The following is a 110,568-nucleotide window of genomic DNA, read 5'->3' as shown; positions in this document are numbered from 1 at the left end:
GGCACGGTGACCGTAACCGTCAACCGGCTGGAGTTCGGCCAGGGTGTGCTGACGGCGCTGCCGATGATTCTGGCGGAAGAGCTCGACGCCGACTGGACGCGCGTGCGCGGCGTGCATGGTGACGCCGATGCGGCCTATGTCGACCCGGTCTTTGGCATGCACCTGACCGGCGGCTCCGGCTCGATCAAGCATTCCTTCACCCAGTACCGTGAGTTGGGCGCACGGGCTCGCGCCATGTTGCTGGCGGCCGCGGCGGCGCAATGGGGAGTCGACCCCGGCAGCCTGCGTACCGAAAACGGCAAGGTGATGGGGCCAGGTGGCAAGGTGCTGACCTATGGGGATTTGGCCGAAGCGGCCATGACCATGCCCGTGCCGCAAAAAGTGACGCTCAAGGAGCCGAAAGATTTCCGCCTCATCGGCAAGGCAACGCTCCGGCTGGATGCGCGGGCCAAATCGACCGGCACGCAAAACTTTGGCATGGATATGCAACTGCCCGGCATGCTCACGGCCGTGGTGGTGCATGCGCCGGTGTTTGGCGCCAAACTCAAAACCGTGAACGACAGTGCGGCCAAAGCCATCCCCGGCGTCAAGGCCGTGTTCCGCATGCCCACCGACCGCGGCGGTGAAGGGGTGGCGGTGGTGGCGCAAGGCTATTGGGCCGCCAAACAGGGGCGCGATGCATTAAAGCTGGAGTGGGACACTGCCGCCGTGGAGAAGGTCGACAGCGTGGCGCAGTTGGCCAGCTACCAAGCTTTAGCGAAAAAGACCGGGATGGTGAAATTCAAGGCGGACATGGCGCCCTTGGCCAAGGCACCGAAGAAAATCAGCGCGGAGTTCACCTTTCCGTACCTGGCCCATGCGCCCATGGAGCCGCTCAATTGCACGGTGCAGGTCACGGGCCAGGGGCCCGACGCCAAAGTTAATTTATGGCTGGGCACCCAGATGCCGGGTTTTGATGCGCTGGCCGCGGCCAAGGTGCTGGAGGTGGCGCCGAACAACGTCAAGGTCAACGTGCAGATGGCTGGCGGCGGTTTTGGCCGGCGTGCCGTGCCCACCGCCGACTACGTGGTCGAAGCCTGCACCGTGGCCAAACTGGCCCGCGCGGCCGGCCTGGAGGTGCCGGTGCGGGTGATGTGGAGCCGGGAGGACGACATCAAAGGCGGCTACTACCGCCCTCTGCATGTGCACCGCGCCGAGATCGGTTTCGATGCCAAGGGCCGGGTGCTGGCCTGGGACCATGTGGTGGTGGGGCAGTCCATTGCCCAGGGCACGCCCTTTGAAGGCTTCATGATCAAGGACGGCATTGACAACACCGCGCTCGAAGGCATGCGTGACCCCTATGACGTGCCCATGCGCCTCTCGGTGCACCACCCCAAGGTCAATGTGCCGGTGCTATGGTGGCGCAGTGTCGGTTCCACCCATACCGCGTATGTGATGGAGACGCTGATCGACGAAATTGCCCGCGCCACCCAGCAGGACCCGGTGGCTTACCGGTTGCAGCTGCTGGGCGACAAACACCCGCGTCACACAGCGGCTTTGCTGCTCGCGGTCGAACAATCGGGTTATGGCAAGCGCCGGCTTCCCGCCGGCCAGGCCTGGGGCGTGGCGGTGCATGAATCGTTTGACACTGTGGTGGCCTATGTGGCCGAAGCCTCGATCACCAAAGGCGTGCCCAAGCTGCACGCGGTCACGGCCGGCGTGCACTGCAATCTGGCGGTCAACCCCAAAACCATTGAGGCCCAGGTTCAAGGTGCGGCGCTGATGGGACTGGGCACCTGCCTGCCCGGTGCCGCCATCACCTTCAAAGACGGCGTGGTCGAACAAAGTAATTTTGCCGACTACATCGTGGCGCGCCTGCCCGATATGCCCCGCATGGCGGTGCACATTGTCCCCAGCGCGGATGCGCCCACCGGCATGGGCGAGCCGGGGCTGCCGCCGTTGGCCCCGGCATTCGCTAATGCCATCGCCAAACTGACCGGCAAGACGCCGCGGGGATTGCCCTTCAAGTTGGCTTGACACATGGTCAGTTCCGGAGCCCGCCTCTTGCTTGGCCACCCACCGACCGTCCTGATTCTGGCCAGTGGGCGCGGCGAGCGCTTCACGGCCTCCGGTGGCCAGGGCAACAAGTTGCAGGCCATGCTGCAGGGCAAAACAGTGCTGCAGCACACGTTGGATGCCGTGCGTGCCAGCGGCTTGCCTTTCCATCTGGAGTTTGCACCGCACCCCGGCATGGGCGACGCCATTGCCGCGGCGGTTCACGCGACACCGGAGGCCGCCGGGTGGCTGATTCTGCCCGGCGATTTGCCGCTGATCCAACCAGCCACGCTGTGGGCCGTGGCGCACGCGTTGGAGCGCCAGGCCGTGGTGCTGCCAACGTTTGACGGTCAACGCGGGCACCCGGTCGGATTTTCCACGGTGTGCCGCGATGAACTCATGGGTTTGAGAGGAAATCAAGGTGCAGCCGCCGTGGTGCGTGCGCGAGGTGCTATGAAATTAGTAGTAACGGATGTCGGTGTCGTGACCGACATTGACACGCTCGATGATTTCAACGGGGTGGCGCAACTGCTGGCGCGCAAAGCCACTTCGGATGGGACTCGTGCTTGGACTTTGCCCTCAAAGACTATTCTTTAGGGGGCAGGGTGAACGTGCTGAACGGTTCGCTCCACGGTGTGGTCGAGCTTCTTCTGAATGGGTTGACTTCACTTTGGTGCCGTTGCCCCGTTGTTGGTGCATAAATAACGGCACTGGCGCCGCCTGCTGCAGCGGCTGTCTCCTGCAACTCCTTCACGACAAGCGTGCCGACGAAAGTCAAAATCAACAGCAAACTCAAGGCGCCAATTAAAGTTTTCATCAATGAATTTTTCTGGTGTTCACACGCTTCAGTTCAAACCCCTTGAGCTAATAGTTGACCCACTGCTGAATTTTCTGGCTTGGGTGTGACGTGTCCGATCTGGTCGCTTGCCTGGCTGCATCAACGCCTTCATCGTCACAGGAAATCTCATGCAGCTCCGTGGCGGCAAATATGCCGACGAAGGCGGACACCAATGACAAAACCAGTGCACCAATAAATGACTTCATTTCGAGACCTCCACGATGGTTCTCATTGCCACGCAAAATTAATGCCAAACACGGTGATCTCTGGAATTATCTGTCTTCTCCAAATTAATTTTTATCCCATTGGCGGCTAGATGGCGCGGGGATCACGGCGACCGGTGCTGTAATTGCTGCGGCTGTTCCCGACCAAAGGTGCATGAACCAGATTGCATCTTCAGGGACGAATCCATCACTGGCGAAACCAATTCACCCAAAATGACGACTCGATGACACAAACGCCTGCTCACTCTTTCCAGTCCAAACCTCGGTTTGTCCGCTTCGTACTGGCGCGTCCGCGTCTTTTGAGTTGCCTCATCTTTGGCGTGCTGACGGCTTTGTTGTTGCCGAAATCGCTGGAAATGCTGCCAATTACCAAAGCCATCATCGGCTGGAATGTTGGCGCATGCCTGTATCTGTTGCTGGCCGGTCACATGATGTTTCGTTCCACTCACGAGGTCATGAAAATGCGTGCGCTGCGGGAGGATGAAGGGCGGCTTTTGGTTTTGACTTTTGTCGTTATCGCCGCGCTGATGTGCGTTGGCGCGATCGTGGCCGAACTGGCGGTGGTGAAAGAACTGACGGGCACCCTGCGCTACACGCATATTGGGTTGGCCGCGCTCACGATTGTTTCCTCGTGGGCTTTCACGCAAGTGATGTTCGCGTTGCACTATGCCCATGACTACTACGCGACGGAAGTCCGTGGTGAGCACGGTGGCCTGGGTTTTCCTGGTGGTCAAGCGCCGGATTACGGCGATTTCCTTTACTTTGCCATCGTGATCGGGACGTCGGCTCAAACCGCTGATGTCACTTTTACAAGCCGCAAGATGCGCAGAACCGGCACCGTGCACTGCGTCTTGGCCTTTTTCTTCAATACCACGTTGGTCGCATTGACGATCAATATTGTCTCAGGATTATTCTGAAAATCCGGGTGGGGGTCATCAAACGAGTGTTCATGCAGGCGCCTTGCAAAGCTTCGTGGTTGCAGATGAACAAAGTAGGGCGACGGCTACTTAGAGGGGCTTAAGCCACCTTCGCGCCGGTTGATCCCGGCCGTGTCAGGGGCTGGCCGGGAAATTGACTTCGACCCGCAGCCCTCCCAGTCGCGCTGAATGAGCGAGAGAGAGCCGGGCGCCATGGAGCTCAGCGATGGACTTGACGATCGCCAGACCGAGCCCGCTGCCGGTCGTTTCAGTGCCGGCGACGCGGTAAAACCGGTCCAGCACCCGTTCGCGGTCTGGCTCGGGAATTCCGGGGCCACTGTCGTCCACGGTCAACACCAGGCGATCGCCAACGCGGCGGACCTCCACGTCCACCGTGCCGCCCGGCGGCGTGTATTTGACCGCGTTGTCCAGCAGATTACGCAGCAGAATTTGCAGCGCTGGTGCGTGGCCGGCGATCTCGCCTTTGTCCGCCAGGCTCAGGCCCAGATCGATCTGCCGGGCTTGGGCGCTCGGTGCCGTGTCCGCGATGGCGAGTCGTGCCATGTCGGACAATGCGACCGGTTGTGGTTTGCTGCCGGTCGCTGCATTCGCCTGCTGCCGCGCCAGCACCAAGAGCTGCTCCACCAGACGCGTGGCGCGGTCGATGCCGGCAGTCAGGCGCCCAATCGCCACCTGCCGTGTGGCATCGTCCGTGGCGCGCTGCAGGCTTTGTGCTTGCAGTTTCAACGCCGCCAGCGGCGAGCGCAACTCGTGTGCGGCATCGCCGACAAAGCTCTTCTGTGCATCGAACGCCTGACGCACCCGGCCAAACAATAGATTGAGCTCATGCACCAAAGGCTGTATTTCATCCGGCAAACCCGCTTCGCTCACCTCGGTGAGGTCATCGGCCTGACGCGCGGCAACTTGGCGCCGCACCCGGGATACCGAGGCCAGCGAGGCGCTCACCGCCCACCATGCAACCAGCATCAGCAGCGGTGCCATCACGGCAATCGGCGCAATCGTGCGCAACGCCAGGGTACTGGCCATTTGGCGGCGCGCCGCCATATCCTGCGCGATCTGGATGGTCTGGGATTTCGACAGCATCGAGAACATCCGGTAGGTGGTCCCTTGAACTTTTAAATTGGAAAATCCGAGCACGGCCCGGTCCGGCAGCGCGGCGCGTGCCGCCGACTGGAACACCCGCAAGCCATTGGCGGTCCACACCTGAACGACAAAGTCGGCATTCTCGCCTATACGGGGTGCGTCGATGGCGGCACCGTCAGCGTTGAGAGGCAGGGCAGAACGCAAGGACATCGCCATCTGCTGCATGTGGTAGTCGAAGATGTCGTCGGCTTCGGCACGGGCCGTGAGGTAGGCAATCGAGGCTTGCGCCACGGCCGTCACCGAAATGGCGACAAGCAACCAACCAAGCAATCGGGTTCGCAGCGAGTGCGGTGTCAAACTGCTCATGCTCAAACCTTGGGCACCATGTAACCGACCCCGCGCACGTTCTGGATCAGCTCGTCGCCGAGCTTCTTGCGCACGCCGTGAATGTAGACCTCCACCGCATTGCTGCTGACCCCATCTTTCCAGCCATACAACTTTTCCTCGATCTGGAGGCGCGACAGCACCCGACCCGGCCGGGCAATCAGCGGCTCAAGCACCGCCCATTCACGTGCCGACAGCACCACGGGCTGATCGTCCACCTTCACCTCGCGGGTCGCCGTATTGATGCTCACGCCGTTGTGCTCGTAGACCGGCTCGGCCCGGCCGGCGGCGCGGCGCAGCAGTGCCCGAATGCGGGCCAGCAACTCATCAAGGTCATAGGGTTTGAGTACGTAGTCGTCCGCGCCGGCGTCCAGCCCTTCGATGCGTTGCTGGACCGAGTCGCGGGCCGTTGCAATCAGGACCGGGGTGCGTTCCTTGCGTGTGCGCATGGCCCGCAGCACGCTCAAGCCATCGCGGTGCGGTAAGCCCAAGTCAAGCAGGACCAGGTCATAGTTCTCTGTCAGCAGAGCCGTTTCGGCCATCTCGCCGTCTTTGACCCAATCGACGGCATAGTGCTCGGCCCGCAGCAGGTCCAGCACGGTCTCTCCGATCATCGTGTCATCTTCCACCAGCAAGAGGCGCATGGGGCGTGTTTCCTTCTATTGATTTATCGCCGAATCGCTTCGCGTTCAGCGTTGCGTGATGCCACGCCGGCAAATATAGCAGCCACAAGTGATGCCCATCAGCCCATGAAAATCGGATCGGAGAAGACCAAGGTTCCGTCTTTGCGGATCATCAGGTTATCGGCTTTCAGCAGGTCAGGCAGCGCATCGTATTCAACAGAAAATTTCTCCAGCGCCTGAAGAGACTGCTGCACGGTTTCCGCCCAGCCCATGGGGGTCACCACAAGGTGATGCAGCGCAATGCGCCCCATGTCGCGCGCCAGGTAGCGCCACATTTCGAAACCATCGAAAAAGAGCATTGAAATCTTGCTCGCCAGCTCGGTCGCGTCACCGGAACTCGCCAGTGGATAGAGCTTCTCCACCTCCACAATATGGAACGGAAAGCCACTGCTGGACCGACCCGCTGTGCCGTGGTCGGCGTAGACCACAGGAAAATGTTTGCCGGTTGGCCTGTCGATCGCGGTGTAGTAGGCGTAGTCGATGGGCGAGGAGAGCACCTTGAAGACATGCGCCTGCCCGTTAACCACATCCCCCTCCAGAACGATGGTGTTTTCGCCGCGACCGATCTCCCGCCGTCCGGCCAGAAGGGGGTGGTCGGGGACCGGGTCGACAATCATTCCAGCCAAACTTACGGTTTGATCGCTACCTTGAGCACCCCGTCACGCTGGTGCGAAAACAGGTCGTAGGCGGCGACGATATTTTCCAGCTTGAACTCATGGGTCACCATGACACCCAGATCGACCCGGCCGGACGCCACCACATTCATCAGCCGGCGCATGCGTTCCTTGCCGCCGGGGCAGAGCGCCGTATTGATCTTGTGATCGCCCAAGCCGGCGGCGAAGGCGGACAACGGGATTTTCAGGTCACTGGAATACACGCCCAGGCTGGAAAGAGTGCCACCGGGCTTCAGCACGCGCAGCGCCGACTCAAACGTGGCCTGCGTGCCCAGTGCTTCAATCGATGAATCCACGCCGCGACCCCCGGTGATCTTCATGATTTCCTCGACCACATCGCAGCTATTGAAATTGAGTGTCACGTCGGCACCCATTTTTTTGGAAATGCCCAGACGGTGGTCGTTTCCGTCCACGGTGATGATGGTGCTGGCGCCCAGCAGTCGGGCACCGGCGGTGGCGCACAGGCCAATGGGCCCCTGGGCAAACACCACCACGGTGTCGCCAATTCTGATGTTGGCGTTTTCGGCCCCCTTGAAGCCGGTGGACATGATGTCCGGGCACATCAGCACCTGTTCATCGGTCAAGCCGTCGGGAATCGGTGCGAGGTTGGCCTGGGCATCGGGCACCAAGACATACTCGGCCTGCGTGCCATCGATCAGGTTGCCAAAACGCCAACCTGCGGTGGCTTTGTAACCGTGACAGCCACACAGCCCCAGAGGAATGAGGTAGCTGCCGTCCTGCGATGCCGCACCGTCCTGCGCGGCGTAGGAATTGAAGTTGGGGCAAATGGCCCCGGCAATGACACGCTGGCCTTCTTTGTAGCCCTGAACGGCACTCCCCAGTTTTTCGATCACGCCCACCGGCTCATGGCCGATGGTTAGCCCCTTGGCCACGGGGTACTCGCCCTTGAGAATGTGGATGTCGGTGCCGCAGATGGTGGTGGTGGTGATGCGCATCAGGGCATCGTTGGGCCCCACGTCCGGGATGCGTTTGTCGACAATTTCGATACGACCGGGTTCAACAAACACCGCAGCTTTCATCATGGCAGACATAGGCACTCCTTAGGTTGTGAATAGGGATACCGAGCAGAGGGCTCGTGGACCCAGTCTATCCCGTCTAGCGGCGATGGCCAGTGCCTCAAACCAATCCATTGATGCAGCGCAATGCGTCCCTGCAGCGTTGCCGCTGTGATGAAATCGTTTACCTGCTACAGACGACCAGGGCGCGGGCATTGTCACCTTGATTGACGGTGGAAACCGATGCGGCCCAAAACTCGCACCCTGTGCTGACGGTGCGGGTTGCAAGGTATTTGGCCTGTAGCGCCCGTCAAGTAGGCGTAATACGCTATTTAATTAATAGCAATAAATCCACCCAGCTCACAGCCGCACCGAAAAAAACTTACGCCGGATATGGTGGGCTGGCAAGTGAACTTCTCTTGCGGGCCTGCTTCTCAGCAGTAAATAGAAAAAAACTGCATCACGCCCGGGTGCGATAGAAATTGCCCGCCCGGCGCCCCTGCCTGTGAGTGAGCCTCCAGGTGTTAACCTACGCCCCGTCGGTCATGCGCCCCGCCTCTTTAACAAGCGCATGCCCCCAACATCTCAATATTGACGAGCGCATTCGAGCGCAACAACACGAAGGAATATCAGACATGGGCGCGCAGTGGAAAGCAAAAGGTAAGGAACTGGCGGCAAATGCCAAAGGCAAGCTGTTCGGACGATTGGCGAAAGACATCATGATCGCGGCCCGCAGCGGGGCCGACCCCGCTTCGAACTCGCGCCTGCGGTTGGTTGTCGAGCAGGCGCGCAAAGTCTCCATGCCGAAGGAAACGCTGGATCGCGCCATCAAGAAAGGCGCGGGGCTCACTGGTGAGACCGTCAATTTTGAACACGTGATTTACGAAGGCTTTGCGCCGCACCAAGTCGCTGTCATGGTCGAATGCCTGACCGACAACGTGAACCGCACCGCACCTGAAATGCGCGTGCTGTTCCGCAAAGGGCAACTTGGCACCTCCGGCTCAGTGGCTTGGGATTTTGACCATGTGGGCATGATCGAAGCCGAGCCGCTGGTGGCGGGCGCCGATCCTGAACTGGCCGCCATCGAAGCGGGCGCGCAGGACTTTGAGCCGGGCGACGAAGACGGCACCACGATGTTCCTGACCGACCCCGCCGATCTCGATCTGGTGAGCCGCGCGCTGCCAGCCCACGGCTTCACAGTCTTGTCCGCCAAGCTGGGCTACAAGGCCAAGAACCCCGTTGATCCAGCCAACCTGAGCGCCGAACAGCAGGAAGAAGTTGAAGCCTTCCTGGCCGCCATTGATGCGCACGACGATGTGCAGAATGTGTTTGTGGGCTTGGCGGGGTAAAGCTGGTCTGTTGTGCGCTTGGCCGGTGGGTCAGGCCGCTTCAAAGTCTTCCTTTATTCAGGGGCAACGTGGAGCGCCTCCAGAAAGCGCGCCACCATGTTGTAGGCCGCGATCACGCCGACCAGTTCAACCTGCTGTTGCGGGTCTGGTAACGTGGTTTTTAGCGCAGAAAAACAGGACTCGCTGACTTGCACCTTGAGTGTCATTTCTTGTGTCAGCGCCAGGGCGGCGCGTTCCGTTGCGTTGAATAGAACGTGGTTGTCGATTGCCGTCGTCAGCTCGCGCAATGCATCAAGCTGCGCCTGGCTCCCGCCTGCTGCCAGAAATTCAGGTGCATGCTGGCTGTACTCATAGTCGGCACGCGTCAGGACCGCTACAGTGCAGATCGCCAACTCCCGTAACCGGGCGTCGAGCGACAAGGCATTGCGGACCGCCCCTAAAAATCCGTTCCAGCCCACCGCATAGGCCGGACTGTTGAGCAACATCCGGTCCAGATTGAGCAAGGTGCCGCCGCGCCGCTGGCGGATCGCGGCAACAACATCGACCGGCCCCAGTTGCGCGTCAGCCACCACGGGAATGCGCGGTAAATTTTGAAGGGTGTGCTTCATGCTCAATCCACCGCCGCGGCCAGAACTTCAAAATCATGGTGTCGTTGCTGCTCCTCCATCACCAATTGGCCGAGCTCCCGTTTGAGCGCATTGAATTCTGCCGAGGCCGGATCGCGCAGACGCGGCAGGTTGACCAGCACGTCGCGTTTGACCGTACCGGGACGGTAGGTCATCACAATGATGCGGTCAGCCAAATAAATAGCCTCTTCGATGCTGTGCGTGACGAAGATCACGGTTTTACCCAGCTCAGACCAAATGCGCAGCAACTCATCCTGTAAGTTGCGGCGGGTCAGCGCGTCAAGCGCGCCAAAGGGTTCGTCCATCAACATGATGGGCGAATCGAGTGCCAGCACGCGCGCAATCGCAACCCGCTGGCGCATGCCACCGGACAGGTCTTTTGGGAAGCGGCTGCGGAATTCGGACAGACCGAGTTTTTGCAGTAAACCGGCCACGACGGGCTCAATCTCGGCTGCACTCATGCCCTTGATCTCCAGGCCGAAGCTGATGTTCTGCGCCACCGTCATCCACGGAAACAACGCATATTCTTGAAACACCATGCCGCGGTCCGGCCCTGGACCCGTGACCCGTTTGCCGTTGGCAGTAATGGTGCCGCTGGACGGCAGGGAGAAGCCTGCCGCTGCATTGAGCAAGGTCGACTTGCCGCAACCCGAAGGTCCGAGTAGGCAGACGAACTGGCCTTGCGGTATTTCAAGGTTGATATCTTTGAGCGCCACAACCTCGTTGTCAGTGGTTTTGAAGATCTTGTTGACGCCTTGGATGGCGATGTGTGCCGATGTCATGTCAATGCTCCAGTCCGCGGTGCCACCGCAGCAGGTGGTTGTTCAGTTTATTGACGCCGATGTCAATGGTCAGACCCAGCATGCCAATGCTGATCATGCCGGCCATAATTTTGTCGGACCAAAAATACTCACGCGCCTCCAGAATTCGAAAGCCCAAACCGTTGTTGACCGCAATCATTTCTGACACGATCACCACGATGAAGGCGGTTCCAATGCCAATGCGCACGCCTGACAGAATATAGGGCACGGCCGCCGGCAGCATGACCCGCAGGAACAGGGTGCGCTGGCTGGCACCCAGATTGCGAGCGGCCCGAATGTAGATGCCATCGACATGCCGAACGCCCGCAATGGTGTTGATCAGGACCGGGAAAAATGCGCCAATGGCGATCAGGAACACGGCCGGTGGATTACCCAGTCCAAACCACAGAATGGCCAATGGAATGTAGGCGATTGGCGGAATCGGACGCAGCACCTGCGCCAAGGGATTGAGCAAGGCGTACACCCGGGGGCTGGCCCCCATCATGAGCCCCAATGGCAGTGCCAGTGCGGCACCGATGAGAAATCCGGACGCGACCCGAAACATGCTGCCGATCGAATCGATGATCAACTCGCCGGAGACGGCCCACGCCAACCAGCTACCGGGCGCTTCCGAGTACGGCACCTGCGGCAGCAGATAAGCAATCCAGCGTTCTACCACCGCCGCTGGCGATGGCAGCACATGGGGGTTGACCCAGCCCATCGATGCGATGAGTTGCCAGAGCGTGATCAATGCCACTGGCACGATCAGGCCAACCCCTATTTCTCGCCAATTAAATTTGGTCATCATGAAGCTCACTTATTTGAGGTTCATGGATTTTTTGGCCTGCTCCAGCAGATCGGTCTTGACCCAGTCTTTGGCGATCGGTGGATTGGTCATTTTGCCGATCCCCTGCTTGAACATCACATCGGTGGTGACCTGAATGTGGGCTGGCGTGATGTCATAGGTGTAGGCCGAATTGCCAATCGCATCATTAAAGTCATCGGCCGTGATCTGGCCCTTGAAAATCGTTTGCGTCACATATTTTTGGGCCGTTGCCTTGTTGTCAATGAACGTCTTGGTTGCCTCCACAAAGCAACGCATGAATTTCTCGGCCAGAGGACGACGTTCCTTGTAGAACTTTTCCGTCATGACGAGCGTGCGCACCGGCGAGCCGATCGGGGTGTCGTAAGGCTTCATGACCTCGACGCCAAAGCCTTTGTTCAGCGCCTGCGAGGCTTGCGGTTCGGTCTGCATGATCGCATCGATGTTTTTACCCATGAGCGCCTGGTTCAGGTCGGGGTAGGACAAGTAAATGATCTGCACATCCTTGCCCGGTGCATCGGCGGACGTCAGCCCGTTTTGCGCCAACTCGGCGGCCAGCAAGACTTCCTGGATGCTGCCTCGGGTCACGCCGACCTTCTTGCCTTTCAGGTCCTTGACTGATTTGATGCCGGCGTCTGAACGAGCCACCAGCCGCGCGCCGCCAGTGGCAAAACCGGCCACCACATAAATCGGCACCCCTTTGGCTCGTCCGGAGATTGCAGCTTCAGAAGCGGTCGCACCCACATCAAGTTCGCCGGCGATGATGGCCTGCATGACGTCGAGGCCCTTGGCAAAGGTGCTCTCTTCGACCTTGATGCCGCATTTGGGGCCGATTTCCTTGATGTAAGAAATGGCACCAAAATGCGCGAGCTTGAGATTGCCAAGACGGATGACATCGTCGGCGGCCTGTACCTGGCCAGACAGCACGGCCAACGCAGCGCAGACCGCGACCATTGATTTTTTGAACATGATAATTTTCCTTATGAGTTATTGAATAAAGACGGGTCAGGTGTCTGTGTGTCGGGCGATCCAGTCCATTGCCCCCTGCAGATGTTGAAAGTCGTCCAGCGAGCGCGCCGGAATGGCCGGGTAGCGGTCGTTCCACATTCGCCCTAATGCAGATCCGGCGCCAACTTCCAGCACGCACGACACTTGTTTTTCGGCAACAGCCTCCATGCACGAGGACCATTGCACGGTGCTGGCAATTTGCTGGCTTAACGCCTGGCGCAGCTCGATGGGTTTGCGGCTTAAAGCACCGAGTGCGTTGAGGGCAATTGGGCAACAAGGGGGGGCAAATGGCACTTCCTGCAGTGACACGGCAAAAGCGTGAGCAGCAGGCGCCATCCAGGATGAATGCGATGCCACCTGCACCTCCAGCCGCTTGCAAACTGCCCCGTTAGCCTGCAGTGCAAGCGTGGCTTGCGACAAGGCCTCGTCGGTGCCTGCGAAGATCGCCTGGCTGGCGTTCACCTGGATCGCGCACTCGATGTGAAGGCCGGTGCAGGCGGCAAAGACAGCCGCTTCCGAGAGACCAGATACGGATAACAAACCGGTCTTCAGGCCGGCCACGGCCTGATCCATCACAGCGGCACGCTGGCTTGCCAGCGTGAGGGCCTGGTCGGTCGTGAACACCCCGGCACAGGCGAAGGCCGGCAACTCGCCCACGCTGTAGCCCGCGACAACGGCGGGTTGCGCACTAAGTTGCTCTTTGACGGCAGCCCATGCGGCCAACGACGTGCCGGTGATTAACACCTGCGCAAAAGCGTTGTCGCTGCGGCGCTTCGCGTCATGGAGCAAGTCGCGCCAGTCGGCCCCAATCCGCTGGCTCATTAAACGCAAGCTCTCGGCGGCTGCCGGTGCCGATTCAAGCCAGGGCAACATGTCCGGGTGCTGACTGGCCTGGCCAGAAAATAAAACGGCGTAACTCATGTCGCCAACACGATCGATTCCCGCGCGCGCCAGCAAGCCCCGCTGGGGGGCGACGACACGCCACTGCTGGCGGCTCGCTTCCGGCGAGTGAGCTCGTCAACCCAGCAAGCGCTGGCCAGCACATCTGCGGCGCCGCCCGGGGACAGCCTGCGTTGGACAAAGGCCGTGTGGACGGCTCGGGCGTGCAGCCGCCAATCGGTTTGCAAAACGCCGCCGGCGGTTAAAAAATCACGAGCCGCCGACTGCACAAAGCGCAAACCCGCGATGCCACCACGATGCACCACATTGGTGTCGTCCAGTTCGGCCATGGTGGCAAACAGAGCTTGCACACGGGCGGCGCGATCTGTTGCCCCGCCGGCCAACGCCGCCTGCAAAGCTGGCAGCGTGATGTCAAACAGGGTGGGAAACGCCTGGGCCGCTTCGTCCCCCGCGCTGCGCATGCCGAAGCGCTGCGCAACACGCTGGCCGTTGGACGTGGGCGTTGCCAAGCGCGTCGCCTTGGCGCGCGCTGCCAGCGCTTCGCCCCAGGTTGACAGCAGGACCGCGCGCAAATGCAAAGGGGTCAATGGCAAATCTTGGGCCTGCAGTTGACCGGCGCTGGCGCACAGCAAGCCCAATCCAAACACCGCGCCGCGGTGGGTGTTGATACCGCGGGTCGCCGCCAGCATGCGCGCCTCCGCATTTTTTCCAAGCGATTCCAGAACCCCAAACGAATGACGGTCATAACCGGCCTGCGCCATGCGGGGAAAGTAGCCGCGCAACGCAAACAAGCTGCGTAAGAACGTGGTGCCATCCATGTCGAGATGGCTGCCGCAATCACGAAAAGACACCAGACCGGGCTTGGGCTCCAGTGCGATTTCTGCATAAAGGGCACGGACCGCCGCCCGACCCAGTGGCTGTGCGCCCGCATAAGGGGTGCCGGGCGTGGCATGGTTTTCAGGCGTGCGGTCCATACGCGTTTCAGCTCAGGGCCGGCACAGCTTCTGGATCAGCAAGTTGAGCACCGTCACCAAGACGGCGCACGTCTTCCAGAGAGGCCAGCCGGATGCTGTGGCGGTCTTTCACCAGCACCTGCGACGTCTGCCCTTGCAGGAGTTGTTGCAGCTCGCGCCAGGCGATCGCCGGTCCTTGGGAAAAAACAATTTCACCATCGATGCGGCAGTGCAGTTGCGTGCTGGCAAGCAGTTGCGTCACCTTTAGTGCCATCGCCAAAGAGGTCACCCCCAGGCTTAAATCAAGGTCGGACTCAGCATGCAGGTAGCTCAGGCCGGTCAGCGATTGCCAACCGTGAGAGCCATAAACATGGGCTTGCGTACCCATGTTGGAAAGCGCTTCAGACAAATCAAGTGCAGCCGGACCCCAATGGTTCGCCTGTGCCACTTGCATGAGCGTTGGAAACGCTGCACACGCCGTGAGGTGATCAACATTCACGGTCAGGGCCAGTCGCCGTTTTGACCATTGTTGCGGTGCGGGTAGGCCGACGCAAAGCTGATCCGACGAAGTTTCTGTGCGTTGACGGCAAACCACCAAGGGCAGACGGTTGGTGCACCAATGCGCCAGGATCTCCTGCGCCTCAGCATCCCAGGCCCGATCTTCAATCTGTGCCCAGGCCCGTTCGTCGATCGACACCAATTGATTGCGCAGCAAACCTTTCATAAACGTTATTGACTGACTCGCTGGGGCTCAGGCATTGACCACGCGCGCTATCACCTGCGCCGCGAGTGTGCGTCCGCCGCGTGCCGCACCGTCAGCGGCGCGCTGGTCCAGTGTGGGTGAATCATCTAATGCCGCCAGCAGTTGTGCTTGAAGGTCGCCCGTCCAGAGCGCACGAATGCCGCCCATGGCCACGTAGTTCTCGACGCCCGGCGCAAACACCGGGTTGGATTTCGACAACTCCGCCAAGCGCTCCTCGTCGATCTTGGTCACGCGCGCCATCGCGGGCAATCGCATGACGCGGATCTCGGCTTCCGGCAAGGCGTAGCAGGCATCGGCAATCAGCCCTGATGTGATGAAACCGCCCGAGAGCGCCTGGTCATACACCAGACCGATCACGCGATGCGCCTGGCGTCGCGCCAATTCGACGCAACACCCCATGTGCGCCATGTAGCGGTTAATGCCCAGCAGCTCGTCCCGGTGGCGCAGCCGTTGGCCTTGGGTGTCCACCAGCAAGACGATGGGGCGCCCTGGATACTTGCGCACCGTGTCCAGCACCACGCGCGCCTGAGCCAGCGCGAGCTCTACCCCGATGGCGGCGTGGTTGGTGGTGCCCACGACCGTGACCGTTCGGCCATTGACTTCAGCCGTACCGCTGAGCAGATCGCCGTCGCGCGTGACGCGATGGCCCGCATCAAAAAGTTCGTTGAGCAACGGGTCCCAGTTCATGCCGGTTCCTTGTGTTGAATGGCTTTCAGGGCTTGCATCTCCGAGGCTTCCATGTCTGCCACCCTCGCCGGATCAGGCACGCCAGCGCGTTGCCAGATGTCCAATGCGTCGCGGCAGTTGCCGTAGCGGATCAGCCGGTCCGTCAGCAGCGCGTGCTCCGCCTCCATCGCCTCCAGGCTCAGGGGCACAGACTGGCCCAGTAAGGGAATGGTGGCATTGCGAAAAGCGGCTATATCGTCTTCCACCAGAACATCGCAATCACCAATCAGGTAGCGGTGTTTACCGCCCGTGGTGCGCCAGACCAGCGCCCGGTCACGCGAGTCATATTCTTCAACCCCGTTGGATGACTCGATCACCTCCGGCCCGGACATGGCCAGTCGGCCAATGTCGCTCATCACGACATGGTCGGCACAACGTGCGATCAGGCCCATACCGCCAAAACAGCCATTGCCGCCACCAATCAGCATGATCACGGGAATGCTTTGAGCCCGTGCGTCGAGCAAGGCGCGCATCACTTCCGACACCGCGATCAAGCCGGCATTGGCTTCATGCAAACGCACGCCGCCCGATTCCGCCAGCACGATCACGGCCGCAGGCTTCAGGCGCAGTGCCCGTTTGAACAGGCCGACCAGCTTGGCGCCATGCACCTCGCCGACGCCGCCGCCCATGAATTCCCCCTCCTGTGACGCGATCAGGACCGGCTGACCGACCAGCGTGCCACTGCCGATGACGACGCCATCGTCAAAAGATGACGGCACCCCCAGCAGCGCCAGGTGCGGGCTGACCACCCGTTCGGCGGGGCCGAGGATTTCAAGGAATGAATGCGCATCCAGCAGATGCGTGACGCGCGCACGGGCCGTCGATTCGGAGAAGCTGCGGTTCATGGCTTCACCTTTGCCGTTGCGGGCAATTCCGCGGCGGCCTGATCGAGCCGCAGGCTCACCACGGCGGGGGTGGCCCCCATGTCGTTGATCGAGATGGCAATACCCGCAAGGCCATGGCGCTCATGAAAGTCCTGCAGCACCGCCTCCCAAATAGGAGAAAAACCACGGGCTGAGGTGGTGATGTCCACCGTGCACTGGGCGCTGCGGGTGCTGGGCTCTAGCATCACCTCCAGGTTGCCTGAGCCGACCACGCCCACCAGAATCGGCGTGAAGTCACCGGGTGCCTGCTGTCCGGGGTATGAGAAATGAAGTTTTTCCATGATTACTTTTTCACCAGTTACGGAAGCGTTTTGGCGGGTTGTACAAGCCACCCGAGGCACGCACCAGGTCGCGCATGGTGCGTGCGGCCAGCAGACTGCGCGTGGCATCCCGCTTGTCGATTCCTATGTCCTCGGCGCGCTGGATCACACCGCGGTCTCGCAGGTTCTCCACCATGCGCCGATCGCGTGCCAGCCCCACCGGGGTATAGCCCGCCACGCCGCGAATGGCTTGCTCGCGCTCTTCATCGGTGCGGCACAGCAACAGGTTGGCAATGCCTTCTTCGGTGAGGATGTGGGTGACGTCGTCACCGTAAATCATCACCGGCGGAATCTCCATGTGGGCCTGCTCGGCCAGCTGCCAGGCGTCCAGTTTTTCGACAAAAGCCGGCTGCATGTGTTCGCGGAAAGTCTCCACAATTTGCACCACCAGCTTTTGTCCGCGCGGCATGGCCGAGACGCCGGTGCGTCCCTGGCGTGCCTGGGCACCGGCTTTCAACCAGGCCGGTGTGGCGTGACGGCGGCCGCGTGCGTCAGCGCCCATATTGGGTGCGCCGCCAAAGCCCGCAATGCGGCCCAATGTGGCGGTGGAGCTGTGGCCGTTCAGGTCGATTTGTAGCGTGGAACCGATGAACATGTCGCAGGCATAGTGGCCCGCCGCCTGGCACAGGGCCCGGTTGCTGCGCAGGCTGCCGTCGGCACCGGTGAAAAACACATCGGGCCGGGCCTTGATGTAGTTTTCCATGCCCAATTCAGAACCAAAAGAATGCACCGATTCGACCCAGCCGGCCTCAATCGCCGGGATCAAGGCCGGGTGCGGATTCAGCGCCCAGTGCTTGCAAATCTTGCCTTTCAGACCGAGCGACTCAGCATAGGTGGGCAGCAGCAGCTCAATGGCGGCGGTGTCAAACCCAATGCCGTGGTTCAGGCGCTGCACGCCGTATTCGGCATAAATTCCCTTGATGGCCATCATCGCCATCAGCACCTGAATTTCGGAAATTTGCGCCGGGTCGCGCGTGAACAGCGGCTCAATCAGGTTGGGCTTGGGCGCCAGGATGACAAAGTCCACCCAGTCGCTTGGAATATCCACACGCGGCACCGTATCGACAAACTCATTGACTTGGACAATGACGATGCCGCTCTTGAAGGCAGTGGCCTCCACAATCGCCGGCGTGTCTTCGGTGTTGGCGCCGGTGTAGAGGTTGCCCTGCGCGTCAGCCGACTGGGCGCAGACCAGCGAGACACGCGGTGTCAGGTCCACAAAGTAGCGGGCAAAAAGCTCCAGGTAGGTATGGATGGCGCCAATCTGAATCTGCCCGGCCGACACCATTTTGGCCAGCCGTGCACTCTGCGGGCCCGAGAACGAAAAGTCGAGTTTCGAGGCAATGCCGTTTTCAAACAAATCCAGGTGTTCGGGCAGGGCCAGCACCGATTGCACCATGTGCAAGTCATGCACCTGGGCCGGGTCCAGCTGGGTCAGAGCCCGCGCCAGAAAATCGGCCTGTTTCTGGTTATTGCCCTCCAGGCAAACACGATCGCCCGGTTCCAGCACAGCCGTCAACAAGCGCGTGGCATCGGCTGGATCAACCCGTTTGCCGCGCAAACTTTTCCCCAGCAAGGCGACTGCCCGCGCCAGTCGGCGGGCGCGGCTTTGTGCTTGCAAGTTCCAGCTGCGTTCAGGTGCGTTCATGTCACTTTACTCCCATGACCATGTTGGGCAATCCTGTGGCGATGCCCGGGAACAAGCACAGCAGAAACACGGCGACGAACATCAAACCAAGGAAAGGCATCACGCCCCAAATCACATCCTTCAATGGAATATCTGGTGCCACGTTCTTGATGACGAAAATATTCAGGCCCACGGGGGGATGGATCAAGCCCATTTCCATCACGACCACCATCACCACGCCAAACCAGACCAAATCGAAGCCAGCCGCCTTGAGGGGCGGGAGAATGATCGGTGCCGTCATCAGGATGATGGAGACCGGCGGCAAGAAAAAGCCCAGTACGATGACCATCAGCAAAATAACCCCCAGCAAGACCCACTTGGATAACTGCATGCCGACAATCCATTGCGCCGCGCCCTGGCTGATATGCAGGTGGCTCATGACATAGCTGTACAAGAGTGACATGCCGATGATCAACATCAGCATGGTTGACTCCTTCAGCGTTGAGGTCAGGATCGGGGCTACATCTTTGGGCCGCCACAGTCCGTACACCACGGCCACCAGTCCCAGCGCCATCAAGCCGCCCAGACCGGCTGTTTCCGAAGGCGTGGCGAAACCGCCATACAGTGCGATCATGACGCCAATCAGCAGCACCACGAACGGCAGCACGCGCGGCAACATCTCTACTTTTTTCGCCAGCGTGAAGTGCTCTTCTTCCAGATAAGCCGACTTGACGCCGCCGTTTTCATAGACTTCAAGCGCCATCTTGTATTCCTTGCGGGCCCGCACCACCGCATAGCCGGCAAACAAACCGACTAACAGCAAACCCGGACCAATGCCGGCCAGGAACAGACGCCCGAGCGATTGTTCAGCCGCCACCGCGTACAAAATCATCACAATCGACGGCGGCAACAAGATGCCCAAGGTGCCCCCGGCGGCAATGATGCCCGCCGCAAAGCCTGGCGAATAACCCCGTTTACGCATTTCAGGAATGCCGGCCGAACCGATGGCGGAGCAGGTGGCCGGTGATGATCCGGCCATGGCCGCAAACAAGGCACAGGCAAAGACATTGGCAATACCCAGACCGCCTGGCACCTTGTGCAACCAGGCATGGATGGCGGAATAAAGGTCTTGTCCAGCCCGCGATTTGCCAATAGCAGCGCCCTTCATGATGAACAGCGGAATGGACAGCAGGGTGATGGACGCCATCTCTTCATAGACGTTTTGCGTCACCGTATCAAGCGACGACGCCGGCATGAAAATGAACATGAAGGTGACCGCCACGGAGCCGAGCGCAAAGGCGATCGGCATACCGGAGAACATCACCAGCAAAGTCGCTGCGCCATAGGACAGGCCAAGAGCCAACTCACTCATTTCTGATCTCCTCGAACTTCACCGCCGGAGACCCCGATCGCTGATTGCAGAAACAGCTGCATGGCCAGCAGCGTCATGCCGACCGCCATCATCCCGTAAGGAATCCACAACGGTGGCGCAAAGCTGCTTGAGGTGGTTTGCCCCTCGGCCCAAGCTTCGTGAAACAGCGTCCACGACTTCCAGGAAAAAAAGCTGCAAAACAGCGTGGAGACAATGTCCACCAGAATCAATCTCACGCGGTTGACGCTGGCAGGAAGAATTGAAGCCAGGGCTTCAATGCCGACGTGGCCGCGCAGCGACTGCACATAGGCGGTGCACATGAACATGGCGCCCACCAGCATGAATACGGAAGCCTCGTCTTGCCAGTCGGTGGCAGTCTTGAGAAAGTAGCGTGTCACCACGGAATAAGTAAGCACACACGAGGTCAACACCAGCGCCAGCATCGACAGCCAAAGCACTTGCCGATTGAACCAGTTCAAACTTTTGGCCAGCACGGCCAGCGCCGCATTCTTCGGCAGCAGGGTTCCCGGTGCAGCACCGGGGTTCAGTTCGAAACCATGGCTCACAAGGTCTGCTCCGCCAGGGCCAGCAGCTTGGCACAACCTTCATTTTTGGCGCCGTAGTCTTTCCATGCCGTTTTGCGCGCAATCGCCTGCCATTTTTTGATGGTGGCGGGTGACAGATCCACCACCTTGGCGCCAGCCTTTTGGTAAATCGTGGCGACATCAATATCGTCTTTTTTGGCGGCTTCGATGGCGAACTTTTCCATCTCGGCGCCGACCGCCATGATGGTGTCACGCTGGTCTTTGGGCAACTTGTCAAAAATGGCCTTGGACATCATCAAGGGCTCAAACATGAACCAGTACGCGCCGGTGCGCCCGGTGGTGAGGGATTTGGCCACCTCTTCCAGCCGGAACGAAATAAAGGAGGTGGAGGAGGTCATGGCCGCATCCATCGCGCCGGTTTGCATGGCCGCGTAGATTTCATTGGACGGCAGCGTGACCACCGCTGCCCCCACCTCCTTGAGGATCATGTCCATTTCACGCGATCCGCCGCGAATTTTCATGCCTTTGGCATCTTCAGGCTCCACCACGGGCTTGCCGCGCGAGGCAACACCGCCGGCTTGCCAGATCCAGCTGATCAGCACGATGCCCTTGTCGAGCAGTAGGCGGTTCAACTCCGCGCCGACCGGTTTGTTTTTCCAGCCGTAAGCCTGCTCATAAGAAACGACCAGACCCGGCATCAGGCCAATGTTGACCTCGGGGATTTCGCCTCCGGCATAGGACAAAGGAATGAGCGCCATGTCGAGCGCACCCTTGCGCATGGACGAGAACTGCGCGTTGGTCTTCATCAGCGAAGAACCCGGATAGATTTCGAACTTCAGGGCACCTTTGCTGCGTTTTTCGACTTCGGCGGCAAAGTTGCGCACCAGCCGATCACGAAAATCGCCTTCCTTGATCGTTCCACCAGGAAACTGGTGCGAAATCTTGAGCGTTGTGCTTTGCGCAAAGGCCGAAGTGAACGGTGCAGTGGCAAGGGGCAGACTGCCAAGGGCTTGAAGAAGGTTACGTCTTTTCATGGTGTATGTCTCCTGAATCAGTGGTTGGAACGAACATCAGCGCCTTGCCTATCGATCGCAAAACTTAGTTGTTGTTTCGTCGCTGTATGTATACATTAATGTAGTAATTGTGTTTTTAATTGTGAACTGGTGAATACCCTAATGGAATTCAACGAATGCAAAAAATGATCGATGCGAGAATTGAGGCATGAAAATATCTGACAAGTTGCGTGAAAAAATCGAAGAGCAAATCGCGACCGGTGAGCTTTCACCAGGCAGTTCCTTGGACGAAGCGACGCTTGTGGAACAGCATGGTGTGTCCCGAACGCCCGTGCGAGAGGCCTTGATCCAGTTGGCCGCACAAGGGTTGATTGAGATCCGGCCACGGCATGGGGCGGTGGTGACCAGCATCGGCCCTGCACGCCTGATGGAAATGTTCGAGGTGATGGGTGAACTGGAAGCCTTGTGCGGGCGCCTGGCGGCCCGGCGAATGAAGGACTCTGAACGTGCTGGATTGATCGCAGCGCACGAGGCCTGTGAAAAGGCGCGCGCCGAGCAGGATTCGGACACCTATTTTTATTGCAATGAACGCTTTCATGCCGCCATCTATGCGGGCAGTCACAATATTTTTCTGGCAGAGCAGGCGCTGCTGTTGCATCGGCGCCTGCGTCCCTACCGTCGTCTGCAGTTGCGCGTGCGCAATCGCATGGGCACCTCGTTCAAGGAGCATGAAGCGATCGTGCGTTCCATCATCGCGGGCGATGCGGACGCAACGGCCGTGGCATTGCGTGATCATGTGGTGGTCCAGGGTGAGCGTTTCGGCGATTTGCTTGCCTCGCTGGCTGAACTGGCAACCGCGTCGGAGGCATGAAGCCTGCCTCGCTTCCTGTTCATCACCAACAACAACACATGACTCCTTTCTTGCCTTCGAAAACTTTCCAGGATGTGCGTCAGGCTTTGCTGGCCCGGCAGGAAATCGCCCTGATCGACGTCCGCGAGGAGGACCCGTTTGCGCAGGCGCATCCTTTGTTTGCCGCCAACTTTCCCGCGGGTCGCATTGAGCTGGACGCCTGGAGCCGCATCCCGCGTCGCTCCACGCCCCTTGTGGTGTACGACAACGGCGAAGGCCTGGCTGAGACGGCCGCCCGGACACTGCAGCAGCTCGGCTACACCGATGTCGCGCTGCTGCAGGACGGTTTGCCAGGCTGGCGTCGGGCGGGGGGTGAGGTTTTCAAGGATGTCAATGTGCCAAGCAAGGCGTTCGGCGAGCTGGTCGAGTCGCAACGCCACACGCCGTCTTTGTCCGCAGAAGAGGTCAAGGCGCTGCTGGACCAGCAGGCTGATGTGGTAGTCCTGGACGCCCGGCGCTTCGACGAATATCAGACCATGTGTATTCCCTCGGGCATCAGCGTGCCCGGGGCTGAACTGGTGTTGCGCGCCCAGGCGCTGGCCCCCAGTCCATCGACCCGCATCATCGTCAACTGTGCCGGGCGCACCCGCAGCATCATCGGAACCCAGTCGCTGGTGAATGCGGGCATCCCCAACCCGGTGTCGGCCTTGCGCAACGGCACCATTGGCTGGAAATTAGCCGGCCAGGCGCTGGAGCAGGGTGCCCGTCGCCGTTTTACTGACATTGCAGAGCGGCAGCGTTCACAGGCGGCGCCGCTGGCGCGCCAGGTCGCTGACCGTGCCGGTGTCCGGCGTGCCCAGTGGGCGGACTTGGCACAGTTTGCTGCCGAAACCGGTCGCACGACCTATCTGTTTGACGTGCGCACGCCTGAAGAATTTATGGCGGGTCACTTGCCGGGTTTTTGCAGTGCGCCCGGCGGCCAATTGGTCCAGGAGACCGATGTGTCGGCCCCCGTGCGGGGTGCCCGTCTGGTACTGGTTGATTCTGACGGCGTGCGCGCCAACATGAGTGCTTCGTGGTTGGCGCAGATGGGGTGGGAGGTTTGGGTGCTCGATGCCATCCCGTTCGCCGGCTTCAGTGAAACTGGCCCTCTGGCGGCAGTGTTACCGACGCCCGAGGGACCGATTGAGTGGGTGTCGCCAACTCAGTTGGCGCAATGGTTGGCGCAGGCGCCGGCGGACCACACGGTCGTGCTGGACCTGGCGAGCAGTGCGCACCATGTCCAGCACCATATTCCGGGCGCCTGGTTCGTGTTGCGCTCGGAACTGGCCCAAGCCATTACGCGCAGGCCTCTGGCACAACGTTATGTGCTGACCTGCGGCAACAGCCTGCTGGCGCGTTACGCCGCTGCAGAACTGGCGCGCCTGACGGGTGTCGACGTGCTGGTGCTGCAAGGCGGAACGCAAGCCTGGAGGGAGGCCGGCTTCGTTCTGGAGTACGGCGAAACGCATCTCGTCTCTCCCAGAATTGACCGCTACCGTCGTCCCTACGAAGGCACAGATAACCCGCGTGAAGCCATGCAGGGTTATCTGGACTGGGAGTTTGGCCTGGTGGCGCAGCTGGAACGCGACAGCACGCATGGTTTTCAGGTGCTGTGACCTGTTGAAACGGCGTAATCAGCCGCGCTTGGGCAGCATGTTCAGCAAAGTGTTGTCACGTTTGATGTAGTGATGGAACAAGGCCGCCGCCGCATGGGCACCGATCAGAAAATAACCGAGCGTCCCGGCTAGCTCGTGGATTTCTTTGAGCTGGCTGGCCAATTCTTTGTTGGCCCCAATCAGGGCTGGCAACGTCAGACCAAAAAACGGAACGGGTTTGCCGGCGGCGCTCAGCATGAGCCAGCCTATCAGCGGCATGCCAAGCATGAGGACATACAGCAGCAGGCGCGTCAGCTTGCTGGCCAGCTCTTGCCACTGGGGCGGCGCGGGTTCAATGCGGGGTGCGGGATACGTAAGACGCATCGCCAGACGCAACCAAACCAGGGCAAACATCAGCAGCCCCAGCATGAAGTGCAGGCTTTTCAAGGCTTCACGGGTCTCGGTGCCCTTGTCAAACAGTTCACGCAAATTAATGCTGGCGTAGATGCCGATGAACAAGACAAGCACCAGCCAATGCAGTGACATAGATATCGCGTTGTAGCGATCCGGTATCTTTTTAAAATTCATGTTTTTCCCTAGGTGTTAATACCACTAGGAATTTAATGGATTTAGATTAAGGCGATCTTAAGGATTTGTGACTTTTCTTGATGAATAAATCAAGATGGCGAGCAATTACCTTTGTTAAAGGTGCGTTACATTGCATTACAAAATAATTAGTAATGCGGTGGCATGTCGTCGCGCAGGTTGCGCGCCACCCCAACTTCATCGCCGGAGGTCGATTGCCGAAGGTGGCCAATCTCGCGAATCAGCGTGTCGATTTGCTGTTGCTGGCGGACGATGACCTGGTTCAGTTGATCCAGCAGGTCTTCGGTGAAGCTGGCCTTGATCTCAAGATCAACCAAGCGCTGTTCGGTGTCGTGGGGGTGTTCCATGCCTGTATTGGACCTGAAGAATGGGAGCGAAGAGCGGGTTGCTGAACCGTATGGGCCATCTTGGCGGGCTTTGATGGATTAAATTGCATAAAAATGCGCTATTTTCAAAAATAGCCCTAAATTAGCCCCTAAATCTACCGTATACAAAGTACCAACACGGAGAGATGCGTTAAAACTAACTTTCAGACTGACCCAAAATGCAACTGCCATCCATTGAACGAACCCCTAATCTGCGGCTATCCGGCGCGGAGTTGGCTTCTATGGCCGTTGCCAAAGCCAGCCCTACGACGACGCCCAACGCCTCTGTGACGCCTGTTCCGTCGATTGAGCCGGTGCCCAGCGTCATCAATCTGGTGAACTTGTCCAACAAGCCCAGTACCGGGGAGGCGGTCTACACCAGCGTGTCCGATCCGGCCCGGCGCGGTTCCGAGGCGGCAACGACGCCGAAAGACTGGACCATTCACCGGCCCAAGGCCGAAAAAGTTGAAGAACCGCCGGCCGTGCCGCTGTCCAAGCTGCTGATTGACCATATCAAGTCATTGTGGACGGCCAGCGCCAGCGCCATTCACGTCCAGCAGGTCAAAAACCAGCTGGACATGTCGCAGCCCAATCCCCATGCCACACCGGGTGTGATCTCGACCGAAGTGCTCACTTACTCGCCGAGCAAAATTAACAAGACTGAAAAAACTTAGTCTCGTGGGGTGCAGCCACCCCGCGCGTCCCCTAACATTGGGGCATGCACACCACCGCACTCGTTCTTTTTTCTGGAGGTCAAGACTCCACCACCTGCCTGGCGCAGGCTCTGTCCAAGTACCAGCGGGTCGAAACCATTGCCTTTGACTACCGCCAGCGGCATGTCGTCGAACTCGATGCGCGCCTCAACGTACTGTCTGAAATCCGCCGTCAGTTTCCCCAGTGGGCCGCCAAACTGGGCGATGACCACCTGCTGGACCTGGCGGTGCTGGGCGAAGTGAGTGACACCTCACTGACGCGCGACACGGCGTTCAAGATGGAGCAAAGCGGTCTGCCCAATACCTTTGTGCCCGGGCGCAACCTGCTGTTTTTGACACTGGCCGCCGCCGTGGCCTACCGGCGCGACCTGCAAGTAATGGTGACCGGCGTCTGTGAAACCGACTTTTCCGGTTACCCCGACTGCCGTGACGACACCATGAAGGCCATGCAGTTGGCCCTCTCGTTGGGCATGGATAAACGCTTTTTAATTGAAACACCGCTGATGTGGATCGACAAAGCCGCCACTTGGGCGCTGGCGCATGAGTTGGGTGAAAAGTCGGGCACGCCGAACGGTGGCGCGGCCTTGGTGAACCTGATCATTGAGCACACCCACACCTGCTACCTGGGTGACCGTGAGCACCGCCACCCTTGGGGCTATGGCTGCGGCGCCTGCCCGGCCTGCGAGTTGCGGGCACGCGGCTATGAGCGTTTTTCTGTCAGTTTGTAAAGCGCTGGCGCACCTTCCGGCCGCTTTTCCAATTCCCAGCGCCGAGAATGAAAAGCCGCCACACTCGGTCGGTGTGCTATTGAAATAAGAGCGCCTTGCGCAGTATCGACGAGGGCTAGAAGCCGTTTATACACTGAACTCTCGGTGATTTCGTCGAGCGCGCTGGTGGCCTCGTCGGCAAACACCCACGTTGGTTTTTTCAGCAGCACGCGGGCAATCGCCAGCCGCTGCTGCTCGCCCCCCGACAGTTTCTGGCTCCAGGCGTCGGCCAGGTCCAGCTGGTCGGCCAGCTGCGGCAGCAGCGCATCAAGCAGCGCCTGGCGCAGTTGTTCATCGGTGTAGCTGGCCGGCGCTTCCGGATAGGCCAGCGCATCGCGCAGCGGCCCGTTGGGAAAATACGGCCGCTGCGGAATGAACATGGCATCGGCCGGGCGGGTGAGGGCGCCACTGGCAAACGGCCAGATGCCGGCCAAGGTGCGAAACAGCGTGGACTTGCCGCTGCCGGACGGCCCCTGCAGCAGCACATGGTCGCCGGGAGCGGCGCGCAGCGCGGCGCCCGCCAGCAACACCGCGCCACTGGGCAAGGTCACCGTTAAGTCGTGCGTTTCAAGTGCTACTGAATTAGTAGCTGTTACCGCAGTAGCGACGGGGGCTAGCGCCTTAAAAGAGGCTTCAAAGCTGGTCAGGCGATCGGTCGTGGCGCGCCAACTGGCCAGACTGCTGTAACTGTCCACAAACCAGCTGAGCGACCCCTGTACCTGACCAAAGGCGCTGGAGATCTGCATCAGCTCGCCCAGCTGGATGGCGCCGCTGAAAAAGCGCGGCGCCGCCACCACAAACGGGAACACCACCGCCGCCTGGCCAAAAAAGCTGGTGAACCAGACCAGGTTTTTCTGCGCCTTGATCAGGTGCAGGTAGTTGCCCAGCACGCGGGAGAAGCGCAGGTCCAGCTGCACCCGCTCCACCGCTTCACCCCGGTCCAGCGCAATCGATTCACTGTATTCGCGCACCCGCACCATGTGGTGCCGAAAATCGGCTTCCAGCCGCTGCTGTTCAAAATTCAGTTTGATCTGCGGCCGCCCGATGTAGTGCGTCAGGATGCTGCCCGCCAGGCAGTACAGCACCGCCATCCAGACCATGAAGCCGGGGATGTTGTATTCGCCGCCGTTGAAGGAAAACGCAAAGCCGCCCGACAGGCCCCACAAAATGCCGACAAAGCTGGCCAGCGTCACCACCGCATTGAGCAGCCCCATGGTGAGGGAGACGGTGTAGGTGGTGAACTGGTTGATGTCTTCCTGAATCCGCTGGTCCGGGTTGTCCGGGTGGCTCGTGTCGGCATTCGGCTGCCCGGTAAAGCGCGCCAACTCCAGCTGGTAAAACGCATGGTTGGCCAGCCAGCGCTGCAGGTAGTGGCCAGTCATCCAGGCGCGCCAGCGCATCTCCAGCAGCTGCGTCAGGTAAAACTTGTAAACCGCAATGATGATGAAGGCAAACGCCAGATAGGTGAAGCGGCCCAGCTGTGCCCAGAACACGTCAGCTTTTTTGTCTTGCAGTGCGTCGTAAAACAGCTTGTTCCAGTCGTTGAACAGCACCGCCATGTAGACCAGGCCCAGATTCAGCGCGACGATGGCCAGCAGCAGCGCCCTGGCTTTCCACTTTTGTTCGGACTGGAAGTAAGGTTTGGTCAGGGCCCAGGCTTGGGCGACAAAGGCTTGAAAAGCTTTGAGTTTTTGGGGCCGCTTCATGGGGGCTTAAATTCAGCGCGCGGGGTTGGACACGCCACTGGCCACATGGCCCGAGGGCACATGGCGGGAGGCTGAATCGACGTGGCCGGTCTGGTCGTCAAAAAAGAAATCCGGTTCAAATTCGCGCAGAAATTCGCCTTTGGGCAGGCCGCCGAGGAACATCGCCTCGTCGACCTCGATGTTCCAGTCCATCAGCGTGCGAATGGCGCGTTCGTGCGCCGGGGCGCTGCGGGCCGTCACCAGTGCGGTGCGAATGCGCATGTTCGGCGTGCCACTCTGTTGCAGACGCTGCAACGCGGTCAGCAGCGGTTTAAAGGGCCCGGCCAGCAGCGGTTGCTGGGCCTTGTCGGTCTCGTGCTTTTGAAAAGCGCGCAAGCCCTCCGCCTGGTAGACGCGCTCGGCTTCGTCGCTGAACAGCACGGCATCCCCGTCAAACGCGATGCGCACTTCATGCGGATAGGCGTCACCGGCATGAACCGATTGTGGATAAACCTGCGCGGCCGGCACACCCGCGTCCAGTGCGGCGCGCACGTCGCTCAAATGGGTGCTCAAGAACAGGTTGGCGTGCAGCGGTTTCAGGTAGCGCCAGGGTGACTGCCCGCGCGTGAAGCTGCCGCGCTCGATCGGCAAGCCGTAGTGCTGGGCCGAACGGAACACGCGCATGCCGGAGACCGGGTCATTGCGCGACAGGATCACCACTTCCACCGGTTGCGACGCCGGCTGGCTCAGCGACTCGGCGGGCGCATGGTTGAAGGCCAGCAGCTTTTTGACCAGCGAAAATGCCACGCCCGGTTTGGCCGGAATATCCAGCCGCTCCAGTTGCAGCGCCATGTAGGCCCGGTCGTCGCCCTGCTCGAAGACCTCGTTTTCTTCCTCGAAATCAAACAGGGCGCGACTGGAGATCGCCACCACCAGTTTGCCGTCCAGCGAAGCGCTCATGACTGCAAAAACATCCGGTACACCGGGTTGTTGGTTTCTTCCACGTAGGGGTAGCCCAACGTTTCCAGAAATTCGGCAAACGCGACGGTGTCGGCTTCCGGTACCTGCAAGCCGATCAGAATGCGGCCATAGTCCGCGCCCTGGTTGCGGTAATGAAACAGGCTGATGTTCCAGCCCGGGCGCATCAGGCTCAGGAATTTCAGCAGCGCACCGGGCCGCTCGGGAAAGACAAAGCGCAGCAGGCGTTCGTCCTGCGCCAGCTTGGAGTGACCGCCGACCATGTGCCGAATGTGTTCTTTGGCCAGTTCGTCGTGCGTCAAATCCAGCGTGGCAAAGCGGTGCTTGGTGAACTGGGCGGTGATCTTGGTGGATTCGCCCTTGCCGTGCGTCGTCAGCCCCATAAAGACATGCGCTTGGGCGGCATCGCTGATGCGGTAGTTGAATTCGGTCACGTTGCGCGGGCCGCCGGGCAAATCGCCAATCACCTCGCAAAAGCGTTTGAAGCTGCCACGCTCTTCCGGAATGGTCACTGCAAACAGCGCCTCGCGCTCTTCCCCCACTTCGGCGCGTTCGGCGACAAAGCGTAGGCGGTCAAAGTTCATGTTGGCGCCGCACAAAATGGCAGCGTAGGTTTCGCCTTTAGTCTTGTGCGTGGCCACATACTGCTTGATCGCCGCGACTGCCAGCGCGCCGGCCGGTTCCACAATGCTGCGGGTGTCGACAAACACGTCCTTGATCGCCGCACACACGGCGTCGGTGTCCACAATGATGTAGTCGTCCACCAGCTCGCTGGCGATGCGAAACGTTTCTTCGCCCACCAGTTTCACGGCGGTGCCGTCGGAGAACAGCCCGACGTCGGGCAGCGTGACCCGCTTTTTGGCGGCCATCGACTGCACCATGGCGTCTGAGTCGTTCATTTGCACGCCGATCACCTTGATCTCCGGGCGCACCGCCTTGATGTAGTTGGCCACGCCCGCGATCAGGCCGCCGCCGCCAATCGCTACAAACACGGCATCCAGCCGGTTGGAGCCATGGCCTTGCAACTGGCGCAGCATCTCCATGGCAATCGTGCCCTGGCCGGCAATCACGTCCGGGTCGTCAAATGGGTGAATGAAGGTCAGCCCCTGTTCGTTTTGCAGGGTGACGGAATGGTCGTAGGCGTCGGAATAACTGTCGCCAAACAACACGACCTCACCGCCAAAGCCGCGCACGGCATCCACCTTCATTTGCGGGGTGGTGGTGGGCATCACGATGACCGCGCGGGTGCCGAGTTTGCGTGCGCTCAATGCGACGCCCTGGGCGTGGTTGCCGGCTGAAGCGCAAATCACGCCGTTCTTTAATTGCTCGGCGGTCAGTTGCGCCATCTTGTTGTAAGCGCCGCGCAGCTTGAAACTGCGCACCGACTGCTGGTCTTCGCGCTTGAGCAGCACGGTGTTGTGCAAACGCTGGCTCAAGGCCTTGGCGGGCTCGAGGGCGGTCTCAATCGCCACGTCATAGACGCGGGCGGTCAGGATTTTTTTAAGGTAGTCGGCGGGTTTAAGGTGTTGTGTTTTCATGGGGCTTTGATAATAAGCCTCCGGCACAGGTCACAATCCTCAGCTTTTAATAAAGCAAACATCAATATGGAATGCACAGTCAGCTGGACCGGGGCGTTGGGTACGCGCTCAGGCATGGGTTTTGTCGCTGAAACCGGCAGCGGCCACACCCTGATGATGGACGGCGCGCCGGACGACGCCAAGCCTGAAAACGGCGGCCTCAACCTGGCGCCGCGCCCCTTGGAAACCGTACTGGCCGGCACTGGCGGCTGCACTGCTTATGACGTGGTGCTGATCTTGAAGCGCGGTCGCCACGATGTGCGCGGCTGCAGCGTCAAACTCACCGCCGAGCGGGCCGAGGTCGACCCCAAGGTGTTCACCCGCATCAACATGCATTTCACTGTGTCCGGCAAAGGCATTCCGGCTGTGGCAGTCGAACGCGCCATCGCCATGAGCCACGACAAATACTGCTCGGCCAGCATCATGCTGGCCAAAACAGCCGAGATCAGCACCAGCTTTGAGTTGATCGAGTCCTGATTTAAACCCGGTGCGCCACCGTCGTCATCACCCGGGCGGCGGCTTTCATCACATTTTTAACCACTTCTGGCAGTTCAACCGCCCCCAGCTTCTGTGCGTCCAGCGCATGGCGCGCCTCGTCGTCCTTCATCTGCGCCACGATGGCACGGGAGGCGTGGTCGTTGCTGGGCAGCAGCGTCAGGTGGCTTTGTAAATGAGCTTCGACCTGGTTTTCAGTCTCGACCACAAAACCCAGGCTTACTGGATCGCCCAGTCGACCGGCCAACAGGCCCAGCCCAAAAGCCCCGGCGTACCACAACGGGTTGAGCAGGGAAGGGCGCTGCCCCAGTTCCGTCAGACGTTGGCTGGTCCATGCCAGATGATCGGTTTCTTCGGCGCTCGCCTTGATGAAATGGGCACGGAGCGCGTTGTTTTTAGTCGCAAAGGCCTGCGCCGTATAAAGCGCCTGGGCGCAGACCTCTCCCACATGGTTGACCCGCATCAGGGCGCCGGCCTGAGCTTTTTCAGCGGCGGTCAGTTCGGTGGCGTCGCCGGGTAGCGTCGGGCAGGGCTGGGCGGCGCGCGGCGTGGCAAACAGCGTGCGCAGGGCAGCATCGGCGGTGGTAAAAAATTGGTCGGTAGGGTTCATACGCATGGTTAATTCTATTCAACGAACTGGGCTTGTGTTGTCCTTAGTCCGCCTCGTTGCACCTCCGTCGCAGCCTTGAAGCCAAGATCAAACCATGACTTTGTTGCAGGGCCGCAACGGAAGCGGTGGCTTTACCCATTTTCGCGCTCGATTTCTTTGCCAAGCCTTCGGGCCTCTGTTTCAATAGACCCAACTTCCTGAAATAGGAGGTTGGCCCTGGGATCCGAGACACTCGTACCGGAGCCCTTTGTTTAACCTTGGAGTAATTTGAAATGAAAAAGACCCTCGTAGCTTTGGCTGCCCTGGCTGTTGTATCCGCCGCTTCCGCTCAATCCACCGTGACCCTGTACGGTGTTGTTGACATGGGCATCAACACCCTGAAAGATTCAACTCCTACTGCTGACTTCACCAAAAACGGCGTTCAGCAAGGCACCATGTCCAATTCCCGTTTTGGTTTCAAAGGAACTGAAGATCTGGGTGGCGGCTTGAAGGCTAACTTCGCTTTGGAATTTGGTACTTCTCCAGATGAATCGACAGTTGCTCTCAGCAACCGTGTTGGTACTGTTGGTCTGAGTGGTAACTTCGGTGCTGTGACTATTGGTCGCCAGTACACCCCTTACCACAATGTCCAAATCGCAATGGACTTGGCTGGCAATCTGAATGCTACCCCAGGTTATGTTGTGAATAACCACAACTTCAATGGTGGCCGTGCTAGCAATGCTGTGAACTACCAATCCCCAAGCTTTGGTGGTTTCACCGCCGCTGCTCAAGTTGGTGCTGGCGGAGCAACTTCTGCTTCTGAAACCGTGGTAACTGGCGGTGCTCAGGCAGAAGGCAAGAGCTTTGGCTTGTCCGGCATTTATGCTGCAGGTCCATTGGTTGCTGGTTTGGCTTACAACGACGTAACCAATCCAAATGCAACTTTGGTTGGCTATGGCCCTATTACTGGTACACCTGCTATTGCCACAGTGGGCTTCGGCGCTGGTTCGAGTGAAGTGAAGGTCTGGGCTGCTGGTGCTTCTTATGACTTCACCGTTGTCAAGGCTTCTTTGGCATACTCTCGCCTGACAGATACAAAGAGCGCTGCTGGCGTATCTGAGTTGACTTCCAATGGTTATAACTTCAGCGTTGCCGCACCTTTCGGTGCAACGACTTTGGTGGCTAACTTGGGTCGTGCGACCGTGAAGCAAGACAGCTCCGCAACTGATGGCACGATCACTGGCTACCAGTTGATGGCTAACTACTCTTTGTCCAAGCGCACTACTGCTTACGCTGTTTACGGCAACGACAAGCTGGACCTGAATGGTTCTGAAGCTCTCAAGCGTACTTCTACCGCTGTTGGCGTTCGCCACACGTTCTAATCCAACGCTGACGCAAGTCAGTTAGAGATTAAATGTAAAACCCCCGCTGCGGCAACGTGGCGGGGGTTTTTTACGTCACGGTTTTCAGTGCTGAGATGACGGCGTGCCAATTGCCTTGGCGAAAAGTCGCATTTGTTGTTTTATTTGTGAGTGTTTGGGTATGAAAAAAGTCAAGTTAGCCATCGCGTCCGTCCTGGCCGCCCTGGTCATGGTGCCTGTGGTGGCGCAGGCCGATGTGGTTTACAACATCGGCGTCGTTTCGCTCTACAAATCGAAAGGGGTGGACCAGAACACGGGCGAAGCCAAAGACTTTCGTCCGGCCCTGCAGGGCGGTGTCGATTGGACGCATGCCAGCGGGTTTTATGTCAGCAACTGGAACTCTACTGGCAAGTTTGGTGCAGCCAATCTGGAAATTGATTTGACGGCGGGTTATGTCCACAAACTCAATGACGCGGTGAGCTTGGACATCAGCTTGTTCACCTATGCCTACCCCGATCAAGCGTCAGAAAATGGCACGGACTTGAATACCAGTGTGTCATTTGGTGCCTTCAAGCTGTACTACAACCGTGTGCTGACCAAAGTGTATGAAACGAGCGAGACTTTCGGCCTTGACTATAAACAGCCGCTCACCGACAAACTAACTTTCTTGGCGGGTGCCGGCTACAAGAATCCTAGAGTCGGCAAAGACAACACCTACGCCAGCCTTGGCTTGGGGTACAACCTGGGCGCGGGCCTCACTACCAAGCTGGAGATTTCAGGTGCCGATGAATTGGTGTACGGTGCTGCCGGAAAAACCCGCGCAGTTATTTCTTTAAACCAGACTTTCTAACCCTGGCCTTGCGCCGCTGGCTTAGATTTGTGCTGACCAAAACAGCATGCCGATTTTGTTTACAAGCTGTCGAATTTTTTTACAGTCCTGATCCTGAAATTCCATGAAAAGTTACAAAACCGTTCTGTAACAACTACTTACAAAGCTGGCGCGGTTCATGCTTTTGTATGAATCTACAACTCATGGGCTGCGTTATGAAAACTTTTAAACACACTTGTGCCTTATTGTCCTTCGCGTGTGCTACTTCGATCTGTAGCGCAGCCTCGGTGCGCATTACGTTCGACAATCCAATTTACAACGGACCCGGCGGCTTTGATAACGTCAGTATCAGCTACCCAGGCGGATCAAGCGATGTGGCGGCAAGTCGTTTCCAGGGCACCGCTTCAAACATCGTGGGGGTCCCGAGCTCGATCTTTGTGGACGGGATCAATGATGTTTACATGTACTGCTACGACCTGTATCACGGCATCAGTGGTGGCCAAGTGGTGAACTACACCATCAATCTCGCCGGCGCATTGAGCCGGACACTGGACTTTTTGGGCGCGGTGAACGGCGTGATGAACTTTGGAAAAGCAACCGCAGATCCTTACGCCTGGTTGCATCCGGTTGATGCAAATCAGGGTGCAGCCATTCAGCTTGGTATCTGGGAGAGTAAGTACGACAATGCCGGTTGGAATCTGGGTACCGGTAGCTTCAAAGCGGCAGGTCTTGAATCGGCTACGAATACGTATTGGAATTCATTCAAGAATGCGATCGGCACTTACGGTGACGTTGATGCGCATTCGGTCATGACCTTTGAATCCACCAGTGCCCAAGGCATGATCGCAGGTGATCCACCTGCTAACGTGCCGGAGCCCGGATCACTGGCTTTGCTCGGTGCTGGCCTCGCCAGCTTGGCTTTCGCGCGCCGAAACAAGGTGCAATAAAGCGAAACAATTGGCTTGTTGGGGTATCTCAGGTGTAACGCTTGCTGCGCAAATTGTTCTTCATCTCGCGTAGCAAGGGTTGCAGTTTGTCGCCGCCGATGCGCAAAGCCACGCAGGTGGCAAGAATGTCGATAATCATCAAATGCAGCAGGCGCGACACCATAGGGCTGTAGCGGTCATAGCCTTCCGGGTGGTCGGCGGCCAAGTGGATGTGACCGGCTGAAGCCAGTGGTGAGCCACTGGCGGTGATGACGATGGTGGTGGCGCCGTTTTTGCGGGCAATGTCGCAGGCGTCCATCAGGTCGCGGGTGCGGCCGGAGTTGGAAATCACCACCACGCAGTCGCCCGGCCCCAGGAGTGAGGCACTCATGACCTGCATGTGGCCGTCGCTGTAGGCGATGGTGTGCATGCCGAGCCGAAAAAACTTGTGCTGCGCATCCTGCGCCACCACACCGGAATTACCGACGCCAAAAAACTCGATGCGTTTGCCCTGCGTGAAGGCTTCCACCAAGGTGGTGACGGCCTTTTCAATCGCCGGGGTGCTGGCATCGTTTCGGTATTTCAAAAACGCCGCCACGGTATTGTCGATGACCTTGACCATGATGTCATTGGTCTTGTCGTCGACATCGACGCTGCGGTGAATAAAGGGCACGCCTTCACTGACGCTGCCGGCCAGCTTGAGCTTGAAGTCGGACAGCCCGTCGTAGCCTACGCTGCGGCAAAAGCGCACCACCGTGGGCTTGCTGACGTGGGCTCGATCGGCCAGTTCGCTGATGGGTTGCTTGGCAAAACTGCGCGGATCACTCAAAACCAGTTTGGCCACGCGCTGTTCCGCCGGGGCCAGCGAGGGCAGACAGGCTTTGATGCGCTCAAGCATAGGGGCTCACGATTCTTCAGCCCAGCAAAATCCGTCACGCGCAATCATGGCGCTGGCGGCGCTGGGCCCCCAAGTGCCGGCAGCATACAGGCGCGGGCCTTGTGCGTCGTGCTGCCAGTGGTCCAGGATCGGTTCGACCCAGCGCCAGGCTTCTTCTTGCTCGTCGCTGCGGACAAACAAATTCAGACGGCCATCAATCACGTCCAGCAGCAAGCGTTCATAGGCGCCGACGCGTTCCGAGCCAAAGCGTTTGTCAAAGTCGAGGTCGAGCTGCACGGGCGACAGGGTTTGCGAGTTGCGCCGGTTGTCTTGGCCCTGCGCCAGCAGATGCAATTCGAGCCCATCTTTGGGCTGCAGGTTGATGACCAGGCGATTCGCCATGCCGATTTGAGAGTTGAAAATGGCGTGCGGTGTCGGCCGGAAGTTCACCACAATGCGGGCATCGCGTCCGGCCAGTCGTTTGCCGGTCCGGATATAAAACGGCACGCCAGCCCAGCGCCAGTTGGAGATCTCGGTGCGCAAGGCAACAAAGGTCTCGGTATGGCTGTGCGGGTTGACACCGGTCTCGTCGCGGTAAGCGGCCACCGCCGTCCCGTTGATGTTGCCCGCCGCATACTGACCGCGAATCACGTCCTGCGACAGGGTCTCGGCCGTCCAGGGCTTGAGCGATCGCAAGACCTTGAGTTTTTCGTCGCGGATAGCGTCGGCATGCGAGTTGATGGGCGGCTCCATGCCAATGGCGCACAGCAGTTGCAGGGCATGGTTTTGCACCATGTCGCGCAGCGCGCCGGTGGTCTCGTAAAACGCACCGCGTTTTTCCACGCCCAGTTCTTCGGCGATGGTGATCTGGATGTTGGCAATGTGTTCGCGCCGCCACAGGGGCTCAAACAGGGCGTTGCCAAAGCGCAGTGCAAACAGGTTTTGCACGGCGGGCTTGCCCAGGTAGTGGTCAATCCGGAAGACCTGCTTTTCACCAAAGGCCTGGCGCACCGCTTCGTTGATGGCGCGGTTGCTGGCCAGATCGTGGCCCAGCGGCTTTTCCAGCACGACACGGGTCTGCGGCGTGTTCAGGCCGGCGACGGCCAGCTGTTCACAGATGGTAGTGAAAAGGTTGGGCGCAGTGGCCATGTACATGACGACCGTATCGGCCTGGCGTTGAGCCAGTGCAGCGGCCAGGCGAGCATAGTCGCCGGGGTGGGATAAATCCATCTGGACAAATTCGAGCAACGCGGCAAAGCGGCAGAACTCTTCTTCGCTGGGGCGTTTGGCCAATTCAACCTGGTTGAAGCGCGCACAAATCTGGGCGCGGTACTGCTCGGCGCTGAGGTCGTCGCGGCCGACGCCAATGATGCGACCACCCTCCGGTAGCGTGCCATGGCGAAAGGCCTGGAACAGGGCTGGCATCAGCTTGCGCCAGGCCAAATCGCCGGTGCCACCAAATAAAACAAGATCAAAACTCATGATTTTTTGTTACATAAAATACGAGGTTGTACTGTAACTTTGTTTCACTCATAATTCAACTTGATGTAAAACTGTTTTTTTAACTTCGATCTTTTTGCCCATCTTTATGAACCAACTCGACGCACTTAAACAATTCACCACCGTGGTCGCTGACACCGGCGACTTCAAGCAGATTGATGCGTATCGGCCGCAAGACGCCACCACCAATCCGTCGCTGATTCTGAAGGCGGTGCAAAAGCCGGATTACCGCTCGCTGTTGACGGACACGGTGGCCAAGTTCCGCGGCCGGCCGCTGGACGAAATCATGGACCGGTTGCTGGTGCGTTTTGGTGTCGAGATTTTGTCCATCATTCCCGGACGCGTCTCGACCGAGGTCGATGCCCGCCTGAGTTTCGATACCGTGGCCACCGTGGCCCGGGCCGAGCGCATCATCGAGCTGTACCAAGCGCAAGGCATTCACATTGACCGGGTGCTGGTCAAGGTGGCCGCTACTTGGGAGGGCATTCAGGCTGCCAAACAGTTGGAGCAGCGCGGCATTCACACCAACCTGACGCTGCTGTTTTCGTTCTGCCAGGCGGTGGCCTGCGGTCAGGCCAAAGTGCAACTGATCTCACCGTTTGTCGGCCGCATCTACGACTGGTACAAAAAGTCGGCCGGTGCGGGCTGGGTAGAGGCGGACAACGCGGGCGCCAATGATCCCGGCGTCAAGTCGGTGCAACATATCTACAACTACTACAAGAAATTCGGCATTGCCACCGAGGTGATGGGCGCGAGCTTTCGCAACGTCGGCCAAATCACGGCGCTGGCCGGCTGCGACCTGCTCACCATCAGCCCGGATTTGCTGGCCACCCTGGCTGCGACCGAGACGCCCCTGCAGCGCGCGCTGGACCCCAAGACGGCCCAAGCGCTGGACCTGGCGCCGCTGAGTTATGACGAGGCGGGCTTCCGCTTTGCCCTCAATGACGACGCGATGGCTACCGAGAAACTGGCCGAGGGCATCCGCGCGTTCTGCGTGGATGCTGTCAAGTTGGACCAGTTGCTACTGGAGGCCTGACCGATGACCCGTATCCGTTGTGACCGCACCCCCGCCTGGAGTGCACTCCAGACCGCTTTCAATACCCATGGCCGCAGCTTCGACGCGCGGACCGCGTTTGCCGCAGAGCCGGGCCGGTTTGAGGCCTTCAGCCAAAGCGCGCCGCATATCTTTGCCGACCTGTCCAAGAATTTGATCGATGCCGCGACGCAGCAGTTGCTGTTTGATCTGGCGCGCCAGAGCGGTGTGGAAGCGCACCGTGCGGCCCTGTTTGCCGGTGCGGCGATCAACAACACCGAACAACGTGCCGTGATGCACTGGTTATTAAGAAATCCGCCTCTAGCCCCCGTCGATACTGCGCAAGTAGCTACTAATAACATAGCATCTGAATCCGGGAAAGTGCACGCCAAGCTGGACGCCATGTTGGCCTATGCGCAAACCGTGCGGGCCGATGCGGCGATCACCGACGTGGTGAACATCGGCATTGGCGGCTCGGACCTGGGCCCGCAAATGGCGGTGCTGGCGCTGGACGCCTTTGCGCTGCCGGGCAAGCGCTTTCACTTCGTCTCGAATGTGGACGGGCACGAACTGGCCGCGGTGCTCCAACGCCTCAAGCCTGAGAGCACGCTGTTTTTGATTGCCAGCAAAACCTTCACCACCATCGAGACCATGACCAACGCGCAATCCGCCAAGGCCTGGTTTGACGCGCAGGGCGGCACCGACATTGGCCGGCACTTTGCCGCCCTCACCACCAACGTGGCGGCGGCCAATGCCTTTGGCATCAGCAGCACTTTTGGTTTTTGGGACTGGGTCGGCGGGCGTTATTCGGTGTGGTCGGCGATCGGCCTGCCGTTGGCGATTGCCATCGGCGCCGATGGGTTTCGCGAGTTTCTGGCCGGGGCGCACGCCATGGACGAGCACTTTCGCAGCGCGCCGCTGGAGCAGAACCTGCCGGTGCGGCTGGCTTTGCTGGACGTCTGGTACCGCAACTTTCACGGCTTCACCAGCCGCAGCATTGCGCCGTATCACAGCGCGCTGCGCCGGCTACCGGCCTATTTGCAGCAGCTGGAGATGGAAAGCAACGGCAAGCGGGTGGACGCCCAAGGCGAAACCCTGCCATATGGCACCTCGCCGGTGCTGTGGGGCGAGCCCGGCACCAATGGGCAGCACGCCTATTTTCAGATGCTGCACCAGGGTACCGACGTGGTGCCGGTCGAGTTTGTCGCCGTCAAAAAGCCCAAGCACAGCTTGCCAGCTCACCACGATCTGCTGCTGGCCAACGTGCTGGCACAGGCGCAGGCGCTGATGGTCGGCAAAGCCGACGCTGGCGGCCACAAGCACTTTCCCGGCAACCGGCCCAGCACCTTCTTGCTGCTGGACGAACTGACGCCCGCGTCTTTGGGCGCCTTGATCGCCTTGCAGGAGCACCGGGTGTTTGTCAGTGGCTCGCTCTGGGGCATCAACAGTTTTGACCAGTGGGGCGTGGAGCTGGGCAAAGTCTTGGCCAAAGAAATCGCGCCCCGGCTGGCCAGTGGCGATGCGCGCGGGTTGGACGGTTCTACCGCCGGCTTGCTGGCACGTTTGCGGGCCTGACGCATGAATGTGGTGTTTGATTTCGGCGCCGTGCTGTTCACCTGGCGCCCGGCCGAGTTGCTGGCGCAATCCTTTCCAGACGTAGCCGCTACCCCGCAACAAGCCGCGCAACTGGCGCAGGCGGTGTTTGCGCACGACGACTGGCACAATTTTGACCGCGGCACTTTGCCGATGGGCGTGGTGGTGGAACGCACCGCCGCGCGCTTGGGCCTGGACCCGGGCGTGCTGGCCGATTTGGTTCACAGCATTGGTGATCGGTTGCTGCCGATTGACGCCACCGTGGCCCTGTTGGCGCAGTTGCACGCCTTGCGCCGTCCGTCCGCCGCAGGGGTGGCGGGCCCCGATCAACTGAAGCTCTATTTTTTGTCGAACATGCCGGTGCCTTATGCCCGCACGCTGGAGCAACGGCACGCTTTCTTGCAGTGGTTCGATGGCGGTATTTTTTCTGGCGACGTCCTGCACATCAAACCGGAGCCGGCCATCTACCAGCTGCTGCAAACCCGCTACGCGCTGGAGCCGGGTGAAACGCTGTTCATCGACGACTTGAAGGGCAATGTGCAAACCGCCCGCGAGCAGGGCTGGCATGGCATCCACTTTGAGTCGGCGCCGCAGCTGCAGGCAGAACTGGCAAACTTGCTGGGTCAAGCAACGAAAGGAAACCGATGAAACTCGTCCGTTATGGCCAACCCGGCAAAGAAAAACCGGGTCTGATCGATGCGCAGGGCCAGTTGCGCGACTTGAGCGCCGTGATTGCGGACATTGGCCCGGCGCAACTGGGTGACGTGGCACTGGCCAAATTGCAGCGCTTGAACCCCGACAAACTGCCTTTGGTCAAGGGCAAACCGCGCCTGGGCAGCCCGTTGCAGGGCGTCGGTAAGTTCATCGCGATTGGCTTGAACTATGCCGACCACGCCGCCGAGTCGGGCCTGCCGATTCCGGCCGAGCCGGTGGTGTTCATGAAAGCCACCAGCTGCATCCAGGGCGCCAACGACGCCGTCATGTTGCCCAAAGGTTCGGTCAAAACCGATTGGGAAGTGGAGCTGGGCGTGGTGATCGGCACGCGGGCGCGCTACGTCTTGCAAAAGGACGCGCTCAACCATGTCGCTGGTTACTGCACCGTCAATGACATCAGCGAACGCGAATACCAGCTGGAACGCGGCGGCACCTGGGACAAGGGCAAAGGCTGCGACACGTTTGGGCCACTGGGGCCCTGGCTGGTGACGCGGGATGAAGTGCCCAATCCGCAAAAACTGGGTCTGTGGCTGGAGGTCAACGGCCAACGGGTCCAGCAGGGCAACACCAAAACCATGATTTTTGGCGTCGCCAAGATCGTCAGTTACCTGAGCCAGTTCATGACCCTGCTGCCGGGCGATGTGATCACCACCGGCACGCCACCCGGCGTTGGCATGGGCCGGAAGCCGCCGCAGTTTCTGAAAGCGGGCGACACGATGGTTCTGGGCGTAGAGGGCTTGGGGGAACAACACCAGACGGTGGTGCCGTTCAAGCGCTGAGTTATTGATTGAATCAGCCTCTAGCCCTTATTTAATATGCGCAAGCAGCTATATAAATAGTAGCATTAGGGGGCGGTGGCCTTGCGCACGGCCAGGTAGTCGTGCCTGAAGCGCTGCAGGGTGGCTTGGTAAGCGGCGTGGCCGACCTGATCGAGGTCACTGTGATCGCCTCCTTCAATGGTGAGCCACGCTTTGGGTGGGTTGGCGCTGGCAAATAATTGCTGCCCCAGACGCAGGGGAATCGTTGTGTCGGCGCGGCCATGGATCATCAGCAAGGGGGCGTGAATCCGCGCGATTTTGTCAAGGGAGGCAAAGCGTTCGTCGTTAAAAAGGACTAAAAATCGGGCTAAAAATCCCGCCTCACGCGCCACGTCGGTGAAGCTGGTGAACGCAGACTCCAGAATCAGTGCGCCGTAATCGGTCGGGGCGCGCAGGCGGCTGGCCAGATCAACCGCCACGCCGCTGCCCATGGAATGGCCATAGATCACGCGCTGGGCAGCACGCGGCTCGCGGCGCTGCAGTTCGCTCCAAGCCACGGCGGCATCCTGCAAAATGCTTTGTTCTGACGGCGTGATCGGCGTGCTTAAGCCCCAACCCCGGTAGTCCACCGCCAGGACCGAAAAGCCGGCCTCACGCAAGGCCTCCATCTTGTGCCAGTTGTCAAACAGGGTGCGAAACGTGCCGTGAAAATACAGCAGGGTCGGCGCATTGGTATCCGAATGTGGCAACCACCACATCTCCACGCGCTGCCCGGTATCACTGGCGATGCCGGTCTTGCTCTCCTCCTGGAGGGGCTGGGCTGAAACGGCTGGCAGGTTGACAAAATAGCGCTCATCACCGGCGTGCAGAGCGGCAAATTCGGCCGGAATACCGGGGGTGGGGCGGTAGATGATCTGGCGCTGCCGGCTGTCCAGCCAGGCACAACCACTGCTGGACAGCAGGGCCATTAGCAAAAAGAGGTGTAGCAAACCCATACAGCGCCTGCGGCTTGTCAAGAGGGCTGCCGTTACACTGCAAACCTTTTGCATCACGAAATTCAACGCTGCCCCCATGAATAAATTGTTTCCCATCGTCTTTGGCCTGATTGTGGCCCACCTGTCGGGCGCCGCCATGGCCGAGCAAAGTTTCCTCGCCTCGCTGGCGCAGGACAAAGTGCTGAGCTGGCAGTTCAGTCCCTATACCCTTCATTTTTCCCCCAGTGATGACCACAAAGACGTGGTGATGGTGGGCGTGGAGCGCGAGCATCCCAATGCCAAACTGGATGGCGTCACGTTTTTTACCAATTCATTTGGGCAACCGACGGTGTATGTCTATCCGTGGGGCGGCGTTTATCACGATATTGCGGGCATCAACCATTTGTCGTTCAAATGGACGGCCGGTTTGCTTTACGGCTACAAAGATCCCTACCAAGACAAAGTGCCTTACAACCACGCCGGGTTTTCACCCGCGGTGATTCCCGCCCTGGCTTATGAATTCAAACCGGGCTGGTCGGCACAAGTCAATGTTCTGGGGACGGCCGGGCTGATGTTTCAGCTCAACGCCCCTTTTAATTAAATAGGGCTCTAGCCCACGTCCAATAAGCGTAGGAAGCTACTATTTAAATAGCAAAAAACCCGCAAGGTTCGCACCTTGCGGGTTTTTTGTTTTGTGTCGAAAGCCATAACGCCCATCGACGCAGCATGACAATCTACAGCTGGCTGCAGATCGTCAAGCAAGGAGCCTATTACATGCCCATGCCGCCCATGCCGCCCATGCCGCCCATGTCGCCGCCGCCCATGCCGCCAGCTGATTCGTCCTTAGGCGCCTCAGCCACCATGCACTCGGTGGTCAACATCAAAGAGGCCACAGACGCTGCGTTTTGCAGAGCGGTGCGGGTCACTTTGGTTGGGTCCAGGATACCCATTTCGATCATGTCGCCATAGGTGTCGTTGGCAGCGTTGAAGCCGAAGTTGCCCTTGCCGGCCAACACAGCTGCCACCACCACAGACGCTTCACCGCCGCCGTTGTAAACGATCTCGCGCAGAGGCGCTTCGATGGCTTTCATCACCAGCTTGATACCGGCTTCCTGGTCCGCGTTGTCGCCTTTAACGACGCCAGCAGTTTGCTTGGCGCGCAACAGCGCAACGCCGCCGCCAGCCACGATGCCTTCTTCCACGGCAGCGCGGGTAGCGTGCAGGGCGTCTTCAACGCGGGCTTTCTTTTCTTTCATTTCGACTTCGGTGGCAGCGCCAACCTTGATCACGGCAACACCGCCAGCCAGCTTGGCCACGCGCTCTTGCAATTTTTCGCGGTCGTAGTCAGAAGTAGCTTCTTCGATCTGCACGCGCACTTGCTTCACGCGGGCTTCGATGTCAGCAGGAGCACCAGCACCGTCGATGATGATGGTGTTTTCTTTGCCCACTTCGATGCGCTTGGCCGAACCGAGATCAGCCAAAGTCACTTTTTCGAGCGACATGCCAACTTCTTCAGCAATCACTTTGCCGCCGGTCAGGATGGCGATGTCTTCCAGCATGGCCTTGCGACGATCGCCAAAGCCTGGCGCCTTGACCGCCACAACCTTCAGAATGCCACGGATGGTGTTGACCACCAAAGTTGCCAGGGCTTCGCCTTCGACATCTTCCGAGATGATCAGCAAAGGACGGCCGGACTTGGCAACTTGTTCCAGGGTCGGCAGCAGGTCACGAATGTTGCTGATTTTCTTGTCGTACAAGAGCACAAACGGGTTGTCCAGCAGTGCGGCTTGCTTTTCTGGGTTGTTGATGAAGTAGGGTGACAGGTAGCCACGGTCAAACTGCATACCTTCAACGACTTCGAGTTCGCTGTCGAGCGACTTGCCGTCTTCAACCGTGATCACGCCTTCTTTGCCCACTTTGTCCATCGCATCAGCAATGATCTTGCCGATAGCTTCGTCAGAGTTGGCGGAAATCGAACCGACTTGGGCGATTTCTTTGGAAGTGGTGGTGGCTTTGGACGCCTTCTTCAACTCGGTAACCAGGGCGTGCACCGCCTTGTCGATACCGCGCTTCAGGTCCATCGGGTTCATGCCGGCGGCCACGTACTTCATGCCTTCGTGCACGATGGCTTGTGCCAGCACGGTCGCGGTGGTGGTGCCGTCGCCAGCGATGTCGGAGGTCTTGGAAGCAACTTCCTTGACCATCTGCGCACCCATGTTTTGCAGCTTGTCTTTGAGTTCGATTTCCTTGGCCACGGACACGCCGTCCTTGGTCACGGTCGGGGCGCCGAACGAGCGCTCCAGAACTACGTTACGGCCTTTTGGGCCAAGGGTTACTTTAACGGCGTTGGCCAGGATGTTCACACCCTCGACCATGCGTGCGCGGGCTTCGCCGCCGAAAACTACGTCTTTTGCTGCCATGTTAGGACTCCGGATTCAGTTAATTAGTTAAGTGGAAAGAAGTGAGAAATTACTTCTCGACAACCGCAAACAGGTCATCTTCTTTCATGACGAGCAATTCGTCGCCGTCAACTTTGACGGTTTGGCCACTGTATTTGCCGAACAACACGCGGTCGCCGACCTTGACGGCCATGGCGCTGATTTCGCCCTTGTCGTTCTTCTTGCCAGGACCCACGGCCAGCACTTCACCTTGATCAGGCTTTTCAGCAGCGCTGTCAGGAATGACGATGCCAGAGGCAGTTTTGGTTTCGTTTTCCACGCGTTTAACAATCACGCGATCATGCAGAGGACGAAGTTTCATGGGATCTCCTATGGGTTTTGAAACAAAGGTTGAACAATCAAGAGCACCAACTTAAACAAGTTGATGCTCACTAATTTGAAGAGAAAGCTGTAAAGGACAAAAGCCTGTTAGCACTCAACTCTTACGAGTGCTAATGATAAGGGCATTTGCCAGGCTTTCAAGAGGATGCGGGTAAATCCTGAATCTGCTGCCAAGCTCCTGGGATGGTTCCTAGACGCGAATGCAAGGCGGAAATTTCATTAAATATTGCATATTGCAAAAAACACATTCACTCTATAAAATGCATGATGTATGCATCTTTAACTCAATTGCCTGAACCTGTACGTCCGACACGCTGGACGTACACCACATTTCGCGTACTGATTTGAAGACCTTGCGCCGCCGTTATTCGGTTCCAGGCATACCCGGGCAGCAAGCAGTAGTCGACGATTCATTTCGAGGTCATCAAAGTGAAAAAGATATTCCCCATACATCCGGCCAACCCCGAACGAATCTGCTGGGGTTGCGATAAATACTGCTCTGCTAACGACATGATGTGTGGCAATGGATCCGACCGCACCCAGCATCCGTTTGAATTGTTTGGCGAAAACTGGCGTGAATGGGGCAGCGATTACACGCCGGAACCAGTGGCCGAGGACCGTTGCGTTGTTGCACCGGCCCCTCGGAAATAATCTGGTCGGCTCACGTTGCCGGGTTCGGCCTGTCAGGCCAGCGCTGACGCCGGCCCGAAGAACTCGTAAGAAGTCTGCGCTTCTGGCACACCCACTTCGCGCAGCGACGATTTAACGGCTTTCATGAAAGGCACGGGGCCCAGGAAATACGCGTCCACATCACGCGTTTCGGGCAGCCACTGGGCCAGATGATTCGGTCCGATCAGGCCGACCGCATCCGGTTCGGCATCGCCGTCGCGCGACTCGGCATAGCAATAATAATGGCGCAGATTGTCATGACGCTCGGCCAGTTGGTCGACCATGCCTCGGAAGGCGTGCACACCGCCGTGGCGCGCCGCATGGATGAAATAGACGTCGCGTCCGGTGTTCAGTGCGCTGGTTAGCATCGCCAATGTCGGCGTGATGCCGACGCCGCCGCTGATCAGCACCACCGGCTTGTCGCCTGCGGTCAGCGTGAACGCGCCCGATGGCGGGAACAGATCGACCGCATCGCCGACATTGACGTGGTCATGCAGGAAGTTGGACACCAGCCCCATCGGCTCGCGCTTGACGCTGATCTGGTAGCTGACGCCGTTGCGCTCAGCCGACAGCGAATACTGGCGCTGCATTTCGGCGCCGTCCATGGTCACGCGGATGCCGATGCACTGGCCTGGCTCGAAGGCCAGTACCGGCTGGCCGTCTTGCGGCGTCATCTGGAACGACACGATTTCGTCCGACTCCACAGTTTTGCGCGATACGACGAACTTGCGTGCGCCTTCCCAGCCGCCCGGCGCGGCTTTTTTCTCTTGGTAGATGTCGCCTTCGGCACCCATCAGGATGTCAGCCAGTTGGCCGTAGGCCGCGGCCCAGGCGTCGATGACGGCGTCGGTGGCGACTTCAGCGCCGAGCACTTCGCGAATCGCCTTCAGCAGGCTGGCGCCGACCATCGGATAGTGTTCCGGCAAGATCTGCAGCGCGACGTGCTTGTTCACGATGGTATTGACCAGCGGGCCCAACTGTTCAAGGCGCTCGATGTTCCTGGCATACATCAGGATGCCATTCGCCAGCGCGCGCTGCTGGTCGCCGCTGTGCTGGTGGGCCTGGTTGAACAGCGGCAGCACCTCGGGAAAGTCCTTGAACAGCTGGAGGTAGAAGTGGCGCGTCAGCGCTTCGCCGCCTTGCTCCAGAATGGGGACGGTCGCGGCGATGATGGAACGGTGTTCTTGGGAAAGCATGGTGATGAGCTCTGAAATTTAAGATATATTAATAATACATCTTAAATTAGGTGCCAGCTAAACTCCTACCAAAATCAGGTCTAGCTCAAGAGAGGACAACAGGTAGCTTGGCTTCTGTTTGGAACGCGCTACGCGGCTTGTCCAAGCCTGTTTGTCCCGTAACGAATGCAGCGTTGGCTTGGGCATGGCATCATGAGCGTTGCTTTTTTAATACAACCCCCACTCATCCCCATTCATGTTTTACGCCATCTTAAAAACCATTCACCTGCTGTCGGTCATTGTCTGGATTGGGGGCATGGTGTTTGTGCCGTTCTTTTTGCGTCCGGCGGCCGCTGCGTTGGCCGCGCCTGATCGGGTGCGCTTGATGCACGATGTGCTGGGACGCTTCTTTAACGCGGTGCTGGTGGCCGCCGGACTGGTACTGGGCAGTGGCCTGTGGATGATGGGCCGCATGGGCCGGGCTGCGGCGCAATCAGGGATCAAGGTCAGCATGCCGCTGGAGTGGATCGTGATGGCCGCGCTGGGGCTGGTGATGGTGGCTATCTTTGGCCACATTCGCTTTGTGCTGTACAAGCGTCTCAGCCAAGCGGTGACAGCCTCGGCTTGGCCGGCGGGCGGCGCGGCACTGGCGAGTATTCGCACCTGGGTGATGGTGAATCTGGCGATTGGCGTGGTGATTGTGGCGATCACGCTGCTGGGCGCATCGGTTTGATGCGGGATGAACCCGGACGCTAAAGAACTCTGGCGCGCGCCGCGCTGGGCGCTGGCGGTTTTGCTGGCCGTGCTGGGCATGCTCGGCCCGTTTTCGATTGACACCTATATTCCCGCTTTTTCGGGCATTGCCCAATCGCTGGGGGCGACGCCGGTGGAGATGCAGCAGACGCTGTCGGCTTATCTGTTCGGCTTTGCCTTCATGAGCCTGTTTCACGGCGCGATTTCAGACAGTCTGGGGCGGCGGCCGGTGGTGTTGTGGGGCTTGGCGGCCTTCACGCTCGCGTCGGCAGGCTGTGCGCTGTCGCAAAGCATTGGCCAATTGGTGTTCTTCCGGGCGATGCAGGGTCTGTCCACCGGTGCTGGCATTGTGGTGGCCCGCGCCGTGGTGCGCGACATGTTTGACCCGACCCAGGCGCAAAAGGTGATGAGCCAGATCACCATTTATTTCGGGGTTGCCCCGGCCATTGCGCCGATCGTGGGCGGCTGGTTGTTTGTGCACCTCAACTGGCACAGTATTTTCTGGTTTCTGACGGCTGTGGGCGTCACGCTGTGGTTTGCCAATTTCAAGCTGCTGCCCGAGACCCTGCACCTCTCGCATCGGCAGCCGCTCAAGGTCAGCAACTTGCTGCAGGGTTATTGGCAGTTGGGGCGTGACCCGCGTTTTGTGCTGTTGGCGCTGGCCAGCGGCGTGCCGTTCAACGGCATGTTTTTGTACATCCTGTCGGCGCCGGCCTTTCTTGGGGAGCATCTGGCGCTGGCGCCGACGCAGTTTTTCTGGTTCTTCGTGTTGTCCATCAGCGGCATCATGGGCGGCGCCTGGGTCAGTGGCCGCATGGCCGGAAAAATGCCGCCCAAGCAGCAGATCAAGTATGGTTTTTTGATCATGCTGCTGATTGCCCTGCTCAATCTGGCGGCCAATCTGCTGTTCACAGCCCATGTGTCATGGGCAATGTTTCCGATTGCCATCTTTTCCTTCGGCTGGGCCATGATGGTGCCGGTGGTGACACTGCTGGTGCTGGACCTGCACCCGGAGCGACGGGGCATGGCGTCTTCATTGCAGGCGTTCATTGGTTCGTCCGCCAATGGTCTGGTGGCCGGTGTGATTGCACCGCTGGTCATGCATTCCACGGTGATGCTGGCCGCGGCTTCACTGGGCATGATGTGCATCGGCCTGAGTGCCTGGCTGGTTCTGCGTCACCGTTGGCCGGGCATCGGTCAAACAGTCGCACATTCAGCTCACTGAGTTTTAGGGCTGGCCTGCAAGACCAGGTCAATACGCCGCTGGAGGCGGGCGGCCGCATCACGGTCGCCGGTTTCGCTGGCGCGCTGGTGTTGTACTCCGAGCCAGGCCAGCAGCGGGCGGCGCCACCCTTGGCGGGAGGCCGTCTCAGTGGCGGTCGTGATATCAGCCGGGGTTAATCGGCTGCTTTGCAACAGAACCCCGGCCGCGATCAGGCGCGCCAGCGGGTCTTCCAGGCTGTCCAGCACGCTGCGCGTCGGGGTCGGACTGGTCGCCGCTGGGGCGACCGCCGCCTGCTGCACGAGGGCCCGATGCTGCGCCGGCAACAAGGCGGTGTTCAGTCCTGCCCAGTGCCCCGTCAGGTAAGCGGCATAGGCCTGCTCGCTGGCCGGTGCATCCTGCGCCAGGGGCTGATAGCCAGCACAGTTGTCAAATTCAAGGCTGGCCACGCGCACGGCGCAACGCGTCAGCTCGGCACGGGCGAGCAAATCAGCGCGGCCGGTGCTGCTGATTTCGGTTTTGGCGCGGGCAAACTCAAAGTCGGCCAGGCGGGTATTGCCGTTCAGGTACGCGGTTGAAAAACCCTTCAGCGCGGCAAATCCATTGGCTTGCCAGTCGGGCGTAACCGGGCCGCTGGCACACGCGGCCAACAGCAGGGCGGCACTGAAAACGGTGGCACGGGCCAGTCGGGTCGGCAAGATCAAGCGGGGTGTCATGGCAGTTTGAGCTCCGTGTCGCGGGCAAAGGGCCACTTGCGGTTCACTTCGTCCACCAGTTGGCTGACTTTGCGCAGGCTGATTTCCACCTCGGCGCGCAGCGCGCCCAGGTCCGTGCTGGCGACGCGGGCATTGGCGCCCACAGCCTGCGCTTCGGCCAGGACGGCGTCCACCTTTTTCAGGCTGGCACTGGCCTCCTTCAATACGGCATTGAGCTGGGTGACGGCGGCCTGCGTGCCGTCCATCACGCCATTGGGGCCATAGATGCGCTGATCCGTCTTGGCCAGCAGCGCATTGGTGCGGTCCAACGTGGCGATGATTTTTTTTGCGTTCTCTTCACTTCCCATGACGCCGGTCAGCATGCCATAGCGACCGCTCAGCCGCTCTGTTACGGTATTCAGGTGCCCCAGGCTGGTGTTGATGCTGGACTCCGGTCCCGTCATGTTCTCCAGGTTTTCCAGCAGCGCCCGGGTGGTGGCCACCAGGCGCGGAATTTCGGCGCTGGTATCACCGCGCAGTACGGTACGCTCCGAATTTTCGGGCAAGGGCGGGTCGGCCAGGATGCCGCTGAAGGCGCGGATGTGGGTTTCGCCCACCATGCCGCGTTCCATGGTGAAGATGCTGGAGGTGCGCAGCCAGTGGGCATCTTTGCGCGGCACGTCAATCACCATGCGGGCCTTGCCATCGGGCGCCAGTTCAATGCGCCGCACGCGCCCAATCGGAAAGCCCGCAAACGTCAGGTCCATGCCGACGATGACGCCTTCGGCGTCGTCGGAGATCAGCACCAGTTGCTGCGTGCTCTCGAACACGCCACGCGCATACATCACATAAAGCAGAAAACCAAGCACCAGTGTCGAGATCAGGATCAGCAACAAAATGGCCTTGCGTTCGACGCGGGCGATGGCCGACGGGGACGGCGATGGGGATTCGGGTTGGGGTTCCATGGGCGTCAGAGCGTTCAGATGTACTTGACCACCAGGGAGGCGGCTTCAATCAATAGTAGTACCAAAAACAGGCGCACCGCACCGGGTTGCACCGTGTCCTCGGTCGCGCTTTGGTAGGGGTCCAGCCGGGCGGCCATGGGTACCACGGCTACCGCCAGACTGAAGAGAATGGTTTTGAGGACAAAACCCAGAGTGACCGCTGCGTCGAACACCTGGCCAACCGTGCGCGTGTAGCCCGGCAGGCCCCAGAGGGTCAAGCCGTACACCGTGAGGTAGGCCAGCACCAGTGCGATCACACTGCTGAGCATGGCCAAGGTCAGTACCGCAAAAGTGCTGGCCATCACGCGCGGCACATACTCGTGGCGCAAGCTGGCCAGACTCAGTGGGGGCGACGGCTCGGCGAAGGACTTCAACGGGGTGACGCCCAGACTGGCGTTGAACGTCAGGCCGGCGCGCAAGGCGACAAACAGGGCCGCCGACAACGGTATCAGTTCCAGCACCAGCACACGCACCACCATCTGCAAGGCGTATTGCGACAGGCCATAACTCAGGGCCGTGACGACCACGATGCGAATCAACACCAGACTGAGCAGGGCGGCCAGCGCCGTGAACCATGGCAACACCTGCCAGGTGCTGGCGTAAATGTAGCGGGACGTGGTGGCGCGGTTGGCCCGGTTGTAGGTCGAGGGCGACAGCGCCATCACCAGCACCATGGCCCCAAAGTGAACCAGGTGCCACCAACTGGCCGCCCCGCGCAGCAGGGCACGGCCCCACGCGTCGGTGTCAAGGTAGGAGGATGAACTGGGTGGCATGGGCGGATGATAACGAGGTGGGTCCGTTTGAAATGGTAAGGTGCTTTAAATACAGCAGGGTAACTTGAGTTTGCTATATTAAATATAGCTGGTTGTGCAATATGGACGGCGGCTACAGCCATTATTTGTATAAATAAGTAACAAAAACATGCTGCAACCGTAGTTGCGCACGGGCTTGGTGAAGCCCGCTCTTCCATCAGAAAAAGAGAGATCAATTGACATTAAGATAGGGCCACCACCCTCTCACTCTCCGTCCTGTTGCTACCGGGCGCTACGACCACCCATTCGCAATGTGCAATGCCTGATTCCTTGATTGCCGCTGTTACCCGTTTCTTTGGCTCACGACTCCTCGGCGGTCTGCTGATCTGCGCCGCTTTGATTGGGCTGGATGTGGGGCGTCGCGCCGACGTGACGCCCTTGGCACAAGCCGTGTGGCCCACCGCAGAAATCACAGCGACAGGGCGTGCGCTGGTGCCGGTCGGTCGTGGCTACATTCCCATGCCCGCCAACACACCGGCGGCCCACGCCAGCAGCCTGCTGGCAATGCCGGCCGCGCACCCGTCCACCCTGATGGCGTTCTGGTTTGCCGGCACGCGCGAAAGCGCCCCCGATGTGCAGATTGCCGCCGCACAATTTGACCGTGCCACGCAGCAATGGAGCGCGGCGCGTTTTGTGGTCAACCGCTTGGCCATGGGCGAGTCACTGGGGTGGGGCGTACGGCGGCTGGGCAATCCGGTGGCCTGGCTCGATCGGCAGGGCAAGATTCATCTGTTTGTGGTGGCGACCGGCCTGGGCGGCTGGGCGGCGGCGCGCATTGTGCATTTGCGCCAGAGCAATGCGGGCCAGGACTTTGCGGCGCTGTCGTTTGACGTGGTGCGGGTGTTGCCCCTGTCATGGCTGTGGAACACCAGTTTTCTGGTGCGCGCGGCGCCGTTGCCGTTGGCCGATGGCGGCATGGTGCTGCCGGTGCATTTCGAACTGGGCATCAAATACCCGGTCGCCTTGCGCTTTGACGCTAATGGGGAGTTCAAAAGCATGGTCCGAATTTCCCGTCGCACCCATCTGCTGCAGCCGACGCTGTTGATAGTGAGCGATTCCCACTGGCTGGCGCTGATGCGCGATCAGAGCCCGGTGGGCAAGGTGGCGGTGGCCCAAACCAGTGACAGCGGACAGCACTGGGTCGATTTGCCCGATTTGGCACTGGTTAATACGGACTCGTCCGTGGCGGGGCTGGCCGTGGCGCCTGGGCATCTATTTTTAGCCCACAACTCGTCGCCACATGCCCGCACGACGCTGGATTTGAGTGCCTCCGTCGATGGCCGGACCTGGTCTTTGGCCCAAGGGCTGGCGCACGGCGCGGGCTCTGATGAGTTCTCTTACCCGGCACTGGCCTGGGCGGACGACAGCTTGTGGGTGAGTTACACCGACCAGCGCCAGCGCATTGGCTGGCAACGGTTTTCCTTGTCACCTGCCAAACACTGAGACCGCATCACGGTATGAACATGAGCGCATTTCTGAACACCTTGCTGTCAACGGAGAACCCGGTGTTGCCCAGTCCCACGGCGATGCGGGTGGCCCTGCATCTGGTGTGGGCCATCGTGTTGGGCAGTGGCACCCTGCTGATGGCGGGCAAGCTGGCACGTCCCTATCGGTTGGGGTTGAGTTTATTGGTGATGGCATGGACGCTGGTGCCGGGCAACGCATCGCCGGCTTATTGGCTGGGGCTGGCGTTTCAAACGCCCAGCTTGACGAGTGCCGTCATTTGTCTGACGTGGTTTTTAAGCTGTGCGCGGCGGGAAGCAGAGCCGGGAATCCCGATGGCCCCACCTCTCGCCCGTCGCCTGACCATGCTGGGCGCGACTGGCTTCGTGCTGGGTTGGGTGTTGTTGTTGGACACGCTGGCCTGGCTGCCGGTGTCGGTCTACGCGTGGGGCTTTGGTTCAGCCGCCTTGGGTGCGGTGGCTGTGTTCGCCACCTTGCTCTGGGTGGTGGCGGGCACGGCGGGGGTAAATCGAAAGGTGCCGGGTCTGGTCGGTCCGCTGTTGATGCTGTGTGTCTTGACCCTGTTTGTGCTGACCCGTTTGCCCACCGGCAACCTGTGGGATGCGCTGATCGACCCGTGGTTATGGATTGCGCTTCAGGTCGGTTGGCTGATCAGTGTGGCGCGGCGCTGGCTGGCGGGGAAGTGGCTACCAGCCACTCGCGTCTGAACAGCCAGCTTTGCGGGTACCAGAGGTTGGCCAGATTGATTTCGCCACTCTGGTGGCGTCCTTTCACTTCCCAGCGCGTTCCCAATACAGTGCAGCCCGGCACGCAGGGCGGTGCCAGTTCGGTGGGTTCCGCTTGCAGCCAGATAACGGCATCGTGGCTGGCCAGCAGACGGCTGAGTTCCCCGGCGGTCCCGATGGCGTGAGACGCCGCCCGACCTTCGCTGTCGTAGGGCACAAACTGGTTGCCCGGCAGTACAAACTGAAAGCGCTCAAATTCGCCGTTGAAGTTGTTCGGCACGGCGATCCGGGCCTGCTGAAGCTTGGCTATCACCTCAGCCGGATAATGCCCGGCGGCGCCATTCAACGGTGCCGTGGTCAAGCTGAAACAGGCGTAAACCGCCAACGTTGCGGCCACGGTACAAGCCCGCGTCCAGGCGGGTTTCACCAATCCACCGATGACGACAAGAAGACTGGCGGTGACCGCCAGCAGGGTGGCGCTCAGTTCGAGGGTCGTGCCGATGCCGACGTCATGCGCCGCCCAGGCGATGCGACCCAGACCGCCAATCAAGATCCCGCACAGCAGTAAAGACAATAAAAACCAGCCACGGCCAATGCGGCCCCAGTAGAGGGCGATCAACATCGCCATGGCCGGCATGGCGGGGACGACATAGCGTGCCGAACGCTGACTGGGCAGCGTAAACACGATCAGCCAGACGGCCAGCCAGGCCAGCAAGATCAATAAGTGTGGTGACAGCTTGGTGTGGTCGGCGTTTTCTCGTGCGCGCCAGGTCTGGAACCCCAGCCTGAGCCCCGTCCACATCAGCCCCAGGACGACGAACGCCAGCAGCCCTGCATTTTGCGCATAAGCCAGCAGTTGCGCCCACATGCTGACACCGCCACCCAGCAACGCGACATGCCAGTAGCCCAGACTGTTGGACAACTTGCCCGCGTTTTCAGCGATGATGAATTCTTGCCACACTGCGCCCGGGTCTGGGTCCAACACAAACCACAAGGCAAAAATACCCAACGCTATCGCCGCACTCAGGCTCACTTTGACGGTGGTCTTAAGCGCTACGCGCCAACTCAGCGTGGGAGAACTTGCCAGCTGGGCACACCACAGCGCGGCCGCCGCCGGTGCAATCAGGGCAAACGATTTATAGGCCAGCCCGAGCCCCATGGCCATGCCGAAGCCGATATGGGTCAGCCAGCTCAAGCTGGTCGCTTGCGTGGCGGGTGTTGGGCGCAAGCGTTGCCACAACAGCCAGAAAATGGGCGCATTCAGCCAGAAGGTTTCGGGAGCGCTGGTCAAAAAAGGTCGGCCAAAACGGAAGGTGCAGAAAAAGGCGAGGTAAACGCAGGCTGCCAGGCAAGCGGTCCGCAAATTGCGGGTGATGCTCTGCACGGTCCAGGCCACTGCGCCCGCCAACAGCAGCGTGTAAATCAGGCTGGGGGTGCGCAGCGCGGCCATGTGCCAGTTGCGTCCCCAGTCGCCCGCCACCATGGCCTGCCAAAACAGCAAGGGTGGTTTGGTATTGCGCGTGTGCTCCAGTTCGGACACCAGCGGCAGCCAGTGGTTGGAGGCCGCCGTCAGGCGCGCAATGTGCGTGTAAACCAACTCATCCCCGATGTTCGGGATGTACTGCCCACCCAAACCGAACGCATAGACGGCAACCGCGAGTGCCAGCAGGGCCAGCCAGGCCAGCGTTGAGGTGTCAGTGGTTTGGTTGTTGGGTTGTTGGAAATGCATGCGTTATTTTGCCGAGCGTTGGCGAAAGGTCCAGCGGTCGTTGGCCAAAAAGTTGCTCACGCTCGCCACCAGAATGGCAATGACATTGGCCAGCATGTAATGCAGGGAATGAGACAGCCACAGGGTCAGACCGTACTGCAAGGCGATGCCAAACCACGAGGCCACGGCATAACGTCCGAGCTGGCCCAAAAAGACGGAAACACCGGTCTGCGGAGCTTGACCGGGTTGAATCTGCACAGCCGCCTCACGCAAGCGGTCGGCCCAAGTCCAGAGCCGGTTCCAGGTAAAGTTGTTGATGGTGGCCACCGTAATGGCCAGGGCCAGAGACGCATAAAGCCGGCTGCGCGGTGCGGCAATGGCGGCAAACAAATATTCTTGCGCAAGATAAAGAATGGTCATGTTGACCACCGTGCCCGTGGCGCCAACCAGCCCAAATTTGATGTAGCGAAAGCCCTTGAGCCACTCCATCAATAAAAACAGACGCTGTTGCCAGCCGGTCCGCTGGCTCATGAAGCTGCGCCTGTTGGCATGGCCAAAGCGGCCAAGGCATCGGCCAGGACCGGGTCCGGGGCAATGCGTTTGAGGCACTGGTTGTCGCCATCGCAAAAGGTTTCGCGGTGGTTGTAGGCGCTCAGGCAGGGTGAGCAGGCCAGACCGGATTCCAGCACTTGAGCCCGTGGCCCGAGCGGCCCGTACAAGCGACCCGTTTCGGGACCAAAAAACACCATCGTGCGAATGGGCGTGAGGCTGGCAAAGTGGCCGGGACCGCCATCGTTGGTGATCAACAAATCAGCGCCATGGAACAGCATCAACAACTCGCGGATGCTGCGGGTGTAGCCGGTCAGGTCGATGCAGAAATCGCTTTGGATTTGCGTGCGCAGGTCGCGTGCCAATGGCGCGTCATCGCGCAGGCCAATCAGGCCCACGGCGTGCCCGGCCTGGCACAGGCCACGTGCCACCTGGGCATAGTGCGCAGCCGGCCAGGCGCGCTCGGGCAGCAGGCCGCCACCGGCGTACAGCAAGACTACTTTTCGACCCCGGAGAGCCGGGTGGTCGGCCAGCATCTTGCTGCGGTAGGCCTGCAGTTCAGTCGCTTCAAAGGGCACGGTCAAGCCCGTGTCTTTCGGTAACTCGCGAATGGGCGCGGCCTTGTTGCGTGGCATGCAGGACGCTTCCAACGCATCGACCAGCGACAAGAACTGTTTGCTGATGTGCTGATAGGGGTTGTACGGAATGGCTTTATTGATAAAGCTTCCTCGGTACAGCCCTTCTTGCGTGTGCGGTGTGAAACCCACACGCAGCGGCGCACCGCTCATGTAGGACATCAGGCTGCTGATGCGGGAAAACAGTTCGCAGTCAATCACGGCGTCCAGCGGCAGGCGGCGCAACGCCATGCTGACGCGCCAGATGTCACCCAGTAACCCCAACCCTGCGCTGTCGTCCAGCGCGTGCAGGTGTTCGGGTTGGGCCAAACCCAGAAGGGTAGCGACTTCCTGGTTTTTCTTGAGTTGCAGTACATGCAGCGTGGCGCTGGGGTAGCGTTGGCGCAGGGTGGCAAACATGGGGCCGGCCAGCACCACGCTGCCCATCTCGGACAGCAGAATAACCAGAATGTGACGCGGCTCGCGCGATAGATGCGCGGCAGGCCGTCCAAGCGAAATGAGCCGGACCCACATAGACACCACGCCACACAGCAACTGGCCCAGCCAGCGGTCAATCCAGCGTTGTGTCTGTATTTTCATGGGTTCCGATTCGCTCTCGTTGGTCGTTTACGCGGCCGGCAAGCCAGCCGCTGCGCGCAGCGTTTGTGCCTTGTCGGTACGTTCCCAGGTGAACTCGGGTTCTTCACGACCGAAGTGACCGTAAGCGGCGGTCTTCTCGTAGATTGGGCGCAACAGATCGAGCATCAGGATGATGCCCTTGGGGCGCAGGTCAAAGTACTCGTTCACCAGCGCGGCCAGTTGCTCGTCCGGAATCACGCCGGTGCCTTCGGTGTAGACCGTCACGTTCATGGGCTTGGCCACGCCGATGGCATAGGCCACCTGAATCTGGCACTGACGGGCCAACCCGGCCGCCACAATGTTTTTGGCCACGTAGCGGGCCGCATAGGCGGCCGAACGATCGACCTTTGTTGGGTCTTTGCCGCTGAAGGCGCCGCCGCCGTGCGGGCAGGCGCCGCCGTAGGTGTCGACAATGATCTTGCGTCCGGTCAGGCCACAGTCGCCTTGCGGGCCACCGATGACGAAACGCCCGGTCGGGTTGATCAGGTATTTGGTGTCTTCGGTCAGCCATTCTTTGGGCAGCACGGGTTTGATGATGTCTTCAATCACCGCTTCGATGAAAGATGGCTTCATCTTCGCGCCATCGCTCATCTCCGGACTGTGCTGGCTCGACAGCACCACGGTGTCGATGCTGTGCGGTTTGCCGTCCACGTAGCGCATGGTGACCTGGCTCTTGGCATCCGGGCGCAGAAAAGGCAGGCGGCCATCTTTGCGCAACTGCGCCTGACGCTCGACCAGGCGGTGAGCATAGTAAATCGGCGCGGGCATCAACTCGGGCGTCTCGTTGCAGGCATAACCAAACATCAGGCCCTGGTCACCGGCGCCGGTGTTCAGGTGGTCATCGCTGGCATGATCGACGCCCTGGGCAATGTCGTTGCTTTGCTTGTCATAGGCCACCAGCACGGCGCAACCCTTGTAGTCAATGCCGTATTCGGTGTTGTCGTAGCCGATGCGCTTGATGGTGTCGCGTGCCACCTGGATGTAGTCCACATGCGCGTTGGTGGTGATTTCACCGGCCAGCACCACGAGACCGGTGTTGCACAAGGTCTCGGCAGCGACGCGGGACTTGGGGTCCTGCTTGAAGATCGCATCCAGAATCGCATCCGAAATCTGGTCGGCCACCTTGTCGGGGTGACCTTCAGAAACGGACTCAGAGGTAAAGAGGAAATCGTTCGCCATAATTTTTAAGCTCCAATGCCAAGTTCAAACAGGTTCGAGACCGCGTTGCTTGGGCTTGGAGGCTTCGGCGAACGCTTTAGCAGATTTGTCAAATTTGACAAGGCACAATGGCGGCTCTTGCGAACCGCCTTTGTGTGTCGCCCTGCAAGTAGTTCCATAACTCAGCGACCCGCGCATTTTATCCCAGTGATGATTACCCTTTTTAAAATCTTGTCCGTCCTACCCTTGAGCTTGGTGCATGGGTTAGGCTGGAGCTTGGGTTGGCTGGTGTTTCTCGCTTCAGGGGTCTATCGCCAGCGTTTTCTGGCGAACGCACGCCAGGCCGGGATGGGCTGGCGGCAATGGTTGGGCGCAGTCGGTGAGAGTGGCAAGCTGGTGGCCGAGTTGCCGCGTTTGTGGCTGGGGCGACCGGTGCCGGTGCTGTGGGAAGGCGCCCAGCATGTGGAGGACGCACTGGCAGTCGGGCGTGGTGTGGTGTTTCTGACGCCGCATCTGGGCTGCTTTGAGATCACGGCCCAGGCCTATGCGCAACGCTATGGTCAGGAGAAACAGCCCATGACCGTGCTGTTTCGTCCGCCGCGCCAGTCATGGCTGCGCGAACTGGTGACGAGCGCCCGCGCCCGCCCGGGTCTGCATACCGCCCCCACCACGCTGGCGGGGGTCAAACAAATGATCAAGGCCTTGAAACAGGGCCAGTGCCTGGGTCTGCTGCCGGACCAGGTGCCTCCGCTGGGCATGGGTTTGTGGGTGCCATTTTTTGGCCGTGAGGCCTACACCATGACCCTGTCCGTGCGGCTGGCACAACAAACCGGGGCCACGGTGCTGATGGCCTGGGGCGAGCGTTTGTCCTGGGGTCGGGGTTATCGTGTGCATGTGCAGCCCCTGAACACGGTCTTGCCAGCCGACAGTGCGCAGGCAGCCCGGGTCATCAACCAGGCGATGGAAACGTTGATTCGCAGTTGTCCGCAGCAATATTTGTGGGGCTACGCGCGCTACAAGCAGCCGCGGCAGGAGGTTTGATGTTCAGTCATTTCGGCATCACGGTCATGCATCTGTTGGGGCGGCTGCCCCTGGCCTGGGTGCGTGCGCTCGGCTGGCTGCTGGGTTGCGTGCTTTATGCGCTGGCGGTGCCGCGGCGGCGGGTCGCCCAGACCAACTTGCGTTTGTGTTTTCCGGACAAGTCCGAGCACGAAATCAAACACCTGACTTTTCAGACGTTTGTTCATTTTGCCCAGGCCTGGCTGGACCGGGGCTGGCTCTGGCATGGCTCGCCCGAAGTCACCCGGCAGCGCCTGACCCTGTCGGGGGCTGTGCGTGAATTGCAGGGCGCTGAACCGGTCGTGATTTTTGCGCCGCATTTTGTCGGACTGGATGCCGGTTGGACCGCCTTGACACAGCAGCTGCCACGCCAATTCACCACCATCTACACCGATCAGGCCAATAAAGTTCTTGACGCCTGGATCTTGACGGGGCGCCAGCGTTTTGGGCAGGCTCGGCTGTTCGGTCGCGTGGAGGGCGTCAAAACCATCGTGGCAACACTGCGTGCCGGCGCGCCACTGTATTTGTTGCCCGACATGAACTTCGGTCTCGAAGATTCGGTTTTTGTGCCGTTTTACGGCGTGCCAGCCGCCACGGTGCCGAGTCTGTCGCGCTTTGCCAAACTGGGTCGCGCCAAGGTGGTACCGGTGGTCACGCGCATGACGCGCCAGGGTTACGAGGTTCAGGTCATGCCGTCATGGCCGGACTTTCCGTCCGACGATGTGGCCGCCGATACGGCGCTCATGAACCTGCGGCTGCAGTCGTTTATCGACACCATGCCGGACCAGTATTTCTGGGTGCACAAGCGCTTCAAGGATCGGCCGCCCGGTGCCCCGGCGGTCTATTGAATCGTTGAGTGAAATTGACCTGTAGCCGCCGTCCACTCTGCGCAGGAAGCTATTTATTTAATAGCAAAAAACTGCTGCAGCAATTGCGCTGCCAGTTGCGGTTTTTCATGCACGATCCAGTGCGTGGCGTCAGGGACGGTTTGAAGCGTCAGGTGCTCCACGTAGGCGCCCAGTCCTTCAATCAACACCGGCGGTAACGCAAATCGTCCAAGGCCCAGATTACCAGCGTGGGCAGGCTCACGGTCAGCATGGCGTGCGGCAGATCGATGGCGGCCGCGGCAGGGTCCGCTGCGCGCGGTGGCCGCAGCGGTGAGGCCCGGTACAGGTTGCAGCCGCCGGTCAGTCCGGCCTCCCAGACCTCGCGGTACTGCGCCTTCACCGCGTCAGTGAGCCAGTCCGGGGCGTGCGCGCCGTTTTTTGTACGCGTCAGAAACTCCCAGAGGCGGCGGAAATCGTGCTGCGCCAGCAGTTGTTCGGCATCTGGCCGAATCAGAAAATTCATGTAAGCACTGGCGGCCTGCTGGGCAGGGCTGTGTTTGAGTTCGCGCAAAAACGTACCGGGATGAGGCGAGTTGATGATGACCAGCTGCCGGGTCAGATGGGGCAATTGGTTGGCAAGGCTCCACGCGATTGCACCACCCCAGTCGTGCGCCACCAGGGCGGCGAGCTGGCCCCCTTGGCCCGGCGCCTCAATCGCAATCAGGGTCGCAATGTCTTTCACCAGGTGTTTAGGGCGGTAGGCACTGACGTCGGTCGGCGCGCTGGAGTGTTCAAAGCCGCGCAGATTGGGTGCCACGCAGCGGTAACCACCGTTCTCGGCGCGAGCAAAATGTTCCAGCAAGAAGTCCCACACAAACGCCGCTTCCGGGAACCCATGCAAGAACATGAGAACCGGGCGACCGCGTGCGCCGGTTGCCCGACAACTCAGGGTAATGCCATGCGCCAAGGGCTGGAAATAGGTCTCGATCATGGTCGCGTCAGCCTCTTGCAGTCAGAACAGGCCTGAGCTTACGAAGACAGACGGTTTGCCGCAGTCGCGTTTGGGACTGCGGCCGAGGACGCGGTGGCGCGCGCCCTGCTTAAACGCTTTTGGGGGTGGTGGGCTCGGGGTGTGCCCACTGCCACAGCAAGGTGGCTACTTCATCAATTCCCTGGCGTTTAGGCGCTGAAAATAGCCGGACTTCGCCGCCGCCAGCTTGCAGCTTCATGATCGACAGCGCCTTGTTTTGCTCGACGCGCGTCAGCTTGTCGGCCTTGGTCAGGACCACCAGAAATTTGAGACCTTCTTCCACCCGCGGCCGCACGATGTCGAGCAGGATTTCATCCAGTTCGGTCAGCCCGTGGCGTGGATCGCACATGAGCACAATGGCTTTCAGATTCTCACGCGTCACCAGGTAATTGGCCATCACTTGTTGCCAGCGAATCTTGTCTGACTTGGGCACGGCGGCATAACCATAGCCCGGCAAGTCGGTCAGAATTGCATCGGTCACGCCCTGTTTGCCCAACGCGAACAAATTGATGTGCTGGGTGCGTCCCGGTCTTTTGGAGGCAAAGGCCAATTGCTTTTGTTGTGTCAGCGTGTTGATGCAGGTGGATTTGCCGGCGTTGGAGCGTCCCACAAAGGCAATCTCGGGCACATCCAGTGCCGGCAAGAAGTGCAGCTGGGGGGCCGTCGTGAGGAATTTGGCTGTGTGCAGCCAGCCCAGTGCAACGACTGCAGCAGCCTTGGCGGCGCTGTCTTTTGCAGTTGACTGGGGGGCCGAGGCCGGTGGGTTTGAGTTGGTAGTCATTAATTAAAGGGAAGAAACCCGAAGCCGCATTGTAGAATCTCCTTGTTTTGCTCACTTGCCTTGACCTTTTTGACACGACATTCCCTATGAAGTTGCTCACCTCTTTTTTGCTTGCTGCCTCGTTGGCAGCACCGGCTTTTTCCACTTTCGCACAAGAGGCCAAGCCTGTTGCACCGCTGGCAGAGGCCGCGCCGGCCCCTGTAAAACTGGTCAAGCCTGATCTGGTCAAAGGCGAGGCCAGCTATACCGCTGTGTGTGCGGCCTGCCACGCAGCAGACGGCAATTCGGCCATTCCCGTCAACCCCAAACTGTCGCAGCAACACCCGGAATACCTGGTGAAGCAATTGCAGGAATTCAAATCTGGCAAGCGCGCCAACGCCATCATGTCGGGCATGGCGACAGCCCTGAGCGATCAGGACATGCTGAACGTCGCTTACTGGTTGAACACCAAGACCGCCAAGCCTGGCTTTGCCAAAGACAAAGAATTGGTGAGTTTGGGTGAGCGGATTTACCGCGGTGGCATCGCTGATCGTCAGATTCCGGCGTGTGCCGGTTGCCACAGCCCCAATGGCGCTGGAATTCCCTCGCAGTTCCCCCGTCTGGGCGGTCAGCATGCTGATTACGCCGTGGCCCAGTTGATCGCGTTCCGTGATGGCACCCGGAAAAACAGCCTGCAGATGACGGGTGTGACTGCCAAAATGAACGATCGCGAAATCAAGGCGGTTGCCGATTACGTCGCCGGTCTGCGTTAAGCGCAGGCTTGGGTCGCTGGTCAGCGCGTTTGGAAATTTATTGAACTAAACGTGTGCAAGCAACCCCAATGTGGGCAGGTCCATTTTCAAAATGGTCTGCCCTTTTTTTTGAGTTAATCACAATCCATTCATGACAGTCTCCACCCAGGGTCTAGAGCTTAAATCCGGCTCGCGCCCATTACGCGCTGCCGTCGAGTTGCTGTCGTCAATGCGGTTTTCAATCTCTTTGCTGACCGTCATTTGTATTGCCTCGGTGATTGGGACAGTACTCAAGCAGCACGAATCCCTCAACAATTACGTCAATCAATTTGGACCTTTTTGGGCCGAGGTGTTTGGTGCTGTCAGCTTGTATTCGGTGTACAGCGCTTGGTGGTTTTTGCTGATACTGGCCTTTTTGGTGACCAGCACGTCACTCTGCATTGCGCGCAACACTCCCAAAATCTTCACGGATCTTAGAACTTACAAAGAAAACATTCGTGAGCAAAGCCTGCAGGCGTTTGGCCATCGGGCCCAGGCCGATCTGGATGAGACGCCTGAGGTGGCCGCCCGGCGCATCGGCCAGATGCTGGTGGGCGGGGGCTGGAAGGTCAAGTTGCAACAGCGCGAGGGCCCCGGTGCCCGTGGCTGGATGGTCGCGGCCAAGGCGGGTGCTGTCAATAAAATTGGGTACATCGCGGCGCACAGTGCCATCGTTTTGGTGTGCGTGGGCGGCTTGCTGGATGGTGATTTGATTGTCCGTGCGCAGATGTGGTTCAACGGAAAAGTGGCCTACAACGGTGGCGGCATGATTGCCGATGTGAAGCCGGAACACCGTCTGAGTGAGCGCAATCCGACCTTTCGCGGCAATTTGCTGGTGACGGAGGGCACGCGCTCCAGTACCGCTATCTTGAATCAAGCGGACGGCATTCTGCTGCAGGAATTACCGTTTGCAGTGGAACTGAAAAAGTTTGTGGTGGAGTACTACTCCACCGGCATGCCCAAGCTGTTTGCCAGCGACATCATCATTCACGATATTCATACTGGCGAACAAATCCCGGCGCGGGTAGAGGTGAATCACCCGGTGGCTTACAAGGGGGTGGAGATTTTCCAGTCCAGTTTTGATGATGGCGGCTCCAGTGTCAAGCTCAAAGCCCTGCCCATGAACGCGGCCGCTAAACCGTTTGAGATCGACGGTGTCATTGGCGGTTCATCGCAACTCAGCAATGGCAATGAAAAGCTCACGATCGAATACACCGGTTTGCGGGTCATCAATGTCGAAAACTTTGCCGGCAACAGCGCAGGGGGCATTGATGTCCGTAAAGTGGACTTGCGGGAATCCATCGATTCCCGCCTCGGGGCGGCCAACAAGTCGGTCACCAAAAAAGAACTGCGCAACGTAGGCCCCAGCATCAGCTACAAGCTGCGTGACGCCGCAGGGCAGGCGCGCGAATTTAACAACTACATGTTGCCGGTCGACATGGGCGATGGCGCACCCGTGTTCTTGATGGGACTGCGCGAATCGCCCGTTGACCCTTTCCGCTATTTGCGAATTCCAGCTGATGAAAATGGCACTTCCGATGAATTTTTCCGGCTGCGGGCGGCGTTGGCGGACCCGGTCGTGCGCGATCTGGCGGTTCGGCGCTATGTCTCACGCGCCGTGGACGCCAGCCGCCCGGATCTGATCAAACCGCTGACGGCATCAACCTCGCGCGCATTGGCCTTGTTTGCTGGCGCCGAAAAAAGCAAAGATGGCAAGCCGACAAGCGGTCTGCAGGCGATCTCTGACTTCATGGAAATTAATGTGCCGGAGAGTGAGCGAGGCCGGGCCGGCGACGTGCTGATCCGCATTCTGAATGGGGCCCTGTTTGAACTGGCCCAAATGTCGCGTGAGCGTGCGGGCCTGAAACCGTTTGAACCGAATGAGAAAACACAAGCGTTCATGACCCAGGCGGTGCTGGCACTGAGCGACGCGCAAACGTATCCCGCGCCCATGGTGTTGCAACTGTCCGACTTTACCCAGGTGCAGGCCAGTGTCTTCCAGGTGGCCCGTGCACCCGGAAAGAAAATTGTGTATCTTGGCTGCGCTTTTCTGATTTTGGGTGTTTTTGCGATGCTCTACATTCGTGAGCGGCGACTGTGGGTATGGCTGGCGCCGCGCGATGCAGCAGGCGGTGAACGGGCGACGGCCACCATGGCCTTGTCCAGCAATCGCAAAACGATGGATGGTGATCGTGAATTTGAGAAGCTTAAATCCCGGTTGATTGGAATCAAGGAAGAATGACATGACTACTGCTTCGGCAACTATTGGCACCACATTGACCCTGAACGAAGGTTATTTCGCCAAGCGCAACTGGTTTGACTGGCTGTTTGCGGCGATTGTGATTGCCGGCGGCTTGTATGTTTTCTCGCGCTACAACGGCGCGATGGATGTCTACGAAAAAGGGATTTTGCTGGGAGCCATGCCGAGCGCCATCATGCTGGGCTGGTTTTGGCGGCCCTTGCGCACGCTGATGCTGGCGGTGGCCGGTTTGTCGCTGTTGGGCATCGTGTCGTACCAAGGCAGTCTGGCCAGTGCCGACAGCGTGTTCTGGCTTAAATACTTTCTGTCCAGCCAGTCGGCCATCCTGTGGATGAGCATGCTGTTCTTCATGAGTACCGTCTTCTACTGGGTCGGCATGTTCGCACCGCGACAGGGCGAGGCGATTTCGCTGGTGGCCTCGCGGCTGCTCTGGGTTGCCGTGGCCATGGCGCTGATTGGCACCATGGTGCGCTGGTATGAAGGCTATTTGCTGGGTTCGGATATCGGACATATTCCGGTCAGCAACCTGTATGAAGTGTTCGTGCTGTTTTGCTGGCTGACCGCGGCTTTCTATCTTTATTTTGAGGAACAGTACAAGACACGCGCACTGGGTGCCTTCGTCATGCTGGTGATCAGTGCCGCCGTCGGCTTTCTGCTCTGGTACACGCTGGTGCGCGGCGCGCACGAAATTCAGCCGCTGGTGCCGGCGCTTAAGAGCTGGTGGATGAAGCTGCATGTGCCGGCCAACTTCATTGGTTATGGCACGTTTGCGCTGGCCGCCATGGTGGCGTTTGCCTACCTGATCAAGCAAAACGCGACGGAAACACGCTGGTACAAACTGGCCCCGCTGTGGTTGTTGGGCATTGTGTTGTGTTTTGAGCCGATTGTGTTTCGCAAGTCGTCCGCCGGTGGCATGAGTGACTACTGGGCGGTTTACTTCGGCATTTCGGCGCTCATCGTCGGCAGTATCTTGTTTGGGCGACGTCAGATCGCGGCCAAGCTGCCATCCTTCGAAATTCTGGACGATGTGATGTACAAGTCCATCGCCGTTGGCTTTGCATTCTTTACCATCGCCACCGTGTTGGGGGCGCTGTGGGCGGCCGAGGCCTGGGGCGGCTACTGGAGTTGGGACCCCAAAGAAACCTGGGCCCTGATTGTCTGGCTCAATTATGCGGCCTGGCTGCACATGCGCCTGATGAAGGGCTTGCGCGGCACGGTGTCCGCGTGGTGGGCCTTGTCCGGCTTGGCAGTGACCAGCTTTGCCTTCATTGGCGTCAATATGTTCCTGAGCGGCTTGCACAGCTACGGCACCCTGTAACGGATTGATTTAGCTGAAATAGGGAGCGGGATCAGTCTATTTTTTTGTAAGAACGCACGCTTTCCCATGACTTTCATTGAAACGAGGACCGCATCATGCTTATCAAAAACAGCCGCGACGGCTTTTGCCATCCGGTCTCCAGCGAAATCACGAGCCAGCGCGTCTATGAGGGGCGGCGCGATCTCATCAAACTGATGGCCAGCGGTGTCGCGGGTGCCGCTTTGACATCGTGGGCGTCACGGGAGGCCCATGCGCAAGGCGCCAGCACTGTGCAACGGCCGGGCAAACTGGCTGCCTTGCCGAGCGCGCGGTCAAGTCTGGCCGGCGCCGCTACCATGGAAAAGCTGACGGATTACAAGGACGCCAGCAGCTACAACAACTTCTACGAATTTGGCACCGACAAGGCTGACCCGGCACAAAATGCCGACACGCTAAAGACCACGCCCTGGACGGTTGAGATTGAGGGGCTAATCAAAAAACCGACCAAGTACACACTGGAAGACCTGCTGAAACTCAGCGCACAGGAAGAGCGGATTTACCGCTTGCGCTGCGTGGAAGGCTGGTCCATGGTGATTCCGTGGGTGGGCTATTCACTGAGCGAGCTGATCAAACGCGTCGAACCACTGAGTAGCGCCAAGTACGTCGAATTCGTGACCTTGGCCGATCACAAAACCATGCCGTTTGTGGGCTCCCGCGTGCTGGACTGGCCTTATGTGGAAGGCTTGCGCATGGATGAAGCCATGCACCCGCTGACCTTGCTGACCTTTGGCATGTACGGCGAGGTGTTGCCCAAGCAGAACGGCGCTCCGGTGCGCCTGGTGGTGCCCTGGAAGTACGGCTTCAAGAGCGGCAAGAGTCTGGTCAAAATCCGCTTCACCGACAAGCCGCCGGCCACCGCCTGGAACAAGGCGGCCGCCAATGAGTATGGTTTCTTCTCCAACGTGAACCCGACAGTGGACCACCCGCGCTGGAGTCAGGCCACGGAGCGGCGCATCGGCGAGGATGGCTTGTTCGCCAGGAAACGCAAGACCTTGATGTTCAATGGCTATGAGGCCCAAGTCGGGCAGCTTTACGCTGGCATGGACCTCAAAAAGTTCTTCTGATGGACGCGCTTGCCAGTCCCCGGCCAGCGGTGCGGGTAAGGTCGCTTTTGCTGCACCGCTTCGCCAAACCAGTCATGTTTGGTCTGTCGCTGTTGCCGTTCTGTTGGCTGCTGTATGCGGCGATCACCAATCAGCTGGGGGCCAATCCAGCGGAGGCCTTGAGCCGCTCTACGGGCGACTGGACCTTGCGCTTTTTGTGCTTGGTGCTGGCCGTCACGCCGCTGCGCGTCATCACGCAGACCCCGGCACTGGCCCGGTTTCGCCGCATGCTGGGACTGTTTGTTTATTTTTATGTCTCGCTCCATTTGCTGAGTTACAGCTGGTTTGACATGGGGTTTGAGTTGACGGATATGGCCAAAGACATTGCCAAACGGCCATTTATCCTGGTGGGTTTCTCTGCTTTTGTGTTGCTCACCCCCTTGGCTTTGACGTCCTTCAACCGGGCGATCAAAACACTGGGCGCCAAACGCTGGCAGCTTTTGCACAAGCTGGTTTATGTCGTGGCCGGCTTGGCCATTCTGCATTTTTTCTGGATGCGCGCCGGTAAAAACAACTTTGCGGAGGTCTACGTGTATGCCGCTATTCTGGGCACGTTACTGGGCTGGCGTCTGTTTCACTTTTTAAGTAAAAACAGGCGCTAGCCCTCGTTTTATATGCGCAATTAGCTATTGAATATGTAGCAAACTAGCGTCCGACCAAGCGCTCTTGGCGCATCTGGTCCGCCATCGTTTCCCGTTGGCGAATGATGTGGGCCTGGCTGCCTTCCACCAATATCTCGGCGGCGCGGCCGCGCGAGTTGTAGTTGCTGGCCATGCTCATGCAGTAGGCGCCAGCGGACAGCACCGCCAGCAGATCGCCCGGCTGTACGGCCAAGGCACGATCATGGCCAAGCCAGTCGCCGCTCTCGCAGATCGGACCCACCACATCATAGGTGTCAGGGGCATCCGGGCGCGGGTTCAAGGGCACGATCTGGTGAAACGCCTGGTACATGGCCGGGCGGGGCAAATCGTTCATGGCGGCATCGATGATGCAAAAGTTTTTTTGCGCACCCGGTTTCAGGTACAGCACTTCGGTCAGGCAGACCCCGGCATTGCCGACCAGTGAGCGGCCGGGTTCGATCATCAGTTGGCGATTGCCAAAACCACGCGCATCCAGCTTGGCCAGCATTTTTTGCCAGAGATCATCGGCGCTGGGGGGGGTATCGTCGTTGTAATTGATGCCCAGGCCACCACCAAAATCAATGTGATGCAGCGGAATGCCCGCAGCCTCAATCGTTTCCACCAGATCCAGCATGCGGTCGACCGCGTCAAGGTAGGGCGCGACTTCCGTGATCTGCGAGCCGATATGACAATCAATCCCGACCACCCGAATACCCGCCAGCTGGGCGGCGCGCTGGTAGGTTTGCACCACGCGTTCATGGGCGACACCAAACTTGCTGCCTTTGAGGCCGGTGGAGATATAGGGATGGGTCTTGGGGTCGACATTGGGATTGACGCGAATACTGACGGGTGCGGTCAGGCCCATTGACAAAGCGACCTCACTCAAGACTTCGAGCTCGGCCTCGCTCTCGACATTGAAGCAGCCGATGCCGGCCGAGAGCGCACGTTGCATTTCGGAGCGGGTTTTGCCGACGCCCGAGAAGATGATTTTTTCAGCCTGGCCACCGGCGGCCAGCACCCGGTCCATGTCACCGCCCGAGACAATGTCAAAACCGCAGCCAGCGTCTGCAAAAACCTGAATCACACCGAGGGCCGGATTGGCTTTCATGGCGTAACAGATTTGCACCTTGCGACCGGCAAAGCCACGCTGGTACGCGGCCAGTGCGGCCAGCATGGCCCCTTTTGAATAGACAAACAGGGGCGTGCCATGCTCTTTGGCCAAATCACTTAAACGGATATCTTCTGAAAAAAGTTCATTGCCCCGGTAAGCAAGTTGGGGTTGGCCGGGAAGATTTTGGAAGGTCATTGAGGAGCGGGAGTGGTTGCCGAGGCAGGGGGAGTAGCAGGAGCGGGCGCCGCGGTTGGAGGTGCGGTCGCGGGTCGTGAGCGAAACAGTGTTTCAGGCAAGGTGGCGCGATTTGCGGCGGCGGGATCTGTGGGTAAGTACAGCGGTCCCTGCTGGCCACAGGCCGTCAGGCCCACCGCACCAAGGCCAAGGACAATCGTACTGACTAGAATTTGACGAACTAACAACATGGTGAAATTGTATGACCGACTCTGAATTCATGGATCAAGCGGAAATTCTGCTCAAAGCCGTCGAGGCCAACTGTGACCGTATCAATGACGAGAACCTGGCCGATATCGACAATCAGCGCACGGGTGGCATGGTGACCCTGGTTTTTTCAAACCAGAGCCAGATCGTCATCAATCTGCAAAAGCCGCTGCATGAAATCTGGCTGGCGGCTAAATCGGGCGGTTATCACTATAAATATGATAGCGCTCAGTGGATGGATACCAAGGGCCAGGGCGAGTTTTTTGCCAGTTTGTCACGCTATGCCAGCGAACAGTCGGGTTGCCCCTTGGTTTTTAAAAACTGATGGTTTCAGGACTGCTGTTTAGTTTTTAAACAAGTCCAGAATCCGTTTCTTTTCATCGGCCGGTGGCAGCGCTTGCATGTCGCCTGGAGAATTTGATCCGTTGTCCATACCCACACTGCTGATGCCAGCGCCTTTGACATACTCGTTATAAAACCACTCGCCGCCCGAATTGATGACGCCTTCCGGGGCGCTCGGTTCCGTGACCGGGACGTTTTTTAGCGCCTGTTCCATGAAGCGGATCCAGACGGGCAGACTCAAGCCGCCGCCCGTTTCGCGGTCGCCGAGTTTGCGCGGCGTGTCGTAGCCAATCCAGGTGACGGCCGCCAGTGTCGGCTGGAATCCGGCAAACCACGCGTCCATGGCATCGTTGGTCGTCCCCGTTTTGCCGTACAAGTCAGGCCGCTTCAGATCCCGCTGCGCGGAGGCTGCGGTACCGGATCGGGTCACTTCTTGCAGCAGGCTGTCCATAATGAAGGCGTTGCGGGGAGGGATGGCCCGTGCCGACTCGTCCAACTCGGGTGTTTTGGTTTCCACCAAAACCTTGTTGCCTCTTTGCTCTGTCACCTTGGTGATCAGCCATGGATTAATGCGGTAGCCGCCGTTGGCGAAGACCGAGTACGCAGAAACCATCTGCATGGGGGTGACCGATCCAGCTCCCAGTGCCATGGTCAAGTAGGCGGGGTGCTTGTCCGCATCAAAGCCAAAGCGTGTGATCCATTCCTGCGCATTTTGGGTGCCGACCGCCTGCAGAATGCGGATCGAGATCATGTTTTTGGATTTGGCCAAACCCCGGCGCATGGTCATGGGACCTTCGTATTTGCCGTCGTAATTTTTAGGTTCCCAAGGCTGACCGCCCGTCACACCCGCATCAAAAAAGAGCGGCGCGTCGTTAATGACCGTCGCCGGGGTAAAGCCTTTTTCCAGGGCCGCGGAGTAAATAAACGGCTTGAAGCTTGAGCCGGGTTGGCGCCACGCCTGGGTCACATGGTTGAACTTGTTTTTTTCAAAATCAAATCCACCCACCAAGGCCTTGATGGAGCCGTCACGCGGGTCCAATGCCACGAACGCGCCCTCAACTTCCGGCAACTGCGTGATTTCCCAGGTGTTTTTGAGTGTTTTGGCCACCCGAATCACGGCCCCGCGCCTGACTTTGATACTGGGCAATGCCTTGTCCGATAAGCCTGACTGTGCGGGTTTGAGGCCTTCACCTGTAATTTCGACGGTCTCGCCGTTCTGCCGGATGGCGGTGATTTTTTTGGCATTCGCGTCCAGCACCACGGCCGACATCACGTCGCCGTTGTCTGGGTGATCACCCAGCGCCTCGTCGATGGCATCCTCCAACTCCTGCGCGTTGGACGGCAGGGTGACAAACTCCTCCGGGCCACGGTAAACCTGACGGCGTTCGAAATCCATGATGCCGCGACGCAATGCCTTGTAAGCGGCATCCTGATCGGCCGCCCGCAGTGTGGTGTAAACGTTCAGGCCCCGGGTGTAAGTCTCGTCGCCGTACTGCGAAAACATCAACTGGCGCACGGTTTCTGCCACGTACTCGGCGTGAACTCTGGTGCTGTTGGCGCCGGATTTAATCTTGATTTCTTCGGTTCTTGCGGCTTCCGCCTGGGCTGCAGTAATGAACCCGTTTTCCAGCATGCGATCAATGATGTGCAGTTGGCGTGTCTTGGCACGTTTCGGATTGACGATCGGGTTGTAGGCGGAAGGCGCTTTGGGCAACCCGGCCAGCATGGCCGCTTCAGCAATCGTGATGTCTTTCAGCGGCTTGTCGAAATAAGCCTCTGACGCGGCTGCAAAACCGTAGGCCCGGTTGCCCAGGAAAATCTGGTTCATGTAAATCTCAAGAATCTGGTCCTTGCTCAGCAAATGTTCCAGCTTGAAAGTCAGCAGGATTTCGTAAATCTTGCGGGTGTAAGTTTTCTCGGACGATAAATAGACGTTGCGTGCCACCTGCATGGTGATGGTCGATGCGCCCTGACTTTTTAAGCGCCCCAGATTGGCCAATGCCGCGCGCAAAACGCCTTTGTAGTCCACGCCGCCATGCTCATAAAACCGGGCGTCTTCAATGGCCAGTACCGCGTCCGTCATGACCTTGGGGATTTCCTTGATCGGTATCAGGTGCCGGCGTTCCTCACCAAACTCACCAATCAGCGCGCCCTCCGCGGAGAACACGCGCAAGGGCAATTTGGGCCGGTAATCAGACAACTCTGAAATGTCCGGCAGGTTCGGGAACGCCACCGCCATTGCAATCGCGATAACGATCAGAAGGGCCAAGGCCCCAGCCAATGCCAAGCCGCCTCCCCACAACGCGATGCGTATCAACCAGTTCATTGATTTGGAGCGTGGGGTTGAGTGAGGGGGCGGGCTGGATGCACCGGATGGTGTTTGGGATGACATAAAAAATCTCGTAAAGATGCGCAGGCATTATAAAAACGGTGTTTGCACAGCTTTGGCAGGGTAGTATCCGCCATTGTTGTTTTCTATCACTTGGATGTTTGCTTGCAAGAAGCTGTGAATTGCATACGAAGCCAAAACGTCTACTTTTGGCAACGCTTGTCACCCCTGCAATTCGTAAATACCTTTACGGGACAACAAGCTTACTGCTAGCATTCAAGTGAATTGTTACGTTTCGTTAGTCTTTGTTAATCTTTGATTAACTTGTTTCAGGGGGATAGTTTTGATCTCTTTGGGGTCGTTGTTTAGTCGTCAACCTGCACCCATGCTGGGTCTGGATATCAGCTCTTCTAGTGTCAAACTGGTCGAGTTGGGTCAAGACAAGTCCGGGAATTTAGTGCTTGAACGTTGTGCAATTGTTCCGCTTGAACGCGGATGGATCACCGATGGCAACATCGAAAAGTTTGACGAGGTCGCTGATGCGGTCCGTCGGCTGGTCAAGAAAAGCGGGACCAAAACCAAAAATGTGGCAATGGCTTTGCCGCCGTCTGCCGTCATCACCAAAAAAATCATTCTTCCGGGTGGCATGTCCGACCAAGAGTTGGAGTTGCAGGTCGAGACCGAGGCCAACCAGTACATTCCGTTCCCCTTGGACGAGGTGAGTCTTGATTTTTGCATCGTTGGGCCGAGCGCAACTTCGTCGGGCGACATTGAAGTGCTGATTGCGGCATCACGCAAGGAGAAGGTTCAGGATATCCAGGGCTTGGCCGAAGCGGCTGGTTTGAAGCCCGTTATTGTGGACGTCGAATCCTATGCCTCACGCCTGGCAACCGGTCGCTTGATTGGAAACCTTCCCAATAAGGGGGCGGGATGCATCGTGGCCTTGTTTGAGGTGGGCGCGTTGACCACCAGCATGCAGGTCATTCGGGATGATGAAGTTTTGTACGACCGGGATCAGGCGTTTGGCGGGGCTCAGTTGACCCAGTTAATCGTACGCCAGTATGGCTTTTCACTCGAAGAAGCTGAGAGTAAAAAGCGAAGCGGTGAATTGCCCGACGACTATGAATCCAGTGTGTTACGCCCCTTTGTTGAAAGTATGGTGCAGGAAATTGGTCGCGCATTGCAATTTTTCTTTACCAGCACGCCGCATAACAAGGTTGATTACGTGATGCTGGCGGGGGGCTCGGCGGCTCTGCCGGGTTTGACCGCCGCCGTGACGCAGCACACCACTTTTGCTTGCAATTTGGTGAATCCGTTTGACGGTATGGAAATTGGCGAAGGTGTTCACTTGAAGAAAATGACACGGGAGGCCCCGTCCTACCTGACTTCATGCGGACTGGCTTTGCGGAGGTTCATGCAGTGATTCTGATTAATCTGCTCCCTCATCGCGAGGCGGCTCGCAAACTGCGCAAGGATGTTTTTAACGTCAGTTTGGTGGCTTCTGCCCTTGTCGGCGGTGTGCTCGCCGGTCTCATATTCCTTTGGTTTCAGGCTCAAATGGCTGGGCAAGAAGGGAAAAACCAGCTGCTGCAAACCGAGATCAAACGGTTTGATGACCAAATTAAGGACATTGCCGGTCTTGAGGCGGAGATTACCGCCTTGCGCGCCCGTCAACAGGCCGTGGAAGATTTGCAGGCAGACCGAAACTTACCGGTTCATCTGCTGACAGAACTGGTCAAGCAGCTGCCTGATGGCGTTTATATCTCCAGCATGCGGCAAGAGAATCAGAATGTGACGATGCAAGGCGTTGCGCAATCGAATGAACGCGTGTCTGAGTTGTTGCGAAACCTGGGCAACAACTCGCCCTGGTTTGCCAAGCCCGAGTTGGTTGAAATTGTGGCCGGTTCGGTTGCCCTGACACCGCGAGAGCAGCGACGTGTTGCCAATTTCACGATTCGCGTTGCTTTAGTTCGCGCCAGTGAAGCTGAAAAAAAACATGCTGCTGCAAGTTCAACGGCCCCGGCGGTAGCAGCCTCATCTCCTGTCAATAAATAGGAGCAAGGCATTATGGCTAGCAAATCTTCATTGAATTTCGATCTTTCTGCTTTGCAGGAAAAACTGCTCGGACAATTCCGCAATCTGGATCCCAAGGATCCGTCCATGTGGCCTGCATTTCCGCGCTACGCCCTCTTTGCGACGGTCACGGTGCTGGTGGTCGTGGTGCTGTGGTTTTTGTGGCTGGACACCTCAGCAACTGAGCTTGAGGAGCAGCAGGCCAAAGAGGTCACGCTGCGACAAGAGTACAAGGCCAAGCTGGGCAAGGCGGTGAATCTTGACGCACTCAAAAAACAACGTGAGCAGGTTCTTCAGTATGTGACGCAACTTGAGAAGCAGTTGCCGAGCAAAGCCGAGATGGATGCGCTACTTTCAGATATCAACCAGGCAGGCTTGGGGCGCAGTCTGCAGTTTGATTTGTTCCGACCGGGGCAAGTCGTCGTTCGAGACTACTATGCCGAGCTGCCTATTGCGGTGCGCGTCACGGGGCGTTATCACGATATTGGCGCTTTTGCGTCAGACATCGCCAACCTTTCCCGAATTGTGACACTCAATAATCTGCTCATCGTGCCCGCCAAGGATGGGACTTTGGCCATGGACGCTACCGCGAAAACTTTCCGCTATCTGGATGCCGACGAGGTTACGGCGCAGCGTAAGGCCGCCGGACCGAAAGGGGCCAAAAAATGATCCCCTTGTTTAAGTTTGTTCTTGCTGTCTTTGTTTTGACGCTTGCCGGTTGCAGTGCCTCCGGTGAGGATGAGTTGCGCCAGTGGATGGCGGATCAGAAGAGTCAAACCCGACCCAGGATCGCACCAATTTCCGAGCCTAAACAATTTCAGCCTGAAAGCTATATGCAGGTGACTGCGATAGAGCCGTTCAGCAATCAAAAACTGACCCAGGCCTTGAAGCGCGAGTCAACGCAATCGGCGGCCAATGGCGCGTTGATTGCGCCTGAGCTGGCGCGTCGCCAAGAAGCGCTGGAGGTTTTTCCATTGGACACGATGGTTCTGGTCGGGAGTTTGGTCAAGGCTGGACAACACGTTGCGCTGGTGAAGGTTGAAAACTTGTTGTACCAGGTACGACTTGGTAACCATCTTGGCCAAAACTACGGGCGCGTGATGAAGGTCGCTGAGACAGAAGTCACACTGCGAGAAATTGTGCAAGATGCTGCAGGCGAATGGATTGAACGCACTGCTACCTTGCAGTTGCAAGAGAGGTCGAAATGAAAAATCAGAACTATGGGATGACAAAGCTAATGTTGCAACGGTTTTTTTTGGCGACGTCGCTCATGTTGGCGGCGCTTGCTGCGCAGGCCCAGAGCGCCATTGAAGCGGTGTCCGGCTCGATTCAGGGTGGCGTTGAAGTCGTCAAAATTGACTTGACGCAGCCGCTGGCAGCGATTCCGACCGGGTTTTCAATCCAGTCTCCGGCAAGAATTGCGCTTGACTTCCCGGGGATCTCCAATGCCATGGGTCGCTCCACCATCGAGATCAATCAGGGCAATTTGAAGTCGGTGAGCGTGGTACAAGCGGGCGATCGGACCCGGGTGGTGTTGAATTTGAAGCAAGCAACCGCCTACAAGGCGCAGTTGCAGGGTAAATCATTACTGGTCGTGCTGGATGCCGTGGCTGTGGCGGCGACCTCCGTATCCGCTGCCCCCGTTTTTGCTGAAAGTCAGAGCCGGGATACGTTGCCACTGAAAGATCTTGATTTCCGTCGGGGTGAAGAAGGCGCTGGCCGAATCGTGGTAACTCTACCCAACAACCAGGTCGGCGTCGATATTCGCCAGCAAGGACAAGCCCTGGTGGTTGAGTTCATGAAATCCACATTGCCAGAAGGAATGCGACGCCGTCTGGATGTGACTGATTTTGGGACACCGGTCCAAACGGTCACAAGCACCCAGGTCGGTGACCGTGTGCGGATGGTGATTCAGCCCCAAGGTCAGTGGGTTCACAGTGCCTACCAAACAGATGAACAGTTTGTGGTGGAAGTCAAACCAGTCAAAGTTGACACGTCAAAATTGACACAGGGGCCGGGTTATAGCGGACAAAAACTGTCACTCAACTTTCAAAATATCGAGGTTCGCTCCCTGCTGCAGGTCATAGCCGACTTCACCAACTTCAACATCATCACGTCAGATTCCGTCACCGGCGCCGTGACCTTGCGGTTGCAGGACGTGCCGTGGGATCAGGCGCTCGATATCATCTTGCAAGCCAAGGGGCTGGGCATGCGCAAGACCGGCAATGTGCTGTGGATTGCCCCGAAGGATGAAATCAACGCCAAGGAAAAACTCGAACTTGAATCGATCGCGTCGCTTCAAAATCTGGAACCTTTGCGGACGCAATCTTTCCAGATGAATTACACCAAGGCAGCGGAAGTTGCCGCACAGTTAACTGCCGCTGGCAGCGGTACTGGTGCCAGCAGTTCCCGGATGCTCAGTCCGCGTGGCAGCACCATTGCCGAGGCTCGCACCAACCAGTTGTTCGTGACCGATATCCCAAGCAAACTGGAACAGGTGCAGCAATTGATCGCCAAACTGGATATTCCGGTGCGCCAAGTGTTGATTGAAGCGCGCATTGTGGAGGCCTCAGATACCTTCGCCAAGTCCTTGGGCGTCAAGCTTGGTGGTGGAATTAACCCAGTCGGAGGTGTTCAGGTGGCCAGTGCGGGGGGCCATCCGCTGAACGCGACCTTTGGATCGACCTACATTGATGGGAGTGCCGCTACCACATCCGGAAGTTTTGTGAACTTACCCGCTATAGGTCAAAATGCATACAATCCCGCGACGTTTGCGGTCTCGCTCTTTGGCGCGGGCGCTGGCCGTTTCCTGAATCTGGAGCTTTCGGCACTCGAAGCTGACGGCAAAGGCAAGGTTGTGTCGAGTCCCCGCGTGGTCACGGCCGACCAGATCAAGGCACTGATCGAGCAGGGCACCGAGCTTCCCTATCAGGTCGCATCGTCTAGCGGCGCAACCTCAATTGCTTTCCGTAAAGCTAATTTGAAACTGGAAGTGACGCCGCAAATAACGCCTGAAGGTAATATTATTCTGGCGCTGGATGTCAATAAAGACACGGTCGGTCGGTCGACCGCTGCCGGGTTTGCCATCGATACAAAACACATCCAGACGCAGGTCTTGGTTGAAAATGGCGGTACGGTTGTCATTGGCGGCATTTTCGAAATGACAGAAACCAATGATGAAACAAAAGTTCCCGTGCTTGGCGACTTGCCTGGTATTGGCGTTCTGTTCAAGAGCCGTACCAGAGTTTCAAACAAGCAGGAAATGCTCGTGTTCATTACACCCAAGGTGATTACCGACAAGGCGTCGCGTTGAACCTTGAATGTCGTTACGCTTCTGTGATTAATTTGTTGCTCAATTGATACTGAGTCTGGTCGGCCTGCCTGGCTCCGGTAAATCCACCGTCGGGCGGCAACTCGCCCGGCGGCTGCAACTGCCGTTCTTTGATTCCGACCATGTGATTGAGCAGCGGATCGGTTGCTCCATCCGTGAGTACTTCGAGCGGGAAGGGGAGGATCGATTTCGCGATGTGGAGGAGTCGGTCATCGACCAACTTACGTTGAATCAAAAAGGCGTGTTGTCGACCGGTGGTGGCGTCGTGTTGCGGGCCGCTAACCGCCTGCACCTGCGGGAACGGGGGCAGGTGATTTACCTGAATTCCTCACCCGACGAATTGTTTCGGCGCCTGCGCCATGACGTGAACCGGCCTTTGCTGCAAGTGGCTGATCCGTTGGGCCGCTTGCGCGATCTGCATACCCTGCGCGATCCGCTCTACCGGGAAACGGCGCATTTCATTATTGAGACCGGGCGCCCATCGGTGGCCACCCTGGTTAACATGATCGTGATGCAACTGGAGCTGGCGGGCCTCGTGCCCGGTTCTTGACCTTGTGTGGCCGCCGCCAGCGGCGGGCAGCACGCGCCACCCTCAAGTGCCTCTAAACTCATGGGTATGAATGTCCCAGACCTCCAAACCGTTTTCATTGATCTGCAAGATCGCAGCTACCACATCGCCATTCGGGGTTCGCTTTTTGACAACCCCTTGAGTTATGCGGAGCTGCCCGCCGCCAGCAGTGCCTTGATTGTGAGCAACACCACGGTGGCGCCGTTGTATGCCGCGCGTCTTACAACGGCGTTGCAAGGAAAGTACGCCAACATTCACACGGTGATCCTGCCGGATGGCGAAGTCTATAAAACCTGGCAGACCCTGAATTTGATTTTTGATGCCTTGCTGACCAATGGCTGCGACCGAAAAACCGTTCTTTTCGCCCTCGGCGGCGGCGTTGTTGGCGACATGACGGGCTTTGCCGCCGCCAGCTATATGCGCGGTGTGCCGTTTGTCCAGGTGCCCACCACCTTGCTGGCGCAGGTTGATTCGTCGGTCGGCGGCAAGACCGGCATCAACCATCCGCTGGGCAAGAACATGATCGGTGCGTTTTATCAGCCGCTCAAGGTGGTGTGCGATCTGGATACGCTCAAGACCCTGCCGCAGCGGGAGCTCAGTGCCGGACTGGCCGAAATCATCAAATACGGCCCGATTGCCGATCTGGACTTTTTGGCCTGGATTGAGGACAACATCGCCGCCCTGATGGCGCGTGACCCGGCGGCGCTGGCCCATGCGGTCAAGCGCAGCTGTGAAATCAAGGCCTGGGTCGTGGGGCAGGACGAGCGCGAAGCGGGGCTGCGTGCCATTCTCAACTTTGGCCATACCTTTGGCCACGCGATCGAGGCGGGCCTGGGCTACGGCGAGTGGCTGCATGGCGAGGCCGTCGGCTGCGGCATGGTGATGGCGGCGCATTTGTCGCAGCGGCTGGGGCTGGTGGACGCCGCTTTTGTGCAGCGGCTGACCACGCTGATTCAAAAGGCGGGCCTGCCGGTAACCGGGCCGCGCCTGTCCGAGAGTGACAACGCCGGACGCTACCTGGAACTGATGCGCGTGGACAAAAAGGCGGAAGGTGGAGAAATCAGATTCGTCGTGATCGACGGGCCCGCCAGCGCCGCTATGCGCAACGCGCCTGATGCGCTGGTGCGCGAGGTGATCGATGCGTGCTGCGCCTGATTGCTATATAAATAATAGCTACTTGCGCATATTCTATAAGGGCTAGAGCCCTATTTCTTATAAATACCCATGACGCTTGCCGCTTTTGCCTGTGATCCTGCCCAATCGCGCGGTCGCCGTTTCGCGCAAGCACCGGCGCCGACGCGCACCGAGTACCAGCGCGACCGGGACCGGATCGTGCATTGCACCGCGTTTCGGCGCCTGGTGTACAAGACGCAGGTGTTTCTCAACCACGAAGGCGACCTGTTTCGCACACGGCTCACCCACTCGCTGGAGGTGGCGCAGCTGGGGCGTTCCATCGCCCGCTCGCTCCAACTCAATGAAGACTTGGTGGAGGCGATTGCGCTGGCGCATGACTTGGGCCACACGCCGTTTGGCCATGCTGGGCAGGACGCGCTCAACGAGTGCATGACCGAGTTTGGCGGCTTTGAGCACAATCTGCAGAGCTTGCGGGTGGTCGATAAACTGGAGGAACGCTACCCCCAGTTCGACGGCTTGAACCTTACCTTTGAGACGCGCGAAGGCATTCTCAAGCACTGTTCCCGCAGCCATGCCCTTGATCTTGAGCAGCACGAGCCGGGTGGTGTCGGGCGGCGCTTTCTGGCGCGCACCCAACCTAGTCTGGAGGCGCAGCTGTGCAATCTGGCCGACGAAATTGCCTACAACGCACATGACATTGACGATGGCGTGCGCTCCGGGCTGATTACGCTGGAGCAGCTGCAGGAGGTCGCCTTGTTTGATGATTACAGGCGCGAGACGCTGGCTGAGTATCCGCAGTTGCAGGATCAATCGCAGGGTCGGCGACTGCTCTACGAGAGCATTCGCCGCATGCTCAGTGCCCAGGTGTACGACGTGATTGCCGCGACCGGCCAGGCGCTGGACGCTGCCGCGCCATGCAGTGCGGATGCGGTGCGCCAGATGCCGCCCTTGCTGCAGTTTGGGGAAGAGATGCGGCTCAAGTCACAGGAACTCAAAAAATTTCTGTTGCAGCAGCTGTACCGGCATCCGCAAGTGATGCAGACGACCGGGCTGGCCCAGCAGATGGTGCGCGAGCTTTTTGACGCCTATTTGAACAATCCGCAGGAAATGCAGGGCCGATTTCTGGCCCGCTCCGCGGCCGCCTGCGGCGCAGCGGATGAACTGAGCGCTGCAGCCCGCGTGGTGGCGGACTACATTGCCGGCATGACGGACCGTTTTGCCGGCCATGAGCATGAGCGCTTGACGGGCCAGCGTTTGTTGTCCTGAACGGCTCAAGCGCCGAGTGTGGCATTTGAGTGCATCGTTAAAATCGGGCAAACAAAAATGCCCAGGGATTCGTCGTGAGTTTTCTCAATCAACTTAAATCGCAAGCCAGTGCGTTGCAAACCGAGCAAAGTGCGCAGCAGAGCCACACTGAAGCGAACACACGGTTGACCGAAGCGGCGTCAAAAACGGCGTGGTTGTATGTCGCGGAGCTCGTGCAGCAGCTGAATGTGATTGGGCCGACCGGTCCCCAACTCAGTCTGGATGGCAAGACGCCTTGGCCCGCAATGAAGCTGGTTGATTTTCGGATTGATGCGCGCAAAAAGAAACTGCGCGACCAAGAGGTGTTTGACTACATCGCCATGGGCTGGCGCATGGTGCCGCGCGAGGGTGCGCCCGTGGGCGGCAGTGTCAGTGCCAACTTTCCGCCGGATTTACAGCGGATTGAAGCGCGCTTGGCGGCTGGCACGGTCCAGCATGAGCGCGTTAATGTGCGGCATCCAGAGAAAAACACCTTGCAGGCGATTCGATTTGACTATGTGACCGAAGCTCGTGCCAGCGTCACCATCACCGCTGATCATGACGCCGCCAAATTGGCGTTTCGGCTGGCCAATGCAACGGGTTTCGAGCTCATGATGACCAGTTATCCCGCTGACCAGATTCAAAGCGCGGTGCTGGATGAACTGGCCAAATTGATTGTGGGACAGCCCAATAGCTTTGTTTAAGGGAGTGAAAAAATGACGGTGACAACACAAATGGCAATTGACGATACCCGCGTCTGGCTGGAGCGGGCGGTGATTGGTTTGAACCTGTGCCCGTTTGCCAAAAGCGTGCATGTGAAAGGCCAAATCCACTATGTAGTGAGTCGCGCCCAGACGGCGCAAGCGCTGCTGCAGGATCTGATTGTTGAGCTCAAAGCGCTGTTGGACAGCGCCCCAGCAGCACGCGACACGACGCTTTTAATCGCGCCCGATTGTCTGGCTGATTTTCTTGACTTCAATGATTTTCTGGCCAAGGCCGATCAGGCCTTGCTCGATCTGGAGCTGGAGGGGGTGCTGCAAATCGCCAATTTGCACCCGGACTACCAGTTCGCCGGCACCCGGGCGGACGACATCACCAATTACACCAACCGCTCGCCCTATCCGACCTTGCATCTGCTGCGCGAAGACAGCATTGACCGCGCGGTGGACGCTTTTCCCGAGGCGGAAACCATTTTCGAGAAGAACATGGAAACCATGGAGCGGCTGGGGGCCGACGGCTGGGCGGCGCTGGGCGTAGGGCGTTCGCAGGGCTGCCCCCATCATGCGCTGGTGGACGAAACCCGCAGTGCCGACGCGCCTGACAGAAAAAAACAATGAAAACAAAAAAAATCGATCGCTCGTCCCGGAACGAGTCACAAACCAGCATGCCAGCCAAGCCGCAAGAGGCTGGCGTTATCGCGCCTGAAATCAGGCCCGGCCAGTCGATTGAGTTGCTCAAAGAGTTGCACATCCTGACCCGCGACGGCAAGCTCAACCAAGACTCGCGTCGCAAACTCAAGCAGGTCTACCACCTGTTTCAGTTCATTGAAAAGCTGCTGCTGGAACTGCCCGAAAAGGCGTCAGGCATCACACTGGCCGACCACGGCGCCGGTAAATCGTATTTAGGTTTCATCATTTACGACCTATTTTTCAAGGACAAACCGGCCGGTCATATCTACGGCATCGAAACCCGGGGTGAACTGGTGCAAAAATCGCGTGAACTGGCTGCCAAGCTCGGCTTTGAGCGCATGTCGTTTTTGAATCTGAGTGTGGCCGAATCGACGCAATCGGACGCACTGCCTGAAAAGATTGACGTCGTCACCGCGCTGCACGCCTGCGATACCGCCACCGATGACGCGATTGCTTTTGGCCTGCAAAAGCAGGCCAAATTCATGGTGCTGGTGCCTTGTTGTCAGGCCGAAGTGGCGCGCTGCCTGAGCCAGTACAAGGCACTTTCCCTGACGCGCACGCCGCTGGCCGAACTGTGGCGCCATCCGCTGCACACTCGCGAGATGGGCAGCCAGATCACCAATGTGTTGCGCTGCCTGTACCTGGAGGCCTGCGGTTACCAGGTGACCGTGACCGAGCTGGTGGGTTGGGAGCACAGCATGAAAAACGAGCTCATCATCGCCCGCTACACCGGCCAGAAAAAACGGGCCGCCGCACAGCGCCTGCGAGCGCTGCTGCAGGAATTCGGGCTGACCAGCCTGCTGGACAGCCGCTTTGTCTTGCCGGCTGAGCCTGAAACGAGCCCTGCCGCCGACGTCACGGCCAGCGAAACACCGGTCTGATCCGGTGCCGCGGCGGGCAACGCCGTTCCCTTGTGCAAGCCAAGGGCGCCGAGGGGTTCGCCTCCGGCGATGCGGTGCGTCTGCTCAACCCCGGCCGCAAAGTCCGGGTGATCAACGTCCGTCGTTACGCCCCGCGCTTTAGCCGCGCACAAACAGGGTCACCAGCGGGTCGGGCCCGACTTGCCGGCTCCAGTGACCGTGAATGCTGGCATCGAAACTCACGCCTTCCGGCAGGGTGTCGGCTGAATAGAAGTGTTCGCCCGCCTTGAAAAGGCGTGAGCTGCCGTCTTGCAGAAAAATCTCCATCTGCCCACGCAAGATGAAGACCCATTGCGGCGCGTCGGTGCAGTGAAAAGTGCTGCGAAAACCGACCGGGCTCTGGCGCAGTTGGTAGCCGCCGGAGGGCATCAACGGCGTGAGCTGCGAACTGGGCGAGCCCTCGGTCAAGTCAACAAGCTCCTCGCGAAAACGGGCGCGACCAGCTGGGTCGGTAAACAGTACAACTTTGGTGAGTGAGGTCACAGGCATTCTCCGAATCAAGCTTGGATGATCGCACAGTGGCAATTCAGAGCATGAGGGTCAGACTCCCATTAAGATGGCGCAGATATTCACACTGCACTTTCATGGCCCGTCTTCCCCGCCTCACGCTGCCCGGTTACCCGCACCACGTCATTCAGCGCGGTAACAACCGGCAGCCCATTTTTTTCTCCAGCGCGGATTACCAGACGCTGCTCGATCTGCTGTTTGAGAACGCGAAGAAGTTTGACGTGGCGATTCACGCCTATGTGTTGATGCGCAACCACTTTCATTTGCTGGTCACGCCGCAAACCGCAGAGGGTTTGCCGCAGATGATGCAGGCAGTGGGCCGGCGTTATGTGCGTTATTTCAATGACGCGCAAAAGCGCAGCGGTACTTTGTGGGAAGGACGCTACAAGTCAACCGTGATCCAGACCGAGCGCTATCTGCTGGCGTGCATGGCCTATCTCGACCTCAACCCGGTGCGGGCGGGCCTGGTGGCCCAGGCGCGCGACTATCCGTGGTCGAGTTACGGGCATTACACCGGGCAGCGCATCGACAAACTGATCACGCCGCACCCGCAGGTGTGGGAGCTGGGTAACACGCCGTTTGCCCGTGAAGCGGCGTACGCAGAATTGGTGCAGTCGGGCATCAGCCCGGGGCAGCAGGCGGCTTTGACGGACTCGGCGCTCTCCGGCTGGGCGCTGGGCGATGCTGATTTTGTGGCGAAGTTACAAAAAAGAACACAGCGTCGGCTGACCAAAGGCAATGCCGGGCGGCCGGTTTCCCTCAAGAATTTAGAGTCAAATAAGCTGCTAGCCCCCGTTGGTGATGCGTAAGTAGCTATTGAATTTGATATGTCCCCAATTATTTTTTAATTAAATTAATGCTGATTTAATTAGAATCTGACCCCAATTATTCTGCTTGGCACTTTTGTTGCGTTGCAGTATTCTTCACACCCCAGTGCCAATTATTAGGAGTGCGCCATGACGACGGCTGCGGAAATTCGAGATCTTCAGAACAACGGTTTGTATTCCACCGAACACGAGCATGACGCTTGTGGCGTGGGCTTTGTGGCGCATATCAAGGGCACCAAGTCGCACGACATTGTCAAGAATGCGCTCAAAATTCTGGAAAACCTGGACCATCGGGGTGCCGTCGGTGCCGACAAGCTGATGGGTGATGGGGCCGGCATTCTGATCCAGTTGCCCGATGCGCTGTACCGGGAAGAGATGGCGGCGCAAGGCGTGACCTTGCCGCCACCCGGCGAATACGGCGTCGGCATGGTCTTTTTGCCGAAAGAGCACGCTTCGCGTCTCGCGTGCGAGCAAGAGATGGACCGTGCCATCAAGGCCGAAGGCCAGGTGCTGCTGGGCTGGCGCGATGTGCCGGTGAATCGCGACATGCCGATGTCGCCCACCGTGCGCGAAAAAGAGCCGGTGCTCAAGCAGGTCTTCATTGGCCGCGGCAACGATGTGATCGTGCAGGACGCGCTGGAGCGCAAGCTGTACGTCATCCGCAAGACCGCCAGTGCCCACATTCAGGCGCTCAAGCTCAAGCACAGCAAAGAATATTACGTGCCCAGCATGTCCAGCCGTACCGTGGTGTACAAGGGCTTGCTGCTGGCCGATCAGGTCGGCGTCTACTTCAAAGACCTGAGCGACGTGCGCTGCGTCTCGGCACTAGGCCTGGTGCACCAGCGCTTCTCGACCAACACCTTCCCCGAGTGGCCGCTGGCCCACCCGTACCGCTATGTGGCGCACAACGGCGAGATCAACACCGTCAAGGGCAACTACAACTGGATGAAGGCGCGTGAAGGCGTGATGTCGTCGCCGGTGCTGGGCGCCGATCTGCAAAAGCTGTACCCGATCAGCTTTGCCGGCCAGTCCGACACTGCCACCTTCGACAACTGCCTGGAACTGCTGACGATGGCGGGCTACCCGATCAGCCAGGCCGTGATGATGATGATTCCCGAGCCGTGGGAGCAACACACCACCATGGACGAGCGCCGCAAGGCCTTCTATGAATACCACGCCGCCATGATGGAGCCGTGGGACGGCCCGGCATCCATCGTGTTCACCGATGGCCGCCAGATTGGCGCCACGCTGGACCGCAACGGCCTGCGTCCTTCGCGCTACTGCATCACCGATGACGATCTGGTCATCATGGCGTCCGAGTCGGGCGTGCTGCCGGTGCCGGAGAACAAGATCGTGCGCAAATGGCGCCTGCAGCCCGGCAAGATGTTCATGATCGACCTGGAACAGGGCCGCATGATCGACGACGAAGAGCTGAAGGCCAATCTGGCCAACAGCAAGCCGTACAAGCAGTGGATCGAGAACTTGCGCATCCGGCTGGATGACGTGGTCGGCGGTGGCGAACCGGCTTCGGCGTCAGAAAGCGTCGTGAGCCTGCTGGACCGTCAGCAAGCTTTTGGTTTTACCCAGGAAGACATCAAGTTCCTGATCGCACCGATGGCAGTGGCCGGTGAAGAATCGCTGGGCTCCATGGGCAACGACAGTCCGCTGGCCGTTTTGAGCGATAAAAACAAGCCGCTTTACAACTACTTCAAGCAGTTGTTCGCGCAGGTGACCAATCCCCCGATCGACCCGATTCGCGAAGCGATCGTGATGTCGCTGGTGTCTTTTGTCGGCCCGAAACCCAATTTGCTCGACATCAACCAGGTCAATCCGCCGATGCGCCTGGAGGTGAGCCAGCCCGTGCTGGACTTTGCCGACATGGCCAAGTTGCGCGACATTGAGAAGCACACGCAAGGAAAATTCCGCAGCTACACGCTGGACATCACCTACCCGCTGGTCTGGGGCCGCGAGGGGGTGGAAGCCAAGCTGGCCTCACTCTGTGCCGAAGCGGTAGACGCCATCCAAGGCGGTAAAAATATTCTGATCATCAGCGACCGAGGTGTGAGCGCCACGCAAGTGGCGATTCCGGCGCTGCTGGCGCTGAGCGCCATCCACCAGCATCTGGTGGGCGCGGGCCTGCGCACCAGTGCCGGCCTGGTGGTGGAAACGGGCACGGCGCGCGAGGTGCATCACTTTGGCGTGCTGGCGGGCTACGGTGCCGAAGCCGTTCACCCCTACCTGGCGATGGAAACGCTGGCCAGCATCCATAAGGATCTGCCGGGCGACCTGAGCGCCGACAAGGCGATCTACAACTACGTCAAGGCCGTAGGCAAGGGTCTGTCCAAGATCATGTCCAAAATGGGCGTGTCCACCTACATGAGCTACTGCGGCGCCCAGCTGTTTGAAGCGATTGGTTTGAACAGCAACACCATTGCCAAATACTTTGCCGGTACCCCCAGCCGGGTCGAAGGCATCGGCGTGTTCGAGATTGCCGAAGAAGCCATCCGCATGCACAAGGCCGCCTTCAGCGACGATCCGGTGCTGGCCAACATGCTGGACGCCGGTGGCGAATACGCCTGGCGCGCGCGCGGCGAAGAGCACATGTGGTCGCCCGACGCCATTGCCAAGCTGCAGCACAGCACCCGCTCCAACAACTGGAACACGTACAAGGAGTACGCCCAGCTGATCAACGACCAAAGCAAGCGCCACATGACCTTGCGCGGCCTGTTTGAATTCAAGATTGATCCGGCCAAGGCGATTCCGGTGGAAGAAGTCGAGTCGGCGAAAGAAATCGTCAAGCGATTCGCCACCGGCGCCATGTCGTTGGGTTCGATTTCGACCGAAGCGCACGCCACGCTGGCCGTGGCCATGAACCGCATTGGCGGCAAGAGCAACACCGGTGAGGGTGGCGAAGACCCGGCGCGTTACCGCAATGAGCTCAAGGGCATCCCGATCAAGCAAGGCCAGACGATGGCCGACATCATCGGCCACGATGTGGTGGAGGTGGACATCCCGCTCAACCCGACCGACTCGCTGCGTTCGCGCATCAAGCAGGTGGCATCGGGCCGCTTTGGCGTCACCGCCGAGTACCTGAGCAGTGCCGACCAGATTCAGATCAAGATGGCCCAGGGCGCCAAGCCCGGTGAGGGCGGCCAGCTGCCCGGTGGCAAGGTGTCCGAGTACATCGGTCGCCTGCGTCATTCCGTGCCCGGCGTCGGCCTGATTTCGCCGCCACCGCATCACGATATTTACTCGATTGAAGATCTGGCACAGTTGATTCACGATCTGAAAAACGTGGCACCGCATGCCGGCATCAGCGTCAAGCTGGTCGCAGAGATCGGCGTCGGTACCATCGCCGCCGGCGTGGCCAAGTGCAAGGCCGACCATGTGGTCATCGCCGGGCACGACGGCGGCACGGGCGCCTCGCCCTGGTCGTCCATCAAGCATTGCGGCAGCCCGTGGGAAATCGGTCTGGCTGAAACCCAGCAAACGCTGGTGCTCAATCGCCTGCGCAGCCGCATCCGCGTGCAGGCCGACGGCCAGATGAAGACCGGCCGCGACGTCGCCATTGGCGCGTTGCTGGGTGCGGATGAATTCGGCTTCGCCACGGCACCGCTGGTGGTGGAAGGCTGCATCATGATGCGCAAATGCCACCTCAACACCTGTCCGGTCGGTGTGGCGACGCAAGACCCCACGTTGCGCAAGAAGTTCTCTGGCAAGCCGGAGCATGTGGTGAACTACTTCTTCTTCATTGCCGAAGAAGTGCGCCAGATCATGGCCCAGCTCGGCATCCGCAAGTTTGACGACCTGATCGGCCGCGCTGACTTGCTCGACATGCGCCAGGGGATCGAACACTGGAAGGCCAGCGGCCTGGATTTCAGCCGCCTGTTTGCGATGCCGAATGTGCCCGCCGACGTGCCCCGTTTCCAGACCCTGGAACAAGACCACGGCTTGGAAAAATCGCTCGACAATGTGCTGATCGCCAAGAGCCGTGCTGCCATCGACAAGGGCGAAAAAGTGCAGTTCATGGAAATGACCCGCAATGTGAACCGCTCGGTCGGCGCCATGCTCTCCGGCGCGCTGACCAAGGTGCATCCTGAAGGATTGCCGGATGACACCATCCGCATCCAGCTCGAAGGCACGGGCGGTCAGTCCTTTGGCGCCTTCCTGGCCAAGGGCATCACCATGTACCTGATTGGCGATGCCAACGACTACACCGGCAAGGGCCTTTCGGGCGGCCGGATTGTGGTGCGCCCCAGTATTGACTTCCGCGGTGAGGCAATCCGCAACACCATCGTCGGCAACACGGTGATGTACGGTGCGACGGCGGGTGAAGCCTTCTTCAGTGGCGTCGGCGGCGAGCGCTTTGCGGTGCGCCTGTCCGGTGCCACCACGGTGGTGGAAGGTACCGGTGACCACGGTTGCGAGTACATGACCGGTGGCACCGTGGCGGTGCTCGGCAAAACCGGGCGCAATTTTGCGGCCGGCATGAGCGGCGGCATTGCCTATGTCTATGACGAAGACGGCCAGTTTGCCAAACGCTGCAACACCGCCATGGTGTCCATGGAAAAAGTGCTGACGGCAGCCGAGCAGCAAGCCAGCATCGATGCCAGCCTCTGGCATCGTGGCCAAAGCGATGAAGCACAGCTGAAGAAGTTGCTGGAAGACCATAACCGCTGGACCGGCAGCAAACGGGCCCGTGAATTGCTCGATACCTGGGATGTCTCCCGCTTGAAATTCGTCAAGGTGTTCCCGAACGAATACAAGCGTGCCCTGGGTGAGATTCATGCGCGTGGCCGTGGGGTCTTGTCAAAAGAAGCGCTAGCCCTTACCAGCCGTGCGCAAGTAGCTACAAAAAAAGAAGCAGTCCCCGCTAAGTAAAGCGCGAACTCTTCAAACTTAAAGTGTTGGGGACAGAGGCCAAAGGTCTGTCCCCCAAAGGAGTAGATATGGGAAAAGTCACTGGCTTCATGGAGTTTGAGCGCGTCGAAGAGGGTTACAAACCCGTCGCCGAGCGTTTAAAGAATTACAAAGAATTTGTGGTCGGCCTGGACGACGCGAAGGCCAAGGTGCAGGCGGCGCGTTGCATGGATTGCGGCACCCCGTTTTGCAACAACGGCTGCCCGGTCAACAACATCATTCCGGATTTCAACGACCTGGTGTACCGGGGCGACTGGAAAAACGCGATTGACGTGCTGCACAGCACCAACAACTTCCCCGAGTTCACCGGCCGCATCTGCCCGGCACCGTGCGAGGCGGCTTGCGTGCTCAATGTGAACGACGAGGCGGTGGGCATCAAGTCCATCGAGCACGCCATCATCGACCGCGCCTGGGCCGAAGGCTGGGTGAAGCCGCAGGTGGCCAAACACAAGACCGGTAAAAAGGTTGCCGTGGTGGGCTCCGGCCCGGCCGGTATGGCGGCGGCGCAGCAATTGGCCCGCGTCGGCCACGATGTCACCCTGTTCGAGAAGAACGACCGGGTCGGTGGTTTGCTGCGTTACGGCATTCCCGACTTCAAGATGGAAAAGTCGCACATCGACCGCCGGGTTGAACAGCTGCAAAAAGAAGGCGTCACCATCCGTACCAGCGTGCTGGTCGGCGAGCTGCCCAAGGGCAGCAAGGTCACCAATTGGGCCAAGGAAACCATTTCGGCGGCCCAGTTGCAAAAAGACTTTGACGCCGTGTTGCTGACTGGCGGTTCCGAGCAGTCGCGCGATTTGCCGGTGCCCGGCCGCGATCTGGAAGGCGTTTATTTCGCTATGGAGTTCCTGCCGCAGCAGAACAAGGTCAATGCCGGCGACAAGCTCAAAGGCCAGTTGGTTGCTTCCGGCAAGCACGTCATCGTCATTGGCGGTGGCGACACCGGCTCGGATTGCGTCGGCACCAGCAACCGCCACGGCGCGGTCAGTGTCACCCAGTTTGAAGTGATGCCGCAGCCTCCGGTGGAAGAAAACCGCCCCATGACCTGGCCCAACTGGCCGCTCAAGCTGCGCACCAGCTCCAGCCATGACGAGGGTTGTTCGCGCGAGTTCGCCATCTCCACCAAGGAGTTCATTGGCGAAAAAGGCAAGCTCACCGGTCTGAAAACCGTGCACATCGAGTTCAAAGACGGCAAGATGGTCGAGATTCCCGGTACCGAGAAAACCTACCCCGCTGACTTGGTGTTGCTGGCCATGGGTTTTGTCAATCCGGTCGCCACCGTGCTGGAGGCCTTCGGTGTCGACAAAGATGGCCGTGGCAATGCCAAAGCGACGACCGAATTCACCGGCGGCTATGCCACCAATGTGGCCAAGGTGTTTGCCGCTGGCGACATCCGCCGCGGCCAGAGCCTGGTGGTGTGGGCGATTCGCGAAGGCCGTCAGGCCGCGCGCTCAGTGGATGAATTCCTGATGGGATTCAGCGACCTGCCGCGTTAATTCGCCGGGATAGCCTTCGCTATTAGGGCAATCCCTTATGATCCAAGGGCCGGGAATCACCCGGCCTTTCTTTTAATATGGCCACCTCCACTTCAGAATCTCTTGTCGAACTGCGCAATCTCACCTTTGGTTATGGTGATCGGGTCATCCTGGACGACATTTCTTTGTCCGTGCCGCGTGGCAAGGTCACGGCACTCATGGGCGCTTCCGGTGGCGGCAAGACCACCATTTTGCGTTTGATTGGCGGACAGAATCGGGCGCAGTCCGGTGAATTGCTGTTTGATGGTCAGGATGTCACCCCGATGGACCAGACGCAGCTCTATGCCGCACGTCGCCGCATGGGCATGCTGTTCCAGTTTGGTGCCTTGTTTGCCGACTTGTCGGTGTTTGAGAATGTGGCGTTTCCGCTGCGCGAACACACCGATTTGCCCGACGCCCTGATTCGCGACATCGTGCTGATGAAGCTCAATGCGGTCGGCTTGCGCGGCGCGCGTGACTTGATGCCCAGTGAAGTCTCGGGTGGCATGGCACGCCGTATTGCCTTGGCGCGTGCCATTGCATTGGACCCTGAATTGGTGATGTATGACGAGCCGTTTTCCGGGCTGGATCCGATTTCTCTCGCCACGGCAGCGCGCTTGATCCGCCAGTTGAATGATTCCATGGGACTGACCAGCGTTTTTGTCTCGCATGAACTGGAGCAGACCTTTGCGATCTCCGACCATGTGATCATTCTGGCCAATGGGAAGATCGCAACCCAAGGCACGCCTGAAGAAGTGCGGCAAAGTACCGATCCGCTGGTGTACCAGTATGTGAATGCGCTGTCGGATGGGCCGGTGCATTTCCATTATCCGGGCCCCTCGATTGATGAAGATTTTGGTTTGGGAGTGGTGCGATGAGTTGGTACAAACCAGGCGATATCGGGTTTTCCGTGCGCCGCCAATTGGCGGACTTGGGGCAGGGGGCCCGCCTGTTCATCCGTCTGTTGTCCACGCTGGGCGGCAGCTTGAAGCGCTTCGGCCTGATTCGCGACCAGATTCATTTCTTGGGCAACTACTCGCTGGCCATCATCGGGGTGTCCGGCCTGTTCGTTGGCTTTGTTTTTGGCTTGCAGGGTTACTACACTTTGCAGCGTTATGGTTCATCCTCCGCCTTGGGTCTGCTGGTGACGCTCACGCTGGTCCGGGAGTTGGGGCCGGTGGTGACAGCGCTGCTGTTTGCCGGTCGGGCCGGCACCTCGCTGACGGCTGAAATTGGTCTGATGAAGGCTGGCGAGCAGATCAGCGTCATGGAAATGATGGCGGTTGACCCGGTGCTGCGCATTCTGGCCCCCCGGTTTTGGGCCGGCGTCATCACGATGCCGCTGCTGGCCGCCGTCTTCAGCGCCATGGGCATCACCGGCGGCTGGGTGGTGGGCGTGCTTATGATCGGCGTCGATGGTGGGTCGTTCTGGAGCCAGATCCAGGAGGGCGTCGATGTTTGGCAAGACTTGGGCAACGGCGTTCTCAAAAGTATTGTGTTCGGTTTTGCCGTGACTTTTATCGCGCTGTTACAGGGTTTCAAAGCGCAACCCACGCCCGAAGGTGTGGCCAGTGCGACCACCCGAACGGTGGTGGTCGCGTCTCTGTCGGTTCTTGGTCTGGATTTCATCCTGACGGCCATGATGTTTACTATTTAATTAATCGAAATTTTGTGGGGCAGTCCGCCGTTACGCGAAGCGAACGAGCTCTGTCCCCAACTGTTTAGAAGGAAGTTTGATGCAGCGCTCGAAGAATGATGTGTGGGTTGGCCTGTTTGTGCTGATTGGGGCGGTCGCGATCCTGTTTTTGGCCCTGCAGTCAGCCAATTTGTTGAGTTTGAGTTTCCAGAAAAACTATTCGTTGAATGCTAAGTTTGACAATGTTGGCGGACTCAAGCCTAAAGCGGCGGTTCGCAGTGCCGGCGTTGTGGTTGGCCGGGTTGAAAATATCGTGTTTGATGACAAGTCCTTTCAGGCTCGCGTGACGCTGGCCATGGAAAGCCGTTATTCTTTCCCGAAAGACAGTTCGCTGAAAATTTTGACCAGTGGCTTGTTGGGTGAGCAATACCTGGGCATTGAACCCGGTGCCGAGGAGAAGACGCTGGTGGAAGGCGACACCATCACCAGCACCCAGTCGGCCATGGTGCTGGAAAGCCTGATCAGCCAGTTTTTGTACAGCAAAGCCGCTGAGGGAAACAGTCCGGACGATAGTAAAACCAAAAAATGATGATGAATTTAAACAAGTCTCTTGTCACTCACAAGACGCTCCGGGGCGTCCTGGGGAGCAGCGCTCTCATCGTTTTGGCGCTGCTGTCAGGTTGTGCCACCGGCCCCAATGCCAATCCGCGTGATCCGCTTGAACCGTTCAATCGGGGGGTCTATCAACTCAATGATGCGGTCGATCGGGCGGTGCTCAAACCCGTTGCGACGGCTTATCAGGATGTCGTTCCGTCACTGATTCGTCGCGGGGTGAACAATTTTTTTGCTAACTTGCAGGATGCCTGGTCATTTGTGAACAACGCCTTGCAGTTCAAAGGGGAGGCTGCAGCGGACAGTGCGGTTCGCTTTGGTGTCAACACTTTCATTGGTTTGGGAGGCGTGCTTGACGTGGCCACCGAGATGAATATCGAGAAACACACCAAAGATTTTGGTCACACCCTCGGATATTGGGGGGTGGCGCCTGGCCCTTATCTCGTCTTGCCCTTGCTGGGGTCTTCAACCCTGCGCGATACGGTGGCACTGCCCGTGGATTTCCAAGGTGATATCGTGGGCTACATTGAGCATATTCCGACGCGCAACACCTTGATCGCGATGCGACTGGTTGACGACCGGGCCAATTTGTTAAAAGCCTCCGCGATGCTGGATGAAGTCGCGTTGGATAAATACACGTTTGTCCGTGACGCCTATCTTCAGCGCCGCCGTAGCGCAATTTATGATGGCAATCCACCCGACGACGATACCGGGGGAATTTTCCCTGCGCAGCCCGAGTTGACGCCGTCGCGGGAAGCGTTACGTTCTGAAACGCCAACGAACGCGCTAACCGAAACGTTAAGTAATGCCGGGCTTCCCGGCGATGAGAAAGTCAAACCATGAAACGTCGTTTTTTTAGTCATTTGTGTGCCCTGCTGGTTGTGAGTGCCTCCACGCTGTTGGCGCTGCCGGTCAGTGCTGCCGACGAAGCGGCAGACGCGTTGATCAAACGCCTGTCCACCGATGTGCTGGACAACATCAAGTCCGATAAAGCCATTCAGGCTGGCGACGTGTCCCGGATCGTTTCGCTGGTGGACGCCAAGATCATGCCGAACGTGAATTTTCAGCGCATGACCGCCTCGGCCGTCGGTCCCGCCTGGCGGCAGGCCACCCCGGAGCAGCAAAAACGCTTGCAGGAAGAATTCAAGACCTTGTTGGTGCGCACCTATGCGGGCGCCTTGTCCCAGGTCAGTGACCAGACCATTTTCGTCAAGCCCATGCGGGCATCGGCGGAAGACAAAGATGTGGTGGTTCGGACCGAGGTCAAAGGCCGGGGCGACCCCATCCAACTGGACTACAAGCTGGAAAAAACGCCCGGTGAAGGCGCCGGCTGGAAAATTTACAATCTGAACGTGTTGGGCGTCTGGCTGATGGAAACCTATCGCAGCCAGTTTTCGCAGGAAATCAATGCCAAAGGCCTCAACGGCTTGATCACGACCCTGGCCGATCGCAACAAAGCCAACGCCAAAAAAGGCTAACTGTGCTGGTACTGCCAAAAGAGTTGACGCAAACCCAAGCCACCGCCTGCCTGCGCATGCTGGTTCAGGGTTTGCGCGCCCTGTCGGGTCAAGAGGTGGTGGTCGACGCCACGGGCTTGAGCCGATTTGATTCGGCGGCGTTGGCGGTGCTGCTGGAACTGCGGCGCGAGACCCTGGCCCAGGGCAAACGTTTCTCCGTTCGCGGTTTGCCGGCCCGGTTGGGTGATCTGGCGACGCTGTACGGGATTGTTGAGCTACTGCCAGCCGCTTCGCCCGCGCTCGTAAAATAGCGGACTCACATGTCCGCAATATCTTTTCAATCCGTCTCCAAGTCCTATCCTTCCCCGCGCGGACCCAAAGGCAGTACTTTTCTCGCCCTTGATCGCGTGAGCCTCGATATCGAGGAAGGGGAATTTTTCGGTCTGCTGGGCCCCAATGGCGCCGGCAAGACCACCATGATCAGCATTCTGGCCGGCCTGTCGCGCGCCAATGCCGGCAAAGTGTCGGTGCTGGGGCATGACGTCCAGCTTGATTACGCCCAGGCACGGCGCAGCTTGGGTGTGGTGCCGCAGGAACTGGTGTTTGACCCCTTCTTCAACGTGCGTGAAGCGCTGCGGTTCCAGTCCGGCTACTTCGGCGTGAAAAACAACGATGCCTGGATTGATGAGTTGCTGGACAGCCTGGGCCTGACCGACAAGGCGGGCGCCAATATGCGGCAACTGTCCGGCGGCATGAAGCGGCGAGTCCTGGTGGCGCAGGCGCTGGTGCACAAGCCCCCCGTGATCGTGCTGGATGAACCGACTGCGGGCGTGGATGTGGAATTGCGCCAGACACTGTGGCAATTCATTGCCAAGCTCAACAAGCAGGGCAGCACGGTCTTGTTGACCACGCATTATCTGGAAGAGGCCGAAGCCCTGTGCGGACGGATTGCCATGCTCAAGTCGGGGCAAATTGTGGCGCTGGACCACACCAGCGAGCTGCTCAAGGCCGCCTCCAGCAATGTGCTGCGTTTCAAAGTTGACAGCGAACTCCCCAAGCTGCTGGCGGACAAGGCCCGCATTACCGGGCGTATTGTTCAGTTCCCCGCGCACGATGCCCTGGAAATTGAGCACTACCTGGCGGCTGTCCGCGAGGCCGGGCTGGTGGCACACGATGTCGAGATCCGCAAGGCTGATCTGGAAGATGTATTTCTGGATGTGATGAAGAAAAGTCATCAACAGCCCGGGGGGCTATCCGCATGACCGGCTGGCAAACCCTGTTGTACAAGGAAGTGCTGCGCTTCTGGAAGGTGGCGTTTCAGACGGTAGCGGGTCCGGTGCTGACGGCCATGCTGTACCTGCTGATCTTCGGGCACGCCCTGGAGTCGCATGTCAAGGTTTACGACCAGGTCAGTTACACCGCTTTTCTGGTGCCGGGTCTGGCGATGATGAGCCTGTTGCAAAACGCCTTTGCCAACAGTTCATCGTCACTGATCATGAGCAAAGTGATGGGCAACCTGGTGTTCTTGCTGCTGACGCCGCTCTCGTACATGAACTGGTTCGTTGCCTACGTGGGTGCGGCCGTCATCCGGGGCCTGATCGTCGGCTTGGGCGTGTTTGCCGTTTCTGCCTTGTTTACCGACCTCAGTTTTGTGGCCCCGCTCTGGATTCTGATCTTTGGCGTGATGGGTGCCGCGCTGATGGGCACCTTGGGGCTGATCGCCGGCTTGTGGGCCGAGAAGTTTGACCAGTTGGCAGCTTTCCAGAATTTTGTCGTCATGCCGATGACTTTTTTGAGTGGCGTGTTTTACTCGATCCATTCCTTGCCGTCGTTTTGGCAGACCGTCAGCCACCTGAACCCGTTTTTCTACATGATCGACGGTTTCCGTTACGGCTTTTTCGGCGTGAGCGATGTTTCGCCGTGGCTCAGTTTGAGTGTGGTGGGCGGGGCGCTGGCAGCCGTTAGTGCGGTGGCCGTGTACTTGCTTCACATTGGCTACAAAATCCGCAGCTGAAGCGCTTTTTTACTTTTTGGATGGTTGACATGACTGCAGACGAGATCAAGAACATGATTGCTTCAAGCCTCCCGTGCGAGCACATTGAGCTTGAAGGGGATGGCCGCCATTGGTACGCCACCATTGTGTCTCCCGCGTTTGAAGGCCAGCGCGCTATCCAGCGCCACCAAAAGGTGTATGCCACGCTGGGCACCAAAATGCAAAACGACGAGGTTCACGCCCTCTCGATGAAAACCTACACACCGGCTGAATGGGCGCCATTGGCTCCCTGATTTGATTTTGCTGAACTGACTTTATGGATAAATTATTGATTCGCGGTGGCCGACCACTGCATGGTGATGTGGCTATTTCTGGCGCCAAGAATGCGGCTTTGCCGGAACTGTGTGCTTGCCTGCTGACGGCCGAGCCCGTGACCCTGACCAACGTGCCCAAGTTGCAGGACGTGGCCACCATGCTCAAGCTGATCCGCAACATGGGGGTCAGTGCCGAGCGCAGTGACGAGGGCGTGGTGGTGCTGGATGCCAGTACATTGACCAATCCCGAGGCCCCCTATGAACTGGTCAAGACCATGCGTGCTTCGGTGCTGGCGCTGGGCCCGTTGCTGGCGCGGTTTGGTCATGCCAAGGTGTCCTTGCCGGGCGGTTGCGCCATCGGCTCGCGGCCGGTGGATCAGCATATCAAGGGTCTGACCGCCATGGGCGCCGAGATTGTGGTCGAGCATGGCTACATGATCGCCAAATTGCCCGAAGGCTGGACGCGCCTGAAGGGGGCTCGCATTGCCACCGACATGGTGACCGTCACCGGCACCGAGAACTTCTTGATGGCCGCCTGCCTGGCCGACGGCGAGACTATTTTGGAGAACGCGGCGCAAGAGCCCGAGATTCCCGATCTGGCCGAAATGCTGATCAAGATGGGCGCCAAAATTGAAGGCCACGGCACCAGCCGCATTCGGATTCAGGGCGTTGACAAGCTGCACGGTTGCGAGCACCAGGTGGTGGCCGACCGCATTGAGACCGGCACCTTCTTGTGTGCGGTGGCGGCGACGGGCGGCGATGTGCTGCTGCGGCACGGCCGGGCCGAGCACCTGGAAGCCGTGGTGGAGAAACTGCGCGATGCCGGGGCCACGGTCACGGCGGTGGACGGCGGCATTCGGGTCCAGTCCCAGGGCCGGTTGAAAAGCCAGAGTTTTCGCACCACCGAGTACCCCGGTTTCCCGACCGACATGCAGGCGCAATTCATGGCGCTCAACTGCATCTCGCACGGCACGGCCAAGGTGATCGAAACCATTTTCGAGAACCGTTTCATGCACGTCAACGAGATGGTGCGCCTGGGCGCCAACATCCAGATTGACGGCAAGGTGTCAGTGGTGGAAGGGGTCGAAAAACTCTCGGGCGCCACCGTGATGGCCACCGATCTGCGCGCTTCTGCCAGCCTGGTGATTGCCGGTTTGGTGGCGGACGGTGACACCCTGATCGAGCGCATTTACCACCTGGACCGCGGCTATGACCAGATGGAAGCCAAGCTGCGCGGCCTCGGTGCGGACATCGAGCGCATCAAATAGAAATTCAAAACACCATGATTACCATCGCTTTATCCAAAGGCCGCATCTTCGAAGAAACCTTGCCGCTGCTGCGCGCCGCTGGCATCGAGGTGCTGGAAGACCCGGAAAAATCGCGCAAGCTCATCCTCACCACCAACCAGCCGGATGTGCGCGTGCTGGTGGTGCGGGCGACCGACGTGCCGACCTACGTGCAATACGGCGGTGCCGATCTCGGCATTACCGGCAAAGACACGCTACTGGAGCATGGGAGCGACGGCCTGTACCAGCCGCTCGACCTGCAGATCGCCAAGTGCCGCATCAGTGTCGCGGTGCGGGCGGATTTTGACTATGCGTCGGCCGTCAAGCAGGGTTCACGGCTGAAAGTGGCCACCAAGTACGTGGCGATTTCGCGCGAATTTTTTGCCTCTAAAGGCGTGCACGTCGACTTGATCAAGCTCTATGGCAGCATGGAACTCGCGCCTTTGGTGGGTCTGGCGGATGCGATCGTCGATCTGGTGTCCACCGGCAACACGCTCAAGGCCAACCACCTGGTCGAGGTCGAGCACATCATGGACATCAGCTCGCGGCTGGTGGTGAACCAGGCGGCGCTCAAGCTCAAGCAGGCCCCGATCCGCAAAATCATCGATGCCTTTGCCTCCGCTGTTGGCCAATAACCCATTTGTAAAGCGCTATGACTTTTATAGCTACCCCCGCCCGTCTATCAACCGCTAGCAGCACATTTGATGCTGAATTCAAGGCGCGCCTGCATTGGTCGGCCGAGACCGATGCCGCGATTGAGCAGCGGGTCGCCGACATTCTGTTGGATGTGCAACAGCGCGGGGATGCCGCGGTGCTGGACTACACCGCTCGCTTTGATGGCCTGCAGGCCGCCTCGATGGCCGCGCTGGAACTCACGCAGGCCGAACTGAAAGCGGCGTTCGAGGCCATTCCGGCCGCCCAGCGCGACGCCCTGCAAGCGGCCGCCCAGCGCGTGCGCAGCTACCACGAAGCGCAGAAAAAGGCCAGCGGTGAAAGCTGGAGCTACCGCGACGAAGACGGCACCTTGCTGGGGCAAAAGGTCACGCCGCTGGACCGGGTCGGCATTTATGTGCCGGGTGGCAAGGCCGCCTATCCGTCCTCGGTATTGATGAATGCCATTCCCGCGCACGTCGCCGGGGTGGCTGAAATCATCATGGTGGTGCCGACGCCGAAAGGCGAAAAAAACCCGCTGGTGCTGGCGGCGGCCTATGTGGCCGGCGTCACCCGCGCCTTCACCGTCGGCGGTGCGCAAGCGGTGGCAGCGTTGGCCTACGGCACGCAAACCATTCCCAAAGTGGACAAAATCACCGGTCCCGGCAACGCCTACGTCGCCGCCGCCAAGCGCCGTGTCTTTGGCACGGTCGGCATCGACATGATCGCCGGCCCGAGCGAGATTTTGGTGCTGGCCGATGGCAGCACGCCGCCGGACTGGGTGGCGATGGATTTGTTCAGCCAGGCCGAACACGACGAGCTGGCGCAGAGCATCTTGCTGTGCCCCGATCTGGACTACATCGCGCAAGTGCAGCAAAGCATCAACCGTTTGCTCAATGAGATGCCGCGCGCCGAGATCATCGCCAAGTCGCTCAACGGCCGCGGCGCGCTGATTCACACGCGCAGCATGGAAGAAGCCTGCACCATCAGCAACGCCATCGCGCCGGAACATTTAGAGGTGAGCAGCCGTGACCCGCACCGCTGGGAGCCGTTGCTGAAACATGCCGGTGCCATTTTTCTCGGTGCCTACACCAGCGAATCGCTCGGTGACTACTGCGCTGGCCCGAACCATGTGCTGCCGACCAGCGGCACGGCGCGCTTCAGCTCGCCGCTGGGCGTGTACGACTTTCAGAAACGCTCCAGTCTGATTGAAGTGAGCGAAGCCGGCGCCCAAACCCTGGGCCGCATTGCCGCCGAACTGGCGTATGGCGAGGGTTTGCAAGCCCATGCGCGGGCGGCAGAACTGCGGCTGGCCCAAGTGCCCGCCATGAGGAAAGCAACATGAATACCGTCAACCCGACGCTGATGCAACGCATCCGCCAGGACGTGCAGGCCATGCACGCCTACGCGGTGCAGGATTCGACCGGCATGGTCAAACTTGATGCGATGGAAAATCCGCACCGCTTGCCCATTGAGTTGCAAGTTGCATTGGGCCAGCGACTGGGCGCATTGGCGCTGAACCGTTACCCCGACAACCGTGTCAACGACCTGCGCCAGGCACTGGCCCAGTACGCTGGCATGCCCGAAGGCTTTGAGATCATGCTGGGCAACGGCTCGGACGAGTTGATCAGCCTGCTGGCGCTGGCCTGCGCCGTGCCGCCGAGTGCTGAAAACGGCTTTAAAAAAGCCAGTGTGCTGGCGCCGGTGCCCGGTTTTGTGATGTATGGCATGAGCGCGCAGTTGCAGGGGCTGGCCTTTCACGGTGTGCCGCTGACAGAAGATTTTGAACTGGACGAGGCCGCCATGCTGGCGGCCATCGCGCTGCACCAACCGGCCATCACCTACCTGGCCTATCCGAACAACCCGACCGCCAATCTGTGGGACGACGCAGTGATCGAGAAGATCATCCTGGCGGTGGGCGCGCAGGGCGGGCTGGTGGTGATGGACGAGGCCTACCAGCCGTTTTCCAGCAAAAGCTACCTAGACAGGTTGTCCCAACACCGTCATGTGCTGCTGATGCGCACGCTCAGTAAATTTGGTCTGGCCGGGGTCCGGCTCGGCTACCTGATGGGCCCGAACGCCCTGATTGCCGAGATCGACAAGGTGCGCCCGCCCTACAACGTCAGCAGCTTGAACTGCGAGTGCGCCCTCTTTGCGCTCGAACATCAAGAGGTATTTTGGCGCCAAGCCCTTGATCTGCGTTCGCAGCGCGCTATTCTTTTGGAAACGTTGGCCCGTTTGCCCGGCGTCCGGGTCTACCCCAGCGACGCCAACATGATTTTGGTGCGCGTGCCTGACGCGCAAAAAACCTTTGACGGCATGAAAATGCGCAAAGTCCTGGTTAAGAACGTTTCTAAAATGCACCCACTGCTGGCCAATTGCCTGCGCCTGACCGTTGGCACCGCCGACGAAAACCGGCGCATGCTGGCCGCCCTCCAGGAATCACTATGACCCTCTCCCTCTCGACCCCCCGCACGGCGGAAGTGTCCCGCAACACCGCCGAGACCAAAATCACGGTCAAAGTCAATCTGGACGGCACCGGCCAGGCCAAGTTGCACACCGGCATTGGCTTTTTTGACCACATGCTCGATCAGATTGCCCGTCACGGCATGATCGATCTGGACATCCACGCCGATGGTGATCTGCACATTGACGGCCACCACACGGTGGAAGACGTCGGCATTGCCTTTGGCCAGGCCGTGCACAAGGCGGTGGGCGACAAAAAAGGCATTCGCCGCTACGGTCATGCCTATGTGCCGCTGGACGAAGCGCTGTCGCGCGTCGTCATTGACCTGTCCGGCCGGCCCGGCCTGATCATGAACGTGCCGTTCAAAAGTGGCATGATCGGCACCTTTGACAGCCAGTTGGCGCATGAGTTTTTTCAGGGTTTTGTGAACCACGCCTTTGTCACGCTGCACATCGACAACCTGCGCGGCGAGAATGCCCATCACCAGGCCGAGACCGTGTTCAAGGCCTTCGCCCGCGCCCTGCGCGCGGCGCTCGAATTTGATCCGCGTGCCTTGGGTACCATTCCCTCGACCAAAGGTTCTTTGTAGTTTTATATGTCAAATAGGCCTCTAGCCCCCGTCGATATTGCGTAAGTAGCTATGAATTCAATAGTAAGTGGTGTTCGCAACAAAACCGTTGCCGTGGTCGATTACGGCATGGGCAACCTGCGTTCGGTGTCGCAGGCGGTGCAGGCAGCGGCCGAAGGCAGTGGTTACCAGGTGGTAATTACCGCCAATCCGGACGAAGTACGAGCTTGTGAGCGTGTCGTGCTGCCAGGCCAAGGCGCCATGCCGGACTGTATGCGCGAGTTGCGTGAGTCAGGTCTGCAAGCCTCGGTGCTGGAAGCGGCGGCCAGCAAACCCCTGTTTGGGGTCTGTGTCGGCATGCAAATGCTGCTCGACCACAGCGCCGAGGGCCCAGTGGGTGTGGGTACGCCCGGGCTGGGCTTGATTCACGGCGAGGTGCTGAAGTTCGACCTGATCGGCCAGTTGCAGCCCGACGGCAGCCGCTACAAAGTGCCGCAAATGGGCTGGAACCAGGTCTATCGCAACAACCACGGTGGCGCGCCGCACCCGGTGTGGGGCGACGTGCCCGATGGCAGCTACTTCTACTTTGTGCACAGTTTTTACGCCCAACCGTCGGATGCGCGCCACAGCGTGGGCGAGACCGACTACGGAAGCCGCTTCAGTTCCGCCATTGCACGCGATAATATTTTCGCAACCCAATTCCATCCTGAGAAAAGTGCCGATCACGGCCTGGCGCTCTACCGGAATTTCCTGCACTGGAATCCCTGAAATCTTCGCTCAAGCTGAGCATCCTTTATCTCCTTTTTCCTCATCAACTCTGAAGCAACATGCTTTTAATCCCTGCAATTGACTTAAAAGACGGCCACTGCGTTCGCCTCAAACAAGGCGACATGGACCAATCCACCACCTTTGGCGAAGACCCGGCCGTGATGGCGCGCAACTGGGTCAACAAAGGCGCCCGGCGCCTGCACCTGGTGGATCTGAATGGCGCTTTTGCGGGGCAGCCGAAAAACGAGATGGCGATTCGCAAAATCCTCAAGGAAGTGGGCAGCGAAGTGGACGTACAGCTGGGTGGCGGGATCCGCGATCTGGACACGATCGAGCGTTACCTGGATGCCGGCCTGCGCTACGTCATCATTGGCACGGCGGCGGTCAAAAACCCCGGTTTCCTGCTTGATGCCTGTAACGCGTTTGGCGGCCACATCATCGTCGGCCTCGATGCCCGCGATGGCAAAGTGGCGACCGACGGCTGGAGCAAGCTCACCCGCCATGAGGTGGTGGACCTCGGCAAGCGGTTCCAGGACTACGGCGTTGAGTCCATCATCTACACCGACATTGGCCGTGATGGCATGCTCACCGGCATCAATGTGGACGCCACCGTCAAGCTAGCCCAAGCCCTGACCATCCCGGTCATCGCCTCCGGTGGTCTGAGCAACATGGCCGATATTGAAGCCTTGTGCGCGGTGGAAGACGACGGCGTTGAAGGCGTCATTTGCGGTCGCGCCATCTACTCCGGTGACCTCGATTTTGCCGCCGCGCAAGAGCGCGCTGACGAGTTGAATGGCTGAAATATGACCCCCACGCTTGTCACTTCGTGCGCTACGCTGCCCCCCGAGGGGGCTGCAGTCGCCTTGGGGCGGCCCGGCGTCGCCTGCCCATGCTAGCCAAACGCATCATTCCCTGTCTTGACGTCACCGGGGGCCGGGTCGTCAAAGGTGTCAATTTTGTGGAATTGCGCGACGCCGGCGACCCGGTCGAGATCGCCGCGCGCTACAACGAGCAGGGCGCCGATGAGCTGACCTTTCTCGACATCACCGCCACCAGTGACGGGCGCGACATGATTCTGCACATCATCGAGGCGGTCGCCGCCAAGGTGTTCATTCCCCTGACCGTCGGCGGTGGCGTGCGCACCGTCGACGATGTGCGCCGGCTGCTCAATGCCGGCGCCGACAAGACCAGTTTCAATTCGGCCGCACTGGCCAATCCGCAGGTCATCCGCGATGCTTCCGCCAAGTACGGCGCTCAGTGCATCGTGGTGGCGATTGATGCCAAGCGCCGTTTTGGCGACGCCATGCTGGACCGCGGTGAAGGCTGGGATGTGTACAGCCACGGCGGCCGGCAGAACACCGGGCTGGATGCGGTGGCTTGGGCGCGCCAGATGGCCGAGTACGGCGCCGGTGAAATTTTGCTCACCAGCATGGACCGCGACGGCACCAAGGCCGGTTTCGATCTGGCGCTGACGCGCGCCGTGAGCGACGCCATCAATGTGCCGGTGATCGCCTCCGGCGGTGTCGGTACCCTGGACCATCTGGCCGATGGCATTCAGCTGGGCGGGGCCGATGCCGTGTTGGCCGCCAGCATCTTCCACTACGGCGAATACACCGTCGGCCAGGCCAAAGCCAGAATGGCCGAGCGCGGCATTCCGGTCCGGCTTTAAGCTATTTAAGCCTCTAGCCCCCGTCAATGCTGTGCAAGCAGCTATTAATTAAGTAGCAAATAAACATGACGAACGAACCCTCCATGAGCTGGTTGAAACATATTCGCTGGGATGCCAAAGGGCTGGTGCCGGTGATTGCGCAGGAGCAGGGCAGCAACGACGTGCTGATGTTCGCCTGGATGAACCGCGAGGCCTTGCAAAAAACGGCGGAGCTGGGGCAGGCGGTGTATTTCAGCCGCTCGCGCAACAAGCTCTGGTACAAGGGCGAAGAATCGGGTCATGTGCAGAAAGTGCATGAAATCCGCATGGACTGCGACAACGACGTGATCCTGCTCAAGGTTACCCAACTCGGGCACGAGCCCGGCATTGCCTGCCATACCGGGCGCCACAGCTGTTTTTTCAGCGTTTACGAAAACGGTGCCTGGAAAATCACCGAGCCGGTCTTGAAAGACCCGCAAACCATCTATAAATAAGCGCTTATGTCCACCCACGTTTCCTCCACTGATTCCCTGGCCAGTCTGGCCCGCGTCATCGAAAGCCGCTTGCCGCAAAACGGCGGCGATCCAACCGCCAGCTATGTGGCGCGCCTGCTGCACAAGGGGCCGGATGCCTTCCTGAAAAAAATCGGGGAAGAAGCGACCGAAGTGGTCATGGCGGCCAAAGATGCCGATTTTGGCGGCGACAAGACCAAGATCGTCTATGAAGTGGCGGACCTCTGGTTTCACTGCATGATTGCGCTGGCGCACTACGGCCTGACGCCTGCCGATGTGGTGACGGAGTTGGACCGCCGGGCCGGCACCAGCGGCATCGAAGAAATGGCTTTGCGCAAGGTGCTGGCGCGCGAGGGGGAGCCCAAATGAGCCAGGATTCGCTGGACCTGGAAAAGCTGCAGTCGCTCAACACGGTGGGCACCATCAGCTACATCCTGCATCTGATCGTGGCCGTCGGCGCCCTGATTCCGGGTGGGCAGTTTGGCCCGGTGCTGTTGATCGTGGCCTTGATCATCGACCTCGTGAAACGTCCTGAGGCGGTGGGCACCTGGCACGCGTCGCACTTTTCCTGGCGCATCCGCACGGTCGTGATAGCGGCGCTGCTCTACGCGGTGACCGTTCCCTTGTGGTTTTTCTTCATTCTGCCGGGCTGGATCGCCTGGATTCTGATTTCCATCTGGTTTCTTTACCGCATCGTGACGGGACTGGTCCGCATGAACAAAGGGCTGGCCATGGAGACCACTGCATGACTGAAAAAATAGTTCAGAGCGACCCGGATTGCATTTTTTGCAAAATTGTCGCGGGCCTCATTCCTTCCAAGGTGGTTTATCAGGATGAGGAACTATTTGTCTTCAACGATATCCATCCTTGGGCGCCAGTGCATTTTCTCGTGATTCCCAAAATGCACATTCCGTCCATGGCGCAGATTGGCCCTGAACATGCCGGGTTGCTGGGCCGTATGATGACGCTGGCACCCCAGCTGGCGGTACAGGAAGGCTGCAATCCTTACCCGGACGGCGGTTTTCGCATGCTGTGCAACACGGGGGCGCAGGGCGGTCAGGAAGTGCATCACTTGCATATTCATGTGATGGGTGGGCCGCGGCCTTGGCTCAAGGGTTAAATTCCCGGGCTAATTTCGAAGTTAATACGCTGAATCTACTTCGCCGACTAAAATTGGTTTAATTCCTCAGGAGAAATACATGGGATTTTCGACAACACACTTGATCATTTTTTTGGTCATCATCATTGTTATTTTTGGTACCAAGAAGCTCCGTAACATCGGATCTGATCTGGGTGGCGCAGTCAAGGGCTTCAAGGATGGCATGAAAGATGGCGCCGACAAAGCCGCTGACGCCGCCACAACGACACCTGCCCAGCAGGTGGAGTCCACCTCCGCGACCGCCAAGGAAACGATTGATGTTGAAGCCAAGACCAAGGTCTGATCAAGCCGGTCTGGCGCTTTGCGCCCATCAGCAGGACATGCTTAAGTGATTGATATCGGGATCACCAAGCTCGCCATCATTGGCGGGATTGCCCTCGTGGTCATTGGCCCCGAGAAGTTGCCTGGTCTGGCCAAGACCATCGGCACGTTGTTGGGGCGTGCGCGCCGTTACGTGGCGGATGTCAAAGACGAAGTCAACCGGTCCATGGAGCTTGATGAGCTCAAGAAAATGAAGGACACGGTTGAAAGCGCGGCGCGGGATGTCGAGAATTCGATCCAGACCAGCGCCTCCGATTTCGAGAAAAGCTGGGCCGAGTCCACCGGACTGCCTTCCGATACGACTTCCAGCGATTTGTATGCAGGCTTTCCTGAGTACAAACATCCCCATAAAAAATGGCGCATCAAGCAGGGTGCCACTCCCAACTGGTACAAAGCCCGTACCGGAACCCGTACCCGTGCCTTGTCCGGTGCCGCCCGCGTGGCCCGGTTTCGACCTTCCAAAGTTAGCTGATGACCGATCCTGCGAAAAAAGACGACGAACTGGCCGGAACTGAACAGCCCTTCGTCCAACACCTGTTCGAGCTGCGCGACCGCCTGTTGCGTGCGATGTATGGCGTGGTGGCCGTTTTGGCGGGGCTGCTGTTTTTCCCCGGTCCGTCCAGACTCTACGATTTGCTGGCAATGCCACTGGTCAAGGCGTTGCCCGAAGGCTCCCGCATGATCGCCGTGGGCGTGGTGTCACCGTTTCTGGTACCGATCAAGGTCTCGGTGCTGGCCGCGATTGGTTTGGCGTTGCCCTGGATTCTTTACCAAGTCTGGGCCTTTGTGGCACCGGGCCTGTACAAACATGAGAAAAAGCTGGTGTTGCCGCTGGTAGCCGCCAGCACCATTCTGTTTTACATGGGCGCCGCGTTTTGCTACTTTTTTGTCTTTGGGCAAGCCTTTCCGGCGATCCAGAAAATGGCGCCCATTTCTGTGGCGGTCAGTCCGGACATTGAGGCTTATCTCGATTTCGTCATCACCATGTTCATCGCGTTTGGCGTGGCATTTGAGGTGCCGATTGTGGTCGTGATTTTGGCCCGCATGGGGATCGTGACCGTGGCGCAGCTCAAGTCATTTCGTACTTATTTTGTGGTCGGTGCGGCAGCGGTTGCCGGGCTGGTGACGCCGCCCGATCCGGTGTCCATGCTGGCTTTGCTGGTGCCGATGTACCTGCTGTACGAGATTGGCATCGTGGCGGCACAGGTTTTCATCAAACACACCCAGGCACCGGACGAAGAGGCCGAGGCCGCGAAGCCTTCGTAAAAGAAAAAACGCCTTTTGCCGTTAGGCCTTGGGCGTTGGTCGATTTAAATCAAAAAGCCACTTGTCGCTGCCTGCGACAAGTGGCTTTTTGCATTACTGGGCTGGTTTGCGCGGCTTGGGGCGCAAGCCGGGTGTCACATCCAGCGTGACTTTTTCTTCCCGGCGCAACAGGTCGAACTTTGACGCCGTACCCGGCTTCAGGGCGGCAACGCTGGACAATAATTCGGACACGTTGCTGACGGGCTTGCCGGCCACCGCCGTGATGACATCGCCGGGCCGGATGCCCGATTGCGCGGCCGGTCCGTTTTGCAGCACCCCGGTAATGATGACGCCTGCGCGGGTCTTGACGCCGAAGGTCTCCGCCAATTCGGGCGATAAATCGTTCGGCTCCACGCCAATCCAGCCGCGCGTGACCTGCCCGTCTTTCACAATGCCCTCCAGCACCAGCTTGGCCGTCGACACCGGAATGGCAAAGCCGATGCCCATGCTGCCGCCCGAGCGCGAATAAATGGCGGTATTGATGCCCAGCAGATTGCCGTTGGTGTCGACCAGTGCACCACCGGAATTGCCGGGATTGATCGCGGCATCGGTCTGGATGAAGTTCTCAAAGGTGTTGATGCCGAGCTGGTTGCGTCCGAGCGCACTGACAATGCCGCCGGTGACGGTCTGCCCAACGCCAAACGGGTTGCCGATCGCCAGCACCTGATCTCCCACCTGCAGCGTATCGGAGTTGCCCAGCACAATGGCGGGCAAGCGGTCCAGCTCAATTTTCAGGACGGCAAGGTCGGAGTCCGGGTCGGTTCCAATCACTTTGGCCTTGGCGTGGCGGCTGTCGTTGAGAATGACCTCAATTTCGTCGGCGCTTTCCACCACGTGGTTATTGGTCAGGATGTAGCCGCTGGCGCTCACAATGACGCCGCTGCCCAGTCCGACCTGGGGTTCGTTGCCCTGTTCGCCAAAGAAAAATTTGAACCAGGGATCGTTGCTGTTGGGATTGTTCCTGACCGCTTTGCTGGTATTGATACTGACCACAGCCGCGGAAGATTTTTGTGCCGCAAGACGGAAACTACCGACGGGGGCCGCCGTGGGTGAGGTGGCCGGGGCCTCCATCAGGGGCAAGGAGCCAAGGCGGGTTGACCGGTTTCCCAGCCAATCGGGCTTGAGTGTGCCGACCACAAAATAGGCAGCCAGCAAAACGGTGACCGTTTGGGCAAACAACAACCAGAGACGTTTCATGAGGAATTTTGGGCGAGACGCCCTCCGAGTAAAGAGACAGGTCAAAAGCAGGACACTAAATTGTAGGCGGCGCCTGTACAGTCGACCACTTCCATGTCCAAGCTCCGCCAAGTTATCCTGATTCACCCTGACGCGCCGTCCAAGCCGGCGCCGGGCGCGCCCTGTAATGGGTGTGGCGTGTGCTGCCTGCTGGAGCCGTGTCCCTTGGGCGTGGTGCTGTCGGGGCGTCGGCATGGCGCCTGTGTCGCGCTACGCTGGCATGGCGACGAGCCTCTGTACCGATGCGGCGCGCTCAGTGCGCCGCTGGAGGTATTGCAGAGTGTGCTGCCTCGGCCAATGTGGCGATTGGCCCCTTGGCTGTCGCCAAGCCTGGCACGTCTGGCAAACCGCTGGATCGCCGTGGGCCAGGGCTGCGACAGCAGCGTGGAGCCGGAGATGCCGCCGTCCGCTTCGCGTAATTAGTCGACAATCAGACGCGACTTGGCGGCCTGCTCGGTCCGCCACTAACCCAACCTTTTTATTGTTGACATGACTGACCGCACTCAACTCTTGCAGACATTGGACGCGCTGCTGCAACCGGAACGTTTTCGTGACTACGGCCCGAATGGGTTGCAGGTGGAAGGTACCGCTAAGGTCCGGAAAATCGTTTCGGGTGTCACAGCCAGTCGGGCGCTGATTGAAGCCGCGATTGCGGCCCAAGCCGATACCATTTTTGTGCATCACGGTCTGTTTTGGCGCGGTCAGGACGGGCGTGTCACTGGCTGGATGAAGCAGCGCCTGACATTGCTGCTGGCGCACGACATCAACCTTTTTGCCTACCATCTGCCGCTGGACGCGCACCCTGAGCTGGGCAATAACGCCCAACTTGGTCTCCAGCTGGGCCTGACGGCGCGGGCCCGCTTTGGTGAACAGGATTTGGGTTTTCTGGGGGAACGGATGGCGTCTGCTGGTTTCGAGTCGGCAGACGCTCTCGCGCAGCACATAAAAATTCAGTTAAATCGACCTGTAACCCTCGTCTCTGCTTCGCATTATGCTATTAAAAAAATAGCGTGGTGCAGCGGTGGCGGACAAAGCTATTTTGAAGCCGCGATTGCCGCCGGGGCCGATGCCTTCATTACCGGCGAAATTTCCGAGCCGCAGGCGCATATTGCGCGTGAATGTGGCGTGGCTTATCTGGCCTGTGGCCATCACGCCAGCGAACGCTATGGCGCACCCGCCGTGGCCGCCCATGTGGCTGCGCAGTTTAGTCTGGCGCATGAGTTTATTGATATTGACAACCCGGCTTGAGAAGTCTTCAAGTCGGGGCTGAACTGGAGATCGGCACACCATGAAAAAACCTATTGCCATCACGCTCGGCGACCCCGCAGGCATTGGCCCCGAGATCATTGCCAAGGCCTTTCGGGACGCGCCCGATGTCACGCATTGCTGTTTTGTGGTCGGTGATGTGGCAACCTTGCGGCGAGCCGTCAAGGTCATCAGCGCCGGCCAGATCCCACTGCCTGTTGCCTTGATCGAGTCGCCGATCGAGGTGCTCAGTCTTCCTCCGCGCTGCCTGCCCGTGTTGCAGGTCGGCACGCTGGCGACCCCGGTCTTGCTGGGGCAGTTGAGCGCCAGCGCAGGAAGAATCGCCGCTGAATGTGTGGTCTGGGCGGCGCAAGCTGCGTTGCGCGGCGAGGTTGCGGCCGTGGTGACGGCACCGCTCAACAAGGAAGCGCTGGCGCTGGCTGGCGCACCCCATTCAAGCTACCCGGGCCACACAGAAATGCTGCAAGCACTGGCA

General features: G+C 59.1%; 116 protein-coding genes and 1 pseudogene (2 of these 117 running past the window's edge). 71 read left to right on the top strand and 46 right to left on the bottom strand.

Going from position 1 to position 110,568, the window contains the following annotated elements:
* Positions 1-2,016 carry the 3' portion of a xanthine dehydrogenase family protein molybdopterin-binding subunit gene (locus HHJ17_RS02365; protein WP_296497409.1) on the top strand. 267 nt of this gene lie to the left of the window's left edge, so the window shows 2,016 of its 2,283 coding nt (coding positions 268-2,283); its start codon lies off the left edge, out of view; the stop codon is at positions 2,014-2,016.
* Positions 2,017-2,019: 3 nt separating this feature from the next.
* Positions 2,020-2,631: an NTP transferase domain-containing protein gene (locus tag HHJ17_RS02360; protein WP_296497411.1), complete on the top strand. Its 612-nt coding sequence runs from the start codon at positions 2,020-2,022 to the stop codon at positions 2,629-2,631.
* Here the strand turns inward: HHJ17_RS02360 and HHJ17_RS02355 are convergent.
* Both HHJ17_RS02355 and HHJ17_RS02350 read right to left on the bottom strand, forming a co-directional pair.
* On the bottom strand, positions 2,621-2,851 hold the full coding sequence (locus HHJ17_RS02355; RefSeq protein ID WP_296497413.1) for a hypothetical protein: 231 nt from the start codon (positions 2,849-2,851) through the stop codon (positions 2,621-2,623). The genes HHJ17_RS02360 and HHJ17_RS02355 overlap by 11 nt on opposite strands.
* A 47-nt stretch (positions 2,852-2,898) precedes the next feature.
* Positions 2,899-3,078: a hypothetical protein gene (locus HHJ17_RS02350; protein WP_296497414.1), complete on the bottom strand. Its 180-nt coding sequence runs from the start codon at positions 3,076-3,078 to the stop codon at positions 2,899-2,901.
* A gap of 182 nt (positions 3,079-3,260) precedes the next feature.
* Here HHJ17_RS02350 and HHJ17_RS02345 point away from each other — a divergent pair, with 182 nt between their 5' ends.
* Complete coding sequence (locus tag HHJ17_RS02345) at positions 3,261-4,013, top strand: DUF1345 domain-containing protein (protein ID WP_296504848.1); 753 nt, start codon at positions 3,261-3,263, stop codon at positions 4,011-4,013.
* Between the two features lie 135 nt (positions 4,014-4,148).
* Here HHJ17_RS02345 and HHJ17_RS02340 read toward each other — a convergent pair whose 3' ends face one another.
* The 4 genes from HHJ17_RS02340 to HHJ17_RS02325 all read right to left on the bottom strand — a co-directional run bounded on the left by HHJ17_RS02340 (position 4,149) and on the right by HHJ17_RS02325 (position 7,910).
* The gene (locus HHJ17_RS02340; protein ID WP_296497419.1) at positions 4,149-5,483 is read right to left on the bottom strand and encodes an ATP-binding protein; all 1,335 of its coding nucleotides are present in this window, start codon (positions 5,481-5,483) and stop codon (positions 4,149-4,151) included.
* A gap of 2 nt (positions 5,484-5,485) precedes the next feature.
* The gene (locus HHJ17_RS02335) at positions 5,486-6,145 is read right to left on the bottom strand and encodes a response regulator transcription factor (RefSeq protein ID WP_296497421.1); all 660 of its coding nucleotides are present in this window, start codon (positions 6,143-6,145) and stop codon (positions 5,486-5,488) included.
* Positions 6,146-6,243: 98 nt separating this feature from the next.
* The gene (locus HHJ17_RS02330; RefSeq protein ID WP_296497424.1) at positions 6,244-6,801 is read right to left on the bottom strand and encodes a hypothetical protein; all 558 of its coding nucleotides are present in this window, start codon (positions 6,799-6,801) and stop codon (positions 6,244-6,246) included.
* Positions 6,802-6,812: 11 nt separating this feature from the next.
* Positions 6,813-7,910 carry an NAD(P)-dependent alcohol dehydrogenase gene (locus HHJ17_RS02325; RefSeq protein WP_296497426.1) on the bottom strand — a complete coding sequence of 366 codons (1,098 nt, stop codon included), beginning with the start codon at positions 7,908-7,910 and terminating at the stop codon, positions 6,813-6,815.
* 599 nt (positions 7,911-8,509) lie between these two features.
* Here HHJ17_RS02325 and HHJ17_RS02320 point away from each other — a divergent pair.
* A complete protein-coding gene (locus tag HHJ17_RS02320) occupies positions 8,510-9,223 on the top strand; it encodes a YebC/PmpR family DNA-binding transcriptional regulator (protein WP_296497428.1) in 714 nt (237 codons plus the stop codon).
* A 53-nt stretch (positions 9,224-9,276) separates the two neighbouring features.
* On the opposite strand, the gene HHJ17_RS02315 is transcribed toward HHJ17_RS02320, so the two are convergent.
* From HHJ17_RS02315 to dctP, 14 genes are read right to left on the bottom strand one after another with little or no spacing between them, the layout of a single operon-like run.
* Entirely contained in the window at positions 9,277-9,831 is a 555-nt protein-coding gene (locus tag HHJ17_RS02315) for a carboxymuconolactone decarboxylase family protein (protein WP_296497430.1), read from the bottom strand.
* Between the two features lie 2 nt (positions 9,832-9,833).
* Positions 9,834-10,631, bottom strand: coding sequence for an ABC transporter ATP-binding protein (locus HHJ17_RS02310; protein WP_296497433.1), 798 nt, complete (start codon positions 10,629-10,631; stop codon positions 9,834-9,836).
* A 1-nt stretch (position 10,632) separates the two neighbouring features.
* Positions 10,633-11,454: an ABC transporter permease gene (locus tag HHJ17_RS02305; protein WP_296504899.1), complete on the bottom strand. Its 822-nt coding sequence runs from the start codon at positions 11,452-11,454 to the stop codon at positions 10,633-10,635.
* Positions 11,455-11,466: 12 nt separating this feature from the next.
* Entirely contained in the window at positions 11,467-12,426 is a 960-nt protein-coding gene (locus HHJ17_RS02300; RefSeq protein ID WP_296504897.1) for an ABC transporter substrate-binding protein, read from the bottom strand.
* A gap of 51 nt (positions 12,427-12,477) precedes the next feature.
* A complete protein-coding gene (mdcH, locus tag HHJ17_RS02295; protein ID WP_296504846.1) occupies positions 12,478-13,401 on the bottom strand; it encodes a malonate decarboxylase subunit epsilon in 924 nt (307 codons plus the stop codon).
* The gene (mdcB, locus tag HHJ17_RS02290) at positions 13,398-14,354 is read right to left on the bottom strand and encodes a triphosphoribosyl-dephospho-CoA synthase MdcB (RefSeq protein WP_296504844.1); all 957 of its coding nucleotides are present in this window, start codon (positions 14,352-14,354) and stop codon (positions 13,398-13,400) included. Before mdcB ends, mdcH begins: the two co-directional genes overlap by 4 nt.
* A gap of 7 nt (positions 14,355-14,361) precedes the next feature.
* On the bottom strand, positions 14,362-15,057 hold the full coding sequence (gene mdcG, locus HHJ17_RS02285) for a malonate decarboxylase holo-[acyl-carrier-protein] synthase (protein ID WP_296504842.1): 696 nt from the start codon (positions 15,055-15,057) through the stop codon (positions 14,362-14,364).
* A gap of 27 nt (positions 15,058-15,084) precedes the next feature.
* Positions 15,085-15,783, bottom strand: coding sequence for a biotin-independent malonate decarboxylase subunit gamma (gene mdcE / locus HHJ17_RS02280; RefSeq protein ID WP_296504840.1), 699 nt, complete (start codon positions 15,781-15,783; stop codon positions 15,085-15,087).
* Complete coding sequence (locus tag HHJ17_RS02275; RefSeq protein ID WP_296497444.1) at positions 15,780-16,667, bottom strand: biotin-independent malonate decarboxylase subunit beta; 888 nt, start codon at positions 16,665-16,667, stop codon at positions 15,780-15,782. Before HHJ17_RS02275 ends, mdcE begins: the two co-directional genes overlap by 4 nt.
* A complete protein-coding gene (mdcC, locus tag HHJ17_RS02270) occupies positions 16,664-16,987 on the bottom strand; it encodes a malonate decarboxylase acyl carrier protein (RefSeq protein ID WP_296497446.1) in 324 nt (107 codons plus the stop codon). The genes HHJ17_RS02275 and mdcC overlap by 4 nt, the downstream gene beginning before the upstream one ends.
* 10 nt (positions 16,988-16,997) lie before the next feature.
* Positions 16,998-18,674 (bottom strand): malonate decarboxylase subunit alpha, encoded by a 1,677-nt coding sequence (gene mdcA, locus HHJ17_RS02265; protein WP_296497450.1) that lies wholly within the window; start codon positions 18,672-18,674, stop codon positions 16,998-17,000.
* Position 18,675: 1 nt separating this feature from the next.
* A complete protein-coding gene (locus HHJ17_RS02260; protein ID WP_296497452.1) occupies positions 18,676-20,025 on the bottom strand; it encodes a TRAP transporter large permease in 1,350 nt (449 codons plus the stop codon).
* Complete coding sequence (locus tag HHJ17_RS02255; RefSeq protein ID WP_296497455.1) at positions 20,022-20,591, bottom strand: TRAP transporter small permease; 570 nt, start codon at positions 20,589-20,591, stop codon at positions 20,022-20,024. Before HHJ17_RS02255 ends, HHJ17_RS02260 begins: the two co-directional genes overlap by 4 nt.
* Positions 20,588-21,604: a TRAP transporter substrate-binding protein DctP gene (dctP, locus tag HHJ17_RS02250; RefSeq protein WP_296497458.1), complete on the bottom strand. Its 1,017-nt coding sequence runs from the start codon at positions 21,602-21,604 to the stop codon at positions 20,588-20,590. Before dctP ends, HHJ17_RS02255 begins: the two co-directional genes overlap by 4 nt.
* Positions 21,605-21,791: 187 nt before the next feature.
* Between dctP and HHJ17_RS02245 the strand changes: the two genes are divergently transcribed.
* Together HHJ17_RS02245 and HHJ17_RS02240 are read left to right on the top strand one after the other, a co-directional pair.
* Complete coding sequence (locus tag HHJ17_RS02245; protein WP_296497461.1) at positions 21,792-22,454, top strand: GntR family transcriptional regulator; 663 nt, start codon at positions 21,792-21,794, stop codon at positions 22,452-22,454.
* Positions 22,455-22,492: 38 nt separating this feature from the next.
* Entirely contained in the window at positions 22,493-24,091 is a 1,599-nt protein-coding gene (locus tag HHJ17_RS02240) for a rhodanese-related sulfurtransferase (RefSeq protein WP_296497463.1), read from the top strand.
* A gap of 18 nt (positions 24,092-24,109) precedes the next feature.
* On the opposite strand, the gene HHJ17_RS02235 is transcribed toward HHJ17_RS02240, so the two are convergent.
* Positions 24,110-24,658, bottom strand: coding sequence for a cytochrome b (locus tag HHJ17_RS02235; RefSeq protein ID WP_296497465.1), 549 nt, complete (start codon positions 24,656-24,658; stop codon positions 24,110-24,112).
* Positions 24,659-24,804: 146 nt separating this feature from the next.
* Positions 24,805-25,023 carry a SlyX family protein gene (locus HHJ17_RS02230; protein ID WP_296504838.1) on the bottom strand — a complete coding sequence of 73 codons (219 nt, stop codon included), beginning with the start codon at positions 25,021-25,023 and terminating at the stop codon, positions 24,805-24,807.
* 197 nt (positions 25,024-25,220) lie between these two features.
* Here HHJ17_RS02230 and HHJ17_RS02225 point away from each other — a divergent pair, with 197 nt between their 5' ends.
* Together HHJ17_RS02225 and queC are read left to right on the top strand one after the other, a co-directional pair.
* Complete coding sequence (locus tag HHJ17_RS02225) at positions 25,221-25,715, top strand: hypothetical protein (RefSeq protein WP_296504837.1); 495 nt, start codon at positions 25,221-25,223, stop codon at positions 25,713-25,715.
* A 44-nt stretch (positions 25,716-25,759) separates the two neighbouring features.
* Entirely contained in the window at positions 25,760-26,482 is a 723-nt protein-coding gene (queC, locus tag HHJ17_RS02220; protein WP_296504835.1) for a 7-cyano-7-deazaguanine synthase QueC, read from the top strand.
* Here the strand turns inward: queC and HHJ17_RS02215 are convergent.
* From HHJ17_RS02215 to ilvA, 3 genes are read right to left on the bottom strand one after another with little or no spacing between them, the layout of a single operon-like run.
* Positions 26,455-28,227 carry an ABC transporter ATP-binding protein/permease gene (locus HHJ17_RS02215; protein ID WP_296497477.1) on the bottom strand — a complete coding sequence of 591 codons (1,773 nt, stop codon included), beginning with the start codon at positions 28,225-28,227 and terminating at the stop codon, positions 26,455-26,457. The two genes, queC and HHJ17_RS02215, sit on opposite strands and share 28 nt — an antisense overlap.
* A gap of 12 nt (positions 28,228-28,239) precedes the next feature.
* Positions 28,240-29,166, bottom strand: a complete 927-nt coding sequence (locus HHJ17_RS02210; protein ID WP_296497479.1) for a 5'-nucleotidase — start codon at positions 29,164-29,166, stop codon at positions 28,240-28,242.
* Positions 29,163-30,722 (bottom strand): threonine ammonia-lyase, biosynthetic, encoded by a 1,560-nt coding sequence (gene ilvA, locus HHJ17_RS02205; protein WP_296497480.1) that lies wholly within the window; start codon positions 30,720-30,722, stop codon positions 29,163-29,165. The genes HHJ17_RS02210 and ilvA overlap by 4 nt, the downstream gene beginning before the upstream one ends.
* Before the next feature lie 66 nt (positions 30,723-30,788).
* Here ilvA and HHJ17_RS02200 point away from each other — a divergent pair, with 66 nt between their 5' ends.
* Positions 30,789-31,238, top strand: a complete 450-nt coding sequence (locus HHJ17_RS02200) for an OsmC family protein (protein ID WP_296497483.1) — start codon at positions 30,789-30,791, stop codon at positions 31,236-31,238.
* Between the two features lies 1 nt (position 31,239).
* Here the strand turns inward: HHJ17_RS02200 and coq7 are convergent, their stop codons facing one another.
* Positions 31,240-31,866, bottom strand: coding sequence for a 2-polyprenyl-3-methyl-6-methoxy-1,4-benzoquinone monooxygenase (gene coq7 / locus HHJ17_RS02195; protein WP_296497503.1), 627 nt, complete (start codon positions 31,864-31,866; stop codon positions 31,240-31,242).
* 272 nt (positions 31,867-32,138) lie between these two features.
* Between coq7 and HHJ17_RS02190 the strand changes: the two genes are divergently transcribed.
* The 3 genes from HHJ17_RS02190 to HHJ17_RS02180 all read left to right on the top strand — a co-directional run bounded on the left by HHJ17_RS02190 (position 32,139) and on the right by HHJ17_RS02180 (position 34,982).
* Positions 32,139-33,227, top strand: coding sequence for a porin (locus HHJ17_RS02190; RefSeq protein WP_296504832.1), 1,089 nt, complete (start codon positions 32,139-32,141; stop codon positions 33,225-33,227).
* A 160-nt stretch (positions 33,228-33,387) separates the two neighbouring features.
* Positions 33,388-34,056: a TorF family putative porin gene (locus HHJ17_RS02185; RefSeq protein WP_296500607.1), complete on the top strand. Its 669-nt coding sequence runs from the start codon at positions 33,388-33,390 to the stop codon at positions 34,054-34,056.
* Positions 34,057-34,250: 194 nt separating this feature from the next.
* Positions 34,251-34,982, top strand: a complete 732-nt coding sequence (locus HHJ17_RS02180) for a PEP-CTERM sorting domain-containing protein (RefSeq protein ID WP_296500605.1) — start codon at positions 34,251-34,253, stop codon at positions 34,980-34,982.
* A gap of 28 nt (positions 34,983-35,010) precedes the next feature.
* Here HHJ17_RS02180 and HHJ17_RS02175 read toward each other — a convergent pair whose 3' ends face one another.
* Together HHJ17_RS02175 and zwf are read right to left on the bottom strand one after the other, a co-directional pair.
* Positions 35,011-35,859: an SIS domain-containing protein gene (locus HHJ17_RS02175; protein WP_296500603.1), complete on the bottom strand. Its 849-nt coding sequence runs from the start codon at positions 35,857-35,859 to the stop codon at positions 35,011-35,013.
* 6 nt (positions 35,860-35,865) lie between these two features.
* Positions 35,866-37,320 (bottom strand): glucose-6-phosphate dehydrogenase, encoded by a 1,455-nt coding sequence (zwf, locus tag HHJ17_RS02170; protein ID WP_296500601.1) that lies wholly within the window; start codon positions 37,318-37,320, stop codon positions 35,866-35,868.
* Between the two features lie 106 nt (positions 37,321-37,426).
* On the opposite strand from zwf, the gene tal reads away from it, so the two are divergent.
* From tal to HHJ17_RS02150, 4 genes are read left to right on the top strand one after another with little or no spacing between them, the layout of a single operon-like run.
* Positions 37,427-38,374: a transaldolase gene (gene tal / locus HHJ17_RS02165; RefSeq protein WP_296500598.1), complete on the top strand. Its 948-nt coding sequence runs from the start codon at positions 37,427-37,429 to the stop codon at positions 38,372-38,374.
* Positions 38,375-38,377: 3 nt separating this feature from the next.
* Complete coding sequence (pgi, locus tag HHJ17_RS02160; protein ID WP_296500596.1) at positions 38,378-39,946, top strand: glucose-6-phosphate isomerase; 1,569 nt, start codon at positions 38,378-38,380, stop codon at positions 39,944-39,946.
* A gap of 3 nt (positions 39,947-39,949) precedes the next feature.
* The gene (locus tag HHJ17_RS02155; RefSeq protein WP_296500594.1) at positions 39,950-40,612 is read left to right on the top strand and encodes an HAD family phosphatase; all 663 of its coding nucleotides are present in this window, start codon (positions 39,950-39,952) and stop codon (positions 40,610-40,612) included.
* A complete protein-coding gene (locus HHJ17_RS02150; protein WP_296500593.1) occupies positions 40,609-41,457 on the top strand; it encodes a fumarylacetoacetate hydrolase family protein in 849 nt (282 codons plus the stop codon). Before HHJ17_RS02155 ends, HHJ17_RS02150 begins: the two co-directional genes overlap by 4 nt.
* Positions 41,458-41,522: 65 nt before the next feature.
* Here the strand turns inward: HHJ17_RS02150 and HHJ17_RS02145 are convergent, their stop codons facing one another.
* Positions 41,523-42,431, bottom strand: a complete 909-nt coding sequence (locus HHJ17_RS02145) for an alpha/beta fold hydrolase (protein WP_296500592.1) — start codon at positions 42,429-42,431, stop codon at positions 41,523-41,525.
* A 76-nt stretch (positions 42,432-42,507) separates the two neighbouring features.
* Here HHJ17_RS02145 and HHJ17_RS02140 point away from each other — a divergent pair, with 76 nt between their 5' ends.
* Positions 42,508-43,011, top strand: coding sequence for a hypothetical protein (locus HHJ17_RS02140; protein ID WP_296500591.1), 504 nt, complete (start codon positions 42,508-42,510; stop codon positions 43,009-43,011).
* 169 nt (positions 43,012-43,180) lie between these two features.
* On the opposite strand, the gene groL is transcribed toward HHJ17_RS02140, so the two are convergent.
* Positions 43,181-44,830 carry a chaperonin GroEL gene (gene groL / locus HHJ17_RS02135; RefSeq protein ID WP_296500590.1) on the bottom strand — a complete coding sequence of 550 codons (1,650 nt, stop codon included), beginning with the start codon at positions 44,828-44,830 and terminating at the stop codon, positions 43,181-43,183.
* A gap of 49 nt (positions 44,831-44,879) precedes the next feature.
* On the bottom strand, positions 44,880-45,170 hold the full coding sequence (gene groES, locus HHJ17_RS02130) for a co-chaperone GroES (protein ID WP_096667046.1): 291 nt from the start codon (positions 45,168-45,170) through the stop codon (positions 44,880-44,882).
* A gap of 449 nt (positions 45,171-45,619) precedes the next feature.
* Here groES and HHJ17_RS02125 point away from each other — a divergent pair, with 449 nt between their 5' ends.
* Complete coding sequence (locus HHJ17_RS02125; protein ID WP_296500588.1) at positions 45,620-45,841, top strand: DUF3079 domain-containing protein; 222 nt, start codon at positions 45,620-45,622, stop codon at positions 45,839-45,841.
* 32 nt (positions 45,842-45,873) lie between these two features.
* Here the strand turns inward: HHJ17_RS02125 and hmpA are convergent, their stop codons facing one another.
* On the bottom strand, positions 45,874-47,055 hold the full coding sequence (gene hmpA / locus HHJ17_RS02120) for an NO-inducible flavohemoprotein (RefSeq protein WP_296500585.1): 1,182 nt from the start codon (positions 47,053-47,055) through the stop codon (positions 45,874-45,876).
* Positions 47,056-47,290: 235 nt separating this feature from the next.
* On the opposite strand from hmpA, the gene HHJ17_RS02115 reads away from it, so the two are divergent.
* Positions 47,291-47,767 (top strand): CopD family protein, encoded by a 477-nt coding sequence (locus HHJ17_RS02115; RefSeq protein WP_296500583.1) that lies wholly within the window; start codon positions 47,291-47,293, stop codon positions 47,765-47,767.
* 6 nt (positions 47,768-47,773) lie between these two features.
* Positions 47,774-49,012 (top strand): multidrug effflux MFS transporter, encoded by a 1,239-nt coding sequence (locus tag HHJ17_RS02110; protein ID WP_296500581.1) that lies wholly within the window; start codon positions 47,774-47,776, stop codon positions 49,010-49,012.
* On the opposite strand, the gene HHJ17_RS02105 is transcribed toward HHJ17_RS02110, so the two are convergent.
* Genes HHJ17_RS02105 through HHJ17_RS02095 form a run of 3 tightly spaced genes read right to left on the bottom strand, consistent with a single transcriptional unit; the run spans position 49,006 to position 51,481 of the window.
* A complete protein-coding gene (locus HHJ17_RS02105; protein ID WP_296500579.1) occupies positions 49,006-49,725 on the bottom strand; it encodes a hypothetical protein in 720 nt (239 codons plus the stop codon). The two genes, HHJ17_RS02110 and HHJ17_RS02105, sit on opposite strands and share 7 nt — an antisense overlap.
* Complete coding sequence (locus HHJ17_RS02100) at positions 49,722-50,669, bottom strand: MlaD family protein (protein WP_296500577.1); 948 nt, start codon at positions 50,667-50,669, stop codon at positions 49,722-49,724. The genes HHJ17_RS02105 and HHJ17_RS02100 overlap by 4 nt, the downstream gene beginning before the upstream one ends.
* Before the next feature lie 14 nt (positions 50,670-50,683).
* Positions 50,684-51,481 carry an ABC transporter permease gene (locus HHJ17_RS02095; protein WP_296500575.1) on the bottom strand — a complete coding sequence of 266 codons (798 nt, stop codon included), beginning with the start codon at positions 51,479-51,481 and terminating at the stop codon, positions 50,684-50,686.
* 297 nt (positions 51,482-51,778) lie between these two features.
* Here HHJ17_RS02095 and HHJ17_RS02090 point away from each other — a divergent pair, with 297 nt between their 5' ends.
* Both HHJ17_RS02090 and HHJ17_RS02085 read left to right on the top strand, forming a co-directional pair.
* Positions 51,779-52,963 (top strand): sialidase family protein, encoded by a 1,185-nt coding sequence (locus tag HHJ17_RS02090; protein WP_296500573.1) that lies wholly within the window; start codon positions 51,779-51,781, stop codon positions 52,961-52,963.
* A 20-nt stretch (positions 52,964-52,983) separates the two neighbouring features.
* Positions 52,984-53,691, top strand: coding sequence for a hypothetical protein (locus HHJ17_RS02085; RefSeq protein WP_296500572.1), 708 nt, complete (start codon positions 52,984-52,986; stop codon positions 53,689-53,691).
* Here the strand turns inward: HHJ17_RS02085 and HHJ17_RS02080 are convergent.
* From HHJ17_RS02080 to metK, 4 genes are read right to left on the bottom strand one after another with little or no spacing between them, the layout of a single operon-like run.
* Positions 53,636-55,438, bottom strand: a complete 1,803-nt coding sequence (locus tag HHJ17_RS02080) for a hypothetical protein (RefSeq protein WP_296500571.1) — start codon at positions 55,436-55,438, stop codon at positions 53,636-53,638. The two genes, HHJ17_RS02085 and HHJ17_RS02080, sit on opposite strands and share 56 nt — an antisense overlap.
* A gap of 3 nt (positions 55,439-55,441) precedes the next feature.
* Positions 55,442-55,948 carry a GtrA family protein gene (locus HHJ17_RS02075; protein ID WP_296500569.1) on the bottom strand — a complete coding sequence of 169 codons (507 nt, stop codon included), beginning with the start codon at positions 55,946-55,948 and terminating at the stop codon, positions 55,442-55,444.
* Positions 55,945-57,180, bottom strand: coding sequence for a glycosyltransferase family 9 protein (locus HHJ17_RS02070; protein WP_296500567.1), 1,236 nt, complete (start codon positions 57,178-57,180; stop codon positions 55,945-55,947). Before HHJ17_RS02070 ends, HHJ17_RS02075 begins: the two co-directional genes overlap by 4 nt.
* Before the next feature lie 27 nt (positions 57,181-57,207).
* Positions 57,208-58,398, bottom strand: coding sequence for a methionine adenosyltransferase (gene metK, locus HHJ17_RS02065; RefSeq protein WP_296500566.1), 1,191 nt, complete (start codon positions 58,396-58,398; stop codon positions 57,208-57,210).
* Between the two features lie 189 nt (positions 58,399-58,587).
* Here metK and HHJ17_RS02060 point away from each other — a divergent pair, with 189 nt between their 5' ends.
* Both HHJ17_RS02060 and HHJ17_RS02055 read left to right on the top strand, forming a co-directional pair.
* A complete protein-coding gene (locus HHJ17_RS02060; RefSeq protein ID WP_296500564.1) occupies positions 58,588-59,418 on the top strand; it encodes a lysophospholipid acyltransferase family protein in 831 nt (276 codons plus the stop codon).
* Positions 59,418-60,284: a lipid A biosynthesis acyltransferase gene (locus tag HHJ17_RS02055; RefSeq protein ID WP_296500562.1), complete on the top strand. Its 867-nt coding sequence runs from the start codon at positions 59,418-59,420 to the stop codon at positions 60,282-60,284. The genes HHJ17_RS02060 and HHJ17_RS02055 overlap by 1 nt, the downstream gene beginning before the upstream one ends.
* Before the next feature lie 53 nt (positions 60,285-60,337).
* Here HHJ17_RS02055 and HHJ17_RS02050 read toward each other — a convergent pair.
* A pseudogene (locus tag HHJ17_RS02050) lies at positions 60,338-61,254 on the bottom strand (alpha/beta hydrolase).
* Between the two features lie 109 nt (positions 61,255-61,363).
* Positions 61,364-61,990: a ribosome biogenesis GTP-binding protein YihA/YsxC gene (yihA, locus tag HHJ17_RS02045; protein ID WP_296500641.1), complete on the bottom strand. Its 627-nt coding sequence runs from the start codon at positions 61,988-61,990 to the stop codon at positions 61,364-61,366.
* Between the two features lie 170 nt (positions 61,991-62,160).
* On the opposite strand from yihA, the gene HHJ17_RS02040 reads away from it, so the two are divergent.
* The 5 genes from HHJ17_RS02040 (at position 62,161) to HHJ17_RS02020 (ending at position 68,166) form a co-directional block, all read left to right on the top strand.
* A complete protein-coding gene (locus HHJ17_RS02040) occupies positions 62,161-62,826 on the top strand; it encodes a c-type cytochrome (protein WP_296500560.1) in 666 nt (221 codons plus the stop codon).
* A 130-nt stretch (positions 62,827-62,956) separates the two neighbouring features.
* Complete coding sequence (locus tag HHJ17_RS02035) at positions 62,957-65,086, top strand: cytochrome c biogenesis protein ResB (RefSeq protein WP_296500559.1); 2,130 nt, start codon at positions 62,957-62,959, stop codon at positions 65,084-65,086.
* 1 nt (position 65,087) lies between these two features.
* The gene (gene ccsB / locus HHJ17_RS02030; protein ID WP_296500557.1) at positions 65,088-66,422 is read left to right on the top strand and encodes a c-type cytochrome biogenesis protein CcsB; all 1,335 of its coding nucleotides are present in this window, start codon (positions 65,088-65,090) and stop codon (positions 66,420-66,422) included.
* A gap of 95 nt (positions 66,423-66,517) precedes the next feature.
* Complete coding sequence (msrP, locus tag HHJ17_RS02025) at positions 66,518-67,525, top strand: protein-methionine-sulfoxide reductase catalytic subunit MsrP (protein ID WP_296500555.1); 1,008 nt, start codon at positions 66,518-66,520, stop codon at positions 67,523-67,525.
* A complete protein-coding gene (locus HHJ17_RS02020) occupies positions 67,525-68,166 on the top strand; it encodes a protein-methionine-sulfoxide reductase heme-binding subunit MsrQ (protein ID WP_296500553.1) in 642 nt (213 codons plus the stop codon). The genes msrP and HHJ17_RS02020 overlap by 1 nt, the downstream gene beginning before the upstream one ends.
* Before the next feature lie 43 nt (positions 68,167-68,209).
* Here HHJ17_RS02020 and lysA read toward each other — a convergent pair whose 3' ends face one another.
* Positions 68,210-69,490 (bottom strand): diaminopimelate decarboxylase, encoded by a 1,281-nt coding sequence (gene lysA, locus HHJ17_RS02015; RefSeq protein ID WP_296500552.1) that lies wholly within the window; start codon positions 69,488-69,490, stop codon positions 68,210-68,212.
* Positions 69,487-69,720 carry a lipoprotein gene (locus HHJ17_RS02010; protein ID WP_296500550.1) on the bottom strand — a complete coding sequence of 78 codons (234 nt, stop codon included), beginning with the start codon at positions 69,718-69,720 and terminating at the stop codon, positions 69,487-69,489. The genes lysA and HHJ17_RS02010 overlap by 4 nt, the downstream gene beginning before the upstream one ends.
* A gap of 11 nt (positions 69,721-69,731) precedes the next feature.
* Between HHJ17_RS02010 and cyaY the strand changes: the two genes are divergently transcribed.
* Complete coding sequence (gene cyaY / locus HHJ17_RS02005) at positions 69,732-70,061, top strand: iron donor protein CyaY (protein WP_296500549.1); 330 nt, start codon at positions 69,732-69,734, stop codon at positions 70,059-70,061.
* 18 nt (positions 70,062-70,079) lie between these two features.
* Here cyaY and HHJ17_RS02000 read toward each other — a convergent pair whose 3' ends face one another.
* Complete coding sequence (locus tag HHJ17_RS02000; protein WP_296500547.1) at positions 70,080-72,404, bottom strand: penicillin-binding protein 1A; 2,325 nt, start codon at positions 72,402-72,404, stop codon at positions 70,080-70,082.
* A gap of 346 nt (positions 72,405-72,750) precedes the next feature.
* Between HHJ17_RS02000 and HHJ17_RS01995 the strand changes: the two genes are divergently transcribed.
* From HHJ17_RS01995 to HHJ17_RS01945, 11 genes are all read left to right on the top strand, one after another.
* Positions 72,751-73,830, top strand: coding sequence for a pilus assembly protein PilM (locus HHJ17_RS01995; protein ID WP_296500546.1), 1,080 nt, complete (start codon positions 72,751-72,753; stop codon positions 73,828-73,830).
* Positions 73,827-74,462, top strand: a complete 636-nt coding sequence (locus tag HHJ17_RS01990; protein WP_296500545.1) for a PilN domain-containing protein — start codon at positions 73,827-73,829, stop codon at positions 74,460-74,462. Before HHJ17_RS01995 ends, HHJ17_RS01990 begins: the two co-directional genes overlap by 4 nt.
* A gap of 12 nt (positions 74,463-74,474) precedes the next feature.
* On the top strand, positions 74,475-75,149 hold the full coding sequence (locus HHJ17_RS01985) for a type 4a pilus biogenesis protein PilO (protein WP_296500544.1): 675 nt from the start codon (positions 74,475-74,477) through the stop codon (positions 75,147-75,149).
* On the top strand, positions 75,146-75,688 hold the full coding sequence (locus HHJ17_RS01980; protein WP_296500542.1) for a pilus assembly protein PilP: 543 nt from the start codon (positions 75,146-75,148) through the stop codon (positions 75,686-75,688). The genes HHJ17_RS01985 and HHJ17_RS01980 overlap by 4 nt, the downstream gene beginning before the upstream one ends.
* Before the next feature lie 29 nt (positions 75,689-75,717).
* Positions 75,718-77,793 carry a type IV pilus secretin PilQ gene (locus HHJ17_RS01975; protein WP_296500639.1) on the top strand — a complete coding sequence of 692 codons (2,076 nt, stop codon included), beginning with the start codon at positions 75,718-75,720 and terminating at the stop codon, positions 77,791-77,793.
* A 43-nt stretch (positions 77,794-77,836) separates the two neighbouring features.
* The gene (locus tag HHJ17_RS01970) at positions 77,837-78,361 is read left to right on the top strand and encodes a shikimate kinase (protein ID WP_296500540.1); all 525 of its coding nucleotides are present in this window, start codon (positions 77,837-77,839) and stop codon (positions 78,359-78,361) included.
* Between the two features lie 60 nt (positions 78,362-78,421).
* Positions 78,422-79,534 carry a 3-dehydroquinate synthase gene (gene aroB, locus HHJ17_RS01965; RefSeq protein ID WP_296500538.1) on the top strand — a complete coding sequence of 371 codons (1,113 nt, stop codon included), beginning with the start codon at positions 78,422-78,424 and terminating at the stop codon, positions 79,532-79,534.
* A 69-nt stretch (positions 79,535-79,603) separates the two neighbouring features.
* A complete protein-coding gene (locus HHJ17_RS01960; RefSeq protein ID WP_296500536.1) occupies positions 79,604-80,779 on the top strand; it encodes a deoxyguanosinetriphosphate triphosphohydrolase in 1,176 nt (391 codons plus the stop codon).
* Between the two features lie 74 nt (positions 80,780-80,853).
* The gene (locus tag HHJ17_RS01955) at positions 80,854-81,501 is read left to right on the top strand and encodes a hypothetical protein (protein WP_296500534.1); all 648 of its coding nucleotides are present in this window, start codon (positions 80,854-80,856) and stop codon (positions 81,499-81,501) included.
* A 12-nt stretch (positions 81,502-81,513) separates the two neighbouring features.
* A complete protein-coding gene (locus tag HHJ17_RS01950; RefSeq protein WP_296500533.1) occupies positions 81,514-82,134 on the top strand; it encodes a DUF1415 domain-containing protein in 621 nt (206 codons plus the stop codon).
* A 47-nt stretch (positions 82,135-82,181) separates the two neighbouring features.
* Positions 82,182-83,087 (top strand): SAM-dependent methyltransferase, encoded by a 906-nt coding sequence (locus tag HHJ17_RS01945; RefSeq protein ID WP_296500637.1) that lies wholly within the window; start codon positions 82,182-82,184, stop codon positions 83,085-83,087.
* A gap of 138 nt (positions 83,088-83,225) precedes the next feature.
* Here HHJ17_RS01945 and HHJ17_RS01940 read toward each other — a convergent pair whose 3' ends face one another.
* Positions 83,226-83,609: a hypothetical protein gene (locus HHJ17_RS01940; RefSeq protein ID WP_296500531.1), complete on the bottom strand. Its 384-nt coding sequence runs from the start codon at positions 83,607-83,609 to the stop codon at positions 83,226-83,228.
* Between the two features lie 101 nt (positions 83,610-83,710).
* Here HHJ17_RS01940 and HHJ17_RS01935 point away from each other — a divergent pair, with 101 nt between their 5' ends.
* The 27 genes from HHJ17_RS01935 (at position 83,711) to tatC (ending at position 107,552) form a co-directional block, all read left to right on the top strand.
* Positions 83,711-84,442, top strand: a complete 732-nt coding sequence (locus HHJ17_RS01935; RefSeq protein ID WP_296500530.1) for a transposase — start codon at positions 83,711-83,713, stop codon at positions 84,440-84,442.
* A gap of 147 nt (positions 84,443-84,589) precedes the next feature.
* Positions 84,590-89,341 (top strand): glutamate synthase-related protein, encoded by a 4,752-nt coding sequence (locus HHJ17_RS01930; protein WP_296500528.1) that lies wholly within the window; start codon positions 84,590-84,592, stop codon positions 89,339-89,341.
* A gap of 68 nt (positions 89,342-89,409) precedes the next feature.
* On the top strand, positions 89,410-90,876 hold the full coding sequence (locus HHJ17_RS01925) for a glutamate synthase subunit beta (RefSeq protein WP_296500526.1): 1,467 nt from the start codon (positions 89,410-89,412) through the stop codon (positions 90,874-90,876).
* A gap of 77 nt (positions 90,877-90,953) precedes the next feature.
* Positions 90,954-91,772, top strand: a complete 819-nt coding sequence (locus HHJ17_RS01920; RefSeq protein ID WP_296500524.1) for an ABC transporter ATP-binding protein — start codon at positions 90,954-90,956, stop codon at positions 91,770-91,772.
* Positions 91,769-92,551 (top strand): lipid asymmetry maintenance ABC transporter permease subunit MlaE, encoded by a 783-nt coding sequence (mlaE, locus tag HHJ17_RS01915; RefSeq protein WP_296500523.1) that lies wholly within the window; start codon positions 91,769-91,771, stop codon positions 92,549-92,551. The genes HHJ17_RS01920 and mlaE overlap by 4 nt, the downstream gene beginning before the upstream one ends.
* Before the next feature lie 79 nt (positions 92,552-92,630).
* Positions 92,631-93,119, top strand: coding sequence for an outer membrane lipid asymmetry maintenance protein MlaD (gene mlaD / locus HHJ17_RS01910; protein WP_296500521.1), 489 nt, complete (start codon positions 92,631-92,633; stop codon positions 93,117-93,119).
* Positions 93,120-93,121: 2 nt separating this feature from the next.
* Positions 93,122-93,985 (top strand): VacJ family lipoprotein, encoded by an 864-nt coding sequence (locus HHJ17_RS01905; protein ID WP_296504896.1) that lies wholly within the window; start codon positions 93,122-93,124, stop codon positions 93,983-93,985.
* On the top strand, positions 93,982-94,620 hold the full coding sequence (locus tag HHJ17_RS01900; RefSeq protein ID WP_296504830.1) for a phospholipid-binding protein MlaC: 639 nt from the start codon (positions 93,982-93,984) through the stop codon (positions 94,618-94,620). Before HHJ17_RS01905 ends, HHJ17_RS01900 begins: the two co-directional genes overlap by 4 nt.
* A gap of 2 nt (positions 94,621-94,622) precedes the next feature.
* Complete coding sequence (locus HHJ17_RS01895; protein WP_296504828.1) at positions 94,623-94,910, top strand: STAS domain-containing protein; 288 nt, start codon at positions 94,623-94,625, stop codon at positions 94,908-94,910.
* A gap of 9 nt (positions 94,911-94,919) precedes the next feature.
* Positions 94,920-95,861 (top strand): ABC transporter ATP-binding protein, encoded by a 942-nt coding sequence (locus HHJ17_RS01890; RefSeq protein WP_296504826.1) that lies wholly within the window; start codon positions 94,920-94,922, stop codon positions 95,859-95,861.
* Positions 95,858-96,613, top strand: a complete 756-nt coding sequence (locus HHJ17_RS01885; protein ID WP_296504824.1) for an ABC transporter permease — start codon at positions 95,858-95,860, stop codon at positions 96,611-96,613. The genes HHJ17_RS01890 and HHJ17_RS01885 overlap by 4 nt, the downstream gene beginning before the upstream one ends.
* A gap of 29 nt (positions 96,614-96,642) precedes the next feature.
* Positions 96,643-96,885, top strand: coding sequence for a BolA family protein (locus tag HHJ17_RS01880; protein WP_296504822.1), 243 nt, complete (start codon positions 96,643-96,645; stop codon positions 96,883-96,885).
* 23 nt (positions 96,886-96,908) lie between these two features.
* Complete coding sequence (gene murA, locus HHJ17_RS01875) at positions 96,909-98,174, top strand: UDP-N-acetylglucosamine 1-carboxyvinyltransferase (RefSeq protein ID WP_296504821.1); 1,266 nt, start codon at positions 96,909-96,911, stop codon at positions 98,172-98,174.
* Positions 98,175-98,188: 14 nt separating this feature from the next.
* Positions 98,189-98,827, top strand: coding sequence for an ATP phosphoribosyltransferase (gene hisG / locus HHJ17_RS01870; RefSeq protein WP_296504819.1), 639 nt, complete (start codon positions 98,189-98,191; stop codon positions 98,825-98,827).
* Positions 98,828-98,844: 17 nt separating this feature from the next.
* On the top strand, positions 98,845-100,188 hold the full coding sequence (gene hisD / locus HHJ17_RS01865) for a histidinol dehydrogenase (RefSeq protein ID WP_296504816.1): 1,344 nt from the start codon (positions 98,845-98,847) through the stop codon (positions 100,186-100,188).
* The gene (gene hisC / locus HHJ17_RS01860; RefSeq protein WP_296504814.1) at positions 100,185-101,294 is read left to right on the top strand and encodes a histidinol-phosphate transaminase; all 1,110 of its coding nucleotides are present in this window, start codon (positions 100,185-100,187) and stop codon (positions 101,292-101,294) included. Before hisD ends, hisC begins: the two co-directional genes overlap by 4 nt.
* Positions 101,291-101,899, top strand: a complete 609-nt coding sequence (gene hisB / locus HHJ17_RS01855) for an imidazoleglycerol-phosphate dehydratase HisB (RefSeq protein WP_296500502.1) — start codon at positions 101,291-101,293, stop codon at positions 101,897-101,899. The genes hisC and hisB overlap by 4 nt, the downstream gene beginning before the upstream one ends.
* Positions 101,900-101,950: 51 nt before the next feature.
* A complete protein-coding gene (gene hisH / locus HHJ17_RS01850; RefSeq protein ID WP_296500500.1) occupies positions 101,951-102,646 on the top strand; it encodes an imidazole glycerol phosphate synthase subunit HisH in 696 nt (231 codons plus the stop codon).
* Positions 102,647-102,705: 59 nt separating this feature from the next.
* Positions 102,706-103,446 carry a 1-(5-phosphoribosyl)-5-[(5-phosphoribosylamino)methylideneamino]imidazole-4-carboxamide isomerase gene (gene hisA, locus HHJ17_RS01845; protein ID WP_296500498.1) on the top strand — a complete coding sequence of 247 codons (741 nt, stop codon included), beginning with the start codon at positions 102,706-102,708 and terminating at the stop codon, positions 103,444-103,446.
* An 89-nt stretch (positions 103,447-103,535) separates the two neighbouring features.
* Positions 103,536-104,315 (top strand): imidazole glycerol phosphate synthase subunit HisF, encoded by a 780-nt coding sequence (hisF, locus tag HHJ17_RS01840; RefSeq protein ID WP_296500495.1) that lies wholly within the window; start codon positions 103,536-103,538, stop codon positions 104,313-104,315.
* 65 nt (positions 104,316-104,380) lie between these two features.
* The gene (gene hisI, locus HHJ17_RS01835; RefSeq protein ID WP_296500493.1) at positions 104,381-104,788 is read left to right on the top strand and encodes a phosphoribosyl-AMP cyclohydrolase; all 408 of its coding nucleotides are present in this window, start codon (positions 104,381-104,383) and stop codon (positions 104,786-104,788) included.
* Positions 104,789-104,794: 6 nt separating this feature from the next.
* A complete protein-coding gene (locus HHJ17_RS01830) occupies positions 104,795-105,175 on the top strand; it encodes a phosphoribosyl-ATP diphosphatase (protein WP_296500491.1) in 381 nt (126 codons plus the stop codon).
* Positions 105,172-105,555 (top strand): hypothetical protein, encoded by a 384-nt coding sequence (locus HHJ17_RS01825; protein WP_296500489.1) that lies wholly within the window; start codon positions 105,172-105,174, stop codon positions 105,553-105,555. The genes HHJ17_RS01830 and HHJ17_RS01825 overlap by 4 nt, the downstream gene beginning before the upstream one ends.
* Positions 105,552-105,926 (top strand): histidine triad nucleotide-binding protein, encoded by a 375-nt coding sequence (locus tag HHJ17_RS01820; RefSeq protein ID WP_296500487.1) that lies wholly within the window; start codon positions 105,552-105,554, stop codon positions 105,924-105,926. The genes HHJ17_RS01825 and HHJ17_RS01820 overlap by 4 nt, the downstream gene beginning before the upstream one ends.
* Positions 105,927-106,005: 79 nt before the next feature.
* On the top strand, positions 106,006-106,248 hold the full coding sequence (gene tatA, locus HHJ17_RS01815) for a Sec-independent protein translocase subunit TatA (protein WP_296500485.1): 243 nt from the start codon (positions 106,006-106,008) through the stop codon (positions 106,246-106,248).
* Positions 106,249-106,293: 45 nt separating this feature from the next.
* Entirely contained in the window at positions 106,294-106,758 is a 465-nt protein-coding gene (tatB, locus tag HHJ17_RS01810; RefSeq protein WP_296500484.1) for a Sec-independent protein translocase protein TatB, read from the top strand.
* Complete coding sequence (gene tatC / locus HHJ17_RS01805) at positions 106,758-107,552, top strand: twin-arginine translocase subunit TatC (RefSeq protein ID WP_296500482.1); 795 nt, start codon at positions 106,758-106,760, stop codon at positions 107,550-107,552. The genes tatB and tatC overlap by 1 nt, the downstream gene beginning before the upstream one ends.
* A gap of 93 nt (positions 107,553-107,645) precedes the next feature.
* Here the strand turns inward: tatC and HHJ17_RS01800 are convergent, their stop codons facing one another.
* Positions 107,646-108,788 (bottom strand): trypsin-like peptidase domain-containing protein, encoded by a 1,143-nt coding sequence (locus HHJ17_RS01800; protein ID WP_296500480.1) that lies wholly within the window; start codon positions 108,786-108,788, stop codon positions 107,646-107,648.
* 93 nt (positions 108,789-108,881) lie between these two features.
* Between HHJ17_RS01800 and HHJ17_RS01795 the strand changes: the two genes are divergently transcribed.
* From HHJ17_RS01795 to pdxA, 3 genes are all read left to right on the top strand, one after another.
* A complete protein-coding gene (locus tag HHJ17_RS01795; RefSeq protein ID WP_296500479.1) occupies positions 108,882-109,250 on the top strand; it encodes a hypothetical protein in 369 nt (122 codons plus the stop codon).
* A gap of 66 nt (positions 109,251-109,316) precedes the next feature.
* A complete protein-coding gene (locus HHJ17_RS01790) occupies positions 109,317-110,075 on the top strand; it encodes a Nif3-like dinuclear metal center hexameric protein (RefSeq protein ID WP_296500477.1) in 759 nt (252 codons plus the stop codon).
* Between the two features lie 40 nt (positions 110,076-110,115).
* On the top strand, positions 110,116-110,568 hold the beginning of the coding sequence (gene pdxA, locus HHJ17_RS01785) for a 4-hydroxythreonine-4-phosphate dehydrogenase PdxA (protein WP_296500475.1). It continues 597 nt past the right edge of the window; the window shows 453 of its 1,050 coding nt (coding positions 1-453); its start codon is at positions 110,116-110,118; the stop codon falls past the right edge of the window.

The organism is Rhodoferax sp., from assembly GCF_012927445.1.
GTDB lineage: Bacteria > Pseudomonadota > Gammaproteobacteria > Burkholderiales > Burkholderiaceae_C > Rhodoferax.
This window is presented reverse-complemented; position numbering and strand designations above follow the sequence as displayed.

Excerpts from the sequence above, each read along its gene's own strand:
- HHJ17_RS02360 (WP_296497411.1), top strand. The coding sequence starts at position 2,020 with ATGGTCAGTTCCGGAGCCCGCCTCTTGCTTGGCCACCCACCGACCGTC.
- HHJ17_RS02355 (WP_296497413.1), bottom strand. The coding sequence starts at position 2,851 with ATGAAAACTTTAATTGGCGCCTTGAGTTTGCTGTTGATTTTGACTTTC.
- HHJ17_RS02350 (WP_296497414.1), bottom strand. The coding sequence starts at position 3,078 with ATGAAGTCATTTATTGGTGCACTGGTTTTGTCATTGGTGTCCGCCTTC.
- HHJ17_RS02340 (WP_296497419.1), bottom strand. The coding sequence starts at position 5,483 with ATGAGCAGTTTGACACCGCACTCGCTGCGAACCCGATTGCTTGGTTGG.
- HHJ17_RS02335 (WP_296497421.1), bottom strand. The coding sequence starts at position 6,145 with ATGCGCCTCTTGCTGGTGGAAGATGACACGATGATCGGAGAGACCGTG.
- HHJ17_RS02330 (WP_296497424.1), bottom strand. The coding sequence starts at position 6,801 with ATGATTGTCGACCCGGTCCCCGACCACCCCCTTCTGGCCGGACGGCGG.
- HHJ17_RS02325 (WP_296497426.1), bottom strand. The coding sequence starts at position 7,910 with ATGTCTGCCATGATGAAAGCTGCGGTGTTTGTTGAACCCGGTCGTATC.
- HHJ17_RS02320 (WP_296497428.1), top strand. The coding sequence starts at position 8,510 with ATGGGCGCGCAGTGGAAAGCAAAAGGTAAGGAACTGGCGGCAAATGCC.
- HHJ17_RS02315 (WP_296497430.1), bottom strand. The coding sequence starts at position 9,831 with ATGAAGCACACCCTTCAAAATTTACCGCGCATTCCCGTGGTGGCTGAC.
- HHJ17_RS02310 (WP_296497433.1), bottom strand. The coding sequence starts at position 10,631 with ATGACATCGGCACACATCGCCATCCAAGGCGTCAACAAGATCTTCAAA.
- HHJ17_RS02305 (WP_296504899.1), bottom strand. The coding sequence starts at position 11,454 with ATGACCAAATTTAATTGGCGAGAAATAGGGGTTGGCCTGATCGTGCCA.
- HHJ17_RS02300 (WP_296504897.1), bottom strand. The coding sequence starts at position 12,426 with ATGGTCGCGGTCTGCGCTGCGTTGGCCGTGCTGTCTGGCCAGGTACAG.
- mdcH (WP_296504846.1), bottom strand. The coding sequence starts at position 13,401 with ATGAGTTACGCCGTTTTATTTTCTGGCCAGGCCAGTCAGCACCCGGAC.
- mdcB (WP_296504844.1), bottom strand. The coding sequence starts at position 14,354 with ATGGACCGCACGCCTGAAAACCATGCCACGCCCGGCACCCCTTATGCG.
- mdcG (WP_296504842.1), bottom strand. The coding sequence starts at position 15,057 with ATGAAAGGTTTGCTGCGCAATCAATTGGTGTCGATCGACGAACGGGCC.
- mdcE (WP_296504840.1), bottom strand. The coding sequence starts at position 15,783 with ATGAACTGGGACCCGTTGCTCAACGAACTTTTTGATGCGGGCCATCGC.
- HHJ17_RS02275 (WP_296497444.1), bottom strand. The coding sequence starts at position 16,667 with ATGAACCGCAGCTTCTCCGAATCGACGGCCCGTGCGCGCGTCACGCAT.
- mdcC (WP_296497446.1), bottom strand. The coding sequence starts at position 16,987 with ATGGAAAAACTTCATTTCTCATACCCCGGACAGCAGGCACCCGGTGAC.
- mdcA (WP_296497450.1), bottom strand. The coding sequence starts at position 18,674 with ATGAACGCACCTGAACGCAGCTGGAACTTGCAAGCACAAAGCCGCGCC.
- HHJ17_RS02260 (WP_296497452.1), bottom strand. The coding sequence starts at position 20,025 with ATGAGTGAGTTGGCTCTTGGCCTGTCCTATGGCGCAGCGACTTTGCTG.
- dctP (WP_296497458.1), bottom strand. The coding sequence starts at position 21,604 with ATGAAAAGACGTAACCTTCTTCAAGCCCTTGGCAGTCTGCCCCTTGCC.
- HHJ17_RS02245 (WP_296497461.1), top strand. The coding sequence starts at position 21,792 with ATGAAAATATCTGACAAGTTGCGTGAAAAAATCGAAGAGCAAATCGCG.
- HHJ17_RS02240 (WP_296497463.1), top strand. The coding sequence starts at position 22,493 with ATGACTCCTTTCTTGCCTTCGAAAACTTTCCAGGATGTGCGTCAGGCT.
- HHJ17_RS02235 (WP_296497465.1), bottom strand. The coding sequence starts at position 24,658 with ATGAATTTTAAAAAGATACCGGATCGCTACAACGCGATATCTATGTCA.
- HHJ17_RS02230 (WP_296504838.1), bottom strand. The coding sequence starts at position 25,023 with ATGGAACACCCCCACGACACCGAACAGCGCTTGGTTGATCTTGAGATC.
- HHJ17_RS02225 (WP_296504837.1), top strand. The coding sequence starts at position 25,221 with ATGCAACTGCCATCCATTGAACGAACCCCTAATCTGCGGCTATCCGGC.
- queC (WP_296504835.1), top strand. The coding sequence starts at position 25,760 with ATGCACACCACCGCACTCGTTCTTTTTTCTGGAGGTCAAGACTCCACC.
- HHJ17_RS02215 (WP_296497477.1), bottom strand. The coding sequence starts at position 28,227 with ATGAAGCGGCCCCAAAAACTCAAAGCTTTTCAAGCCTTTGTCGCCCAA.
- HHJ17_RS02210 (WP_296497479.1), bottom strand. The coding sequence starts at position 29,166 with ATGAGCGCTTCGCTGGACGGCAAACTGGTGGTGGCGATCTCCAGTCGC.
- ilvA (WP_296497480.1), bottom strand. The coding sequence starts at position 30,722 with ATGAAAACACAACACCTTAAACCCGCCGACTACCTTAAAAAAATCCTG.
- HHJ17_RS02200 (WP_296497483.1), top strand. The coding sequence starts at position 30,789 with ATGGAATGCACAGTCAGCTGGACCGGGGCGTTGGGTACGCGCTCAGGC.
- coq7 (WP_296497503.1), bottom strand. The coding sequence starts at position 31,866 with ATGAACCCTACCGACCAATTTTTTACCACCGCCGATGCTGCCCTGCGC.
- HHJ17_RS02190 (WP_296504832.1), top strand. The coding sequence starts at position 32,139 with ATGAAAAAGACCCTCGTAGCTTTGGCTGCCCTGGCTGTTGTATCCGCC.
- HHJ17_RS02185 (WP_296500607.1), top strand. The coding sequence starts at position 33,388 with ATGAAAAAAGTCAAGTTAGCCATCGCGTCCGTCCTGGCCGCCCTGGTC.
- HHJ17_RS02180 (WP_296500605.1), top strand. The coding sequence starts at position 34,251 with ATGAAAACTTTTAAACACACTTGTGCCTTATTGTCCTTCGCGTGTGCT.
- HHJ17_RS02175 (WP_296500603.1), bottom strand. The coding sequence starts at position 35,859 with ATGCTTGAGCGCATCAAAGCCTGTCTGCCCTCGCTGGCCCCGGCGGAA.
- zwf (WP_296500601.1), bottom strand. The coding sequence starts at position 37,320 with ATGAGTTTTGATCTTGTTTTATTTGGTGGCACCGGCGATTTGGCCTGG.
- tal (WP_296500598.1), top strand. The coding sequence starts at position 37,427 with ATGAACCAACTCGACGCACTTAAACAATTCACCACCGTGGTCGCTGAC.
- pgi (WP_296500596.1), top strand. The coding sequence starts at position 38,378 with ATGACCCGTATCCGTTGTGACCGCACCCCCGCCTGGAGTGCACTCCAG.
- HHJ17_RS02155 (WP_296500594.1), top strand. The coding sequence starts at position 39,950 with ATGAATGTGGTGTTTGATTTCGGCGCCGTGCTGTTCACCTGGCGCCCG.
- HHJ17_RS02150 (WP_296500593.1), top strand. The coding sequence starts at position 40,609 with ATGAAACTCGTCCGTTATGGCCAACCCGGCAAAGAAAAACCGGGTCTG.
- HHJ17_RS02145 (WP_296500592.1), bottom strand. The coding sequence starts at position 42,431 with ATGGGTTTGCTACACCTCTTTTTGCTAATGGCCCTGCTGTCCAGCAGT.
- HHJ17_RS02140 (WP_296500591.1), top strand. The coding sequence starts at position 42,508 with ATGAATAAATTGTTTCCCATCGTCTTTGGCCTGATTGTGGCCCACCTG.
- groL (WP_296500590.1), bottom strand. The coding sequence starts at position 44,830 with ATGGCAGCAAAAGACGTAGTTTTCGGCGGCGAAGCCCGCGCACGCATG.
- groES (WP_096667046.1), bottom strand. The coding sequence starts at position 45,170 with ATGAAACTTCGTCCTCTGCATGATCGCGTGATTGTTAAACGCGTGGAA.
- hmpA (WP_296500585.1), bottom strand. The coding sequence starts at position 47,055 with ATGCTTTCCCAAGAACACCGTTCCATCATCGCCGCGACCGTCCCCATT.
- HHJ17_RS02115 (WP_296500583.1), top strand. The coding sequence starts at position 47,291 with ATGTTTTACGCCATCTTAAAAACCATTCACCTGCTGTCGGTCATTGTC.
- HHJ17_RS02110 (WP_296500581.1), top strand. The coding sequence starts at position 47,774 with ATGAACCCGGACGCTAAAGAACTCTGGCGCGCGCCGCGCTGGGCGCTG.
- HHJ17_RS02105 (WP_296500579.1), bottom strand. The coding sequence starts at position 49,725 with ATGACACCCCGCTTGATCTTGCCGACCCGACTGGCCCGTGCCACCGTT.
- HHJ17_RS02100 (WP_296500577.1), bottom strand. The coding sequence starts at position 50,669 with ATGGAACCCCAACCCGAATCCCCATCGCCGTCCCCGTCGGCCATCGCC.
- HHJ17_RS02095 (WP_296500575.1), bottom strand. The coding sequence starts at position 51,481 with ATGCCACCCAGTTCATCCTCCTACCTTGACACCGACGCGTGGGGCCGT.
- HHJ17_RS02090 (WP_296500573.1), top strand. The coding sequence starts at position 51,779 with ATGCCTGATTCCTTGATTGCCGCTGTTACCCGTTTCTTTGGCTCACGA.
- HHJ17_RS02085 (WP_296500572.1), top strand. The coding sequence starts at position 52,984 with ATGAGCGCATTTCTGAACACCTTGCTGTCAACGGAGAACCCGGTGTTG.
- HHJ17_RS02080 (WP_296500571.1), bottom strand. The coding sequence starts at position 55,438 with ATGCATTTCCAACAACCCAACAACCAAACCACTGACACCTCAACGCTG.
- HHJ17_RS02075 (WP_296500569.1), bottom strand. The coding sequence starts at position 55,948 with ATGAGCCAGCGGACCGGCTGGCAACAGCGTCTGTTTTTATTGATGGAG.
- HHJ17_RS02070 (WP_296500567.1), bottom strand. The coding sequence starts at position 57,180 with ATGAAAATACAGACACAACGCTGGATTGACCGCTGGCTGGGCCAGTTG.
- metK (WP_296500566.1), bottom strand. The coding sequence starts at position 58,398 with ATGGCGAACGATTTCCTCTTTACCTCTGAGTCCGTTTCTGAAGGTCAC.
- HHJ17_RS02060 (WP_296500564.1), top strand. The coding sequence starts at position 58,588 with ATGATTACCCTTTTTAAAATCTTGTCCGTCCTACCCTTGAGCTTGGTG.
- HHJ17_RS02055 (WP_296500562.1), top strand. The coding sequence starts at position 59,418 with ATGTTCAGTCATTTCGGCATCACGGTCATGCATCTGTTGGGGCGGCTG.
- HHJ17_RS02040 (WP_296500560.1), top strand. The coding sequence starts at position 62,161 with ATGAAGTTGCTCACCTCTTTTTTGCTTGCTGCCTCGTTGGCAGCACCG.
- HHJ17_RS02035 (WP_296500559.1), top strand. The coding sequence starts at position 62,957 with ATGACAGTCTCCACCCAGGGTCTAGAGCTTAAATCCGGCTCGCGCCCA.
- ccsB (WP_296500557.1), top strand. The coding sequence starts at position 65,088 with ATGACTACTGCTTCGGCAACTATTGGCACCACATTGACCCTGAACGAA.
- msrP (WP_296500555.1), top strand. The coding sequence starts at position 66,518 with ATGCTTATCAAAAACAGCCGCGACGGCTTTTGCCATCCGGTCTCCAGC.
- HHJ17_RS02020 (WP_296500553.1), top strand. The coding sequence starts at position 67,525 with ATGGACGCGCTTGCCAGTCCCCGGCCAGCGGTGCGGGTAAGGTCGCTT.
- lysA (WP_296500552.1), bottom strand. The coding sequence starts at position 69,490 with ATGACCTTCCAAAATCTTCCCGGCCAACCCCAACTTGCTTACCGGGGC.
- HHJ17_RS02010 (WP_296500550.1), bottom strand. The coding sequence starts at position 69,720 with ATGTTGTTAGTTCGTCAAATTCTAGTCAGTACGATTGTCCTTGGCCTT.
- cyaY (WP_296500549.1), top strand. The coding sequence starts at position 69,732 with ATGACCGACTCTGAATTCATGGATCAAGCGGAAATTCTGCTCAAAGCC.
- HHJ17_RS02000 (WP_296500547.1), bottom strand. The coding sequence starts at position 72,404 with ATGAACTGGTTGATACGCATCGCGTTGTGGGGAGGCGGCTTGGCATTG.
- HHJ17_RS01985 (WP_296500544.1), top strand. The coding sequence starts at position 74,475 with ATGGCTAGCAAATCTTCATTGAATTTCGATCTTTCTGCTTTGCAGGAA.
- HHJ17_RS01980 (WP_296500542.1), top strand. The coding sequence starts at position 75,146 with ATGATCCCCTTGTTTAAGTTTGTTCTTGCTGTCTTTGTTTTGACGCTT.
- HHJ17_RS01975 (WP_296500639.1), top strand. The coding sequence starts at position 75,718 with ATGTTGCAACGGTTTTTTTTGGCGACGTCGCTCATGTTGGCGGCGCTT.
- aroB (WP_296500538.1), top strand. The coding sequence starts at position 78,422 with ATGGGTATGAATGTCCCAGACCTCCAAACCGTTTTCATTGATCTGCAA.
- HHJ17_RS01960 (WP_296500536.1), top strand. The coding sequence starts at position 79,604 with ATGACGCTTGCCGCTTTTGCCTGTGATCCTGCCCAATCGCGCGGTCGC.
- HHJ17_RS01950 (WP_296500533.1), top strand. The coding sequence starts at position 81,514 with ATGACGGTGACAACACAAATGGCAATTGACGATACCCGCGTCTGGCTG.
- HHJ17_RS01945 (WP_296500637.1), top strand. The coding sequence starts at position 82,182 with ATGCCAGCCAAGCCGCAAGAGGCTGGCGTTATCGCGCCTGAAATCAGG.
- HHJ17_RS01935 (WP_296500530.1), top strand. The coding sequence starts at position 83,711 with ATGGCCCGTCTTCCCCGCCTCACGCTGCCCGGTTACCCGCACCACGTC.
- HHJ17_RS01930 (WP_296500528.1), top strand. The coding sequence starts at position 84,590 with ATGACGACGGCTGCGGAAATTCGAGATCTTCAGAACAACGGTTTGTAT.
- HHJ17_RS01925 (WP_296500526.1), top strand. The coding sequence starts at position 89,410 with ATGGGAAAAGTCACTGGCTTCATGGAGTTTGAGCGCGTCGAAGAGGGT.
- HHJ17_RS01920 (WP_296500524.1), top strand. The coding sequence starts at position 90,954 with ATGGCCACCTCCACTTCAGAATCTCTTGTCGAACTGCGCAATCTCACC.
- mlaE (WP_296500523.1), top strand. The coding sequence starts at position 91,769 with ATGAGTTGGTACAAACCAGGCGATATCGGGTTTTCCGTGCGCCGCCAA.
- mlaD (WP_296500521.1), top strand. The coding sequence starts at position 92,631 with ATGCAGCGCTCGAAGAATGATGTGTGGGTTGGCCTGTTTGTGCTGATT.
- HHJ17_RS01905 (WP_296504896.1), top strand. The coding sequence starts at position 93,122 with ATGAATTTAAACAAGTCTCTTGTCACTCACAAGACGCTCCGGGGCGTC.
- HHJ17_RS01900 (WP_296504830.1), top strand. The coding sequence starts at position 93,982 with ATGAAACGTCGTTTTTTTAGTCATTTGTGTGCCCTGCTGGTTGTGAGT.
- HHJ17_RS01890 (WP_296504826.1), top strand. The coding sequence starts at position 94,920 with ATGTCCGCAATATCTTTTCAATCCGTCTCCAAGTCCTATCCTTCCCCG.
- HHJ17_RS01885 (WP_296504824.1), top strand. The coding sequence starts at position 95,858 with ATGACCGGCTGGCAAACCCTGTTGTACAAGGAAGTGCTGCGCTTCTGG.
- HHJ17_RS01880 (WP_296504822.1), top strand. The coding sequence starts at position 96,643 with ATGACTGCAGACGAGATCAAGAACATGATTGCTTCAAGCCTCCCGTGC.
- murA (WP_296504821.1), top strand. The coding sequence starts at position 96,909 with ATGGATAAATTATTGATTCGCGGTGGCCGACCACTGCATGGTGATGTG.
- hisG (WP_296504819.1), top strand. The coding sequence starts at position 98,189 with ATGATTACCATCGCTTTATCCAAAGGCCGCATCTTCGAAGAAACCTTG.
- hisD (WP_296504816.1), top strand. The coding sequence starts at position 98,845 with ATGACTTTTATAGCTACCCCCGCCCGTCTATCAACCGCTAGCAGCACA.
- hisC (WP_296504814.1), top strand. The coding sequence starts at position 100,185 with ATGAATACCGTCAACCCGACGCTGATGCAACGCATCCGCCAGGACGTG.
- hisB (WP_296500502.1), top strand. The coding sequence starts at position 101,291 with ATGACCCTCTCCCTCTCGACCCCCCGCACGGCGGAAGTGTCCCGCAAC.
- hisH (WP_296500500.1), top strand. The coding sequence starts at position 101,951 with ATGAATTCAATAGTAAGTGGTGTTCGCAACAAAACCGTTGCCGTGGTC.
- hisA (WP_296500498.1), top strand. The coding sequence starts at position 102,706 with ATGCTTTTAATCCCTGCAATTGACTTAAAAGACGGCCACTGCGTTCGC.
- hisF (WP_296500495.1), top strand. The coding sequence starts at position 103,536 with ATGCTAGCCAAACGCATCATTCCCTGTCTTGACGTCACCGGGGGCCGG.
- hisI (WP_296500493.1), top strand. The coding sequence starts at position 104,381 with ATGACGAACGAACCCTCCATGAGCTGGTTGAAACATATTCGCTGGGAT.
- HHJ17_RS01830 (WP_296500491.1), top strand. The coding sequence starts at position 104,795 with ATGTCCACCCACGTTTCCTCCACTGATTCCCTGGCCAGTCTGGCCCGC.
- HHJ17_RS01825 (WP_296500489.1), top strand. The coding sequence starts at position 105,172 with ATGAGCCAGGATTCGCTGGACCTGGAAAAGCTGCAGTCGCTCAACACG.
- HHJ17_RS01820 (WP_296500487.1), top strand. The coding sequence starts at position 105,552 with ATGACTGAAAAAATAGTTCAGAGCGACCCGGATTGCATTTTTTGCAAA.
- tatA (WP_296500485.1), top strand. The coding sequence starts at position 106,006 with ATGGGATTTTCGACAACACACTTGATCATTTTTTTGGTCATCATCATT.
- tatC (WP_296500482.1), top strand. The coding sequence starts at position 106,758 with ATGACCGATCCTGCGAAAAAAGACGACGAACTGGCCGGAACTGAACAG.
- HHJ17_RS01800 (WP_296500480.1), bottom strand. The coding sequence starts at position 108,788 with ATGAAACGTCTCTGGTTGTTGTTTGCCCAAACGGTCACCGTTTTGCTG.
- HHJ17_RS01795 (WP_296500479.1), top strand. The coding sequence starts at position 108,882 with ATGTCCAAGCTCCGCCAAGTTATCCTGATTCACCCTGACGCGCCGTCC.
- HHJ17_RS01790 (WP_296500477.1), top strand. The coding sequence starts at position 109,317 with ATGACTGACCGCACTCAACTCTTGCAGACATTGGACGCGCTGCTGCAA.